Here is an 82,298-nt window from a genome sequence, read left to right as displayed (position 1 = left end):
TAGGCGGTGTCCAGGTCACGAAGGGACTGCTGGAGGATCACCGACGACACCTCACCGAGCCAAACCCGCTCCGGCGTCTTCTTCGACGCCGTGAGTCGCTTGGACAGCTCGCCGGAGGTGACGAACGCCAGCCCAGCCTCACGGGCGTCCTCACGGGCGCGAAGCGCGTCGTTGAAGACCACCCGAGCGCACCCGAACGCCCCGGCCAGCGAACGACCCTGACCAGCGCTCGGGTACAGACGGAACCCGTATCTGAGTTGCATAGCGATCAGCATACATATTTGGTTCATGCCACCACGCTGGAACCCAAATCCCGACGTACGCACAACCGTCGAGTCGTCTATAACCTGCACGCTCGCTTGGTCTTCATCAAGAAATACCGGCGCAAGGCTATGACCGACGCCGTGCTGACGCGCTGTGAAGACATCTGGCGCGAGGGAATGAAGGGTGCCTTCGCGTATGGCGGTTTCCCTACCAGCTCTCGTGTTCCTCCTGCCTTAGCTCAGCAACGAGGTCGGCCTCGGCCAAGGTGAAGTCTTTGAAGCCTTGGCCGAGGCCGACCGTGTCCCTGACCGCATGGGTAGGGTCGAGGCATACCGTCCAAGGAGGAGCAGCCGCATGGCGACCGAGATCGTGATCGCGCAGACGACCATCGACGACGAGGAGAAGGCGAAGGCCCTGGCGCTGGGGGCCGTTGAGGCTCGAGTGGCTGCCTGTGCGCACATCGACCCGGCCTTCACCGCGGTCTACCGCTGGAAGGGCAGCATCGAGACCGCTCAGGAGTGGCGTATCTCGTACAAGACGACGACGAATCGGCTCCCCGAGCTGGCCGTGTGGGTGGCCGAGAAGCACTCGTACGAGGTCCCGGAGTGGATCACCCTCCCCGTGAGCGGTGGGTCGGAGGCGTACCTGTCCTGGGTGGTCGAGGAGACCACGCCGGCCTGACGAGTGAGGTTCGAGCCCTGGGCCTGTCGGCGTGCCGGAGGCCCGAGGGCTCAGGCCGCGAGTTGTCGCAGGTGGTGGGCCAGATCCCGTTGATCGCTGGGGAGCGATCCTGCGATGGCGAGTGCGCGTTCCCTGCCCATCGTGGTGGACTTGGCTTGGGCGGCGGCCGCGAACTTCCGAGCCACGTCAACAGCTTGGTCCACGTCGCCTCCGCGTAGTAGAGCCATGGCGAGGTCGCCGAGGACGACGACACCGCCGTCTGGCAGGTCATCCCCTAGCCGGGCGAGTGCGCCGTCCGCCGTGGTGGTCAGCTCCGACCGCTGCAGCTGGCCGTACACCGAGAGGGCCAGCGAATCCATTCGGTAAGGGGTTACGAAGCGGACCCACGCCTGTTCGCTGGTGTGGTCCGCGAAATCGTAGGCGAACTTAGCCCGTTCCAAGGCATGGAGGGCCTGGGTGTCATCGCCGAGCTGTGCCGCCTCTTCGGCGTATCTCCCGTGTACCCACGCGGCGGCAGCGGCGTTGCCGCGGCCCCGTACATCTTGAGCTGCTTGCCCCAAGTACCTCAGCTTGTTCACGGGAGCGTGATCGCCGTAGCTGGCATACGCGAGTGCCAGGGCACGCAGTGGCGGGTGGCCAGCAGTTGTCGCGCACTTCTCGGTGACCTTGTAGTAGGCGTCCGCCTTCGCGTGCTCACCCAGGTCCCACGCTACCCAGCCGGCGAGAGCCGCTGTTTCTCCGGCGGCGATGGTGAGGGCGCGTTCGTGCCGACCAGCTTGGGAGAGGACCGCAGTGATCGCGTCGAGGTGCGTTTCGACCTTGTACTGGAGGTGGCGTGGGCTCAGGTTGAGCTCCTGGAGATGCAGATCGGCGGCACGGTCGATCAGAGTGGCCGCGGACGCCTCGTCGACTCTGCTTCCTCGCTCGAGAACAGCGGCCAGCCGCTGCCAGGGTTCGGCAGCCGCGCTCGCGCCGATGAGGGCGCCCTCCAGCACTGTGCGGCGCTTCATGTCATCCGGATCCTCTTCGTCATGGCGGCGTGCCTTCCTCCGCCGAGCACGGGCGGCCTTGGCCTCCCGCTGTAACTCATCGAAGGGGACACCGCAGACCACCGCTATGTGTCCGAGCGTGTGGTTCGTAGGGATGTTCTCGGACTGCTCCCAGCGGCTGATCTCGCGGCGGGTCACAGTGGGTCGGCCAGAGGCCGCGTTGATCGCATCAGCCTCCTGGTCCTGGGTCAGGCCAGCCTTCTTGCGGAGCTGACGGAGCCGTAAGGCAAACGGATCTACTCGCATGAGTGTGACCTCTGTTCGGGGGTGGAAGCCAATCATGGCCCCATCTCCCCCTTCAATTTCCCCCCTTGACAGATTTTTCCCCCGTTAGTTTCCCCTGGTGGATGCCTTCCCATCGCGATGCGATAGGGGACATGACCAGGCTCCAGGAGGCACCCCCGCCCGGCGGGGACATGGATAGCTCCAAGGCCGCGACTCGCGCGGCGACGGTGGCTTCGGCGCAGGACGATCGCCAGGGAACAAACCCTCGCGATGCTCTGCCCACGATGCCCAGTACCTTCCAGGCGACGTTCCTCCCGGCGCCGGAGCGGGTGTCGGGCATCCGCCAGTCGGCGGCAATCTTCCTGCGGACGTCGGGTGTTCCCGATCAGACGGTTGACGACGTGGTTCTTCTTGTCTCGGAGCTGGTCACCAACGCCGTGACCCACGGTCGTGGCGAGGTCTCTCTCCGCGCTCTGGCGGCGAACGGCCGGGTCGCGATCACGGTCTCTACCGAGAGCAAGGAGCGAGCGGTCGTCCGGGAGGCCGGCCTGGAGGATGAGTCCGGGCGCGGGATGTTCCTTGTGGCCGCGCTGGCGGACACGTGGGGCATCGCCTCCGGGATGACCTGGTGCGTCCTTCGGTACGAGCCGGCGGATAGCGGATCGGTGGCGGCATGAGCACGGGATTAACACCGACCGCATTCGCTGCTGGGGCGCGAGACGTCATCACCTCGCTGGAGACTCGTTTCGTCCATGACGAGGACTTGGCGAATGACCTGGACGCGGTTCTCGGTGCACCGTCTGGCCCGGTGAATCTAATCGTTAGGCGGCGGGGGCGCAGGCTACTCGGATTCATGCACCGCCGCTCCCCGGGACCGACATCTCGCGAGGTGGCCGAGGTTAGCCGTGCCATCACGTGTCTGGACCGGACGGTCGCCCGCCTGATCACCATCGCCAAGAGGCGCGAATGGCTGCCGCCGTACCCGGACATCGCGGACGTCGTCGCTCTCGCCGAGGCGGTCAGAAAGCAGCGCGGGATCCCCGTCGGCGACTTCATCACCGATCGCGCACACCTGCGGCATCTGGCGATGGCGGCCGCTGACCTGCTGGCTGCGTTGGACGTGACCGACACAGCCCCTCCTCACTCCCGCTCTCGGTCTGCTGCCGGGCCGTGCTCCCCGCGTGGACCGTACGCGTAGCCCGGGGGCGGGTCCCACTCTCCAGTACGGCACCGCCAGGCGACCCGCCTCAGGGAATGGCAGCGGCGCCGAATTGGACTCCAACCTCGTTCCCCACCACTTCTCAGACACCGAGGAAACTGCACATGTCGCTCTTCGAGAGTGTGCTCACCGCCGCGGTCGCTATCGCCATCGCGGTCCTCGTCGTGGCCGGTGAGCGCGTCGCCCGCGGCAGGGTGCGCTCGCGCACACCGTCGGACACCGAGCCCGTCGCCGTGGCCACCACGGACGAGAGGCACACGTCGTGACGGTACGCGGCGACGTCTTCGTGGCTCCGCGTGACGGTGAGCTTCCGGCCGCGATCGAAGTCGTCTTCGACGGCGACGGCCGGATCGGGTACGACGGCCACAGGCCTCCTGATCGAGCGGTGGAGTGGCCACCGTACGGGCCCCGTGATCTGGGGCGACCACCACTCTCCACGCCAGATCCACACCATGTCCGAACCGATGCGGTGCGCAGGTTGCGGCCAGGCACCCGACACCGACGACCAGGGCACCCTGTGGGTCCTCAACACGCGGCCCGACGTGCTGACCGCCCACCGAGGGGAGCCGATTCGGACGACGGTTCCTCCGATGTGCGTGACGGATGCCGGCCGCGCACTCTCCAGCTGCGTGCCCTTGCGCGGGGCCGCCACCGTCCTGCGGGTCCGCGAGGCCCCGCTCGTCGGGGTGCGCGGCACCCTCTATTCCCAGTCCGGCCACATCCTGCTCGACCAGCACTTCGCGTTGCTCAGCGACCCGTGTGTCCACCAGATGGTGGTGTAACAGCTCGTGCGTGAGCTCGTCGACTACGAGATCGACACGACCACCATCCCCCGTGCATCGCCGCCCGCGATCGTCTTACCGAACTCCAGCTAGGAGCCAGAGCTTCCCGACGCGACTCCGCGTCGGGTCAGCCAGGTCCTGAGCGGCCGCGTAGCCCTTCGTCTCCGCTCCGCCGGTCAGAACCCTGGCAGCAACTGCAAGTCCGAACAGTCGCCTGAAAAGGAGAAGTTGTCATGACGCGCAACGTCGCCCAGAGCACCACCCAGGCCCAGGAGGCCGCACCCCAGGAGGACGGGTTCACCCTGAACGTCGGCCTGCTGGAGGTGTCCGACGCCGCCGGGCTGACCAACCTGACCGACGACAACTGCGGCAGCACCTGCGGCGCCTGCACCACGGGTGTCGCCTGATCCACTGCCGCCCGGCCTGAATCTGGCCGCCCGGCCTGACTGGCTGAGGCCGTCACGTCGATGGCGTGGCGGCCCCAGCCGCCCCTTCCCCTGTCCGGCTCAAGGAGGTACCCGTGACCGCACCACCGGCATTCCGGGCGAGCGCGATCGCTGTCGTTCGCGCCGTCGCGCGGCCGGCCATGGCCGAGCTCTTCTTCCCGAGCTTCGACGACCGTTCCCTCACCGCTGCCGGGGAGCAAGAGACCACGGCTGACCGTCTCGCCTGGGTGCGCACCGTCTGGAGCGAGTCCGCTCTGGCCGAGGCCGTGCGGCACGCCAGCCCGGACCTGGGGGCCCAGGTCGAGGCACTGTGCACGTCTACGGCGCCTTCCGGGCGCGAGGTACGGCGCATCGGGCTCTCCCTGGCCCGCTATCTCCTTCGAGCAGGGCGCAGGCCCACCCCGTTCGGTCTGTTCGCCGGCGTCACCACCGCCACCTTCGGCGATCGGACGGATGCCGTCTGGGGCGAGGACCATGTGGTCGTCGCGCGAGCCGGCGCCGAGTGGCTGTCCCGGCTGGTCGAGCAGCTGGAGAAGAGCGGGGAGCTGCTGCCGCTCCTGTCCGTCGTGGTCAACAGCACGGCCTTCGTACGGGACGGCCACCTGATCGTCCCGTACCAGCACGACGGGCGGCCCGGCCGGCGCCGGGCGGTGGAGGCGGCGATCGAGCTGTCTGCCCCGGTACGCAGTGTCCTCGCCGCAGCGGAAGCGCCGATCAGGTTCGAGGCCCTGGCCGAGAAGCTTGAGGCGGAGTTCCCCGGCGTGATGCCCGAGCGGGTACACGGGCTACTGGCAGGGCTCATCCGGCGAGACGCGCTCATCACCAACCTCCAGGCGCCGGCCACCGAGACCGATGCCCTGGCGCACGTCCTTGCGCAGCTCGACGAGGCCCAGGGCGATGCCCTCGCTTTATTGACCCAGACGATCCGGGACCTGCGCGCTGTCCATGCGGGGCTGCGGCAGTGCAACTCGGCGGCCGACCGTGAAGCGGTAGCGGAACTGATGCGGGAGATGGTGCCGGGCCTTCGCCGTCACCCCCTGGCTCTCGACCTCCGCCTCGATGCGCAGCTTCAAATTCCGGGTGAGGTGGCGCGCGAAGTCGAGCGTGCCGCGACCGTGCTCACGCGTCTCAGCGCCCGCCCGTACGGAACCCAGGGGTGGGGGGAGTATCACCAGCGGTTTTACGAGCGTTACGGCATCGGCACGATGGTGTCGTTGCTCGACGTCGTCGCCGACAGCGGGATCGGATACCCCGGCGGGTACCCGGGCTCCCCGGCGGGTGCCCGCCGCCGGCGTGTCTCCCCTCGCGACGACGTGCTGATCGGGCTCGCCCAGACCGCCGCGCTGGATGGACGCGACGAGGTGGTGCTGACCGACGAGCTGGTGACCGCCCTGGACGTAGGGCCTGAGGAATCGAGGGTGCCGCCGCACCTGGAGGTCGGCGTGCGACTGCACGCGACAAGCGTCGAGGAGGTGCGAAGTGGCCGATTCACCTTGGAGGTCATGAGCGTGTCCCGTGGCGTCGGGGTGGGTGCCGGCCGCTTCGCCAGCGTCCTTGATCCCTCCGCACGCGAGGCGCTGTGCGCAGAACTGGCCGATCTGCCCACGGCCGATGCCGGTACCGATCCCGCCCAGCTCTCCTTTCCTCCACTCCTGCCCGACACCGCGCACGTCACCCGGACTCCTCGCGTCCTGCCGCTCCTCATCAGCCTGCAGGAGCACCGGGAACCCGCTCCCGGCGTGCTCACCCCGACCGATCTCGCGGTGGGCTGCGACGGCCGCCGAATGTACCTGGCCGCCCCCGTTCTCGGCCGCCGTATCGAGGCGGTGGGGATGCACGCGCTGAACCTCACCGAGCACACCCCGCCCCTGGCCCGGCTGCTCACCGAGATCTCCCGTGCCCAGTGCGCCCAGGTCACGGTCTTCGACTGGGGCGCCGCCGCGGCCATGCCGTTCCTCCCGCGCCTGCGCTACGGCCGAACCGTGATCGCCCCGGCCCGGTGGCGGCTGGACGCGGCCGACCTGCCCGGCCGGGACCGTTCCACCGCAGAATGGAGCCTCGCCCTTGCCGGGTGGCGCAACCGCTGGCGCCTGCCCAAGCACGTACAGATCGTTCAGGACGACCGGCAGCTCCCCCTCGATCTCGCCCAGCCCTCCCACCGGAGCCTGCTGCGCCGACATCTCGACCGCACGTCCTCCGCGGTGCTCATCGAGGCGCCCCGACCGGAGGCATACGGCTGGAGCCAGGGGCGGGCCCACGACATCATCGTCCCCCTCAAGGCGACCCGACCCACCGCGTGGCCGCCACTGCCCCAGCCCAGCCCGGCCCGCACGCTCACACCCGCCCAGACGCAGATGCCAGGAACGTGCTCGGTGCTGCTGGCCTCCCTGTACGGGGACCTGCGCCGTCAGGACGCCATCCTGGCCTCGCATGTCCCCGACCTTATCCGCCGACTCGGCGCGCCGCCGTGGTGGTTCGTCCGCTTCCGCGACCCCGACCAGCACCTCCGGCTGCGCATCGCGTTGACGGACCCGGACGATTTCGCCGACACCGCCCGTACGGTGAGCACCTGGGCCGCCGAACTGCAGGCGGCCGGACTGCTGGCGGACCTGCGATACCCCACCTCCTACCGGGAGATGGGCCGCTGGGGTTCCGGGCCGGCGTGGGACGCCGCCGAGAAGGTGTTCCAGGCGGACTCGCGCGCCGTGGCCGCCCAGCTCCTCCAGCCCCGGCGCCCACAGCAGCGCACGCTGGTGGCCGCGCACACGCTCGCGATCACCTCGGCGTTCCTCGGCAGCCCGCAGGCCGGCGCGCGCTGGCTGATCGACCACATCCCGCACCAGGCGCCGGCTCCGGTCCCCCGGCCCCAGTTCGCCGAAGCCGTCCGCCTCGCCGACCCGCGCGACGACTGGGCGGCGCTCCGCGCCGTCCCCGGCGGCGAGGCGATCGTAGCGGGATGGGCCGACCGCGCCACCGCTCTTGCCGCATACCGGGCCCATCTGCCGGGCCCGCACACCGAAGGCGTCGCTCTGGACGATGCCCTGACCTCGCTCCTGCACACCCACTTCGTAAGGCACGTCGCGGTGAACTTCCCCGAGGAGGAGATCTGTCTCTACCTCGCCCGCGCTGCCGCTCTGGCCTTCAAGGCGCGGTCAGGGAGGCCGTAGTGAATGACCCCACGTCTCTGGCACTATCCACGGGCATCGCGGACCTCCTCGCCCACCCCGAGACCGCACCTGCCGCAACGACCGTCGAGGGCACCCGGCAGCATCTGGCTCTCGGCCCGATCGGCATCGCCCTGCTCCACATCGAACGGGCCGCGCGCAGCCTCGGTCCCTGGCAGCGCGCCCACGACTGGCTGGCGGCCGCCGCCCATCGGCCGTTCACCAGCGGCGCTGACAGCCACCCCTTCTACGGTGCTCCCGCACTCGCTCATGTCCTGGCCTGCGCTGCCGAAGGCCTGCCCGGCGCCTACAAGCGCGATCTCGACCTGCTGGACAGGCAGGTGCTCGCCGACGTCCGTGTGCGCCTGGACGCCGCGTACCGCAGGATCGACGCCGGCCAGCTCCCGAAGCTTGCCGAGTTCGACGCCATCCGCGGCCTGGCTGGCTTCGGCCGCTACCTCCTGCGCCGCGACCCCGAAGGCCCGGTGCTGCGCTCGGTCCTCGACTACTGCGTGCGCCTGGTCGAACCGCTCACCCACGACGGGGACGTCCTCCCGGGATGGTGGACGCTCACCGGGCCCTCCGGGCGGCGGAACGATCGCTTCCCCGGTGGCCACGGCAACACCGGCATGGCCCACGGCATCGGTTCCGTCCTGGCCCTGCTCGCGCTCTCCGCCTGCCGCGGCGCCACCGTGAACGGCCACCACGAGGCCATGCGCGCCATCCTGTCGTGGCTCGACCGCTGGGAGAGGAACACCCCGCAGGGCCGGACATGGCCGTACTGGGTCACCCGCGACGAGCTACGCACCGGTCGGCTCACCCCCACGGTGCCCCGGCGCCCCTCCTGGTGCTACGGCGCCGCAGGTCTGGCGCGCGCCCAGCAGCTCACCGCCCTGGCACTCGGGGACCCCTCCCGGCGGGCGGCCGCCGAGGATGCCCTCCTGGACGCCCTCACCGACCCTGCACAACTGCGGGCCACCACGGACGCCGGTCTCTGCCACGGCTTCGCCGGGCTCGCCCACCTCGCCGCTCGTACGGCCGCCGACGCCACCCCCGAGACCGCCACACAGCTCCGCGCCGCCCTGCCCGCCCTGCTCTCCACGCTGCTGCCGCCAGACGCAGGCCCCGAGGAAGCGAGCTCAGCCCTCGTGAACGGCCCCGCCGGTCCCGGTCTCCTGGACGGCGCCGCCGGCATCGCGCTGGGAGCCCTCGCCGCTTCCAGCACCACGCCGCCCCACACCAGCTGGGATGCCTTCCTGCTCATCGCCTGACCCCGAGAGGACCCGGATGCCCGCCGACCACTGGCACCAGCACCAGATCACCTTCCCCGACCGGGAGAGGGCACGAGCCGCCATCGCCGAACGCCTCGCCCCCACGATGCGCGAGGCGGAAACCGACCAGCAACTCAGCGGCTGGTGGTTCATGAACAAGCAGCCCTGGCCGCTCCGATACCTGGCCGAACGCCCCGCACCTGCCGTAGAGACGCTGCTGGACGACCTGGTCGCCGATGGCATCGCGAGCTCCTGGACGACCGGGATCTACGAGCCGGAGACAGACGCCTTCGGGGGCCAGTCCGCCATGACGGCCGCGCACCACCTCTTCCACGAGGACAGCCACCACCTCCTCACCCACCAACTAGGCCCCGGGCGCCTGGGACGGGCCGAGGAGAGCATCCTGCTGCTGAGCAGCATGATGCGCGCCGCAAACCTCGACTGGTTCGAGCAAGCCGACGTGTGGAGCAAGGCCGCTGAACTGCGCCCCCTCCCCGGCGGGCCAGCCCCCGAACGGCCCGCTGCCCTCCTGCCGGCGATGCGAAAGCTGATGTCCACCGAGGCGCGAAGCCTGTGCCGCGCGGGCGGTCCGCTCGACGGCCACGCGGAGTGGATCGCCGCGTTCGAACGGGTGGGCACAACCCTCGCCTACCTGGCCGCCCAGGGCGAGTTGACTCGCGGCCTGCGCGCCGTCATCGCCCACCACGTGATCTTTCACGCCAACCGCGCCGGCCTGCCCTCCGCAGATCAGCACACCCTGTTCCACATCGCACGAGAGGTAGTCATGGGATCGAGTGACAACACCGCGTCCACCCGGGCGAACAGCTCCGCCGCCGATAGCGTCAGCGCGGTGAACACCGACACGCTCACCACACCCGACGCCGAGGCCACGCGCCTGCGCAACGCCCTGGTCGACCAAATCAAGGCCGAGGGCCACGCCCGAACCCCCGAGGTCGAAAACGCCCTGCGTACCGTCCCGAGGCACCGGTTCGTCCCCGACGCGCCGCTCCCCGACGCCTACGCCAACGCGCCGGTGAACATCAAGTACGACTCCGACGGCACGTCGATCTCCTGCGCCTCCCAGCCCAGCGTCGTCGCTCTCATGCTGGACCAGCTCCAGGCCCAGCCCGGCGAGCGCATCCTCGAACTCGGCGCCGGCACCGGCTACAACGCCGCCCTGATCGGCCACCTCGTCGGCCCCGGCGGGCACGTCACCACCCTCGACGTCGACGACGACCTGGTCGAAGGCGCCCGCGCCCGCCTCGCCAACGCCGGATTCATCAACGTCGAGGCCCTGACCCGCGACGGAGCCCTCGGACACGCCGAGGGAGCACCGTACGACCGGATCATCGCCACGGTCGGCGCACACGGCATCCCCCGCCCCTGGCTCGACCAGCTCGCCCCCGGCGGCCGGCTCGTCACCCCGCAGCGGCTCAAGGGCAGCGTCTCGCGCTCCATCGTCTACGAGGAGCGCGATGGCCGCTGGATCTCGTCCGGCTCACAGATGAACACCTTCATGCCGCTGCGACGCGGCATCGCCGACGACGACCGCCGCGTCATTCCCCTCTCCCCGCAGAGCAACGTGCGCCTCCAAGCCCCCGCCGGACAGCAGATCGACGCCGACGCCCTCGCCGGCGTCTTGGAGCAGCCCCGTGTCGAGGAGTGGACTGGGATGAAGGTCCGCGCCATGGAGAGCCCGGAGTGGATGGAGCTGTTCGTCTCCTGCTCCGTGCCCTCCGGCCTGATCCGGATGCTGTTCCCGCAGGCCGCCAAGGGCACCGTCCTCACCGAAGACCCCTACCCGTCGGCCACGGCCGCCGTGGACAAGGGCGCGCTCACCTACCTGGCCCGGCGCCTGCTGGACGAGAAGACACCCGACGGCGGCAAGCTCTGGGAGTTCGGCGTCATCGGCCACGGCCCCGGCAGCGACGAGCTGACCTCCAAGGTGGCCGACGCCATCCGTACCTGGGACCGCGAGTACTGCGGCCGGGAAGCCACGTTCGAGCTCCTTCCGCTCAACGCACCCCCGGTCGAGCAGCGGCCCGGCGTGTTCGTCCTCAACACGCCGCTAAACCGCGTCCTCGTCACCTGGCAGTAGACCGCGGTGCGGGGCCCGCCACTGGGCGGCGGGCCCCGTCGCGCCTACTCGTACCGTTCCCTCTCAGGGAGACCCCATGGACCCGTATGACCCCAAAGCCCGGCGCTTCCCCCTTATCTCCCGCTTCCGCCCCGCCTGCCTGCCACTGCCCCAGCGCATCCGTGCCCTGGTCGAACTCTCCACCACCGCCGAAGTGAAGGCGGACCAGGGACTGGCGTCTGCGGTCTACAACCAGGCGGCGCTCCTCGCCTCCGACCTCGGCCTCCCCGAATTCGCACGGGAATGGTGCCACCAGCACGCCGCCGCCTACCTCCACGCCGCGCCCCTCCCCGGCATGACCGCCATTCGGGCCCTCGAACCGGTGGTCAACCTCGCCCGCCTCCAGATCCGCGCCGGCAACATCGACGACGGCCGCCACCGCCTCCTCGCCCTCTTCGACGCCGTCAGCAACGCCACCGCCGCCCAGTTCGAGGGCGTCCACATCCCCGCAGACCTGACCACCAGCGATGCCGACCGCGACGAGGTACGCGCCTGGCTGTGGCGGGTGATCCTGGCCGACGGCACCCGCACCCTCACCGCCGCCGGCCGCTGGAACGAAGCCCTGGCCCACATCGAAAAGCACAACGGCATCGGACTGCGGATGCTGGACGGTCGACAGGTCGCCGTACTCGCCGCCCTTGGCAGCGACCCCGACCACGCCCTCAGCCTCGTCGCCCAGACGGCTCCCGGGGAGTCCTGGGAGAATGCCATCACCTCCTGCCTGACAGTGATGTGTCACCGAGCCGTACACCGCCCCGTCGACGGACTGCTCGTCGAACTGGCGGACACCTACATACAGCGCGAGCCCGAGATCGGCATGACCGTCTTCGACACTCGGCTCGGGCTGACCGTTCTGGACCTCTGCGACCAACCCGACAGCCACGCGACGCACTGTGTCGTCGCGGAGCTGTACAGCCGAACCATCAACTCCGCCGACGGGTACGCCGCCCGCGAGTGTCTGGCGAACGCCCGCTTCGTTACTCTGGTGTCCCCCGAGAAGGAAAGGCATGCGCGCGGTCTTCTTCACGCGTGTGCATTGGAGAGCGGTGAACTGCCAACGTCCTCGGCTGCCCCTCTGCGGCGGGCTCTCCGGGTCAGCAACAGAGTGATTCAGAAGAGCATGGTGCAACCGCACTAACGAGTTCGTGCACGGCAGGCATCGGATGGCGGCGGGGCACGGCTTCCCATGTGCTGTGCCGAGGACAGGTCCGCGTGGCCAAGGCGGACAACGCGCCCCCTTTCGGTTCCAGCGGTCATCGCAACACCCCAGTTCAGGGAGAGCGATGACCTTCAAGCCCCGCAAGAACCGGCAGCACACCGGGGGCTACAAGCTGCGTGCCGAGCGGGATGAATACTTGCGCCTCATGCAACTCGGATATGGCAACCGCGAGGCCAGCCGCCTCGTCGGCATCAACCCCCGGACCGGTCGTGAGTGCCGAAACGGCCGGCCCTCCGGAGGCAAAAAGCGCCCTGTTGCAGCTTGTGCGGGAGCAACAGGGCGCCTCTTTGTGTTTACGCGAGGAGGAACGGATCCACATCGCCGACCGGCTGCGGGAGAAGGCGAGCATCCGGACGATCGCCGCCGAGCTGGGCCGCAGCCCGTCGACCATCAGCCGGGAGATCCACCGCAACCGGACGGTACTGCCCGACTACAACCGCTGGTACTACCGGCCCCACGCAGCTCAGCGGCGGACCGACGCCCGAAGGCCAGGAAGATTGGGAGCAACCTGCCGTTGCGCGGGTATATACAGGACCGGCTGGAAAGGCGCTGGAGCCCGGAGCAGATAGCGAATCAGCTGCGGCGCGACTTCCCCGGTGACCCTCAGATGCACGTAGTGCACGAGACGATCTACCAAGCCCTTTACGACCAGGGCCAGGGCAAGCTCCGCCGCGAGGTGGCCCCGTGCTTGCGGACCGGCCGGGCCCGACGGAAACCTCACCGCCAGGCCAACAGCCGCCGAAAGCGCTTCGCGATGCCCATGGTCATGATCGGCGAGCGGCCGACCGAGGTGAACGACCGAGCGGTGCCGGGCCACTGGGAAGGAGACTTGATAGTCGGCACCGCCCACAAGCCGGCGATCGGCACACTCGTGGAGCGGTCTACCCGGTTCACGATGCTCATCCATATGCCCGACGGGCACCGGGCTGAGCAATTCCAGCGGGCGCTGACCGACACCACACGCAGGCTTCCGCCCCAGCTGCGACGGTCCCTGTCATGGGACCAGGCAACGAGATCGCCGGCCATGCCGCCTTCACGCTCGCCGCCGGCATGCCGGTCTACTTCTGCGAGCCCCCAGCCCCTGGCAGCGCGGCTCGAACGAGAACACGAACGGCCTGCTGCGGCAGTACTTCTCCAAGCACACTGTCCTCTCCCGCTACAGCCGAGATCACCTAGTGCCGCATCAGAGAACCTTCGCCCTGTTTCCCGGTTCTTCCCGCACCCGCCGGGCCCGCACAGGACGTGGACCGTTCCGTCGGACGGACCGGAGAGCAGCCGGGTCAGACGGTCGAGTTCCTCGTGCCGGCCGCGCAGGGGCCGCGCGGGGTCCCGCAGCCCGAACGGCGGCGCGGTGCTCACCACGGGCTCGGGTGGCAGGACCGGGCCGTCCGGGTTCTCGAAATGGACGGTGACGTCACCGCCGGCCTGGACCACCGGCATGTGGAACGAGCCACCGTGGATGCCGTTCTGGCGCTCCGCCGGTCCGTCGGACCTCATGCCTCACCCCCCTCCCGCGCCCTTCCCGGAAGTAGACACCCTGGGGGCCTCCCCGTCGAGGAGTTGCGCCCCCGCGGCGGGGTCGTCGTGGTTGCCGTGATCACTTCGCGGCGGGGGCCCTTGTGGGGGCGGCCGTGGCCCGCGGGTCCTGCTGGTAGAAGATGTCGATGTCCACCTCTTCGCCCCCGACGATCAGGGTGTCCCACGCCCCGCTCTCCAGCAGGGTGCGCAGGGTGGCGGAGTCGAGTGATTCGATGTGGTTCCGGAGAGTCGAGTCGTCGGGCATTCCGGGAACGCGTGATGCCAGCCGGTCACGGATTGCCCTGAGCCGTTCCATGAGCGCGTCGATGTCCGCGTCCCGTTCCAGGTCGTCCCTCCCCTGAGACTCCTCGATGCTCTGTGCGATCTTCTCCTTGATGGCGCGGCTGACGCCGTTCTCGTCGGTGGTGATCATCGTGTTCCAGGCCCGGCTCTTGTGCCGGTACTGGAGCATGGACATGGCCGCCTCATGGCGAGCGAAATCGGCGTCCCGGAATGCCCTGCCGGTCCACGCCCCGTTGAGGGACCGGGCCAGTGAGATGGCGGAGCCCAGCCCGCTGTTGAGCCCGCGTCCGGGCCAGAAGTGGATGGCGTTGGCGGCGTCGCCGAGCAGGAACCCGTAGGTGCCCGGCGTGGTCGAGGTGGCCGGGCGCAGCCGGGTGGTGAACCGGGGCCGCTGGACCATGTCGAGCCGGAAGGCCGTGACGGCGCTCAGGTCCCTCTCTTCGACACCGAACAGCGCCAGCCCCTGTAGCACGCGCTTCCACAGGGCCGAGCCCCTGACCATGGCGGGCAGGAAGAGCGTGCTGTGCGTCGAGCAGTGGAAGTCGCCGTGGTCGTCGCGTCCCATGACGCACGGGCGTGAGGCGATGCATTCCTCGAAGACATGCCGGACCGGATCGATGCCGATCACTTCCGCGGCCTCGGCATCGGTGAGTCGCATGTTGAGAAATCCCTCGCCGCGAAGGGCGTTCAGGAGGAATCGGTTCTGAGCCACGGTCAGCAGGACGGTCATGGGGTCCGTCAGATTCGATTTGACCCGCAGGCCCAGGACTACATCCTGAATGTGCTCACCGTGCAGGGAGTAGATGGACTTGTCGGCGTTGCCGAACTTGTCGGTGAAATACTCCCGCGTGCGGGAGCGCCCTCCCTCGCAGACGGCGAGTACATGGTCCTTGCCCTCGGCCTGGTGATACTCGGCCGGGTCGAAGACTTCGGGAACAAGTCGGATCCGGTCCGGCTTTTCGTTGGCCAATTCGAGGAGAGTGTCCTCGATGTAGGCGATCCGGAGGTTCCTCGGTTTGTAGCCGCGCAGCGAATCGGGGCCCACCGGCCACATCTCGGAGTACGCGTCGCCACGAAACAGGCGTCCCTGCACTTCTTCGGGGAGGTTCAGGTATTGGCGACTCTGCACGGTGACGACCTGCTGCCGCCTGACGTTGCCCTGCCCCTCGCTCTTCCAGACGACCTTCTCCCCCTCCTGGACCCACCGTCCGTCGTACACGGTGACGGCCACCCGCGGCCCCATGAGATGTTCGAGAAGCAGGGCGAAACCCAGGCCGACCGGACCACCGCCGGACACCGTGACCTGCAGCACGGGCCCTGCCGCCAGGGTCGCCCTGGAGGGAGCGAGCGGCCCCAGAACGGAGAGGTCGAGGATGGTCTCCATCGCGTCCGCCGCTTCGAAGCGGAAGGTCTCGGTTCCTATCTCGACGAGGTCTCCGGGCTGCAGTTCATGCGAGGTCACACGCACCCCGTTGACTCGCGTTCCGTTACTGCTGCCACTGTCGTACAACACGAATCCGTGGCGTTCCCGACGCACCTCGGCATGGAAGCGCGAAACGTTCCCCACCGTGATCACCACACTGTTGTCACTGCTGCGGCCCAGGGTTACCGGTGTGGCGCCGATCGGGAACTGCTGTCCTGCCAGAGAGCCTTTGTGGCCGACGAGCCGAGGAGGCATGGGTCACCCAATTCCATGAGTCACGGATCCGATGACGAAATGCGCGACCGGCCACCGGACAACAACACCCCCTGTGTCACACACCGCGAGTCGACCGGCACGCAGAGCAATACTATTCCGGACACGAGGCGGATGAGAAGCACGCGAACCGACTGATCATCACACCGTGGCCATCACGTAAAGATGTAACAGCGGAGGTCCGATCGGGAATGCCGGGTCGCACGTGAACAATGCGACGGGAGTAACTCCATGTGCTGTCCCATACGGGGCTGGGGCGGACTGTCCGGACTGTCGAGGGCGCCTTCGTCCCGGGAGTGTCACCGCCGACCGTCACAGAACGACGAGCTACGCACCTCACCCAGGTCTCGCTTCAGGCATCCTTCTCGCGCAGGCCCCTCTTGCCCACGAACTGGCGCAGCCTCGTCAGCGGCCAGGTGTTGATGACGTCGTCCTTCGTCAGCCAGCCGCGCTGGGCCGTGGCCACGCCGTAGCGCATGTACGAGAGATGGGTGGTGGCGTGCGCATCCGAGTTCACGGCGAACCTCACGCCGTACCGCTTCGCGCGCGGGATGTCCTCGTCGCACAGGTCGAGTCGCTCGGGATGCGCGTTGACCTCCAGAGCGGTGCCCGTCCGCGCGCAGGCCTCGAAGACCGCGTCGAAGTCGGCGTCGATGCCGGGGCGTTTGCCGATCCGGCGGGTGGTGGGATGACCGATGACGGCGACATAGGGGTTCTCGCAGGCGCGGACGAGGCGGCGGGTGAGCTCCCACCTGCTCTGGTTGAAGTGGGAGTGGACCGAGGCCACACAGATGTCGAAGCCCGCGAGGAACTCGTCGGGCCAGTCCAGGGAGCCGTCCGGGCCGATGTTGAGTTCCGTGCCGTGCAGGAGCCGCATCCTGTGGTGCGTGCCGTCGAGCGCGCGTACGCGCTCGCGCTGGGCGAGGACCTTCTCCTCGGTCATGCGCTGCATGTACAGGTTCGGGGCGTGGTCGGTGACGGCGTAGTAGGCGTATCCGCGTGCGGCGGCGGCACCGATCATGTCCTCCAGCGAGGCCAGGCCGTCGGTGAGGTCGGTGTGGGTGTGCAGATCGCCGCGGATGTCCTTCTCCGTGAGAAGCGCGGGGAGTTCGCCGCGCAGGCCGGCCGCGATCTCGCCGCGGTCCTCGCGCAGCGTCGGCGGGATCCAGGGCAGTCCGAGCCTGGCGTAGATCGCTTCTTCCGTCTCGGACGTAATGGTCTCGCCGCTCTCGGCGTCGAAGAGTCCGTACTCGGACAGCTTGAGGCCGTGGCGCACCGCCAGTTCGCGCGTGCGGATGTTGTGCGCCTTGGAGCCGGTGAAGTACTGCAGTCCCGCGCCCCAGGAAGCCGGGGGGAGGACGCGTAGGTCCACCTGGAGGCCCGTGACGGTCCGTACGGAGGTCTTCTTCTCCCCGTGCGCGATCACCTCTGCCGTGACCGGAAGGGCGACGAGGGCATCCATGAACGGGGCGGACCGGCGCGCCGCCACGAGGATGTCGAGGTCGCCGATGGTCTCCTTCATACGGCGCAGGGATCCCGCGTACGCGCACCGGAGGCAGCCCCGGATGTCCGACAGCTCCCCGACGAGCTGCTCGGCCATGTCCATGGCGGCGCTGACGAGGATCCGGCCCTCGCCCGCCTTCTGCAGGACGGCGATGCCGTGCAGGATGTTCTCCTCGGTCCGTTCCCCGAAGCCCGGCAGGTCGCGCAGCCGTTCCTGACGGACGGCGTCGATCAGCTGCTCGACGGTGGTGACGCCCAGCTCCTCGTAGAGGACCATGGCCTTGCGGGGGCCCAGCCCCGGAATCGCGATCAGCTCGCGCACACCGGCCGGCACGAACGTCCGGGCCTCGTCGACGACGGACATCCGGCCGGTCCGCAGGTACTCCAGGATCTTGTCGGCAACGGACCTGCCGACGTTCGGGATCTCGAGGAGCCCTTTCGCGTCCAGTCCGGAGATGTCCTGCGGGTAGCCCCCGACGGCACGTGCGGCCTTCTCGTAGGCGCGCGCCTTGAAGGCCTCCCCGCCCCGGATCGCGATGAGGTCGGCGTACTCCTGCAGCAGCGCCTCGACCTCGTCGTTGGCTCGTGCCATACCTCCAGGGTCCCTCGCGTGTGCCGGGCAGGCACGCCGACGCTGCCGAGGTGGGTACGGCAGGCCGATGGCGAGACAGAGGGTGACCAGCGGATACCCGAGGGCCGCCCCGAAGGGCGGCTCCCGGCCGCGGCCCCTCTCGCCCCCTGGTCAGGCCTGATCGGTCTCGAAGCGGCTGATGCGGCCGTCGGAGACCGTGAACCGCCAAGCGGTGCGCATCTCGCCCCAGGTGTCGTTCCGGTAGTCGACGATGAGGGATCGGCCGTCTTCGGTCTGCTTCTCGACCGACATGTGACCGCGGGAGGAGAAGATCTCGCGGTCCGCCCAGTCGGTCAGATCGCGGTCGGAGCCGTCGTCGGACATGGTCGCGTCGGGGGTCAGAACGGCGCGGAAGGCCTCCTGGTCACCGGAATTGACGGCGTTGACGAAGGAGCGGACGGCGGGGTCGACGAGCTGGTCCGGCTTGATCATGGGGTCTCCCGGTCGTGGTCGTGGTGCGCGTGCGACCAGAGAACACCCTCGGGAGGGTCCGCAGGCCGACCCTCACCCGTTCGCGCCGGGTGGCGTGTCAGGAGGAAACCGCACTTTCCGTTCACCTCCGGTTACGCGATCGAAGGGGCCGGGGTCATCCGGCAGCAGCTCGCCGCATGGGGTTGTCGCCTGGGGTGCTCTCATCGCCCGGTGTGTGCGCCGGCCGGGTGCGCTCGGCGCCATTCCAGCCGCGCACCGACGGCGCACAGGACGGCGACGAGGGCCGTGAGCGCCACGACGAGCCACTCCAGGGCTCCGCTTCCGGCGTCCGGTTCGACGTCGAAGAGGAGCTCGATCCAGTCGCGCCGGACGAGGGTGAGGACAAAGAGCAGGGCGGCGACGGATCCCAGGACCACTTCGGCCCAGAAGCGGGGGCGGAGCGTGGTGCGCTCGGGGTGGTGGGCTGGCTGATGGGACATCACGGGGCCTGTTCTGTCTGTGCGTCCTGCGAGCCCGCGGGGTCGGGGTGGGTGGGCCGGACGACGTAGGTGCTGCCGCCCAGCAGTTGGTCCTGGAACTCCTGCAGGACGTGGAACTCCACCGGGCGGTCGGCCACGCCCTCGGGCAGCCGGACGTTGACGGCGAGACCGCGCGAGCCGCGGTCAGGGTCGATGTGCACGCCTTTCAGCACGTTCTTGCGGTTCTCGTCCGGCTTCATCACGAACGAGCGCGCGAAGTCGAACTTGCGTACCAGCCCGTTGCGGTCGGTGAAGGTGGCGGGGAGGAACTGCTCCGCGTTCTGGAGCTGCTCCACCCCATGGCCGGGCTGCGGCCCCTGAGCGTTCCCGAGCTTCTCGAAGGTGATGTAGAGCTGCGTCCCGGCGGGCAGGTTCGCCCAGTCGAACCGTACGGTGAACGGCTGGGCGGTCTGCTTGAAGTTGTTGAGCATGACGACGAAGGCCCTGGACGGTGCGACACCACCGGGCAGCGCGTTCTCCACCTGGAGGTTCTTCAGCGCGGCATGCTTCCGGGAGGTCACCAGCGTCCCCACGTCGCGGGTCTGGACGGCCTGGACGGGATCCTCGTCGCACGTGGCGACGGCGAGGATGCAGGAGTGCGCGGCGGCTGTGGACGGGATGAGGAAGTCCCACTCGGCCACGCCCGGCTCCGCCGCCTCCAGCCGCGCGAACGTCCTCGCCGGGCCGAGGGGCGTGTAGTCGGTGGCGTCGGGGTCGGCGTCGAAGGGCCTGCCGCCGGACCAGAAGTCCGTGGGCAGCAGCGGCAGGCCGGCGGAGGCGCTGGCCAGGAACGCCCGTACGCGCACGTTCGTCGCCGCGCTCACGCCCCGGTTGTGGACCTGGACGTAGAAGCGGTTCAGGCGGTCCCGGCGCGCGGTGCGGTGGGCGATCGTGGTCAGCGCGACGTAGTCGCCGACCGGGGTGGCCGTCTGGTAGGTCGGTTCCGGGGCGTCCACGACGATGTCGGGACTCTGCCACCACCACATCACGCCGGGCGTGGCGCTCGGGTCGAAGGGGTCCGCGACGCCGGAGGGGCCGGGCTGGACCCGTCCGGAGTCGAGAACCGTGTCGCGCAGATACAGGTCGACCGTCTTCGCCTGCGCCGCGTCGACGGGCCGCTCCCAGACGCTGCGGCCGTGGGTGGCCGCGCGCAGCAGCCGGCTCTTGGCGTGCAGGACGAGGTCGAACACCGGGGAGTTGGGCAGCCCCTCGTCCCACGCGGTCCAGGTCAGGCCGGCGTTCTCGGTCCGGAAGACGCCGATGTCACCGCCGCAGAAGAGCCGGTTGCTGTCGGTGGGGTCGATGACGATCGAATTGATGGGATTGGCCTGCAGCAGGCCGCCGGAGCGCGAGGTCCACACGCCGTCGGTCGCGGCGCACCGGTAGACGTGGTCGCTGCTGAACTCTCCGGACTCCTCGGTCTTCTGCAGGGCTGCGATCGTCACCCAGACGGTGCCCGCGGTGTCGACGGCGATGTCCGAAATACACAGCGCAGGCAGGGGTGGGGCGGTCAGCTCGGTGCGGGACACGTCGGCGGGGTTCCATGTCGCTCCGGTGCGCCGGAACCGGTAGACGTGGCCGTCCTTCGTCGCGGCGTACACGGTGGTGCTGTCGGTCGGGTGGACGGCGATCGCCGTGATCGCCTTGACCGGCGCCGCCGAGATGGCCGACCAGGTGTCCCCGCTGTTCGCGCTGCGCCAGAGCATACCGCCGCCGTAGTAGCAGGTCGTGGGGGTGGCCGGGTCCAGGGCGAAGGGGCCGTAGAACTCGACGTCGTTGTCGGCGATCCCGCTGTTCTTCATGTTCCAGACGGCGCCGGCGTCGTCGGACCGCAGGATGGTCGCGTGGGTGTACTGCATGAACATACGGGTGGGCTTGGAGGGGTCGATGGCGGTGAATCCGCCGTCCCCGCCCCTCGACAGGGTCCAGGCCGGAGTCCCCGCGTAGCGCTGGACGCCGTTGTCCTGGGTGCCGCCCAGCATGACGTTCTCCCATTCGGGATGCAGGGAGAGCGATTCGAACTGCAGCGTCGCCAGGTCGCGGTTGCGGTGGCTCCACGTCACGCCCGTGTCGGTGGAGATCTGCACACCGCCGTCGTTGGCCTCCCAGCAGGTGGAGGGGTTGACGGGATCGAAGACGAGAGCGTGGTGGTCGTCGTGGACGTTCGCGACGTAGTCGAAGACGCCGCCACCCGTGGTCGAGCGCCACAGGCTGCGCTCGGCCACGAACACGATGTCGGGATCGGTCGGGTGCACGGCCACGTCGAGGGCCCACCAGCTCTGGTTGGTGAAGCCGAAGGTGGCCGTGTGGGTGTGACCGGAGAAGTCGCTGGTGGTCAAGGTCACCTGTCCGCCGCCGGCCAGACGGGCGAACTGCTGCGCCGTGAACGACACGGTGTGTGCGTGGGTGGGGACTCCGGTCGACGAGCTCGTGTACGTGTGGGGAGCCGTCGGTGCCGTCATGTCCGAGGCGGGCACGGTGAACTTGTGGTCGTGGCCCGCACTCGGGGATGTCGTCGGCCCGGCAGGAGAGTTGAGGCGCATCGGAACCGCCGACCACGTGGCGCCCGCGTCCGTCGTCCTGGCGAGCGCGACGAAGCCCGGGTACCAGGCGAACAGGGCCAGAATCAGGCTGGGGTTCTCCGCCTGCTGCGCCAGCGCCACCCGGTCGAACGTGCCGGCCGCGGGCAGCTCCGTGCTGTTGATCACCGTCCAGGCGGACCACGCCCCGTTGGTCCGCGTGCTCGTCCACAGCGCCTGGCCGAAGGCGGCAGTGATGACCTTGATGGTCCCCTGCGGGCCCGGCATGCGCAGGACCACCATGTCGGTGAACAGGCCGGGGCCCGTGCGGAGCATCCAGTTCACGCCGCCGTCGGTGCTCTCGAAGACACCGATGCTGGAGGACAGCAGCAGGCCCTTGCCGGTCGAGTCCGTCGGATCGAACACAAGGCGGGTGATCTCCGCCCGTTCGAAGCGCGCCGTCGCCAGCTCCGTCCAGGTGTTGCCGCCGTCGGAGGAACTCAGCAGCCCGTTGCCGTAGTACGTGTCGGCCGAGGACTGGAGCTCCCCCGTTCCCGCGACGATGTGGAGGTGGTCGTTCGGGTCGATGGCGAGGGCGCCGATCGCCAGGCTGCGCTGGAAGTCCGACTTCGGCGTCCACGTCTGCCCGCGGTCCGTGCTCTTCCACACGCCGCCGTTCGCCGTGCCCAGGTACACCGTCTTGGGGTCGGTGGGGTCGATGGCGATCGCGAGGGCGCGGCCGCTGTAGCCGGTGCCGAAGGACACGACCGGGCCGGGACCCACCGGCGTCCAGTTGGTGCCGCCCGTGACCGGCGGCGCCGGGAAGGTGCCCGGGCCTTGGTCCGCCGTGGCCCGAAGGGCCGCTTCCCTTCCGGCCCGACGCTCCCGAAGCGCCCTGATCTGCGAAATCTGCTTCTCCCGCACGCCGGGCGGGATGCGGCCGAGGTGGCCGAAGCGGCGCTCCCAGTGGAATCGCTCGCGCTCGAAGGCGCTGTCGCTCGCCTCCCGCTCCTGAGCGGGCCCGTTCCCCTGTCCGTCGTCGGGACCCGTCGGCGGGACGTCGCCGCCGCGCGCCTGCTCGCCACGCGCCCTGACCACCACCCGGGTGTGGGCGCTGCCCTCGTACCCGTCCTGCGCGTACCCCTCCCCCGTCTCGGCGTAGGTGGCCCCGATGTGGTGCTCGCCCGGCTCCATCCGGAGCGTCGAGAGCCGGCACAGGAAGACCCCGGTACCGTCCGGCCGGATCGCCTCGCCCTTGTCCCGGGCGGGATCGGCCAGGGTCAGCCCCTGCAGTACACGCTCCGGCAGGACCGCCTGACCGTCGACCGACAGCCGGACCGGCCAGCTCTGCCAGCCCGTCCCGCGGATCTCGAGCGGCATGCCCCGCCTGCATTCGGGGAGGCTCACTTCGAGCTGAGGGGTGGCGGCCGCTCCCCCGTCGGACCGGCCGGTGCTGCTTCCGTAGCCGTCCATGAATCTCACGATAGGCGCAGGTCAGGGGCAGTGCCCTGTGCAAGCTTCAATGTTTGAACGGGGGTCGATGCCGGGGCTTCGCGGTGGGGGGGGGAGCCGGGGAGAGAGGTTGGGGAGGGGGGTTGGGGAGGGGGTTGGGGTAGGGCTCGATGCCCGGGTTCTACGGATGGGGGAATGCCGGGGCGCGGGTGGCGATGGTGTGGGTGTTCCCGGCTCCGTCGGTGACCTGGGCGGTGGTGTCGCGCGGCGGATGGTCCGATGCGAGGCCGATGGTGAAGCTGCTGTGGGCGGCCGCGACGCCGGGGGCGGCGAAGGCGATGGTGAGGCGGTTGTCCCGCTGTGTGACGGATGCGGGCCGGACCGTTCCGGGTCCGCCTTGGGTGATGACGAAGAGGTCCGCGCCGCCGGTTCCGTCGTAGTTGATGCGGCTGACGGGGCCGAAGTCGAAGCTGAGCGTACGGACGGCGGATGCCGGAAGTGGCCCGGTGACCGGTGTCATGTCGACGCGGTACTCGTACGGGTAGCAGCCCGCGCCGACCGAGCCGGCGACGCCGCGCGGGTACAGGCGCGACTGGAGCGAACCCGATCCCGTGGCGCCGGCGATCTGGATGGCGGGGGCGATGTCGTTCGGCGCGGGCTCGCCGGAGGGGGCGAACGCACACTCGACGATGGTGGACGTCACGTCCACGGCGCGCAGGGCCCACTCGAAGGGGTTCAGCGTACGGCGGATCGCCTGCCGGCAGACGGCGCAGAAGGGGGTGAGGTTGCGCATCATGCAGTTGAACGCCGGCCGGAACAGACCGCAGTGGTAGTAGCCCGCGCCTTCGAAGGCGCCGATCGTGCCCGCGGCCGCGGGGTTGGTTTGCGGGTCGCACACCGCGCAGTTGGCGTTCCGGGACGTGGGCATCACCGTGGCCGCCTGGACCAGCGCCGCCCATTTGATGGTGGTGCGGCCGGAGTCGAGGGTGACGTTCGGTGCGGTCGGTTCGATGCCGCTGTACGAGTCGTGTCCGCTCTCGCCGCTGGTACAGCCGGCCCAGGACTCGTACTCGTCGGCGAGCTTGAACGCGGAGTGTCCCAGTTCGTGCACGGCGACCGTGACCCAGTTGGTGGCCGTCGAGGTCACGGCGATGGTGCCGCCCGAGCCTCCGTACTTGGCACTGTTGACCACCACGATCCCCTGGTGCCAGGACGGGACCTGGGCCTTGAGCACGCCCTCCACGATCGACGTGTTCGCCGTCAGCAGGCGCTCGAGCCCGCCGGTGCAGTACGTGGCGTCGAAGTAGGTCTTCGCCGTCACTCCCGTTCCGCCGCAGGGCGCGGGGTCGTCGGCGCCGCTGTCGGTGGAGGTGACGTCCACGCGGTAGATGTTGATCCTGCCCTGCATCGCCGCCTCGTCGAACGGCGGCATGGCGAAGAGCTGGCCGACGAAGAACTGCGCGTCCGCGTGCCACTGGGTCATCTCGCTGCTCTTGTAGCCCTCCGAGAGCAGGACGAGGTTCCACCGCGAGGCGGCCGGGCCGCTGTTGTGGAGCAGCGTCGTGCCGAGGACGGTGCCGTCGCCCGTACCCATCAGGATCCGCTCCCCTCGGCGCCGTGCCCCAGTGCGTACCGGGCGACCGTGTGCGTCTTCACGGTGATGCGCAGCAGCGCCACCTCCTTCGCCTCCGCCAACGCGGGCACCAGGACGTAGAAGCGTCCCTTGGCCTGGGAGACCGGCTGGTGCGTGAAGGGCCGGTCCGGATCGGCGGAAGGAACCTCGGCCTCTTCGATGACGGGGTTGTCCAGCGGATGGCTGTGGAGCCGCTGTCCCCGTGCGTTCAGCAGGTCCACCCGGTAGCTGACCGAGACGCCCGGCTCTTCGTTGGGGCCCGCCGGGGCCAGGCCGACCGCCAAGCCCTGCTGAACCCCCTGACCGCCCGGAAGCACCAGGTCGACGTGCTCGCTGGCGATCAGTTCGATGTGGTGGCCTTGGTACTCGAAGGTGAGCCGTATCGCACCGCTACCACTCATCAGGTACGCCTCCTCGGATCCGGTCACCCGGACGCGGTCGTCACGTCCACCGGACCACCATCGAACGCGGCGCGCCACCACGCGCGCCCCTCTCCGCAGTGCTTGGCGGGGGCGGACAGCGACGCGCCGACCGGTGGGCAGGAGACGGTCGGGCTACGCCGAACGAGTGACGATGCGGGCGGTCGCGCCCCGGCGGTAGCCCCATCCCGTGCTCCGCGGCAGGTCCGGCGGCGCGGCCGTCGGTACTGAAAGATCGGACAGTGCCCGCTGCCCGTGCTTGCTCCTCGCCGGGCTGGCCGGCTGGCCGGCTGGCCCGGCGGCCAGCCCGGCCCAGTGACGGTTTCGCCGACCCGCTCCCGGCCGTGCGGGGGCTGCGGGGTCGCCTCGACCAGGTCGAGGGCCACGCGCTCGGCCTCCGTGCCGCCGATCGAGAGTGTGACCGGAAACGGGAGATGCGTTCAGCGGCGGAGCCTGGGCCTTGTTGCGGCCTCGGCGGCACCCCTGTGGGTGGCAGGCCGACGTGGGCCGTGCCCTTCGTCGTAGCAGCGCGTTGGTGGCAGTGATGCATGCGCGGGTTGTTTCGACCCCACGGGACTCGCACAGCCCGTGGCCTCCGTAGGCCCGGCGCGGGGGCCGCAACCGCACCGTCGTCAGCACGCGATTCGCCCGGTGCACCATCCACGCGGTGGACACCGCTCCGGTACCGGCTGCGGCACCCGGGCCGGCGACACCGCTCCCGGCTCGACCCTCCTTGCCCGACTCACCCGTTGAGCCACCCGGCCGACCTGTCCACACCCAGAACCGAAAGGCGAGCCGACATGTCGCTCCCCCAGACCGAGCCCCAGCCGGCCCCTGCTGACTCCTCAGCCCCGAAGGCCCGCATCTACGCGATGCTGGACACGGACGGAGACGGAGTCGCCTCCAAGCACGACTACTTCGTCCGCATCGAACGAGCTCGTCGGGCAACCGGACGCAGCCAGGACGACCCGCTCGTGGTCGTCGCCCTCGCCGCCGGCGAGCGGGCCTGGGCCGCGATGGATGCCAACGGCGACGGCGTGATGACCTACCAGGAGTACGTCGCCTGGGTGGACGCTGACAAGTTCGACAACATCTGCCAGTACGCCCTGGGCGCACTGTTCGACCTCGCCGACGCCGATCAGGACGGCGCCCTGGACCGCTCGGAGTTCACCCTGCTGCGCCAGGCACTGGGCAACCCTGCGGACAACGCCGACGCGGCTTTCGACGCCCTGGACAGCGACGGTGACGAGCGCGTCGGACGTGCGGAGTACCTGGCATCGATCCGCGCCTACGTCACGGGCGAGGACTCGCCCATGGGAGACGCCCTGTACTGACAGTTCCTGCCCGAGAGGCCGATCGGCCTCTCGGGCAGGAACCTGGGTACAGCGAAATCTGTGCCTCGCTGCGGCCCAGGGTTCGCCGCATCTGGCGACCCTCTGCGAGCGGCTGCCAGGCGGGGGTTGCGCGTCCCACAGCGGCTCGTGTGTCGGGCCAGGGACCGGCGACAGGCGTGTTACCTGCCGTAGAGGAACGCCCGTGCGGGGACGAAGACTTCGTGCCCCTTCGGGAAGCGGACCCGTACGCCTTCACGCGTCCACTCCGTCGACTCCACCCCCTGCCGGCCGAGGGCGGCGTCGACGTCGAGCCAGTGCCCGTAGGCGGGCGTGGGCTGGCTGCCGATGAACAACCGGAAGGTGTCGCTCCCCGACAGGGTGCTGCTGCGGACCAGGGCCAGGTGGTGTGGCGCCTCGTCCGGGTAGATCAGCGAAGGCGGGGGATCGCTGCGGTAGGTCACTTCGTCGTGCGGCCAGCGCAGAACGGTGACCAAGCAGCCGGTCAGCACGATGCCGCACACGACGCCCAACAGGGCGGGCCTCAGCCAGGGCCTGCGGCGGGGCCGTGTCTGCGGTGGGTTGGGGCCGGTCACGGGCATACGGACGGGAACCTCCGGGGTCGTGCGGCTCGGGACCGGCCGCGAGAGTCGGCTCACAAAAGGACGCGGGGACGCGGAGGGGGTTGCGGCCTCATGCCCGCGGTCCCGCGGTCTGCCTCTCGCACGTTCGCATGCCCGCGGTCCCGCGGTCTGCCTGTCGTACGTTCGGAGGAGCTGACCGCCGGCCGGGACTGGTGAACGGGGAGGGGGAGACTCCACGGGTGCGAGAGCACTGATCCCGACAGCTCAGCGGAGCGTGATCCACTCGGCAGGGCAGCCGACCAGGGCAGTCGCCCACGGCTCGCTGAGAAAGCGGGGCGGAGCTGGGCTAACGTGAAGAGAGACGCACCGCCGCGTCCGCCCTCGGACGATTCCGCCAGGCGGTGTGCTCGATCCGGCAGGTGAGGTCCATGACCAGCTCGGCCGGCGCGTCCGGTGCCGAAACCCAGCGCTACGACGTGATCGTCGTAGGAGCACGGTGCGCAGGAGCCCCGACCGCCATGCTCCTGTCCCGGCTCGGTCACCGGGTCCTCCTCGTGGACCGGGCGACGTTCCCGAGCGACACGATCTCCACCCACCTGATCCATCCGCCCGGCCTGGCCGCGCTCGACCGCTGGGGACTGCTGGACCGCGTGGTCGCAACCGGCTGCCCCGCCATCCATACGTATGCGTTCGATCTGGGCCCCTTCGTCATCACGGGCTCTCCTGCCGGTGAGGGCTTCGACGTCTCCTACGCCCCGCGCCGCACGGTCCTGGACAAGATCCTGGTCGACGCCGCCGCGGAGTCCGGCGCCGAGGTACGAGAGGGATTCACCGTCGAGGAGATTCTGTTCGACGGTGGGACGGTCACCGGCATCAAGGGTCACGGCAAGGACGGCAGGACGGCCACCGACCACGCCCGGATCGTCGTCGGCGCAGACGGACTCCACTCCTCCGTCGCGAGGGCGACCGACGCCACGGCCTACGCGGAGAAGCCGAAGATCAACGCCTACTACTACACCTACTGGGCCGGTCTGCCGCTGAACGGGACGTTCGAGGCGTACGACCGTGAGGACCGCGCCTTCGCCGCATGGCCCACCAATGACGACCAGACGTTGGTCATCTGCGCCTGGCCCATGCGCGACTTCGAGGCCAACCGCGACGACGTCGAAGGCAATTACCACGCCGTACTGGCCCGCGCGCCGGGCTTCGCCGAACGGGTCTCGAAAGCCACTCGGGCCGAGCGGTTCGTCGGCATGGCCATCCCCAACTACTTCCGCAAGCCCTACGGTCCCGGCTGGATCCTCGTCGGAGACGCCGGATACCTCAAGGACCCCATCACCGCGCAGGGCATCCAGGACGCCTTCCGGGACGCGGAGCGGTGCACCCGGGCACTCGACGACGTGCTCGTCGGCCGGCGGCCCTTCGACGAAGCCATGCGTGCCTGCCAGGAGACGAGGGACTCCGAGGTCATGAGCATGTACGAGTTCACGGCCGACTTCGCCACGCTGGGACCACCGCCTCCCGAAATGCAGGAACTCCTCCTCGCCGTCTCCCGCAGCCGCTCGGCACAGGACGAGTTCGCCCGGGTGACGGCCGGCGTGACGCGACCGGAGGAGTTCTTCGGACACATGCAGGAACGCATGGAACATCAGGCGCCTGACGCCGCCTGATCGTTCAGAGAAGTGACCAGACCGCCGTTGCCCAGCCGAACCCCTCGCAGCCACACGCTGTTCCAACGCCAACACCTTGATCGACCGGACAGGTCCTAGCCGATACCGGCCTGGTCGGCCAGCAGTTCGGACCTGACGAGTTCCAGGAGGCGCCCCGTCCAGTTCCGGCCCCGGCCTCCGTTGTCGCCCCAGAAGCCCGAGTCCGCGTCGTCGTAGAGCAAGGTCGCGTCGCCCGTGGCCAGGAGGACCGCGGCAAGGTCGGAGTGCTGCTGGTACTTGGCGCGCAGCAACCGAGCCATGACTGCGGTGCGGGTCAGCTCCCAGCCCTCACGTCGCGTCGCCTTGGCCGCGAGGGTGCGGGCCTTCGGCCCCCTCTCCGCGGTGACGACCGAGGCGCGCGCCTCCGGTTCGGCGACGGACCGGGCCCAGTAGGCGTGCGTCACCGACGGATAGGTGACGCCGTCCAGGGTGATGGGTGCGGGGTAGTCGTTGCGCAGGCCCCGCTTGTCCGGGTGCTCGAGCGCGCGCTGCGGATACGACTCGTACAGCTTCACCGCGGGGGCGAAGGAGTTCACCGCCCCGTCCGCCGGCACTCGCGAAGGGGCCTCGGCCAGCCATCGGCCCCGCTCCTCGAAGTAGGCGACGGCCTCGTCGTACTCTTCCTGCGAAACCCGTACGTCAGGCCAGCGGGGAAAGCGGCCGCCCGGCCCCATCACCAGGGCCTGCAAAGGACGGTCCTTGCGGTCCATGTCGCCGAGAGCGTAGTGACGCACGGTCTTGGGGATGGCCAGGTAGGCGGCCCTGGCGGCGGACCGGTTCTCCTCCGTCCGGTCGGCGAGGAACACATCCACCGCCGCCAGGCAGCGACCGGTCGAATCGGGGCGACCGTTCAGCTCGTCGATGGTGTCGCGGACTTCTGCGAGCAGCAGCTCCGGGGTCAGCCAGGTGTCCGGCTCACCAAAGGTCCACGAGGCCAGGTGGTGTGCGGACGCCAGACCGCCGTCGGGAAGGCTGGTGGCCACCCAACCGCTGCGGAGCTTCTTCTCGAACTCGTCGAGCGTGACCAGTTCCCAGCAGTCGACGAGCCCGTCAGCGTAGATGAAGAGGTCTGTGAGTAAGTAGGTTCCGCCGTTGCATATGAACGCGTGGCGCCACGTTCCCGGGACACGGGCGCCGTCCGCCATGCGAGAGGTGATCCGATTGCCGATCATCCCGTGATGATGCCCGACCGGACTGTCTCGCAGCACGCCGATTAGTTCGTTGCCGCAGATCAGAGCCTCCACGGCATGTCCTTGGGTTCCCCACGCGGGCGGTCGCTCCCGGCAGCGGCCCGAGGCGGCCGTTTTCGTCGTCTCCCCGTCCCTGCGGGTCCGGTTGTGGAACTCATCCGGCCGGACGTCGAGCCACGCGGGAGGGCGAACCGGCGGTCGCGCAGGCAGTGCGCACGTGCACTCGTGCTGGTGTCGAGCAGTGATGAAGGCCCCCGGGCGACGTGACTATCACAGCGGGGGCCTTCGTGCGGCTGCCCCGAAGGGGCGCCTGGAAGCAGCCTGTCACAGCGGCGTCCGAGGAAACGGCAGGAGGCCGGAGTCCGGTGTGAGGAATCACCCGATCGGCAGCGCCGCTCCCCTTCCTGGCAGTGCGGTCCGCGTCCATGGTGACGCGTACGCGAGCGGGAAGCCGCCACCCTTGTGTGATGCAGCGCACATCGGTGGGAGCGATGACTCTGCTCCTTGCCGTCGGTCATATCGGCGAACACCATCGAAGCGAGGAAGGCCCCGCCATGACCGACATGCTCACCGTGCCCACCGCGCCCCGCCACGTCCATTCCGCCGCGCCCGCGTCGCGATCTGCCGCGCGGTGGGCTGCGGTCGGTGGTGTGGTGGCGGGACCGCTGTTCCTGGCGGTGGGACTCGCCCAGGGATTCACGCGTGACGGCTTCGACTTCACGCGGAACGCCATCAGCCAGCTCGCCCTCGGCGAGGCGGGCTGGATCCAGGCGGCGAGTTTCGTGCTCGCCGGGGCGCTTCTGATCGCGGGCGCGACGGGATTGCGGCGGGCGCTGCGCGGGGGCCCCGGTGGAACGTGGGGGCCGGTCCTCGTCGGCGTCTTCGGTGTCTCCTTCTGGGTCGCGGCGGCGTTCCCGGCCGATGCCGGTGCGGGTTTTCCGGTCGGGGCGCCCGATGCGACGGTGATGAGCGGGCACGGCGCCGTCCACATGTTCGGCGGAATGATCGGCTACCTCGCCCTGTGCGCCGCGTTCGTGGTGCTGGCCCGTCCACTCGCCGCCCGAGGCCTGCGGGGCTGGGCCGTCGCGTCCCGGGTGGTGCCCGCGGCCGTCCTCGCCGGGTTCATGGCTTCGGCCGCCTCGGTCCTGGCGTTCACCCTCGGCGCCGGCCTCGGCCTGCTGTGGCTGAGCACGGTGACCGCCCGCCTGGCCGGCACCCCGGCCAACCGCTAGCAGGCCGCCGTTCCCTCCGGCATCATCGACACCAACCAAGATCATCACGAAACGAAAGGGGCCACCATGACCGCCTCGGTGAAGGGTCCTGCCAGCTACTTCCCGTCCATCGAGAAGAAGTACGGCCGCCCGATCAGCGAGTGGAAGGAGCTCATCCACTCCTCCCCGCTGACCAAGCACATGGAACTGGTCAACTGGCTCAAGACCGAGCACGGCCTCGGTCACGGCCACGCCAACGCCCTCGTCGCCCACACCCTCGCCGAAGACAGCGGCATGTGATCGTGCAGGGACACCGACGTCTATGCGCTGAGGTTCCTGCACGTGTCGGCGTACCTACGCCTCCGCTCCCCGGTCGCGTACGGATGAGCGTCGCCGGCTCCATCGCGGCCAGGAGCTGGGCTGCGGAAGCTGGTCGAGATCGACGGGCCGGCCGGAGACACTCGCACGGTGAGTCACATCGCCTCGGTTGATGACGTACGTCACATCGCCCGGTGTCACGTCCTCGTCGGTCGCCGGTGTCTTGAGGGCATGAGCGAACACAACAGCCCCAGCAAGGTCGTCGTCATCGGCGGCGGGTACGCCGGAACGCTCGCGGCCAATCGTCTGCGGGCGCGCCCCGACCTCGACATCACGCTGATCAATCCCCGGCCCGACTTCGTCGAGCGCATCCGACTGCACCAGTACGTGGCCCGTTCCGGCGAGGCCACGATCGACTACGACACCCTCCTCGGCAGCGGCATCAAGCTGGTGGTGGACCGTGCCACGCGCATCGACACCACCGCCCGCGAAGTACGACTCGCGTCGGGACGGGCGCTGGACTACGACTACGTGATCTATGCGGTCGGCAGCACCGGCGCGGCGCCCGCAGCGGTGCCCGGCGCGGCCGGACACGCCTGCGACGTCGCGGAGTGGGAGTCCGCGCGGCGGCTGCGCGCCAGGCTGGACGAACTGCCCCTCGATGCTCCGGTCACGGTGGTGGGCGGCGGTCTGACCGGCATCGAGACGGCCGCGGAGCTGGCCGAGCAGGGACGCGGGATCACTCTGGTGTGCGGCAGCGCCCTGGCGCCGACGTTCAGCGCAGCCGGCCGCCGCTACATCGCCGCATGGCTCACCCGGCACGGCGTCGCCGTACTCGAAGGCGTGTCGGTCACGGAGGTGCGGCAGGACGCGGTGGTCCTTGCCGACGGCGGGGTGCGGCCCAGTGCGCTGACCGTCTGGACGGCAGGATTCGGCGTACCGGATCTCGCGGCGGCGAGCGGACTGCGCACCGACGGGATCGGCCGGCTCCTGACCGATGAGACGCTGACCAGCATCGACGACGACCGCGTCATCGCGGCCGGCGACGCGGCCGCGCCCTCGGGCCGGCCGCTGCGGATGAGCGGCTACGCGGCCGGCCCGCTCGGGGCACAGGCGGCCGACACCGTGCTGAGCCGACTGGCAGGGACCGAACCGGCGGTGATCGAACTGGCCTTCAGCGGAGCGTGTGTCAGCCTCGGCCGGCGTGCCGGCATCCGGCAGCTCGCCCGGAAGGACGACACCGCGCTCAACCTCTACATCGGCGGCCGTGCGGGCGCGGCGATCAAGGAGTTGACCTGCAAGTTCGTGGTCGCGAAGCGGATCCGTCGCGAGGCGGCCCGACCGGGTTCCATGGGCTGGCCCAAGGGCGGCCCGCGTCCGGTCGGAGCGGCCCCTGGCGTGCGGGGGGTCACGTCCGCGTGAGCACCGACGAGCATGCCGAGCGGTTCACTGTGCTGCGACCGCTGCTTTTCACGATCGTCTACGAGATCCTCGGCTCGGCGACCGAATCCGACGACGTCCTGCAGAACAGCTATCTGCGGTGGGCCGACGTGGACCTCGCGACCGTGCGCGACACCAAGTCGTACCTGGCACAGCTGGTGACCCGTCAGGCGCTCAACGCCCTGCGGACGAGCGCGCGGCGCCGCGAGGACTACGTCGGCCCGTGGCTGCCCGAGCCACTCCTGCTCGACGAGAACGACGCCTCGGCCGACGTGCTGCTCGCCGAGTCGGTGTCGATGGCCATGCTCGTGCTGCTCGAATCGCTCACCCCCGATGAACGGGCGGTGTTCGTGCTGCGCGAGGTGTTCGGCTTCGAGTTCCGCGACATCGCCACGGCGGTCGGCAAGCCCGTGGCGACGGCACGCCAGGTGGCGCACCGCGCGCGCGAACACGTACGGGCGCGACGCAAGCGCTTCGAACCCACCGACGCCGCCACGACAGCGCGCATCACCGAGCAGTTCATGACCGCGGCGACCACAGGAGACCTGCACGGACTGCTTTCCCTGCTCGCCCCGGACGTCACCTGGACCGCCGACAGCGGCGGAAAGACCACCGCGGCACGCCGGCCGGTGGTGGGCGCCGAGAAGGTGGCCGCAATCCTCACCCGCCTGTTCCGCCCGGACCGGTTGGCAGACCTGCGGGTGGAACGGGCCAACTGCAACAACGCTCCCGCCCTCCTGCTGAGCAGCGAGCGCCTGGAAGGCGTCTTCCTGATCGAAGTCGCCGACGGGCGGATCACCCACGTCTACGCCATACGCAACCCCGACAAGCTCCGCGCCATGGCAGTCCCGCGCCAGATCGGCCGATAGGGCGTCGTCTCGTGACTGACTGTCAGAGCGGGGTGAGAGTCTGCGGGCATGAGCTACGACCTTGCTGTCTGGGAAGGCGAGCGGCCGGCCGATGACAAGACCGCCGCCCGGGTCTGCGAGCGCCCTGGGCGGCTACCTGCCCTGTCTGTTGCCGGGGGTGTCGCACAACGCGCGGTCGACGAGGTCGCTGGCGGTCTTCTGCTGGCGGAGTGTTTTCCGGAGGTCGTTGAAGCTGGTGGACATGGAGACGGTGACGGTGCGGCTGCCGTCGTCGGTGGCGCCGTTCAGGGTGATGTAGCCGGCCTCGCCCCCTTCGTGGCTCCAGTAGCTGCCGCCGCAGCTCAGGGGGCGGCTGACCAGGCCGAGGCCGTAGCGTCCGCCGGGCCAGAACACGTCGAACGGCTTGGGGACCGGAACGGTGTCCCGCATCTCGGCCATGCGCGCCGCGGACAGCAGCTCGCCGCCCAGCAGTGCTTGGAAGAAGCGGTTGACGTCCGCCGTGGTGGAGACGTAGCCGCCGAGGTCGGGGACGATCTGTTCGGTGACGTCCGTGCGTTCGCCGGCGGCGAAGACCTGGTAGCCGGCCGCGTGCGGGCGGCGGAGGGTGGACGTGGTGCCGGGCAGGTAGGTGTGGTTCATTCCGAGCGGTTTCAGGATCCGGCTTTCGACCTCCTCCTGCCAGGGGCGCCCGGCGGCCTTCTCGACGATCATGCCGAGGACGACGTAGCCGGTGTTGGAGTAGCTCCAGCCGGTGCCGGGCGGGAAGTCCGGGTGGTGCTTCATCGCCCGGGCGACGATCTGTTCGGCGGTGTAGGTGTCGTAGCGGTGCTCGTAGTACTGCTGCGGCGTGTCGAAGCCGGGAAGGTCGTCATGGAGCCCACTGGTGTTCTGCAGCAGCTGGTGCACGGTGATCTGCCGTCCGTCATTGCCGTTGGCGTCGATCAGACCGGGCAGCCAGCGGTCCACCGTGTCGTCCAGGGACAACGTGCCGTCCTCGACCAGCTGGAGGATCACCGTGGCCATGAGTGCCTTGCCGGTGCTGGCTATCCGGAAGTAGCCGTCGCGGGGCACCGGGCGGTTCGTGCCCGCCACGGCTACGCCTGCGGTTGCCACCAGATCCCTGCCGGAGGCGGTGGTCACCCGCGCCTGGACACCGGTGATCCCCAGCGCCCGGAGGGCATCGGCGTCCCGGCGCAGGTCGTCCTGCTGGTAGCCGGACTGCGCGAACGTCGGGGTCGCGCCGTTCGAGGACGGGATGGCCATGGCCGCACTCGCCGTGCCGAGGACGGCCGCGGCGACGGCCGGCCACCGTCGGCCGGCTCGGCGGTGACGTTGCGGGGACGGGCGGTTCTGCGGCGCGGAGGCCGGGGATGTCAGTCTCATGGGCCTCACGCTAGGTAGGTGTCGAGTTGTGCGTCGGTACCCAGGGCGGCCGTTGGAAACCTACAGCCGGCTGTAGTGCCGCCGGCGCTCCCGGCACGTACTGTGGCGCGACCGAGGGCCGCTCCCGGTCCCCCTACGACAGACGAGGGCGAACCAGTGCACGGCGTGATCGGCGAGGCTCGCGCACGGTTGGCCCGGACCGGGCGCAGCGGACGCTACCTGCTCGGCACCCTCATGACCGCGACGGTGACGCTCGCGGCGGCGCCACTGCTGTGCATACCGTCGCTGGCGGCACCCTGGGCTGAGCGCCACCGCCGAAGCGCCGGGACGCTGTTGGGCCGACCGGTGGAGCCGCGCCCGCGCGCCCTGCGCCGCGAGCTCGCGTGGCTCGTGACGCAGGTGGCCACCGGCCTTCCCGCGGGCACGATCGCCCTGCTGTGCCTGGGCAACCTGCTCCTCACCCTCGTCGTCGCCGTCGGGTGGTGGGCCTTCCCCACGTCGGATCCGCCACGGCTGCTGCTGTTCGGTGTCCGTATCGACAGCTGGGCCTCCGCGCTGACCGTCAACCTGGCGCAACTCCTGCTCCTTGCGGTCTTGGCGGCCATCGCCCTGCCGCCGCTCGCCCGGGCGCACGCGCGGTGCTGCCTGGCCGTCCTGGCGCCGTCTCCCGCCCAACGACTGGCCGCGCGCGTCACCGAACTCACCCGGACGCGCACGGACGTCCTCCAGGCGCACGGCGCCGAACTCCGCCGGATCGAACGCGACCTGCACGACGGCACCCAGGCCCGGCTGGTGGCCATCGCCATACGGCTTGCCGTGGCCGGGGACATCCTGCCCCAGGATCCGGACACGGCCGCCACGCTCGTACGGCAGGCCCGGGCCGAGACCGAGGAGGCCATGACCGAGCTGCGCTCCGTCATCCGCACCATCTACCCGCCGGTCCTGGCCGACCAGGGCCTGGTCGGCGCGCTCGCCTCCCTCGCCGACAGGGCCGGCGTGCCGACCCGCATCGACATCGGCGACCTCGGTGACGTCCCCGCCGCGGTCGAGGCGGTCGCCTACTTCGCCGTCACCGAGGCGCTGGCGAACATCGCCCGGCACAGCCGGGCCACCAAGGCCGCCGTCCACGTCCTGCGCGACGGCGCGATGCTGTCCGCCGAGATCACCGACGACGGGAGCGGCGGGGCGGACGCGTCCCGGGGCAGCGGCCTGGACGGAATCCGCCGCCGCGCCGCGGCCCTGGACGGCACCATGGAGATCAGCAGCCCGCCCGGCGGGCCGACCACCGTCACCGTGGAGCTGCCGTGCGTGTAGTCATCGCCGAGGACAACGTCCTGTTGTCCTCCGGACTCGAACTCCTGCTCAACTCCCAGGGCTTCGAGGTCGCCGCGATCACAGAGGACGCCCCCGGCTTCCTCGCCGCCGTCGAGACCCACCGCCCGGACCTCACCATCGTCGACGTGCGGCTGCCCCCGACCTTCCGCGACGAGGGCATCCGCGCCGCTCTCCAAGCCCGCCGCGACCACCCCGGGCTTCCCGTCCTGGTCCTGTCCCAGTACGTCGAGCAGGAGTACGCCGGCCGTCTCCTCTCCGACACCCGCGGCGCCATCGGCTATCTGCTCAAGGACCGGGTGAGCCGCATCACCGAGTTCACCGAGGCACTGCGCCGCGTGGCCGCGGGCGGAACCGCCATGGATCCCGAAGTCATCGCGCAGCTCCTCGCCGTCCGCAGCGATCCCGTCGACGCCCTCACCCCGCGCGAACGCGAGGTCCTGGCTCTGATGGCCGAAGGGCATGACAACGCCACGATCGCCCAACGGTTGTTCGTCACCGACAACGCCGTCCACAAACACATCGGGAGCGTCTTCCTCAAACTCGGCCTGTCGGCCGGTGACAGCGGCCACCGCCGGGTCCGCGCCGTCCTGGCCTACCTCCGCCGCCACGGCCGCACCGAGGCCGGCACGGTCGAGTAGTCGGCCCGTCTTGGGGGGACGGAGGACCAGGTGGGACGTCGTGCCCGCGACCCGCTCGGCCACGTCCACCCGCCCGCCGGGACCACGAGGGCAGGCGCGAGTGGTTCGGATCGCTGGTCGCGCCAGTGGTGGACGATCGGGGCGTCGTGAGGCGACCGGGTTGGGTTGGTGGGGTTGGGTTGGTGGGGTTGGGTCGGGTCGGGCCGGGTCGCGTTGAGTCTGGTCCCGGCCCCGGCGTGGGCCTCGACGACAGGTCATGCGCGCGGCAGCCGAACAGGTCGCGCCACCGTGGTGGAGGTCGGCTGGAGCCGGGCGGGGAGAAGGGGCGCGGTGAGGTCAGTCGGCGTCGCGAGGGTCGAAGGAGTCGGTGTCGACGGTCAGCGGCTCGGGAAAGGCTCCGGCGACGGCGTCCCAGCGGACGAACTTGAAGTCGGTGTCCACCCGGTCGCCGTCGGCGGGGATCGCCTCGCCGTCGTGGGTGATCGGCAGGCCCTTGGGGAAGTTGCGGCGAGCGGAACGTTGACCACGGTGGAGCCGTCGGAGTGCTGCACGCCGTCGACCGTGCCGTCGCCGACGCGGAAGGAGCCGACGTAGTCGTTGTCGCCGTAGCGCTCGTAGACCGCGAAGATGTTGTCGCCCTGGCTGGAGGCGAGGACGTATCCGCAGCGGGCACGCAAGGCAGTCGCCGCCGTCCACGACTCGGGGGGTTCCGTGGACGGCGGCGCTCCCGCTCGCCTGCCCGCGGAATGGTGCCCGAAACCAGGTCGTTCGGGGGCTGGATGTCGTGCATGGCGGCCAGGTTCGCGGGCAGATGGGGGTGGAGCGGATGGGGCCGCTCGATATCGGGCCTGCGGCCTACCCCGTTCGCAGGGCCCGAGAGGGTGGAGACCGGCCCGCACCAGTGGTGTGTGCGGGCCGGTCACCCTCCCGAGCATCACGGACGTGTCCGTCGGGCGGCAGGCGGCCGGCCTCGGCGGCGGTGACGGGCCCGCGCCTCTCTGCCGGGTGTCGAATCGTCACCCGGCAGTCCCTGGTCGCGTCGATTACGTCGTACGCACCACCACCTCCGCCTCGGGGCGCGGGGCGGCTACGCGTCGTCAGCAGGGGGCAGTGCGTCGGCGTAAAGGGTGAACAGGCGCAAAGGGGTGGTCTCGCCGGTGGGCGGGCGTTGGCGCAGGTGGTGCCAGCAGGTGGCCGTCAGGTGGCGGGCGCGGGCTCCTGGCCAGGGTTGCGGGAGGAGCTGGGGCGGCAGGAGGGGGTCGGGTTGCATCGCCGCGGTGAAGTGGGCGGCTAGTTCGACAGCCATGCAGAGCCGCTCGGCCTGCGACAGCGTGGAGTCCTGGGTCAGACGGGCGAGGCAGGTCTCGGCGAAGGCGGCGAGGTGTTCGTGCCGTTCGGCGATCTCGTCGAGCGGCCACAGGGTTGCGGCCAGCGTGCACGGGTCGGCGACCGCGCCGATGCGCAGGTCCGTGGTGGACAGGCGGGTGAGTGCATCGGCGACGCCGAGGTGCCGGGCTTGGGCGTCGACGAGTTCGGCGACGGGGTTGGCCGTGACGTACAGGCCGCTCTGGACGGGTGCGGCGCCGAGGTGGAGCAGGTGCTCGCGCAGGGTGTCACGGGCGGTGCGGCGGGATTCGGGGATGGCGAAGGCGAACAGGTGCCAGGTGCCGTCCCACGGGGCGAGTCCGGCGTCCTGCCGGTAGGCGTGGCGGACGTAGGCGGCGTCGGGAGCCAGGGAGCCGGTGGCGTCGGCCACGGCGCGGAGCGTGGCCTTGCGGCCGCGGCCTTCCTGGGTGAAGCGGCCCTCTCCGACCAGGCGTTTGACGCAGAGCCTGATCTGCGTCTCGCTCATGCCGAGCAGATCGGCGACGGCGTAGAGCTCGCCGGCGTCTACGGTGCCGTCCTCGCGGACCAGGGCGGTCACGACCAGCCGGGTGGGGATCTCGGGGCGTCCGGCCTGGCCGGCGTCCGAAGCGGCGGTGGTGTTCATCGCGCCTCCCGCCGGCTCGTCGCGTCCGCGTCGGTGACGGGGCGGTGCATGGCGGTGACGGCGCCGAAGCCCATCAGGCGCCGCAGGTAGGGGGTCTGCTCGGTGCGGTGGGCAGCGAAGCCGTGCCGCTCGTACAGCGCCCGGGCCCGGGGGTTGGTGTCGATGACGTCCAGGCGGACGCGGTGGCAGCCGTGCTCGGCGGCGACGGCCGCGATCTCCGTGAGGAGAAGGCCGCCGATGCCGCGGCCGCGGTGCGCGGCGTCGACGGCGATCCCGTCCATGACGAGTTCCCCGGGCGCAGGGGTGCGTTCGAAGAGGGCCAGCAGGGCGAGCCTCGGCAGGCCGCGCACGGGGCCGTAGGCGGACAGGACGTCGCCGGCGCCGCCGCCGGTCAACGCCCTGCCGTCAAGCCGGTAGCCGGCGACGGCGACCACCCGGTCGTCGACCAGCGCCGTGACGCCCCGGTCGTGGTGGAGGTGGGTCGCGATGAACGCGCGCCCTTTCTCGGGCGGGTTCAGCGCCGGCGCCAGCTTGCGGCCGAACGCCTCCCAGTACAGCGCCGCCACCCGGTGCTCGCTGCCCTCGGGGACCCCTCTGCGCACCACGAGCCCGCCGCCCTCGTCCATGTGTATGCCCTTCCTCGTCCGTTCACGGAAGCAGGTTGCGCTATCGATTCTAGTACGTTCATTATCGATACGACCGTTTCTCATTCGATCGATTCTGGAGTTGATGATGTCACGAACGGGGGGCGCGCCCGCTCGGCGCTGGTGGCGGTGGATGGCGTGGGCCCTGGTAGGGCTGCTGCTGACGGCCGCTGGGCTCGGTGGGGTGACGGTGTGGCAGAACACGTACGCGCTACGGGAGGAGAAGGTGTCGCTGCGACATGACGGCGCGCTGCTCGAGGGCGTACTGGCGCTGCCGGAGCGCGGCGAGGGGCCGTTCGGGCTCGTCGTCTTCGTGCACGGCGACGGCCCCGTCGACGCCACCCACGAGACGTACTACCGGCCGCTGTGGGAGTCCTTCGCCCGGGCCGGGTACGCCTCGTTGTCGTTCAGCAAGCCCGGCGTCGGCGGTTCGGAAGGGGATTGGCTGGAGCAGAGCATGGACGACCGGGCCGAGGAGACGCTCGCCGCCGTGGCCTGGGCCCGAGGCCGCCCGGATATCGACGGCCGGCGCGTCGGGCTGTGGGGAGCGAGCCAGGCCGGCTGGGTGCTCCCCAAGGTCGCCGCCCGCGACGGGCGCCTGCAGTTCGTCATCGCCGTCTCTCCGGCGGTCAACTGGCTGCGGCAGGGCCGCTACAACCTGCTCGCGGAACTCGACCGGGACGGCGCGAGCGCCCAGGACAAGGAGGCGGCGCTGCGCAGGCGGGAGACGGTACTCGACCTGTTGAAGCATGGCGGGACGTTCGCACGGTACCGCGCCGTGGTCGGCGACGGGGACGGTATGACCGCGGGGCGGTGGGCGTTCATCGCACGCAACTACCGCGCGGACGCGACGGGCGACCTGGCCGCCATGCGGGGCACCCCACTGCTGCTGGTGCTGGCAGGCCACGACGTCAACGTGGACGTCGCCGAGACCGAAGCGGTCTACCGCGCCACCCTTCCCGCGGCCTCCCTGACCGTCGTCCACTACCCCGCCGCCACCCACTCCCTGGTCGACCACGACCTGGAGAGCTCCTCCTGGCGCCTGGCGGCGACCGCCGTCCTCACGCCCCGCCGGCTCTACGCCGACGGCTTCCTCGCGGACCAGGCCCGATTCGTCCAGCAGATCGCCTCCGGCTGAGGGGCCCGTGTCTCCGCCGGAGGCACCCGCGCCTCTCCCGTGGAGGGGCCCGTGACCGGGCCGCTGGTGTGCAGCTCCGTCCCTTCGAGTCCGTCCTTTCGCGCGAGCTGCTTTCAGCCCGCGTCGAGGGGTAAACGGCCGCCATGACTTTCCTTTTGTTGGTCTTCGTCCCTCTTGGCGTGGCGCTCGCGTTGGTACTCGGAGGGGGCTCCGGCAAACGGCACGGTCGCCACCGGGCGACGCCGTGGTAGTGAGGGCCTCCCAGTCGCTGGGATCCTTCCGCTGACGCGTCGCGTGGCACTGGGGAGGGCCATGACCGGGCACCGGAGGTAGGCGCGTGATGCCCGCTCGCCGGCGCGTCGGGTCCTCGACCGTGCCTCGTTCACATCGTTAGCGTCGCGTCTGTCCTTGGGCGGGACGCCCTGTGAGGTCTGTTGATCTGCTCGCGCCCCGTCCCTTGGTGTGAGCGGTTCCAACGGGTCCCGTGGGAGGGAGCGCACCACGATGCGTGAGCGAACAGCCAAGCCGGCACGGGGCAGCGGGACACGCCTGCGGGAACACACTCCTTGTCGTCCGGAAATCGGCGTCGCCGGCCTGGCGGCCGCACCAATCCCCAGACATGACTGAAAGAAGGAACGTCACATGATGCGCCTACGCGCGCTCATCGTTGCTCTGCTCGCGTCGGCGATGCTGGGCGGCGGCCTCGTCTCCCCGGCGGCCGCGGATACCGTCTCGCCGAAGTCGGCCCCAGCGCTGCGCTTCCTCACCTACAACATCTGCGGGGGCAACGACGACCTCAACACCCCCTGCGGCACCGCCGCCGAAAGGGACGCGGTCCAGGTGCGCGTCGACCTGGTCAAAAGGCATGTGACCGAGTGGGATCCAGACATCCTCTTCCTCCAGGAGGTCTGCAAGTCCCAGTACGACGAGCTGCTCAAGGCGCTCAAGCCGCTGGGCTACGGCGGCGGCTCGTTCGCCACGCTGATCTCCGTCGATCAGGACGGAACGAACGACCTGTGCAAGTCGAACGGCGAGACGGCCTTCAACAGGGAGTACCCCCTCGGCAACGCGGTCATCGCCAAGGGACCGGTGACGGTCCTGGACAATCTCAACCTGATGACCGGAGACGAGGCACCGGGAAAGACCTGGCAGTCTTCGTGCATCGAGGCCCCGCTCCAGGGCCGGAAGACGCGGGCATGCTCCGTGCACCTGTACGCGTACAACGACGCCATCCGGATCAATCAGGCCAACAAGCTCGCCGGCCTCGTCCAGCCGTGGATCGAGGCGGACACCCCGGTCGTTCTCGGCGGTGACTTCAACGCCCAGCACTGGGGGCAGAAGGAGAACGGGGACTGGTACACCGATCCGCGCCTCAGCCCCATGACCTCCCTGTTGGACCCCTTCTACAGCCACTCGGGCGGCAAGGGCCAGTTCCTGGAGACGGACGAGACCGACGCCCAGAACTTCACGCCCGAGTGCCAGGCCTTGAACCCGCCGGCCGGCCACTGCCGCTCGGGGGCCAACACGGTTCTCAGGTCCAGCGCGCCCCTCACCGAGTCGAAGTACGACTACATCTTCGTGAGCAAGGCGCACTTCAAGAACGTCGCCGCCGACGCTCGACCGCGCGAGACCCTCTCCGACCACTACCCCTACCGCGGCGCCGCCACCTGGACGCATTGCAACAACCCCGCCGACGGCTATGGCGACATGCTGCGCCGCGGCGCGGACGGCAGCCTGTACCGCCACTTCGGGGGCCACTCGACCTCTGTGCTGCACTCTCTCCACTGCAAGGTCGGCGCAGGCTGGAACGCCGACTGGAGCAGCATGCGTCACCTCGCCCGAGCGGGTGACGCGGACGCGGACGGCGGCGAAGACCTCTACGCCGTCGACAGCACGGGAAACCTCCGCTTCTTCCCCGGCGACGCTCCGACCGAGACGTTCTTCCGGTGGCCCCGCACCGTCGGCACGGGCTACGGCACGGTCGACCAGATGGCCGTGAGCCCGGACATGGACGGCGACGGCCGCCGCGACATGGTGGTCCGGCGGACCGACGGGACACTGACGCGTCAGTCCGTCCAGCCCGACGGCACCCTCGGCACCGCCGTCTCCCTCACGGGGGACGTCCCGTGGTCGGACTACAACACCGTTCTCGCCCCCGGTGACCTGACGGGCGACGGCCGGCCTGACCTCCTGGCCCGCACTCCCGCCGGAGATCTCTTCCTCTACCCGCTCGGTCCCAACGGCACGGTCACGCCCCGCGTCAAGATCGGCTGGAGCTGGAACCAGTACGACGCGGTGGCCGCCCCCGGCGACCTCAACGGTGACGGCAAGGCCGACCTCGTGGCCCGCGACACCAACGGCGACGTCTGGTTCTACGCCGGGCTCGGCACGTTGAACGGCACCATCGCCTTCGCCGAGCGGTTCCGCAGCGGCTGGGGCTTCCCCACCGGCGAGACCCTGCTCTAGCCGTCGCCCCCAGGGGCCTTCGGGCGGCACGCCCGAAGGCCCTCGTCGCGGGAGGGAGGAGAGGAGGAGGAGAACGAGGGAGTGGTGCGGGGCGGGCGGGGTAGGCGGAGGAGCCCGGCGCCTTCGGAGGTGCCCCGGCGAGGGAAGCTCCGCCACACCGATGTCCGGGCGTGGTGTTCCGAGCGCTCGATGAAGGAAGTAGGCATGGACATCTCGGGTCTTGTCAGTGCTTTGCTGATCGGTGTGGTGGTCGGCTCGCTAGGGCGTCTCGTGCTTCCCGGGCATCATCACATCGGAGTCCTGTGGACGCTGGTCGTCGGGGTCGCGGCGGCGTTGTCGGGATCGCTGGTGGCCGACCTCGTCGGGGTCAGCGAGGCAGCGGCCGGTGACTGGCTCGAAGCCGGCATCCAGATCGTTCTCGCCTCGCTGGGCGTGGCAGGCCTCTGCAGGTGGTTCGCGAAGAGCATGGACGCTCGCTAGCCCGTGCCTCAAGCTCCTTCGCCCAGGGCGTCTCTCGCGGTCGAAGGCCGACCTGACCTGCTCCCCCGCCGCTTCCCGAGCCGGCCGCAGGTGGTTGTCGGCCGGGCGTGCACAACGCGAGGTCCGGGCGAGGTGTACGGGAACAGGGAGTTCCCGTACACCTCGCCCGGACCGACTGCGACCCACTGCGACTCACTGCTGTCGCGGCTCACTGCTGTCGCAGCACGTGCGGGTCCTGGGCCGTACCGGCCGGGGCTCAGATCCGTCCGTTCGCCAGACGTGTCAGGGGGCCCGTCGGCGGCTTGGCCGTGGTCCGGCCGATCGCGAAGGCAGCGCTCGCCACGCCGACGACTCCGGCCGCGGCGCCGACGGCGATCATCTTGCGGTTCTTGACCACCGTCCAGGCGGTGCCGGCCGCCGAAGCGAGCTTGGCGGCGTTGGCCGTGACCGCCTCCTGTCCGCTCTGCAGGGCGCCGGCGGCTATGCGCGTGCCGCGCTGCCCGGCCTCACCCGCTGCCTGCGCGCCGGAGGCGGCCGACTTCTTCGCCTGCCGCACGCCGTTCTTGGCGTTGTCGGCCGAGGCACGCGCCGTGGAGGTCCGCGACGTCACCGTCTTCTTCGCGGTGCCGGCCGCGGCCTTGGTACTTCTCGATCCGCCGCCGCTGCTGCTCTTGGTGCGGGGACCGGCCGCGGCGGTGTCCTTCTCGTTCTTCTCTTCGGTACTCATATGGCCCCTTCTGTCCGGTGTTGCGAAAACCAAACGGTCCGTCATGTCGGTCATTGCGGAGGGGGAAGGAGGGATCCCAGGGGACCGAGATCGAGGTTGAGGTCGTCCATGGTCAACCCGTAGCGCTCACACAGCTCTTCCATGCGTTCCTCGAGAAGCATCAGCGTCATCCCGATGCGTTCCTCTTGGTCGCCGTCGAGGTCACCCTCGTCCACGCGGTGGAGGGCGGTGCGCTCCATCAGCTGCCGCAGCAGCTCCACGATGGTCAGGACCAGTTTGATGAGATCACGTTCCACGGTGTCGGGGTCGGTCCGGATGCGCTGATCCAGGCGCCGGCATGCCGCCGGTGTCGTGCCGTGGCTGCTCTCAACGGCCATCGTGCGTCACCCCCGCTGCCGACCGGCCGGCCACGCCGCTGTCCTGGCCGGGGGCGCGGGCCGGCAGAGACAGCGGCGCCGGCTCGTCGTGCGTGAGGGAGCGGATGACGGCGCGCAGTTCGATGTGCACCAGGTCCACGTCCGCGATGCTCAACACCAGGTCGCCGGTGAGGACCGCGCCGCCGTGGAGAAGCCGGTCGAGGAGGTCGATGAGGGCGACCTGGCGGCCGTATCCGGGTTCCTGGTCGTCGGTGTGGCGGGTCACGTCTCCACCTCTGCGGCTACGGCGTCCTGGCCGGCGAACGAGTACGGAGCCCACGGGCCGGTGACCTCGATCCTGACGCCCGACTCGGGATCGTCCAGCGCGACGATGTCGGCACGGAAGGCTTCCACGAGCGCCGCGGGGACGAGGTAGGCGTCATTGGCCACGTTCTCGCCGCGCCCCGCCGACCACTCGTTTTGCTGGGGGCGGTGGACCGCGTGGGCGGAAGAATGCCGTTCCGCCTGCCGGACGACGGCTTCCGCCGCCGCGGACGCTGCCTGGTAGACCTCGTCAGCGGCCCGGCGCTGCGCCCGTCGGCGCTGCAGGTAGGCACGACCGGGGCTGTCGGAGCCCTCCACGGCGGCTACGGCCCTGCGATCGGTCGCCGCCCGGGCGAGGGCGTACACCTTCACACCCATCTCCACGTGAGCGTGGAGCTTGCGCAGCAGGGCGTCGAAGGAGACCTGGCCCTCGGTGAGCATCCCGACGACGCGTTCCTCGTCGTGGTACACCGTGGCCAGGCGCAGGGGCAGCACGGTCGCGCGGGAGAACGCCGCGTCGACGACGGCGTGATGCGCACGGGCGATCGCTTCGAGCCGTTCGAGGTCCTCCAGTTGGGCCGGGAGGGCTTCCTCGGCGAAGCGGTCGCCGTCGACGGGGGAAACGAGCGCGGTGAGGCCACTCCGACCCGCGACGCAACGCACGGGCGCCCCGTCGATGCCGGCGACCTGGGAGGCCACGTCGTCGAGCGCGGCCCTGTCGGCACCGATCGCATACACGTAAAGCAGCACTCGGTCGGGCATCAGCGCTCACCTCGGTCACGGCCGTTCGCCGCCTGGGGCGCCTTGGCGTCGGTCTCGGCGCCGTCCGGGCCTGCCGGCAGGCCGGCCGCAGCACGCAACTGCGCTATCTCGGCCCGTAGGCGCTCGTTCTCCTCGCTGAGCGACACACGTTTGTCAGGGGCCGGCACCGCCGCCCTCGACGACAGCGAGGGATCGTGCTCCCACCAGTCGATCCCCATCTCCTTCGCCTTGTCGACGGAGGCGACCAGGAGACGGAGCTTGATGGTGAGCAGCTCGATGTCCAGCAGGTTGATCTGGATGTCACCTGCGATCACGATGCCCTTGTCGAGCACCCGCTCCAGAATGTCGGCCAGGTTGGCGCTGGAGCCGTGCCCCGTGTACGCCGCTGTGTTTCGTGCGGTCGGCTGTCGGCCGGCGAAGGAATCGGACACGTCTCAACCCTGTCTTTCAGCTGGCCGCTCGCTCACGCGCGTGCGGTGCGGCGGCGGGAAGCACGGCGAGCGGGCTTGTGTTGGTCCTCGTTCTCGGCTTCGTCGTCGTTCTCGGCCTCGTCGTCGTTCTCGGCCTCGTCGCCGTACTCGTTCTCCTCTTCGTCCTCGACTGCGTCCTCGGGCTCGGGCTCGTCTTCGTCCTCGGGCTCCTGCTCGCCGAGCTCGTCTTCCGGGCTCTCGTCGTAGGCGTCCCGTTGCGTGTCCGAGTCGTCCTCGTAGGCCTCCTCATCGGCCCCGACCTCGGCCTCGTCCCCGTCCTCGGCCTCGGCCTCGGCCCCGTCCCCGTCCTCGTACGCCTCTTCGGCGTCGTACGGCTGCTCGCCGTCCTCGGCGGGTTCTTCGTACTCGGACTCGGCGCCGTACTGCTCGTCGTCCTCGGTCTGCTCTCGCTCGAGGGCCTCCTCATGACCTACGACGACGTCACCGTCGCGGATCTCGCCCCGCCAGCCGTCAGTGGCCTCGCCGCGCATCATGATGAACTTGCGGTAGAGCTTCAGGTCGAGCCGGGCCCGGCGGCCCTGGGCGCGCCAGATGTTGCCGGTCTTCTCGAAGAGGCCTTTGGGGAAGTACTCCAGGACCAGCAGCACCCGGGTCAGGTCGTCGGTCACGGCGTGGAACGTCACGACGCCCTTGACCGTGCCCTTGGCGCCTTCCGTGGTCCAGGAGATCCGCTCGTCGGGGACCTGTTCGGTGACGTTCGCTCTCCAACTCCGGGTGGACTTGGCGACCTTGACCTTCCAGTTGCTGGTGGTGTCGTCCGCCTGCTCCACGCTCACCACGCCCTTGGCGAAGGTGCTGAATTCCTGGAACTGGGTCCACTGGTCGTACGCCTCGCGAACCGGCACGCCGACATCGATGTCCTCGACGATCGTCACGCTCTTCGACTTGCCGGCGCCCGGCGTGCGGCCGTTGCCGAACAGACCCTTGACCCTGTCCTTCACCGACTCCTTCAGATGCGTGACAGCGCCGGTGACGGCGGCCTGCGCGGGCGACTTGCCTTCGGCGAGCGCCTGCCCGCTCCTGGACAGGCCCTTCATACCCCCGCCCAGCGTCGCTCCGGGCTCGCCGAGCTTCGCGATGCCTTCGCCCAGCCGGGATCCGAGCTGGGTAAGGGTGTGCTCCGCGCGGGCGCGCAGGTACTGCTGAAGTTCTTCCTTCAGCCGCTCGGTCGCCGGGCTGGCGAGCACATCGCTCTTGACCTTGCCGAAGGCGGACTCAGGCATGGTCGTCCCTCCTCTTGCGCGTGGTCGGCGTGGTCCGCTTCTTCGTCGCGGCGGTCCGTGTGCCGGCTGACTTGGCCGCGCCGGAGGTACTCGAACTCGTTCGGCTCCGGGCGGGCGCGCCCTGGCGGCCGCTCTTGCCGGCGGCGGAGGTGGCCTTCTTCGCCGTGGCGGCGCGCGGGCTGTTTGCCCCCGACGTGCGCCGCTTGGTGCCGCCTTCGCGCGCCGGGGTGCGGCTTGCGGACTTACGCGGCTTGGCGTCACCGGCGTCCTGCGGCTCCTCACCGTCCTGCGGCTCGTCGCCGTCCTGCGCTTCCTCGGTGTCGTCGACGTCGGTCTCGTCGACATCTCCGGCGTCCCCGGCGCCCCCGGCGTCGTCACTCCGGTCCGAGCGTGGTTCCTCCAGGGCGCGGGTGCGCTCGGCGAGAGATTCGGCCAGGCCGGTAGCGCGCTGTGTCAGAGCCTTGGTGGCGGCCGACTTCGTCGCTTCCACCAGCTCTCGGCGGACCTGGTCGCTCAGTCCACCCAGGGCGGGCGTGTTCGCGATCAGCTTGCCGATCTGCCGCGGGTCGAAGTCGAGCTTCTTGCCGGCCAGGAACATGCCCAGCCCCGCGGCCACCTTGGCCTTCTTCGTGCGGCCGAGCAGATACCCGCCTATCAGGGCGACGGCTATCTTCGCGTTCTTCGTCATGGCGTGTACACCTCTGTCTCTCCCCTCGTGGTCGCGTGGGTGGTCGTGGTCATGCGTCATGCGTCATGCCTCGTGCCTCGTACGGGATGCGAGATGCGAGATCCGTCATGCGCCGGTGCCTTCGCCGAGCCGGCGGAATCTCTCGATCTCCTCCAGCCGGTCGAGGAGCTCGTCCTCCCGGCGGTCGTACTCGTCCTCGCCGATCTCCCCGCTGGTCAGCCGGCGCTCGAGGTCCTTCAGCTCCCGCATCACCGGCTCCGGGTCGTAGTACTCGCGCTCCGCCGCTGTCACGACCTGGTCGACGACCCAGAGAGTGCCGCGCAAAGGAGCCAGCGGAAAGGTCACGAGGCTGGTGATGAGTCCCATGGATCGCCTCCCTCAAGGGCCCGCTCGCCGTGCGACGCGTCAGACGAAGCTGTAGGGCGGCAGCGGGCCGTTGAGCACGAAGGTGTACGCGTCGCCCCGGCGGTCGGCCTGCTCCTGCACGGCCTGCACGAAGGACTCGATGTCCTGGGAGGGCACGAGGAAGGAGACGCTGAGCAGCGACGACGCGGTCGGCTCACCGATCGACACGCGCTTCGCCCTGGTCGCGAGCTCTTCGGCCAGGCGCTGGGCCTCGGCGTCACGGCGGTTGGCGACCTCGTTGGAGACGATCTCGCCCAGCTCCAGGCGCTCCTCGTGCGTGCCGGCGCCGTCGCGGGTCCGCTCGCGCAGTTCACGGACGCGCTCGGACTCCCTGACGACTTCCCGCAGCAGGTCGTCCTCCTCGCGCGACACCTTCAGGTTGTACTCGACGTGCCCTTCCAGGTCCTCGAGCCGCGCCAGGTAGCTCTCACCTTCCGCGTCCAGCGCGGAGGCGACCTCCGAGTCGTCGGAGGCGAGAAGACCGAAACGCATCGGCAGGGTCGCACCGCCCATCATGAGCGCCTCGATCACGCCCTGGTGGGCCTGGACGTCACGGCGCTTGGCCCTGAGACCGGGCGGAGCATCGCTGACGACCGCGGTGAGGTTGCCGCTGCGCACCGCACGCAGTGGGGCCCCGGGTTCGCCGACACCGGACACTCCGTCGAGACGCAGCGGGTGATCGGCGGCGGTGATTCCGTAGACGTAGGTGGACATGCACTACTCCTCTCGCCGCTGGGCGGACTGACGGCTGGACGTGGACTTGCGGACGGCGCGCTTGCGCGGCTGCTCTTCTTCCGGCTCGTCGCGCTTGGCTTGCAGTGAGTCGGTGAAAGCCTCGACGGCGCCGCTCAGCGCTCCTTTCGACTTGCCCTTCGCGCCGCTCTCGGTCATGTCGCCGACGATGTCGGTGAGCTGGCTGGGAGCCTTGCGGCCGGCTTCCAGGTCGAGGCGGTTGCACGCCTCGGCGAATCGCAGGTAGGTGTCCACGCTCGCGACGACGACCCGGACGTCGATCTTCAGAATCTCGATGCCGACGAGCGACACGCGGACGAACGCATCGATGACGAGGCCGCGGTCGAGGATGAGTTCGAGAACGTCGTACAGATTTCCGGAACCGCTGCCGCCCCGTGCGGCTGTGCTGCCTTGCTGCTGAACGATGGTCACGTCGATCTCCTTCCGTGGATCCGGCCCGGACGCCGGCGTACCGCACCTGCGTCCGTCTGATTCAGCGGCGGTCGATCTGGCCTCGGGCATACCGGCGGCCTCGCTCGTAGGCGACGATCTCGCCGTCCGAGTCGAGTTCCACGTGGTAGAGGGCCATCACGCTCATGGTGTCGGGAACCTTCTCCAGTTCGACGACCTCCACGTCCGCTGTCCACCCGTTGTCGGTGGCCCTGATGGCGGAGACCGCCCCCGCCTGCTTTTGCAGCAGGTCACCGAGCTGTTCCCGTGCCTCGCGCATCACAGCGGTCAAAGGCAGGCGCTTCTCCGGTGCGTCGCCGCCGCGCTTTCCTTCGTCGTTTTCGTCTGTTGAGCTCATGCTCTCCACCTGCCACACCGGGGATAGGGGGAAGACCTGCCGATCCGTCATCGGCCACTTGCGTTCGCCTGCCCGGGTGTCTGATACGTATGCGTGTGCGACCGAACTCCGTCACCACAACGCCCCCCTCGCCCCGGCGCAGCGGTACATCGGTGCTTGCGCGCCGCCGCCGCGGTACGACGGCTGCGAGCGCGGTTGGCTGTCGGCTGCTCGCTCTCGTCGCCTCAGGTCGCGTCAGGGACGTTCGTAGTGCTGGAGGACGCCGCCCGCGGAGAAGCAGAGGGCGCCGGCGAGAGTGCCCCAGTTGGCGATGTCGGCGTTGATCAGGCTGCCCGTGGCGGGGCGGGTGTAGGCGGCGAGTGCCGAGACCATGAAGAGGACGGAGCCCAACTGGTTCACGGCGACGATCCACCAGCCGAGGTCGCGTCGTCGGATGCAAGGCCGGCCGTGGCAGATCTCGACGAGGGCGAGGTGGCCGGAGATCAGGAAGAGCACGCAGCCGACCACGTCGGGGGCCCAGATGAGCCGGTTGATCTGCTGGACGGTCAGACCCTGCAGGAAGGAGTCGAGCAGGTTGACGGCGAACACCAGGGTGCCGGCGAACAGGAGGAAGGCGCTCAGCCAGTCGACCCGCGTCGGCTCGTAGCTCCACCACCGCCACGGGGGGATGACCAGAGCGCCGTCGCCACCGGGCACGTGGCGCGGGGCGTTGATGACCTGGAGCAGGGACACGTAGCCGCCGGTGTTGAAGAACAGGCCGCCGACGAAGTAGACCGAGGCGCAGGTGACCGCGTCACCGGAGCCGAACTGCGCGACGGCGGCGCCGACCGCGAAGAGCGCTCCGCCGATGACGAAGCAGGTGGCGGCGATGGCGTTCAGCCTGCGCAGCCGGGCGAGGGCGGTGTCGCCGGCGCTGTCGTGACGGGTGGCGGGGGCACCGGGCGGACGGACGGCGATGAGTCCTCGGCGCCGGGCGGGCCGGGATTCCCAGATGACGGTGCCGCCGCCGGGCGGGTGCCAGGTGAGGCGGGTGGTGAACGGTCCAGCGCCCTCGGCGCGCTGGTCGGGCTGTCCCACGGGCCGAGCCTAGACGGCCCGCCGGGTCTCCGGGCGAGCGCAACGCCGCCGACGGGGCCACGCCGTTCCGGAAGGACCGACTGCGCGTGCGGATGCGGTGCCTGATCGACCGGGGCAGCTCCGGCCGGACCGAACCTGGTCAGCCGGTCCTAGGAATCCGACGCCGCGCCGACCGGGTCCGCCGACAGCCGACTCGGACAGGACCGGAACTCCTCTTGACAGCCGGCGATCCGAAGCGCGGCTGTGAGCGAGGAAAACGCCATGGCCGATCGCGGAGGGGGCCCGGTAGGGTTGTGATCTTCGGTCGGCGGAAGCCGACTGGAGTCCCTTCGAGGCTGTGCCGAGACGATGAACCACGATGACACACCCTCGCGGCTGCGCCTCGAGCGGGCTCTGGACCGCTTGGGCTTCGCCTTCCGCGGGATGACCGCCCGCAGCGACGAGATCCAATGCGCATGCCACTGGGGCAGCGAAGAAGAGCTTGCGCGATTGAAGGTCCCGGACGTGGTCCTTGCCCCAGGCCTCCTGGGCCGCGCCTGGGCTACCCCCGACTGGAACGACCACGGCGCCGTGCTGCGCCGAATCCTGCCGCAATTCGCCAGAGCGCTGGTCGGCGGTCTGGTGGAGCCCGTGTCCGGCATGGCCGAGGTCGGGCGTTCGTTCGCTCGCGGCCACTGGCGGCAGTGGCCGGCACGCCAGGGCGCGGCGGTGTGGGAGTTCCTGCGCGCCTGGTGGGCGCACACGCTCGCCGAGCCGGATCCCGCTGTGCCCGCGTACGAGGTCCTCGCGCTGTGTGCCGAGGCGTCCGGCGCGCTCGGCCCATGGCTCGCAGCCTGGGAGGCAGCCGATCACCCCGCTGCCGACCAGTGGGACGCGTGGGACGACGAAGACGCCTTGCGCGCCGAGCTCACGGCCTGGTTGCTCCGTCACGCCGCCGTACGGCTTGCAGCCTACGGCGCTCCGGAGGAGCTCCTTCACCGCATACGGCTCATCGGACTGACCGGCCCCGCCCGCTGGGAGGACCCCCACTGGCCCGACCATCGCTACTGAGGGCCGACTTCACGCCGCCGGCTCCACAGCCTCCTCCCCCGTCGCAAGGATCCGGCTCACGTATGGCGGCGGATGGCCGGGCGGTTCGCCGATGAGTTCGGCGTCCTCGACCGGTCTACCCGGCGACACGACCGTTCTCGACAGGGGTGCCATGTCCACCATCCAGCCGGTGATCATCACTGCCGATCCGGACCTCCTGATCGGGTTCTACACGGAGTTGTTCGGCGCCGAGGAGATCTTCCGGGTGCCGGAGGCAGGACCGCTCCAGCTCTTCTACCTCGGCCTACGCATCGGCGACAGCGACTTAGGCCTGGTGGCCAAGGCGGACCCGGGGACCGGGGCGGCGCCGGGGACCGGGGAGGCGCCGGGGACCGGGGAGGCGACGCCAGGGACCGGGGCGGCGCCGCGGATCCTGCTCAGTATCGGTGTCGACGACGTCGACGAGACGCTCGGCCGGGTGACGGCACTGGGCGGTTCGGTCCGCAGCGGCCCCAACGACATGCCGTGGGGACAGCGCGTCGCCCACATCCAGGACCCCGACGGGAACCCGGTGAACCTCACCCAGCCGATCCCGGCCTCGTGACGCCGGTCCGGGGTGTTTGTGCTGGTCGCCCGGCCTGGCCTCTTGGGCATGGCGCGGCCTCGCGGCCGGACCGGAGCCTCGTTACCTGCATCGGCGCAGGTCGCCGCACGCTGCAGCACAAAAAGGTGCTGCAAGCGGTATCGCGCGCGGTTGTCTCCCTCCGCGGAATCGGCCGGCGGCCTGTGTCGCCTGCATCGAATCGCACTGCGCCGCACACAACCGTGCCGTTCATGGCATGTGGGCGCGAGAGGGGGCGGTCGGCGTTGCATCGGCCCCGGAAGGGGATGGGAGGGCGGGCGGCTCGATCGCCGGGGAGCTATGTCCGCATTGCGTGGATATTCTGGTCGATGTGATCGAGTCAGGACGGCCGCGGCTCCCTCGGCGCTACGGCCGGGGAAGGCTCGTGCGGCTGTCGCCGGTCATTCTGACCGTGGTGATCGCCAGCTTGGCCTACGCCACTCCGCCGGAACTGGCGTTCAGCCGCCTCCTGCCTGCGGCACCAGCTCTGGCCGCCTCCATGTGGCCAGTCCTCCCCACCGTCCTGCTCGGAACGATCTGCCTGATTCTCATGATCGGCCTCGGTCTCGTCTTCCCCGATCTGGGAACGTGGTGGACCGCCGCGGGGATCATCGCCGTCACCGTCGCCGCCGCCTACGGAAGCCACGTCCGGCTCCAGCGGGAGCGCACCCTCTTCCAGGTACGACTCGTCGCCGACGCGGCGCAGCAGGTGGTGCTGAGCCCGATGCCGCGCCGCTTCCGGAACGTGGAGATCGAATCGCTGTACCTCGCCGCCGCGGCGGAGGCCCGCATCGGTGGAGACTTCTACGAGGTGGTCGATACGCCGTACGGTGTCAGGCTGCTCATCGGTGACGTGCGCGGCAAGGGCCTGCCGGCAGTCGGAGCGGCCGCCGCGATCGTCAACGCCTTCCGGGAGGCGGCCTACAGCGAGCGCGACCTGGTCGAGGTCGCACGCAGGCTCGACGCCAGCAGCACCCGCTACAACGCCGCCTTTCCCCCGGACGGGCCGATGGAGCGCTTCGCCACCGCTCTCGTGGCCGAGATCCCGCACGAGGGCAGCCGCATCGACATCCTCAACTGCGGACACCCCCCGCCGCTACTCCTCAGCGGCCAGAAGCTGCGCGCCCTCGAGCCCTCCACCCCCTCGCCCCTACTCAGCCTCGCGGAGCTGATCGGCCAGCACTACAGCATCGACAGCTTCGCCTTCACCCCCGGCGACCTTCTGCTCCTCTACACCGACGGGATCGCGGAGACCCGCGCCCGCGACGGCGAGTTCTTCCCGCTGGCCACCTGGATGCGCGGACAACCCGCCACACCACCCCGCGATCTGCTCACCGCTCTGCACCGCGACCTCCTGCATTACAGCAGAGGGCGCCTGGACGACGACATCGCCGCCCTCGCCATACGCCTGCGCGAGCCCTCAGTCCCGGAGTCCCCGTGAGCGACCCACGCGTACTCAGCGGTCGAGCAGGAGGACAGGGAGACAGGAAGAGCAGTCATACACTCGTCTTACACATAAGTCTTGTACATGCGTATAGATGTCGTCTACGGTGAACGCATGAACAACGACGACGCCAAGCGTTCCGCGCTCACCATTGACGGCCGCACCCTGTCCTACGTGGACTTCGGCGGGCCGGGTCGCCCGCTGCTCGCCCTGCACGGGCACATGTCCGAGGGCATGTCGTACGCCGATCTCGCCGCCCGCCTCGCCCCGGACTGGCGGGTCATAGCGCCGGACCAGCGCGGTCACGGCGACTCCGACCGGGCGGCCGACTACAGCCGGGAGGGCTACCTCGCCGACGTGGAGGCCCTCATGGACCACCTGGGACTGGACCGCGTGGCCCTCCTCGGCCACTCGCTCGGCGCGATCAACGCCTACCAGTTCGCCGCCCGCCACCCCGAACGCGTGACCGCGCTGGTCAACGGCGAGGGCTGTGCCGAGCTCGGCCTGGACGGCGGCAACCCGCTGGCGTTCGTGCTGAACCTTCCGGAAGGCACCTGCGCCGACCGCGAGGCGTTCGTGGCGCAGCTGGGCCCGTTCGCCCCCTTCCTCGAATCGGCGGTTCGCGAGCGACCGGACGGAAGCTGGGGCCTGCACTTCCATCCCAAGGACATCTACGCCTCCGAGGATCAGGTCCACGGCGACCACTGGGCCGACTGGACCGGCTCCACCTGCCCGGCACTGCTGATACGCGGCGCCGAAGGCGGTGTGCTGTCGGCGGAGCAGGCAGCACAGATGACCGCCCGGCGGCCCGGCACCCGTCTCGTCGAACTGAGGACGGACCACTTCTTGTACGCCAACGACCCGGCCGGCTTCGCGGACGCGGTCCGTGACTTCCTCGCCTCGGCATAGCCATGCGCCCATCCACGCGACGATCGTTCACGAGATCCGCCCGTGAGCCGGCCCTCGGGTCCGCCCCGGAAGCCGTCGCCGGAGGCGATCGCTGAACTCACAGCCTTCCGCGTCCGGCCGCCCCCGGCCGTCTGTTGGCCGGTGATGCAGATGATGGGCGGCCGGCAAGCGCCGCCTTCCTGCCTGGTCGGGCCAACCGAGACGGATGCGTGCTCGCCGACGGCCGCGGCTGCGCGGTGGGGGTGAGCGGGGTGGAGTCGGTCTGGTGTACGTGGGGGCGGCGCCGTCTCTCCTGCAGGTCGGCCAGCCGTCGCACGGGAGGAGCGGGCGCGGTCGGGCCGGAGTGTGGACGGGTGGACACCGCCGCTCGGGCCGCACACCATACTGGTCGGGCCCTGATCACCCACTGGACGGTTACATGGCCAAGAACAACTCATCATCGACCGCTGTCCCCGACACCGCGTGGCTCGGGCGTGGGCGTCATCTCGGACCCGAGGCCGAGCGGGACGTCCGGCGCAACCTGATCGCCCTCAAGGCGGCCGGGGTGATCGACGACTTCCTGGACCTCGACCCCGTCGAGGCCGCGCGCTCCACCGACATGTTCCCCCGGGACGAGTCCGCCGACCCCGGGCCGTTGGCCCGCCGCCTCTTCGAGGCCCGCTGGCGCGTCGCGGACGGCGTCACGGTGCGCGCGCAACTCACCACGTACGACCCCGAGTCCCGCCGCACCGAGAGCGAGGGCGTCCACTGGGTCCTCGCCGCCGAGGCGGAGCGTGCGTGGGAGATCAGCTGGCCCTCGCCCGCCACCGTGTTCTGGCCCGACAGCGACCAGGTCGACTGGGATCACGAGAAGGTGCCGGGCGTCCGTCTGCGGTCGACGAACCACCTGCCGAAGGACGACGACGAATTGCGGCGCCTGCTGCGGGACTGCACGCGGCAGAGCTGGTTCGTCCATGTCGTGGTGCATGAGGCGATGACGCCGGACGCGCTGGGCCGGCGGCCGATCACGGCGTTCCTGCCGCCGAGCCTGCGGCACCGGGTGGTCGAGCACCGGGCCACGCCGGACCAGGCGCTGATCGCCGACTTCGCGATGAAGCGTGAGGTGGGCGTGGGGCTACCGCGCGGTGGCGCCGTCGTCCTGCCCCCGACGCCGCAGATCCCGGGTTACGACGCGGAGCGCTTCACCGTACGCAATGTCTTTCTGGACGGCTCGGAACCGACCGAACTCCTCGCGAAAATCGTGGAGTTCGCGGCACTCCCCCAGCCGCTGCCCTCCGACGCCGAGCAGGCCCTGACCCGGCTGCGCCAAGGCTGGCACCTGCTCACCCCGGACGAGGAGCTGGTCCACGCGCGGGTCATGGTCACGAGGTACGCGAAGGCACTCGAATCGATGACGGCGTCCTGCGACCTCTACCGGGAGGCGGCCGAGTCCGCGCTCGCCGCGCTCGCCGAGGCGAGCGGCGGCGACGCACCGGCCCGGACGCCGACGGCCGCGGCGGCCGCGGCCGACTCCTCGCCGTTGAAGAGCCTCACGAAGGGACTCGGCCTCTTCCGGCGACCGAACCGATAGAGGCCGCGCGGAGCTGCGGGGCCCGGCACACAGCGATCCTGTGGTGCCGGGCCTCGACCACGTCCGGACCCTGCGTTACGGGTGGCCGTACCTCACGCACTTCAGGTACACGACCTGCGGGCCGTCCGCCCCGTTGTCCAGACACACCCGCACCACCGCGGCTCCACCCGGAGCGTCGGCCGGCACGAGAATGGAGAACGTGTCGCTCGCCCCGCACACGCTGCCGGACAGGCCCACGCCCATCTGAACGTTCTGCGAGTTGAGCGTGAACGCCGTGGTGCCGCGACAGCTGTTCAGGTCCACCGACTTGTGCTCACCGGCCACCACCACCGACCGCGCGTACCAGGTGATGGTGCCCCGCGTGTACGTCTGGCCGTAGGTGACATCGAAGCTGCTGACCGGGTAGTCGGCCGCACCCGCTGGTGGAGCGGCCAGCAGGGCGCCGGACGTCAGCGTGGCGGAACCGAGGGCGACAGCAAGGCGGGTGCGCACGTCGTCTCCAAGGGGTCGGGACACACGGTCAACGGCCAGTATTCAGCGCCCTGTTGGCCAGGTCCATGCCGCCCCATCGCATTCCGGGCCTCTGGATAGGGCCCGGTCGGTCCTGGTCCGCCCCGGTCGGCCAGGGGCTCCAAGGGCTCCAGGGGCTCCAGGGGCCGAAAACGTACGGACTCGGTGCCAGGCACGCGCGTACGCCTCTGCGCACTGGTCACTCACGCCCCGCCGCACCCCGGACCGTCGAGCCGACACGGTTCAGTCCTTGCGCCCCGTCGCCGCGACGGTGACACCGAGTCCGATCATGGCCAGTCCGCCGATTCCACCGACCAGCGAGAGCCGCCGCGGTGAGCGCGCGAACCAGTCCCGGGCAGTGGCCGCGGCCAGCCCCCACACCATGTCGGACGCGACGGCGATGACGTTGAAGACCAGGCCCAACAGCAGCATCTGCGCGGCCACGTGTCCCTGGTCACGGTCGACGAACTGCGGCAACACGGCGGCGAAGAACACGATGGTCTTGGGATTGGTCACTCCGACGGCGAATCCCTCTCCGAACGTCCGCAGGCCGCCTTGGGCGGCGCCGACCCCGGTGACCGCTGCCTGAAACGTCCCGCGCTCACGCCAGGCCTTGATGCCGAGGAACACCAGATAGGCCGCACCCGCCAGCTTGAGCAACGTGAAGACGAGAACCGAGCGCTCCACCACCGCGCCGATCCCTAGTGCCACGGCCACGATCAGCACGTAGGAGCCGAACGTGTTGCCGATCACCGTGGTCAACGCGGCGCGGCGCCCTTGCGCCAGCGCCCGGCCGATCACGAACAGCACGCTGGGACCCGGTATCACAATGAGCAGGGACGACATGGCCGCGAAGGCGAGCAAACGGTCGAGAGACACCATGCGGCTCATGCAAGCACGGGGAGGGACCGGGCTGCCAGCCGTTTGCCCGTCGGGGCGGGTGGCGGCCGGCGATCGAGTCGAGCGCCGGCCGCCGCCCGTGGGCCGCGGGACAACGGCCTGTTCACACCTGCAGTAGGACCCCGCGAAGTCCTCCCCGCGTGGGGAGACCCTCGGGTGGGGGCGGTGTGCGCCTAGCTGAGCGTCTTCAGCGCAGCCGCGTCGTACGGCTTCAGCTCGTCGACCCGACCCGCCAGGACCTTCGCGGCCCACTCCGGGTCCTGGAGCAGGGCGCGGCCGACGGCGACCAGGTCGAACTCGTCGCGCTCCAGGCGATCGAGGAGGTTGTCGAGGCTGCCGAGCTCGGCGCCCTTGCCCATGAAGGCGTGGATGAAGTCGCCGTCCAGGCCGACCGAGCCGACGGTGATCGTGGGCCTGCCGGTGAGCTTCTTGGTCCAGCCGGCGAGGTTCAGGTCCGAGTCCTCGAACTCCGGGAGCCAGTAGCGGCGGGTGGAGGCGTGGAAGGCGTCGACGCCGGCCGCGGCGAGCGGGGCCAGGATCGCCTCCAGTTCCTGCGGGGTCTCGGCGAGCCGCGCGTCGTAGGCCTCCTGCTTCCACTGCGAGAAGCGGAAGATCACCGGGAAGTCGAGCGAGACGGCCGCGCGGACGGCGGTCACGATCTCCGCCGCGAACTTCGTCCGGGCCACGGCGTCGCCACCGTAGGCGTCGGTACGGCGGTTCGTCCGCTCCCACAGGAACTGGTCGAGGAGGTAGCCATGGGCGCCGTGCAGTTCGACGCCGTCGAAGCCGATGCGCTCGGCGTCCGCGGCCGCCTGGGCGAAGGCGCCGATGACGTCGTCCAGGTCAGCGCGGGTCATCGCCTTGCCTTCGCCCTCGGTGCCGTCGACCCGGATGCCGGAGGGGCCCACAGCGGGGGCGTCGGCGTACGGTGCCTGGCCCTGCTTGCGCACCATGCCGATGTGCCACAGCTGCGGCACGATCGTGCCGCCCTCCGCGTGCACGGCCTCGGCGACCTTCGCCCACTCCGCGAGCTGCTCCTCACCGTGGAAGCGCGGCACACGATCGCTCTGGCCGGCCGACTCGTGGCCGACGTACGTCCCCTCGGTGACGATCAGACCCACGCCGGCGGCAGCGCGGCGGGCGTAGTACGACCGCACGTCCTCACCCGGAACGCCGCCCGGGGAGAACATGCGCGTCATCGGCGCCATCACGATGCGGTTCGGGACGGTCAGGCCGTTCAGCGCGACGGGCCGGGACAGGATCTCGGCCGCACGGGAGGCGGAAGACGCGGTGACGGTCACAGGGACGCTCCTCTAGCTGTTACTTCATGACCTTGATGCTTGAGAACTTCATGCAACGGGACGACGGTAGAGGCAGATATTTGAGATAGTCAAGCTTCTCCCGATAGGGTGGTCCGCATGACAAAGGCCCCTCGCGCAGAAGCGCCCGGCGTCGACACGGCCCAGCTCATGGAGCTGTTCTCGGTGTCGCTCGGCGTCTACTACGGCGACTTCACCGTCGCGGCCGCCAGTGAGAACCTCACCGCGAGCCAGGGCAAGGCACTGACCGTGCTGCGCCGGGGCCCCGCCGCGATGCGCACCCTGGCCGACGTCATGACCTGCGACGCCTCCAACATGACCGGAATCATCGACCGGCTGGAGAAGCGCGGGCTCGTCCGCCGCGAAGCCAGCCCGTCCGACCGGCGCGTCAAGAACGTCATCCTCACGCCCGAGGGCGAGCGGGTCACCGACGCGATCCGCTCGAAGATGCACACGACGCAGGAGGGCCTGGACAGGCTCAGCGCCGAGGACCGGAGCTCTCTGTACGCCCTGCTGGAACGCGTCTTCGTCGCCCGGCCCGACGCCTGACCAGGGCGACTGACGGCGGACGGCTTCAGAGCCACTCGTCACGCCCGAACACAGCGCCCAGCCAGCGTTTCGTCGCTCTGTGAACTCCCTCGGTTACTTACGGCTAGGATCACGGGCGTTGCCGCGGCCGACGCGGCGGACCGAGACAGGGGCATCCCACATGGCCATCATCGTCACCTTCGACTTCCCGAACGCGGGACAGGAGCTCTACGACGCGGTCATCGACCGCGTGACCGATGGGCGAGGCTTCACGCGGTTCGCGGACCTCCCGAACGCCGGTCTCATCTCGCACGCGGCCGGGCCTGTCGACGGCGGGTTCCGTGTGACCGAGATCTGGGAGAGCCAGGAGGCCCTCGAGACCCACGCGGAAACCTTCGGCCCGGTCCTGGCCGACCTCGGACACTCCGACGTGCAGCCCACGATCATCCCGGCGCACAACGTCGTCGTCCGGTAGCGACGGTTCCGGCTGCGTCCGACTCCGCCGGTGCCCCGGAGCCGCCAGGTCCGGGGCACTCTTCTGCGAGCCGAGGGCACGCCACGCCCCGGCCTTGGACGTCATCTCATTTGGCAGGGTCGGTAGGCTGCGGGCTGTGGTGGGGATCGTTGAACGGCTGGTGCCGGACGAGCTGTGGGAACTGTTCCAGCGAGTGGTGCCGGAGGCTCCAATCGCGACCCCCGGGGCGGTGGCCGGCGTCGACATGGCGACCGAGAGGTGCTGGCCGCGATCGTGTTCGTGGCCACGTCCGGCTGCACCTGGCAGCAGTTGCCGTCCGCGTCGTTCGGGCCATCGGGAGCGACAGCCCACCGGCGCTTCTCGGAATGGACGAAGGCCCGCGTGTGGGCCAGACTCTCCCGCCTGGTCCTCGACGAACTCGGCTCACGAGGCGAGCTGGACTCCCGCTGCGCGATCGACTCGGTGAACTTGCGGGCCATGAAAAGGGGGACCTGACAGGCCCGAATCCTGTCGACCGAGGCAAGGACGGCTCGAAGATCCACCTGCTCACCGAGCGCACCGGCCTGCCCATCTCTGTCGGAATCTCGGCAGCCAACCTGCACGACAGCCAGGCGCTCGTCCCACTGGTGAAGGGCATACCGCCGATCCGCTCCCGCCGCGGGCCCCGGCGGCGCAAGCCCGGAAAGCTTCACGGCGATAAGGGTTACGACTGCTCCCACCTGCGGCGATGGTTACGCCAGCGCGGTACCACCCACCGCACCGCCCGCAGGGGCGTCGAGTCCTCGCAGCGGCTGGGCCGCCATCGCTGGACCATTGAACGCACCATGGCCTGGCTCGCCGGCTGCCGCCGTCTCCACCCCCGCTACGAACGCAAGGCCGACCACTTCCTCGCCTTCACCAGCATCGCCTGCACCCTCATCTGCTACCGCAGACTCGGTGGCTTTCCGGGCAGCGGGACCGGATGACGTGGATCTTCTCTGTACCAACGGCTCGTTGATGGTCAGGTCAATTGGTTGCGTGGGTCGATGACCCAGTGATTGGTGTTCAGAACGCGGCCGGCGAATGTCAAGCTCTGCTCTCCGAGGAACGTGAAGCCGACAGCGCGGCAGATGCCGTTGGAAGGCAGGTTGCTGGTTGCGGGGAAGGCGTGGATGAGTCCCCAGCGGCCGTCCTCCCTGGCCGTCTCAAGCAGTGCCCGCACAGCTCGCTTGCCGTAGCCCTGACCTTGGAAGGCGGGCAGAACCATCCAACCGATCTCGGAGATCTGCCGGTCGTCGGCTTCGTGAGACCACAGCGAGACGGTTCCGGCGACGACCGAGGGGGCAGCCGCTTCCGGGATGATCATTTTGGTCCAAGCGGTGTCCTCGGCAGCCCGGCGGACATCGCGCCGCACCTTCTCATCCATGCCTTCTCGCGGCAGTGGACCCCCGAGATCCTTCATCATGTCGGGATCGCATCGCATCCGGATGTAAGCGTCGACATCCTCAAGCACCACATTGCGCAACAGCATTCTGGACCTCCAGGTCGGCAGCGATTGTCCAATGTGATCACGCAGCCCGTACTGCTGGCGTCCGTACTCCTCTCACCCCCCTGTGATCTGGGACTTCTGATGTAGGACGACAGGAAGCCCGAGCGAAACCTGGTCACGCCGCTGGAATCGGCGGGTCTGCTCGCGCTTGCTACGCAGGGAGGTGAGGGTGAGATCAAGTCCCTCGATCTCACCCCGCCAGCCCTCAGTTTCGAGCTGCCGGCTGATGTTGTCGACGACGGCCCGCTCGGGGCGGCCGAGGGTGACGAGGGCCTTGTCGGCGGCGTAACGCCACCCGCATTCCACCGCGCGGCCGGACCAATTGAGATGACCTCTTAGCGCCCCAACCTTCGCGCCCCGGCCTTCGCGTCACGGTGTTCGGGACACGCCGATTAGGACGACGCCGCCGAGGAAGAGGCCGACGCTCACCGCCACGAGCCAAGGAAGAGCATTACCTGACAGGGTGAGGGCGCTCACGCCGAAGAAGCAGCCGAGGCCCGCTCCCGTCAGCACCTGCCCGATGCCATGGGGTACGGGACGGAGGACCCGGGCTCGCTCCAATGGGTGAATCCACCCGGTGAGAAGCTCGACCACGCCACTCGTCGCGACAGCCAGCGCAACCGCGAAGAGTGCCCCCAGCCCCACGTACCGCATCACGCCACGCCCCCTCGGCCGCCCTGAACGCCCCGCCCCTCAGATGATCGCCCGGACGGCGCCCGGCTGACCAGCGGTCGGCGGAGCGGGAGCGGCGGCGTCCCCTCCGGACCCCGCCGGCGCTCGAGCGGCCCGGGCCGGCCGTCGGGCCTCCTCGCCGTCGAGGGCCGCCGCGTCCCCGAGGGCCCGCGCGGCGGCGAGGATCCGGGCGCAGCGTCGGGTCATGGCGTCGGGCGACTGCTCCGGGCGACCGATCCACCAGCGGACCAGGGACGTACAGAGGCCGCGCCACGCGTACTTGAGGGCGTCGGCGTCGAGCGGGTCGCCGGATCCTGCCGTGCGCAGGAGATCCGCGGTGCCCGTCGCGGCCAGGTCGTCGATGGCGCCGCGGTAGTGAGCCGCGCGGCGGGCGGCGTCGCTGTCCGGCGGCAGCGTGGGGTCGTAGAGGACGAACCAGGCCTCGCGCTGCCCGTCGAGGGCGTGGAACAGTGCGTCCAGTACGCGCAGGGGCGTGGGCCGCGCCGCGGCGGAGGGTTCGGCCATCGCGGTACGGACGGCTCCCAGCAGCCGTTCGCCGACGGGATTCAGGCAGGCCAGGTAGAGGTCCTGTTTCCCGCCGAAGTACTGGTGCAGCAGGGGTTTGGTGACGCCGACGCGGGCGGCGACGGCGGCCACGGTGGTGGCCTCGTAGCCGTTCCGGCCGAACTCCTCGGTGGCGGCGGCCAGGACCTGCCGTTCGCGTTCGGCCCTCGGCACGCCCTTGGTGCCCGCCTTGGAGGGAGGTGTTGTCATGCTCACTATCTTACCCTAGGGTAATTTACCGTTGGGTAAATTCAACGGACCCCGCCGGGAGCTCCCTCATGCCTGCGACCGCGATCGACCGCCCCCGCCCCTCCCGCCCGCGCTCCTGGTGGGGCTGGGGGCATGCCGACGCCCACCCCGACGACGCCGAATGCGTCGCGCTGGGCGCCCTGCTGCCGGGCACCCTGGCGCGCCCGCTGCCGCTGCCGCGCGTCGCGGACCTCCCCGTCGGCCGGCCGGGCGTGACACCCCCGCCCTCCCTCGCCCACCTGGTGACCGCCGACCCCGAAGCGCGGGCCGCCCACGCCATGGGCAAGGCCTATCGAGACGTCATCCGCGCCCTGCGCGGCCGACCCGGCCGCATCCCCGACCTGGTCGCCCGCCCGACCGGTGACCAGGAGGTGGCCGACCTGCTCGAATGGGCCGGCGAGAACGCCGTCGCGGTCATCCCCTTCGGCGGTGGTTCGTCCGTGGTCGGCGGAGTGGAGTACCGCGGCGACGCCCACCGCGCCGTGCTGTCCCTCGACCTGACCGCGATGGACCGGGTGGTGGAGATCGACACCACCGGCCGGTCCGCCCTGATCCAGGCCGGCGCCCTCGGACCCGTACTGGAAGGCCGGCTACGTCCGCACGGCCTGACCCTGCGTCACTTCCCGCAGAGCTTCGAGTTCTCCACCCTCGGCGGCTGGCTCGCCACGCGGGCCGGCGGCCACTACGCCACCGTCCACACACACATCGACGACTTCGTGCAGTCCCTGCGCGTGGTCACCCCCGCCGGCACCGGCACGTCATGGCGGCTCCCAGCCTCCGGCGCGGGGCCGTCGCCCGACCGGCTGTTCCTCGGCTCCGAAGGCTCGCTCGGTGTCATCACGGAGGCATGGATGCGTCTGCAGGAACGCCCCCGGCACAAGGCCTCGGCATCGGTGGCCTTCGCCGACTTCCGCCGCGCACTGGACGCTGTCCGGGCCATCGCCCAGTCCGACCTCGCCCCGGCCAACTGCCGTCTGCTCGACCCCGGCGAGGCACTTCTGTCAGGTGCCTCGCACGACGGCTCGACCGTGCTCGTCCTGGGCTTCGAATCCGCCACCGCCCCGGTGGACGACCGCCTCGCGACCGCTCTGGACCTGGCCCGGGCCCACGGCGGGCGCGGCGAGGCACCGTCGGCCGGCGCGGGAGCCGACGCGGCCGTCACGGCATGGCGCTCGGCGTTCCTTCGCATGCCCTACCTGCGTGACGGTCTGGCCCGCATGGGAGCGGTCGTCGACACCTTCGAGACCGCCGCCACCTGGGACCGGATCCCGGCGCTGATCGACGCCGTGCGCACCGAGGTCGGCGCCGCCGCCCTGAAGGCCACCGGCCACCAGGCGACCGTCAACTGCCGCCTGACCCACGTCTATCCCGACGGCGCCGCCCCGTACTTCACCGTGGCCGTGGCCGGCCGCCCCGGCGACGAGGTCCAGGTCTGGGACGACATCAAGGCCGCCGCGACCGACGTCCTGCACCGCCACCGCGCGACCATCACCCACCATCACGCCGTGGGCCGCGATCACCGTCCCGGCTACGACCGCCAGCGCCCGGAACCCTTCGCGCTGGCGCTCCGAGCCGCCAAGAACAGCCTGGACCCGCACCACATCCTCAACCCGGGCGTCCTGCTCGACTGACGGGCCGGAGAGCGCCGAGCGAGGCTCGCCAGGCGCGTGGCGGAGAGGGCGGGATCGTCGTGCCATCGGCACGCCGACGGCCGAGGTCAGGGGCGCGGATCGACACCCGCCCCCGCCCGCCCGCCCGCTCGCCCGCTCGCTCGCTCGCCGATGACAGGATCTGCGGCCCCCACGCCCGTGGCTACTTGCGGCCGACTCCCGCGAACATCGCCACGTCCGGCGCGGGCGTCTCCGGCCGCCAGGCGGAGCAGGAGACCACCCCGGGGCTCGAGCAGCGCAGCCGGCTGCGAGAGGTCGAGCGTCTTCGCCGCGCGGCCACGCTCGTGTCGGCATCCCGCAGGTCGGCCTCCAGGTAGTCGGTGCGGCCCTCGGGCGTCCCGATCAGGGCACGGGCGTATGCCAGCACGAGCGGATCGTTGTCCACGTACACGACGCGCGCGTCCGGGGCCACGCGCTGGGCGACCTCGTGCGTGTCGTCGGCGCTCGGCAGCCCCGTGCCGAGGTCCAAGAACTGCCTTGCATGGATACCCCCTTAGCCGGAAGGCGCACCGACGCGCCGGCTTCGGGCTCCTGCGCGAGGGGCTGGTGGCCGCCCCGTCCCCCGGGGTGACCGTGAATGATCACTGTGGCAGCAGCTTCGAAAGCCTCGCTCGGGCGGACGTGACCAGCCGCTACCTGTGCTCCACCCTGTTGCCCCGATCCTGCCTGTTCAAGGAGTCCTGAGAATGAAGCGAGTACACCATGTCGCGGCTCTGGTTGTAGCTGGGCGTGATGGCCACCCTTTCGCCCACCGCCGAGATAGCCACTGATACCGCGACACAGGCCGCTGTTGGCCGTATGCCGCTGGGGCCTGACGACTTGGTGACCGTCGCCAAGCCCGCTCAGGTGGTTTCGCCGGGGATCACCTACGAGAAGTACATCCAGGGCCAGGCCACGGACACGTGGTCGGTCGAGCTCCTCATCACGGGCTCTTCCTGGTCGGTCGGCACCAGGGACTACGCCGACCGCCTTGGTCGCCAAGCTGGTGGCCAAGGGGTACACGGAGCGGGTGGACATTCGGGAGCTTCCGGCGGGACCGGGTGTGGGGCAGGTCTGCTGCGGCAGCACATGGTGCAGGTCGATCCCTTCGGCCCTGATCAGCCCGCGCAGGCCGACGAATTGCTGCGGCCGCTGCAGGCGGCGGTATTCACCGAACGCACCGTCTACACGGCACAGGTCGGCAACCGGAGCACGGGCCCGTGGGAGGTGAGGGTGGTGCGGATCGACCTCGGCCGCCCTCACGTTCAAGGCTGTCCACGGAAGCGACATCCCTCGGCGCAGACGGTACGGGAGCTGGGCGCGGCGGCCGGCGCGCTCGTCGCGGTGAACGGCTCCGACTTCGACATCGACTCGCCGAACAACCCGTCGTTCGCCGGCTTCGACGGTGATCCGCAGGGCCTGTACGTCCAGGGCAACAGCCTGATCAGCAAGGCCAACAACGGCCGGACAGCGCTGCTGCTCGAGGGGGCGGGGTCACGGGTCCGGGTCGACGAGGTTAGTTCGCGCACGCAGGTGACCGCACACGACGGCGCGGTCCGGGCGATCGACGGATCAACCGCGTAGCGGGGCGCAATCTCGGCTGCGGTGGTATCGGCGACGACGCGCGCAAGGACATTGGGGGCCGGCTAGTCCCCGAACTGCGGCCACAGCGCGACGTCTTGTGCGTCGACGACAACGAGGTCGTCGTCTTGCGTCCGGAGTGGGGCGGCGAGACGCCCTCGCCCCGAACAGGGGTGAACAAGAGGGTGGACGTCTCTCATGGACGGAAACAGGGTCGTGAAGAGCGTCCGCGACCCTACCGGCGGCCCCATCCCCGCATGCAGCCGCGTCTTGCAGGGCATCGGCACCGGCGCGGACCAAGCCGTTCAAGCCGGGTACGAGCATCAGGGACTCCCATGGTGTGCCGGTGACCAACCCCACCCTTTCCGCTGCGGCGGGCAAGGGTCCGCCCTGGTCCGCGACGGCGAAGTAATGATCAACGCCGACGCCAACGGCTTGCTCAACCCTGACAGCGACGCCGTCACCAACGCCGTCGTGCATCGCCACCCGCGCACTCTCGCCGGCGTCACCGCTGCGGGGAAACTGCTGCTGGTGACCGTGGACGGCAGGCTGCCGCAGACCAGCGCCGGCGTCACCCTGCACGAAGCCGCGGCCCTCATGCAATGGATCAGTCCCGGCAGCCGTATGCGGCGGCCACCTCCGCCAGTCCCTCCAGGCCCCGGTCCGCGTCACCGCCTTCGCCCAGGCGTGCGATCAGGAGCACCCGGGCCGGCACGGCGGTCTTCGCGTAGGCGGTGAGCCGGTGATGGCCGTCCAGTACAACGCCGACGAGCCACCGTTCCTCGTGCCGGGCCTCGACGTAGCGGTCGTCGATCCAGCCGAGGACGACTGCGGCGGGCCGCTCCCCAGCCGCTATGGCCGCCGCATGCTGGGCAACGGTCGCCGGGGCGAGCGCCTCTGGCGGTTGCGAGGGCAGGACGGCGCCGTAAGTGAACGGTAACCGGCCAGCCGGGACGGGTGAGGTGAGCTGGAAATGCGCGACGCCGGGCCAGTAGTCCTCGGGCCGGTCGTCGCCGCACTCGCAGTCGTCGCCCTCCTGCTGTGCTCGGGCCTCCGCACGGCGGTACCACCACGAATGGGCCGGCTCGCTCACCCGCTCCAGAGGGAGGTCGAGCAGGAGGACGCGGTAGTGACCGGTCTCCAGCTCGCCGAGCACGGGACTCCATTCGGCGAGCAGCGTTGCGTCGAGCCGGTCCAGGTGGGCGAGCCGCCCGCGCATGCGGGCCGCGATCCGGGTCGCCTCGTCGTCGGGCCAGTTCAGCAACGTCAGGACCAGCTCGCACGTGCCGCACGACGAGCCGACGCCGTACAGCGGCTTTCGGTCGAACATCAGCGACCGGCCCCAGCGCGGCCAGGTGGAGCCGGGTGACGGCGGGTCGAAGGCGACCCGGATCCGGCCAGCGCCACCGTCGACGGAAAACCGGGCCCGGGAGCGGGACTCCACAACGATGTTCCGCACGTTAACGGGAGCGCGCTCGGTGCGGCCGTCGGCCCAGGCGGCACGCACGGCCGCCGCGTAAGCCGCCCCATCCGCCCCTTCCGGCAGGAGCGGGTCGCGTCCGGTGAGCCGTATGAGTGCGTGGTGGACGTCGTACACCCGATCCTGCCCGCTCTCGGCGAGCCATCGAACCAGGTACGGTACGGCGGCGGGGTCGCCCATCAGCTCCAGGGCGACGGCGAACGCGGTATGGTCGAGGCCGGTCACCTCCGGCAATCGCTCGGCGATCGGTGCCGTCCATTCGCGGGCGCCGAGGCGGGCCAGGGCGAGCGCGGCGCGACCGCGCGGGGCGGCAGTGTCCCCGAGGAGGGCGCCGAGGCGCGGCGCGAAAGACGTGTCGCCGGAGAGCCCCATAGCGTCAATAAGTTCGGGGACCGGCGGGTCACCGGCGCGTGCCTCGTCCGCGAACGCCCGCAGCAGCTCGGCAGGCAGCCGCAGCCCACGCGCCACGGCGGCCCTCAGCAGGTCTTGGCGCTCGTCGGCGGTGAACGCTGGCTCGGCGAACAAGCGCAGCAACACCTCGTCGCCGGGATCGCCAAGGCTCCGCAAGAACCAGCTGAGATACGGGCGGAACGCCGCCCGGTCCGCGTCGGACCGGTACAACTTTGTGACCGCCTCGGCGAGGCGGCCGGGCCCGTCGTCTTTCAGCGCGTCCAGCGCGGTCCACGGGTCGTCGGCGCAAAGGGCGGCGAGCAGTTCCTGCATGGTGTCGAGATCCTCCATGCAGGCAGTATCGGCCACAGTGACGGCGGGCAGGACGCTTCCCGACAGGCAGCGAACCCAATTCGTGTAACGGTACGTCCGGGTTCACCACCGGCCCGGCCGCGCGTGGGTCGACGTCTCCATCCCTGCCGGGAGGCGGGGCCCGGCCGTGAAAGGCGGCGCCGGACCTGGCAGTGTGTCCGCGTGGATGACGCACTCGTGGGTACCCAGGTGCCGCAAAGACGACTGACCGACCCCGACGCGGCAGTGCAGCCGTGGCGGCATCAGCAGGCGCCGGCGGTTCAGGCGCGGCGCCTCGCGGCGGCCAGGGCGTCCTTGACCTCCTGCGCCACGCGGGCCGCGTCGTCGGGGTTCTTCACCACGTCGGTGCGATTCATGTCGATGACGAGGACGTCGCTGGCCGAGTAGTGCTTGTGCACCCAGTCGTCGTAGCCGGACCACAGCGTCCGGTAGTACTCGACGAGTGCCTCGTCCTGCTCGAAGTCCCGGCCGCGCAACCCGATGCGCTTGAGCACCGTCTCGAAGTCCGCCTTGAGGTAGACCATGAGGTCGGGTGCCTTCCGGTACGGGAGGCTGTCGATCTCCCGCATCATCTCGTTCAGCAGCCCCTCGTACACCTGCATCTCGAGGGAGCTGATGCGGCCCAGGTCGTGGTTGACCTTGGCGAAGTACCAGTCCTCGTAGATGGAACGGTCGAGGACGTTGTCGCCCTGCTTGTACGCCTCCTTGATCGAGGCGAACCGCGTCTGGAGGAAGTAGAGCTGGAGCAGGAAGGGGTAGCGCTTGGCCTGGACCTCCTCGGGGCTCGCCGTGTAGAAGAGCGGCAGGATCGGGTTGTCGTCCACGCTCTCGTAGAAGACGTCGCTGCCCAGCTCCTTGGCGAGCAGCTCGGCGACACTCGTCTTGCCGATCCCGATCATGCCTCCGACGCAGATCACTGACATACCTCACTTCTCCCTGGGGGCTTCCGTTCGCGGGCGGGGCCGGGCCGACCCACATCCACTGGGACGCGTGGCGGCAGTCCCTCGATTCCCAGGATCTTCATGATCAGTGTCACGTGGTTCCCGCCCCCGGCCGAGCCGTGGGCGGGTCATGGCCGTCGCCGCGGGCCTGGTGCACGGATACGCGCACCACATGGCCACGCATCACACCGGCAGCGCCGCCGTCCGCTGGAAACGCCTGATCACCGCGCTGGGGGACGAGTGGCCCTTGGTCGTCGCCGTTCTGCCCACCGTGGCGCTGCTGTTGCTGGCCGGCGCGGCGGACTGGGACGAGGGGCCGGTCACGACGGTCGGCCTGACCCTCAACACCCTGCTGCTGGGCGCCTGGGGCACCTTCGCAGCGCTGAGGTCCGGCTACCGGCGCCGCTCGGCCGTGCTGGTGGGGCTCGCGGACGCGACGATCGGGCTGGTGATCGCGGTCGCCAACGCGTTGATCAAGTAGGGGCTCGGACGCGGGTCTGCCGTGCGAGTCCGACCGATCCCGGCGCATCGACCGGTCCGGGCGCATCGACCGGTCCCGGCGCATCGACCGGTCCCGGCGTACCGGCTCCCCTTCTCCCTCGCGGAGGGCGCCGTGATCAGATGCCGGAGAGCCGAGCCGTCTCAGGGGTGGTGATGCGGGGTTCGCGGTCGGGGGCGGGAGGCGCCGCCGGCCGGCCGACCGCGGTCAGCAGCGTTGCGGCGAGCGCCCCGGCGCTGACGAGTGCGGCGGCGGTGAGGCGCCCGGACCTCTGCGGGGACGCGGGAGCCGGGAGGCGGCGGTGTCTAGACATCGTGGAAGTCCTCACTGTGGATACGGCCGGCCGGCACCCCGGCCCGGATCAGGGACGCGGTCGCCGCCCGCGCCATCCCCGGCGGCCCGCACAGGTAGACGTCGTGCGCGGCGAGATCCGGCACCAGACCCCGCAACGCACGCGGCGCGAGCGGGTCGAAGACGTCGTCGGAGGGCCCCAGGAGGTAGTGCAGCGCGGCCTGCCGCTCGCGGGCGATGGCCTCCAACTCCTCGCGCAGGACCAGACCGGTCGTGTCGGACGCCCGATAGAGCAGGGTGAGGTCGCCCGGACCGCCGGGCAGCGTCTCGAACAGCGCCCGCAGCGGGGTGATGCCGACACCGCCGGCGAGCAGCAGCACCTTGCGACGGGTACGCCGGTGGGCGGTGAGCGCGCCGAACGGGCCGGTGGCCACCACCCGGGTCCCGGGCCGCAGCCTGCGGATCCGCCGGGTGTGGTCGCCGAGCGCCTTCACCGTGATGCGCAGGGTGTCGTCGTGAACGGGCGCGGAGAGCGAGAAGGGCAGGGCGGTGAAGCGCAGGCCGGGGCGCAGGAACCGCCAACGGAAGAACTGCCCGGGCTCGGCCCGCAGCTCCGCCAGTCCCGTGCCCCGCACGAGCACGGAGACCGTGTCGGGCGCCTCGTCGACGACCCCGACGACCCGCAGGTCGTGCCGGAACGCCTGCCGGAGGGGGACGACGATCCGGTACCAGAGGAGGACGACGGCCACGGAGGCGTGGGCCATCGACCACAGCCAGACGGTGAGCAGGTTGCCGGCGACGTCGGGCCCGGCGAGTTGGTGGACGAACCCGAAGGCGGCGGCGAGGTGGCTGAGCAGGTGCAGCCGGCGCCAGGTCTCGTGCCGGACCCGGCGGCGTACGGCCGGGGCGGAGCTGACGCCGACGGCGACGAACAGCACCGTGCCGGCACACGCCGCGGCGATCCACGGGTAGCCGAGCAGCCGGCCTGTGGCGGTCACCAGGTCGGTGCCGGTATGAGCGGCGTAACCGCACAGGGCCAGCGCCCCGTGGGCGCCGACGAGACCGAGGACGTGGCGCCCGCCCCGGGCGTGCCAACGGGCGAGCCGGTCTGCGCCGACGCCGTGCTCGACGGCCGGTATCCGGGCCATCAGGAGCAGCATGACCAGGACGCCGTACCCCGCGAGCAACCCGGTCAGGTGGGCGCCGCTCGCGAAGAGCGCGTCGAGCCGGGCGGACGGCCGCGCCTGGAGGCCCCAGGCGAGCGCGACCACGCCGGCGCCCGCGACGACGGCGGTACGCAGCCGGACGGGATCGAGGCGCGGTGAGGCGGCACCGCCCCGTTTCGGCGGCGCGGACGGGACGGCGGCAGGGCGTACCGGTGCCGCCACCCGCACGGTGAGCGGGGTGTAGAGGGGGTGCGGAGGCTGGGTGGTCACGTTCGGCACCCTAGGGCGGCCGGATGCGGAGACCACCTGTTCAGAGCCCTGCGCCGCCACCCTTAAGGCGGCCTTGAGCAGGCCCTCACGAGTGGTTAAGGGAACGGACGGGGAGGGGCGGAAGGAGGCGGGGAGGACAGGGGACGAGCCGGCAGGCGGTCAGCGCCGCCCGCCGCGCCTGCGCCGTATCCACACCCCGGCGCCGGCTCCCGCGAGCGAGGCGACCACCAGCCCGACCGTGGTCGGACCGATGGCCCAGCTCTCCTTGTCCCTGTCCTCGGGCGCGGAGCGCGACGCGGACGAAGACCGCGAACCGCCGGAAGTCGACGCCGACTTCTGCGCCGCCGCAGATGCGGGGGCACGGGTGGGCGTGGGGGTGGGCGCGGCCGCGGTCCCGCCCGGAACCGAGGAGACGCCGGGCGACGACGGCACGGCGGCGACCGTCAACTGCCGCTCGGCGTGCCCGAGTCCGGGCTCGCCGGCCGCGACCGTGACCGTCCAGGTGCCGGCCGGCAGGGCTTCGGCGGTGGTCCAGTCGGCCGGGCGGGCGCCGCGGACGAGTTTCCAGGGGCCGACCGTACGCCGGCCGTCCACGCTGACGGCGCTGACCACCGCGGCGACCTGCTCGTCGACGGGGTCTCCGTCGTTCTGCCAGGTCACCTGGGTGAGGACGTGGCCGTCCCGGTGGCCGGTGACGACCACCTCCAGGGTGTCGCCGTGGGCCACGGCGACCTGCGGCAGGGCGAGGCCGAGGGCGAGCGCTGTGCCGAGGACGAGTACGGGGCGGGTGACGGTGTGCATGGCGGTGCTCCGGTCCGGCGGTGGAGGGAAGTCGTGGGGCTGGGGGCGGGCCGCCGATCGGCGGCCCGCCCGATGTGCGATGCGGTCGGATCCTCCGGCCCGGCTCAGCCGGCCCGGCGGACCGTCCAGATCTGCGCCGGCCGTCCGTCGACGCGCTGGAGGTCGAGCAGCCAGGCCCCGTAGTAGGGACGGCTGCTGACGGTCAGGGCGTAGGACCCGCTCCGGTCGGCGAGCGTGACCACGCCGTTCGCGACCGTCATCCGCCACTGCTGGGCCGCGGAGCCGGAGGCGCAGGGCTGCTGGGCCACCCACATGCCGGGGGCAGGCGTGCCGCCGGGCTGCAGGCACTTGCCCGAGGCCGCGGACCGGACCCGCACGAGACCGCTCCCCGCGTCGTCGAAGTACCACTGCTGCTGCTCGTACCCGTTGCTCTGGGCACCGACCAGCACCGTGCCGTCGGCGCTGCGGCCGCCCCACAGCTGGGCGCTCAGCCCGGTGCTGCCGTTGGAGAGCAGGTAACGGGTGGCGGGGGCGGTGGTGCCGCCCGCCTCGGCGGTGCGGAAGCTCGTCGCGCGGCCCGGCCCGCTGTCGCGGCCCTGGCTGTCGCGGACGGAGACGGCGACGGTGTGCGAGGTGCCCGGCCGCAGGTTGTAGATCCGCAGCGCGGTGCTCTGGACCCACGTCAGGTGCCGGCCGTCGAGGAGCACCTGGTACCAGGACGCGTCGGTGACCCGCGGCCAGCTCACCACGACGGAGTCAGCCTGGATCTGGCCGGCCGTCACGTCCGGTCCGGCGCCGGGCCGCGGCCCGGTCGGGGTGGGCGTCGGGGTGGGCGTGGGCGTGGGGCTCGGAGTCGGGTCCGGTCCGGTGCCGCCGCCCTGGGCGCGCATCAGGAACTGGTTGTCGGCGATGTTCCAGTGCGTGGCGAGATAGCTGCCGGGCCGGGGGCTGGTGTGGAAGTAGTCGTCGTGGTTGCAGTCGAGGACGTTCTCGGAGGCCCGGTTGGTGCAGACGTTGCGCATCTGCGGGTAGTACGGGCTGTCCGAGTAGCACATCACGTCCCACTCGTCCGTACAGTGCGCGCCACGGCTGGTGTTGGGCGCGCTGTTGTTGACCGCGCCGAGGTTGTGGCCGAGTTCGTGGGCCGCGGTGTGCCCGCCCCAGCAGCCGCTGTCGGTACGGCCGTACGAGGGACCGAAGTTGCTCAGGTTGGACTGGCCGGGCCGCTCGTCCCCGGCGAAGGTGCCGATGCCGCAGTACACCTGCGCGTCGGCGAAGATCATGTACTTGCGGTCGCGCCGGTCGAGGCCCTTGGCGGCGAGCGCCCGGTTGGTGGCGCTGAACTCGGACAGGGCGGAGTCGGGGAGTTCGATGTCGAGCACGGTGGGCGTGCAGTCCGCGGCCGTCACGTACCGGATGTGGCGGACGCCGCCGGTCTCCTGCGCGCTGACCGAGTAGATGACGTCGGCGTCGGCGGCCCACTTGCGGAAGGAGGCGAGGTACTCGGAGTACCGGTCGCGGCCGGGGCCGTGGACGTACACGACCTGGACCCGGTTGCCGGTGCTGCCGTCGCCGTCGCACTGGACGGTCTGTCCGGCGGGCCCGGCGGCGGTGGTGGTGGTGCCCGTGACGGCCGGGGCGGTGGGGCTCGGCGCGGCGGCGGCCGCGGTACGCGGGGCCCGCGCGTCGACGGCGGGCGCGTCCTGCGAGGGCCCCTGGCTCTTACGGGGCGCGGGCTGCTGAGCGGCCGGTTCGGCCGGATCGGCGGCGAGGGCCGCGGACTTGACCGCGGGCGGAGTGTCCTTCTTGATGTCGACGCCCGTCGGCGGGGCGTCGGGGCCGTGGGTGCAGTGGCCGGTGGCGGTGGCGTAGACGCCTGCGCAGCGGTCTCCCTCGGGGGCCACCTTGAGACCGTCGTAGACCATGCCCCGGGCCGGCTGGTTGGCCGGCTTCTTCTGGATCGGCTCCGGCTCTTCGTCCCTGGCCGGCGCGGCGGCGGGGACGGCGATGTCGGTGGCGGGGGTCTCGAGGCGGGCGAGTGGCGTCGTGCCCCCGTCCGCCCGCCCCGCCTGGTAGGCGATCCCCCCGGCCACGACCGCCGCGAGCGCCATGGCGGTGGTGACGCCTATGAAGCGTCTGCGAGGCCGGACCTCGCGTGCCTGAGTCTGCTTCGGCTTCCGATGTCTAGACATGCACACCTCAACTCTTTGGTCAGAAGACTGGGTGCGCGGAAGCCTGTCAGAACCTCCCGGTGAAGAATTCGGACAAAGGGGAGAGTGTTCAAAGAATCCATTCCGTTACCTACGGTGCCGTATCTGATGAACACTCAACTCGCTTTAAAATTAGGGGAATTACGCGCGTCGCAGAGTATTGGTCCAGGCCTTTCCGGCGATCCTGTTATGTAATCGAAATAAACGCCGACGACTATTGACGGGAATTCAGTAAAGGATTCACCTAATTTCTCACCTCGTGAATCCCCCCGATCACCACCCGTGAGCGCGTGCCCCAACTCGCCCGCCCCACAACGCCCTTCCGCCCCACCGAACGACGGCCGCCCCCGCCGAAAGCCGGCCTCAGGGCCTGGTGGTCAGGAGATCGAGGAGCATCAGGACCTCGTCGCGGGTGTCGTCGGGCGCGAAGCGCAGGGCTCCGGGCCAGCGGCCCGTCTCCCGCCACCCGAGACGCCCGTAGAAGTCCTCGAGACCCATCCCGCCCCGAGCCGCCAGCCGGAGCTGTTCGAGCCCCAGCTCGTCACGGGCGACCTTCCGCAGTTCTCGCATGAGGGCGGATCCGACACCGCGCCCGCGGAAGCTCGGGTGCGTCTGGAGGTGGTGAACCGTGCCCCAGTGCGCGACCAGCCGAAAGGGATCACGCCTGAGGACCACCCATCCGGCAAGCGCCCCGTCGTATTCGGCGACGACGAGTCGGCTGCACGACGGGTCGAGACTGCCCAGGAGCTCGTCCGCGACCGGGACGACGTCGTCTTCCCGGACCGGAGGAAAAGGGAATCCGGCCGCACCACCCGCGTTCGTGACCGCGACCCAGCAGTCGACGAGCTGACGCCTCAGGTCGGGACCGACCTCGTGCGCCCGGGTGATCTGGGTGAGGGTGGGCATGATCTTCTGCTTCATGCGCAGGAGCCTCCCAGGCGGCACTGACATTGATGCTGATACTCAGCGGCATGACATCAGCGGTCGCAGCGGACACCGCAGACCAGTACGTGTTCGGCGGGGTCGACTCCCAACCCCGGCCTGCGGGCCGCCTACGGGGTCGGCCCCGACACCGCCGATCGCTCGCCAGACCGACGCCGGTCGGACAAAGAAGGAGATCATCCGGCTCCTGAAACGAGCCATCGTCCGGAAGATGTTCCGCTGCCTCACCACCACGGCCACCGTCCCGGACATCGCGGACTGCGGCCGCTGCGGCAGTCCAAGAACATCACGCTCACCGCCGCCGCCCGCCAAGTCGGAGTCTGGCCGACCGCCATCTCCAACCTCGAACGCCGGCTCCGCCGCGACGACGAACTCGCCAGCGCCTACCGAGACCGGCTCAGCGCCGCTTGATCACACGCGAGGTCAGGCACCATCCGGCACTGTCGGCCACTTCCGACCATCGGCGGAGACACCCGCTGGCCGACCAGCGCGAACGAAGTCGCCGTACTCGTCCTGGACGACGCCCTCGTTGACCCACCGGCCCCGCTCGGCTCCAACGCGCTGCTCGGCAACCTTTAGCGCAGCCAGCGGGTCTTCAGCCATGCCCAGGAGCAGGCCGAACTCGCTGACCTCGTCATCCGGATCGAACGGCGGGAACTCCCCCAGGTCCAAGAAGCTCTCGCTGCCGACGTCCTCGACTGCGTGGAGGTAGACCTCAAACGGCCCCTTCGTCGCACGGACCTCGACATAGCGCACACCAGGGTGCTCGGCCGAGCCGCACGGTCCAAGGAACTGCTCGACCGAACGGCCCCGCCGCAAGGCCCCAAGAACGAATGACTCCGCCAAGTACCGCACCCGGCCACAATACGGCTCGCTCAAGTCACAGGGCTTGACGACCAACAGGAGCATCATCGCGGTGGGGCAGGCGTCGCTCAGTCCCACCACAGCGACCAGACCGTCGAACGAACCATGCCGTCGCCGGCGGTCCGCGGGTCCTGCACGGTGTCGGAGCAGTAGCCCAGCAACTCCGTCGCTGCCTGCGCCGCCGCCCGGGGAGCCAACGGCGGTCTGTCCACCACCAGCTCCAGATACGCGCCCTGGGCGAGGAAGAGCTCGGCGCCCCACTGCTCCTGCCAGCGCCTGAGCAGCGCCGCGTCGTCGGCGGGAGTGAGGATCCGGTCGCCGTACCCGAACCAGTTGCCCGTCCCGATCAGGTGGGGCAGGACCACGGGCACCTCGTAACCTCCACGCACCGGCACGAAGGTGAGCCACCGGGGTCCCCGACCCCAGGTGTCCCGATCCCCGGACCCCCAGCGCGACACCCCCGGCAGCGGCTGGACGAGCTCAGGTCCCAGGCGCGGTGCGAGCCGATCGGGCTCGTAGTCGTCTCTCCAGCCCTCGCGATCCTCCTCGTCCCCACCGACGCACTCCATCGACCACCGGAAGCTGGACACCCCCACGGAGGCCGCACGCGCGTCGTGGTCCTGGCACACCACCTCGGCCCTCAGGTTCTCCAGGGCAGCGGCATCGACGCCGTCGTGAAGACTGGCTCGGGCCACGTCGTCCGGCGACATCCGGCCGACGTAGGGCCACCAACCGGTCTCACCGTGCTGTCCGCGCCATTCGTCCCAGACGTCACGGATCCTCTCCCGCGGCACGGACACTCCGATGACCTCAATGCCTGCGGCTGTAGTGAGTCGCTCCGGAGGCGACTGGGGAGAGCGGGCACGCAGGACGTGAAGGAGCTCGTCAGCGCAGAGGCGTGGCTGATACCTGGTCATAGTGCCCGGACCCTACGGTCCACCCACTCACCGCGCACTCCGATATACCCGCAGCGGGAAACGCCACGGGGCTGCGTGCTCGTCGAAGAGACAGGGCCGGCCCTGCGTACGGCGACCAGCGCGTTGCCGGCGCGGCCCAGGCCCTCGGTTCGGAGGATGAGATCCGCGACGGGGAAGACTCCGGCGGTGACCGTCCGACGTGGGGGCGCAGTACCGCTGTGAGCTACCGAGCGTCGACGTTCCCCAGTTGGACGGCCGACGCAGCCATGTCCCGCAGGTGTGCGTAGTACTCGCTCGCGCCGTCCTCGTCACGGATCGACGGCAGGACCTTCTCCACGGCCGCGAGGCAGACGAGCAGGACCTCGCGACGCTTCTCGTCCAGCGGACCTCGCAGCGACGAGAGGACACAGCCCGCGATGTCCGCGTCGAGCAACACCATGTCCTCGCCTTCGATCACTCGACCGCGCATGCGCGGGGGGAACGGCGCGCTCATGTGCTTGTCCCACATCCGGGAGAGCAGCTCCCGGTTCGATCCGCTCATGTTTGCGATCATGCCTTACGGCCTCGCCCTGCGGGAAAGCGTCCCTCAGTGCTGATGGACGACTGCTCGACCGGATCGCGCCGCGCCGGTGTCCTCGCCGGCCGACCCGTGACGCGCGACTCCGTCCCGCGACCCGGCCCGGACGTCTCGGGAGTCACGTCCCCCGTAGGCTCTTCCTGTGCCAGCCCCCCGCCTTCACCGTGTCGCCGTCCTCGTGCTCGACGGTGCGAAGCCGCTCGATGTCGGCATTCCCGCGCAGGTGTTCACGACCCGCGCGAGCATGCCCTACGAGGTACGGGTGTGCGGGGCGACACCCGGGCTCGTGACGGGGGGCGACGGCCTCGCGTACTACGTCGCCCACGGCCTCGAAGCGCTCGCGTGGGCCGACATCGTGTTCGTCCCCGGTTACCGTTTCCCCGACCGCGACGACCCGCCGCGGGCCGTCGTCGACGCGCTGGTCGCCGCCCACGACCGGGGCGCGCGGCTCGCCGCCATCTCGACGGGAGCCTTCGCGCTCGCCGCCACGGGCCTGCTCGACGGCAGGCGCGCCACGACGCACTGGCACTACACACGGGCCCTGATGGCCCGCTATCCGCTCGTCCAGGTCGACGAGAACGTGCTGTTCGTCGACGAGGGCAGCGTGCTGACCTCGGCCGGCGCCGCCTCCGGCATCGACCTGTGCCTGCACATCCTGCGCGGCGACCTCGGAGTGGCCGCGTCCAACCACGCGGCCCGGCGTCTGGTCGCCGCCCCCTATCGCAGCGGCGGCCAGGCCCAGTACGTGCCGCGCAGTGTCCCCGAGCCGCTCGGCGAGCGGTTCGCCACCACCCGCGAGTGGGCGCTGCACCGGCTCGGCGAGCCCCTCTCCCTCGACACCCTCGCCCGGCAGGCCGGGGTCTCGCCGCGCACGTTCTCGCGGCGTTTCGTCGAAGAGACCGGCTACACGCCGATGCAGTGGGTGATGCGCGCCCGCGTCGACCTCGCGCGCGAACTGCTCGAGCGCTCGGAGCGCAGCGTCGAACAGATCGCCGCGGACGTCGGTCTCGGCACCGGCGCGAACCTGCGTCTGCACTTTCAGCGGATCCTCGGCACCACACCGAGCGAGTACCGGCGCACCTTCACCCGCGGCGAGTAACCTGCCCCTACCTCGCGGTGGCGAGATCCTTTTGAACCGTGGCGATCCCGCCACTGTCAGCGGCGTCGGCCGCGGGCGAGCCTGGTGGCCAAGGGAAAGGGACATCACTCATGACTCGCATCGCCATCAACGGATTCGGCCGCATCGGACGCAACGTGCTGCGTGCCCTGCTGGAACGCGACAGCGCCCTCGAGGTCGTCGCCGTCAACGACCTGACGGAGCCCGCCACCCTCGCCCGGCTCCTCGCGTACGACAGCACGGCCGGCCGGCTCGGGCGCCCGGTGACCGTCGACGGAGACGCCCTCGTCGTCGACGGCCGTCGGATCAAGGTGCTCGCCGAGCGTGAGCCCGCGCAGCTGCCGTGGGCCGAGCTCGGCGTCGACATCGTCCTGGAGGCCACCGGTCGCTTCACCTCGGCCAAGGCCGCCCGCGCCCACCTCGACGCCGGCGCGAAGAAGGTGCTCGTCAGCGCCCCGTCGGACGGCGCCGACGTCACGCTCGCGTTCGGTGTCAACAACGACGCCTACGACCCGGACGTGCACACGATCGTCTCGAACGCCTCCTGCACCACCAACGCGCTCGCGCCGCTGGCCGCGGTCCTCGACGAACTGGCCGGTATCGAGCACGGGTTCATGACCACCGTGCACGCGTACACGCAGGAGCAGAACCTGCAGGACGGTCCGCACCGCGATGCCCGTCGTGCCCGGGCCGCCGGCGTCAACATCGTGCCGACCACGACCGGCGCCGCCAAGGCGATCGGCCTCGTGCTGCCGAACCTCGACGGCAAGCTGTCGGGCGACTCGATCCGCGTACCGGTGCCGGTGGGCTCGATCGTCGAGCTCAACACGACCGTCGCCCGCGACGTGACGCGCGACGACGTGCTGGCGGCCTACCGCGCCGCGGCGGACGGGCCGCTCGCCGGCGTCCTCGAGTACTCCGACGACCCGCTCGTCTCGTCCGACATCACGGGCAACCCCGCCTCTTCCATCTTCGACTCGGCCCTCACCCGCGTCGACGGCCGCCACGTCAAGGTGGTCGCCTGGTACGACAACGAGTGGGGCTTCTCCAACCGTGTGATCGACACGCTCGAGTTCCTCACCACCGGCTGACCGGCCACCGGGTCGCACCCGCCTCCGGCGGCGACCACGCCGGCAGGCACTTCCCTTGGGCGCTCCGCTCGACCGGTCCGGTCGACCGGAGCGCCTCGGCATGTCAACGGGTCCCCGGCCTCCTGGGGGAGCCCGAGCGCCCACGACCGGTCCGGTGGCTGTTCCCGGCATCGGAGAGTGACGTACCGTGGGTGCCGCCGCCGCGCCGACCTGGATGAGTCCTCATCCATGCCTCGAAGCGGCCGCGAGGCGATGGCTCGTCCCTGTGGGCGGCAACCGTGCAGCGACCGGCCAGGCCGGCCGAACGGCTGCGAGCGTCGGTCGGGTCGGGATCCACAGCGCGTCTTGACATCCTCGCCCGCCTAATGGAGGGCGATTCCCGTCTGTCGCGCCGTTGTCGGGCGCGGCTGCGGGTGGGTTCCTGCTTCATCGCGCTGTGCGGGGATGAGTCCCCGTCTTACCTGCGCTCCACGGGCTGACACGGCCAGTCCGGCCGCCTTCGCGACGTTGACCGCCGCGTTGATGTCTCGGTCAAGGACGGCCCCGCACTCCTTGCACTGCCACACGCGGACGTGCAGGGGCTTCGGGCCGTCCTTGACACCGCAGGCCGAGCAGACCTGAGAGGTCGGCTCGAACCGGCCGACGCGCACGAAAGTGCGCCCGTACCGGCTCGCCTTGTACGCGAGCATGGTCGTGAACTGTGACCATCCAGCATCGTGCACGGACTTGGCAAGGCGTGTGCGGGCGAGTCCCTTGACCGCCAGGTCTTCCACCGCGATGGCTTGGTTCTCGCGGATCAGCTTGGTGGAGAGCTGGTGGTGGAACTCACGCCGCGCGTCGGCGACCCGTGCGTGAGCGCGGGCCACCTTGACGCGGGCCTTGGTCCGGTTGGCGCTGCCCTTCTCCTTGCGGGACAAGGAGCGCTGACTCTTCTTCAGGTGCTTCTCAGCCCTGCGCAGGAAGCGCGGGCTGTCGATCTTCCGACCGTCGGACAGGACGGCGAAGTGCCCCAGCCCGAGGTCTACACCGACCTCCGACATGACCGGGGTCAAGACTTCTTCGGGGCCGGTCTCCACGACGAACGACGCGAAGTACCTACCGGCGGAGTCCTTGATCACGGTCACGGTGGTGGGGGTGGACGGCAGGGTGCGTGACCACTTCACCGCCACGTCGCCGACCTTGGGCAGACGGAGCTTTCCGCCGGGAGTGATCTTCCATCCGGCGTTCCCGGTGAAACGGATCGCCTGCCGGGTATCCCGCTTCGACTTGAACCGGGGCGGCCCCATCTTGGGCCGCTTTCCCTTGAGGGAGTCGAAGAAGTTCCGGTAGGCGGTGTCCAGGTCACGAAGGGACTGCTGGAGGATCACCGACGACACCTCACCGAGCCAAACCCGCTCCGGCGTCTTCTTCGACGCCGTGAG

Annotated in this window: 74 protein-coding genes and 5 pseudogenes; 35 read left to right on the top strand and 44 right to left on the bottom strand. The window is 70.3% G+C overall.

Features of this window, described 5'->3' with window-relative positions:
- On the bottom strand, window positions 1–263 hold a 263-nt coding region (locus ACIGXE_RS34000; RefSeq protein WP_399753681.1), incomplete at its 3' end, for a helix-turn-helix domain-containing protein.
- A gap of 355 nt (window positions 264–618) precedes the next feature.
- Here ACIGXE_RS34000 and cutA point away from each other — a divergent pair.
- Complete coding sequence (cutA, locus tag ACIGXE_RS33995; protein ID WP_399753677.1) at window positions 619–945, top strand: divalent-cation tolerance protein CutA; 327 nt, start codon at window positions 619–621, stop codon at window positions 943–945.
- A 50-nt stretch (window positions 946–995) separates the two neighbouring features.
- Here cutA and ACIGXE_RS33990 read toward each other — a convergent pair whose 3' ends face one another.
- Window positions 996–2,276 (bottom strand): helix-turn-helix transcriptional regulator, encoded by a 1,281-nt coding sequence (locus ACIGXE_RS33990; RefSeq protein ID WP_399753675.1) that lies wholly within the window; start codon window positions 2,274–2,276, stop codon window positions 996–998.
- Between the two features lie 95 nt (window positions 2,277–2,371).
- On the opposite strand from ACIGXE_RS33990, the gene ACIGXE_RS33985 reads away from it, so the two are divergent.
- The 9 genes and pseudogenes from ACIGXE_RS33985 to ACIGXE_RS33945 all read left to right on the top strand — a co-directional run.
- Window positions 2,372–2,896 (top strand): ATP-binding protein, encoded by a 525-nt coding sequence (locus ACIGXE_RS33985; protein WP_399753673.1) that lies wholly within the window; start codon window positions 2,372–2,374, stop codon window positions 2,894–2,896.
- A gap of 646 nt (window positions 2,897–3,542) precedes the next feature.
- Window positions 3,543–3,704 carry a hypothetical protein gene (locus ACIGXE_RS33980; RefSeq protein ID WP_399753672.1) on the top strand — a complete coding sequence of 54 codons (162 nt, stop codon included), beginning with the start codon at window positions 3,543–3,545 and terminating at the stop codon, window positions 3,702–3,704.
- Window positions 3,705–3,890: 186 nt separating this feature from the next.
- On the top strand, window positions 3,891–4,220 hold the full coding sequence (locus ACIGXE_RS33975; protein ID WP_399753670.1) for a hypothetical protein: 330 nt from the start codon (window positions 3,891–3,893) through the stop codon (window positions 4,218–4,220).
- Window positions 4,221–4,453: 233 nt separating this feature from the next.
- Window positions 4,454–4,627 (top strand): FxLD family lanthipeptide, encoded by a 174-nt coding sequence (locus ACIGXE_RS33970; protein WP_399753668.1) that lies wholly within the window; start codon window positions 4,454–4,456, stop codon window positions 4,625–4,627.
- Window positions 4,628–4,806: 179 nt separating this feature from the next.
- A complete protein-coding gene (locus ACIGXE_RS33965) occupies window positions 4,807–7,833 on the top strand; it encodes a lantibiotic dehydratase (protein WP_399753679.1) in 3,027 nt (1,008 codons plus the stop codon).
- The gene (locus tag ACIGXE_RS33960) at window positions 7,833–9,101 is read left to right on the top strand and encodes a lanthionine synthetase C family protein (protein ID WP_399753666.1); all 1,269 of its coding nucleotides are present in this window, start codon (window positions 7,833–7,835) and stop codon (window positions 9,099–9,101) included. The genes ACIGXE_RS33965 and ACIGXE_RS33960 overlap by 1 nt, the downstream gene beginning before the upstream one ends.
- Window positions 9,102–9,117: 16 nt before the next feature.
- Window positions 9,118–11,199, top strand: coding sequence for a methyltransferase, FxLD system (gene fxlM / locus ACIGXE_RS33955; protein WP_399753664.1), 2,082 nt, complete (start codon window positions 9,118–9,120; stop codon window positions 11,197–11,199).
- Window positions 11,200–11,275: 76 nt separating this feature from the next.
- Window positions 11,276–12,376, top strand: coding sequence for a hypothetical protein (locus tag ACIGXE_RS33950; protein WP_399753662.1), 1,101 nt, complete (start codon window positions 11,276–11,278; stop codon window positions 12,374–12,376).
- A 145-nt stretch (window positions 12,377–12,521) separates the two neighbouring features.
- Window positions 12,522–13,632 (top strand): annotated as a pseudogene (locus ACIGXE_RS33945) (IS30 family transposase); the annotation flags it as partial.
- A gap of 422 nt (window positions 13,633–14,054) precedes the next feature.
- Here the strand turns inward: ACIGXE_RS33945 and ACIGXE_RS33940 are convergent.
- The 7 genes from ACIGXE_RS33940 to ACIGXE_RS33910 all read right to left on the bottom strand — a co-directional run bounded on the left by ACIGXE_RS33940 (window position 14,055) and on the right by ACIGXE_RS33910 (window position 25,063).
- Window positions 14,055–15,956 carry an FHA domain-containing protein gene (locus ACIGXE_RS33940; RefSeq protein ID WP_399753661.1) on the bottom strand — a complete coding sequence of 634 codons (1,902 nt, stop codon included), beginning with the start codon at window positions 15,954–15,956 and terminating at the stop codon, window positions 14,055–14,057.
- Between the two features lie 370 nt (window positions 15,957–16,326).
- The gene (gene polX / locus ACIGXE_RS33935) at window positions 16,327–18,069 is read right to left on the bottom strand and encodes a DNA polymerase/3'-5' exonuclease PolX (protein WP_399753659.1); all 1,743 of its coding nucleotides are present in this window, start codon (window positions 18,067–18,069) and stop codon (window positions 16,327–16,329) included.
- A gap of 150 nt (window positions 18,070–18,219) precedes the next feature.
- Window positions 18,220–18,540: a nuclear transport factor 2 family protein gene (locus ACIGXE_RS33930; protein ID WP_399753656.1), complete on the bottom strand. Its 321-nt coding sequence runs from the start codon at window positions 18,538–18,540 to the stop codon at window positions 18,220–18,222.
- 200 nt (window positions 18,541–18,740) lie between these two features.
- Window positions 18,741–19,019 carry an ABC transporter permease gene (locus tag ACIGXE_RS33925; RefSeq protein ID WP_399753654.1) on the bottom strand — a complete coding sequence of 93 codons (279 nt, stop codon included), beginning with the start codon at window positions 19,017–19,019 and terminating at the stop codon, window positions 18,741–18,743.
- Window positions 19,019–23,050: a glycosyl hydrolase gene (locus ACIGXE_RS33920; RefSeq protein WP_399753651.1), complete on the bottom strand. Its 4,032-nt coding sequence runs from the start codon at window positions 23,048–23,050 to the stop codon at window positions 19,019–19,021. Before ACIGXE_RS33920 ends, ACIGXE_RS33925 begins: the two co-directional genes overlap by 1 nt.
- 160 nt (window positions 23,051–23,210) lie before the next feature.
- Window positions 23,211–24,623: a M64 family metallopeptidase gene (locus tag ACIGXE_RS33915; RefSeq protein WP_399753650.1), complete on the bottom strand. Its 1,413-nt coding sequence runs from the start codon at window positions 24,621–24,623 to the stop codon at window positions 23,211–23,213.
- Entirely contained in the window at window positions 24,623–25,063 is a 441-nt protein-coding gene (locus ACIGXE_RS33910; RefSeq protein WP_399753648.1) for a hypothetical protein, read from the bottom strand. Before ACIGXE_RS33910 ends, ACIGXE_RS33915 begins: the two co-directional genes overlap by 1 nt.
- 818 nt (window positions 25,064–25,881) lie before the next feature.
- Between ACIGXE_RS33910 and ACIGXE_RS33905 the strand changes: the two genes are divergently transcribed.
- Window positions 25,882–26,415 (top strand): EF-hand domain-containing protein, encoded by a 534-nt coding sequence (locus ACIGXE_RS33905; protein ID WP_399753647.1) that lies wholly within the window; start codon window positions 25,882–25,884, stop codon window positions 26,413–26,415.
- A 179-nt stretch (window positions 26,416–26,594) separates the two neighbouring features.
- Here ACIGXE_RS33905 and ACIGXE_RS33900 read toward each other — a convergent pair whose 3' ends face one another.
- Complete coding sequence (locus ACIGXE_RS33900; RefSeq protein ID WP_399753645.1) at window positions 26,595–27,014, bottom strand: hypothetical protein; 420 nt, start codon at window positions 27,012–27,014, stop codon at window positions 26,595–26,597.
- 410 nt (window positions 27,015–27,424) lie between these two features.
- Here ACIGXE_RS33900 and ACIGXE_RS33895 point away from each other — a divergent pair, with 410 nt between their 5' ends.
- Complete coding sequence (locus ACIGXE_RS33895; RefSeq protein WP_399753643.1) at window positions 27,425–28,666, top strand: NAD(P)/FAD-dependent oxidoreductase; 1,242 nt, start codon at window positions 27,425–27,427, stop codon at window positions 28,664–28,666.
- 95 nt (window positions 28,667–28,761) lie between these two features.
- On the opposite strand, the gene ACIGXE_RS33890 is transcribed toward ACIGXE_RS33895, so the two are convergent.
- Window positions 28,762–29,877, bottom strand: a complete 1,116-nt coding sequence (locus ACIGXE_RS33890; RefSeq protein ID WP_399753640.1) for an NADAR family protein — start codon at window positions 29,875–29,877, stop codon at window positions 28,762–28,764.
- Between the two features lie 572 nt (window positions 29,878–30,449).
- On the opposite strand from ACIGXE_RS33890, the gene ACIGXE_RS33885 reads away from it, so the two are divergent.
- The 4 genes from ACIGXE_RS33885 (at window position 30,450) to sigJ (ending at window position 33,733) form a co-directional block, all read left to right on the top strand.
- A complete protein-coding gene (locus ACIGXE_RS33885) occupies window positions 30,450–31,127 on the top strand; it encodes a DUF998 domain-containing protein (RefSeq protein WP_399753638.1) in 678 nt (225 codons plus the stop codon).
- Window positions 31,128–31,193: 66 nt separating this feature from the next.
- Complete coding sequence (locus tag ACIGXE_RS33880; protein ID WP_399753637.1) at window positions 31,194–31,406, top strand: DUF4287 domain-containing protein; 213 nt, start codon at window positions 31,194–31,196, stop codon at window positions 31,404–31,406.
- 249 nt (window positions 31,407–31,655) lie between these two features.
- Window positions 31,656–32,846: an NAD(P)/FAD-dependent oxidoreductase gene (locus ACIGXE_RS33875; protein ID WP_399753635.1), complete on the top strand. Its 1,191-nt coding sequence runs from the start codon at window positions 31,656–31,658 to the stop codon at window positions 32,844–32,846.
- A complete protein-coding gene (gene sigJ, locus ACIGXE_RS33870; protein ID WP_399753633.1) occupies window positions 32,843–33,733 on the top strand; it encodes an RNA polymerase sigma factor SigJ in 891 nt (296 codons plus the stop codon). The genes ACIGXE_RS33875 and sigJ overlap by 4 nt, the downstream gene beginning before the upstream one ends.
- A 132-nt stretch (window positions 33,734–33,865) precedes the next feature.
- Here sigJ and ACIGXE_RS33865 read toward each other — a convergent pair whose 3' ends face one another.
- Window positions 33,866–35,116 carry a serine hydrolase domain-containing protein gene (locus tag ACIGXE_RS33865; protein WP_399753631.1) on the bottom strand — a complete coding sequence of 417 codons (1,251 nt, stop codon included), beginning with the start codon at window positions 35,114–35,116 and terminating at the stop codon, window positions 33,866–33,868.
- Between the two features lie 189 nt (window positions 35,117–35,305).
- Between ACIGXE_RS33865 and ACIGXE_RS33860 the strand changes: the two genes are divergently transcribed.
- Window positions 35,306–36,430 (top strand): sensor histidine kinase, encoded by a 1,125-nt coding sequence (locus tag ACIGXE_RS33860; protein WP_399753630.1) that lies wholly within the window; start codon window positions 35,306–35,308, stop codon window positions 36,428–36,430.
- Complete coding sequence (locus ACIGXE_RS33855; protein ID WP_399753627.1) at window positions 36,421–37,089, top strand: response regulator; 669 nt, start codon at window positions 36,421–36,423, stop codon at window positions 37,087–37,089. Before ACIGXE_RS33860 ends, ACIGXE_RS33855 begins: the two co-directional genes overlap by 10 nt.
- A gap of 336 nt (window positions 37,090–37,425) precedes the next feature.
- On the opposite strand, the pseudogene ACIGXE_RS33850 reads toward ACIGXE_RS33855, so the two are convergent.
- The 3 genes and pseudogenes from ACIGXE_RS33850 to ACIGXE_RS33840 all read right to left on the bottom strand — a co-directional run bounded on the left by ACIGXE_RS33850 (window position 37,426) and on the right by ACIGXE_RS33840 (window position 39,705).
- Window positions 37,426–38,024 (bottom strand): annotated as a pseudogene (locus ACIGXE_RS33850) (phytase).
- A gap of 152 nt (window positions 38,025–38,176) precedes the next feature.
- Entirely contained in the window at window positions 38,177–39,079 is a 903-nt protein-coding gene (locus ACIGXE_RS33845; protein WP_399753624.1) for a PaaX family transcriptional regulator C-terminal domain-containing protein, read from the bottom strand.
- Complete coding sequence (locus tag ACIGXE_RS33840) at window positions 39,076–39,705, bottom strand: GNAT family N-acetyltransferase (RefSeq protein WP_399753623.1); 630 nt, start codon at window positions 39,703–39,705, stop codon at window positions 39,076–39,078. Before ACIGXE_RS33840 ends, ACIGXE_RS33845 begins: the two co-directional genes overlap by 4 nt.
- 151 nt (window positions 39,706–39,856) lie before the next feature.
- On the opposite strand from ACIGXE_RS33840, the gene ACIGXE_RS33835 reads away from it, so the two are divergent.
- From ACIGXE_RS33835 to ACIGXE_RS33825, 3 genes are all read left to right on the top strand, one after another.
- Window positions 39,857–40,861 carry an alpha/beta hydrolase family protein gene (locus ACIGXE_RS33835; RefSeq protein WP_399753620.1) on the top strand — a complete coding sequence of 335 codons (1,005 nt, stop codon included), beginning with the start codon at window positions 39,857–39,859 and terminating at the stop codon, window positions 40,859–40,861.
- Between the two features lie 642 nt (window positions 40,862–41,503).
- Window positions 41,504–43,327, top strand: a complete 1,824-nt coding sequence (locus ACIGXE_RS33830) for an FG-GAP-like repeat-containing protein (RefSeq protein ID WP_399753618.1) — start codon at window positions 41,504–41,506, stop codon at window positions 43,325–43,327.
- Between the two features lie 204 nt (window positions 43,328–43,531).
- Complete coding sequence (locus ACIGXE_RS33825) at window positions 43,532–43,807, top strand: GlsB/YeaQ/YmgE family stress response membrane protein (protein ID WP_399753616.1); 276 nt, start codon at window positions 43,532–43,534, stop codon at window positions 43,805–43,807.
- A 256-nt stretch (window positions 43,808–44,063) separates the two neighbouring features.
- On the opposite strand, the gene ACIGXE_RS33820 is transcribed toward ACIGXE_RS33825, so the two are convergent.
- From ACIGXE_RS33820 to ACIGXE_RS33765, 12 genes are all read right to left on the bottom strand, one after another.
- Window positions 44,064–44,534, bottom strand: a complete 471-nt coding sequence (locus ACIGXE_RS33820) for a hypothetical protein (protein WP_399753614.1) — start codon at window positions 44,532–44,534, stop codon at window positions 44,064–44,066.
- 50 nt (window positions 44,535–44,584) lie between these two features.
- Window positions 44,585–44,911: a gas vesicle protein K gene (locus ACIGXE_RS33815; protein WP_399753611.1), complete on the bottom strand. Its 327-nt coding sequence runs from the start codon at window positions 44,909–44,911 to the stop codon at window positions 44,585–44,587.
- Window positions 44,901–45,176 carry a gas vesicle protein gene (locus ACIGXE_RS33810; RefSeq protein ID WP_399753609.1) on the bottom strand — a complete coding sequence of 92 codons (276 nt, stop codon included), beginning with the start codon at window positions 45,174–45,176 and terminating at the stop codon, window positions 44,901–44,903. The genes ACIGXE_RS33815 and ACIGXE_RS33810 overlap by 11 nt, the downstream gene beginning before the upstream one ends.
- Window positions 45,173–45,976, bottom strand: coding sequence for a GvpL/GvpF family gas vesicle protein (locus ACIGXE_RS33805; RefSeq protein WP_399753606.1), 804 nt, complete (start codon window positions 45,974–45,976; stop codon window positions 45,173–45,175). The genes ACIGXE_RS33810 and ACIGXE_RS33805 overlap by 4 nt, the downstream gene beginning before the upstream one ends.
- Window positions 45,976–46,407 (bottom strand): gas vesicle protein, encoded by a 432-nt coding sequence (locus ACIGXE_RS33800; protein ID WP_399753605.1) that lies wholly within the window; start codon window positions 46,405–46,407, stop codon window positions 45,976–45,978. Before ACIGXE_RS33800 ends, ACIGXE_RS33805 begins: the two co-directional genes overlap by 1 nt.
- 32 nt (window positions 46,408–46,439) lie before the next feature.
- Window positions 46,440–47,690 carry an SRPBCC family protein gene (locus ACIGXE_RS33795; RefSeq protein ID WP_399753603.1) on the bottom strand — a complete coding sequence of 417 codons (1,251 nt, stop codon included), beginning with the start codon at window positions 47,688–47,690 and terminating at the stop codon, window positions 46,440–46,442.
- A complete protein-coding gene (locus tag ACIGXE_RS33790; protein ID WP_399753600.1) occupies window positions 47,683–48,378 on the bottom strand; it encodes a hypothetical protein in 696 nt (231 codons plus the stop codon). The genes ACIGXE_RS33795 and ACIGXE_RS33790 overlap by 8 nt, the downstream gene beginning before the upstream one ends.
- Window positions 48,379–48,483: 105 nt before the next feature.
- Window positions 48,484–48,744 carry a gas vesicle protein GvpG gene (locus ACIGXE_RS33785; protein ID WP_399753597.1) on the bottom strand — a complete coding sequence of 87 codons (261 nt, stop codon included), beginning with the start codon at window positions 48,742–48,744 and terminating at the stop codon, window positions 48,484–48,486.
- A 39-nt stretch (window positions 48,745–48,783) separates the two neighbouring features.
- Window positions 48,784–49,497: a GvpL/GvpF family gas vesicle protein gene (locus ACIGXE_RS33780; RefSeq protein ID WP_399753596.1), complete on the bottom strand. Its 714-nt coding sequence runs from the start codon at window positions 49,495–49,497 to the stop codon at window positions 48,784–48,786.
- 3 nt (window positions 49,498–49,500) lie between these two features.
- Entirely contained in the window at window positions 49,501–49,947 is a 447-nt protein-coding gene (locus ACIGXE_RS33775) for a gas vesicle structural protein GvpA (protein ID WP_399753594.1), read from the bottom strand.
- 61 nt (window positions 49,948–50,008) lie between these two features.
- Window positions 50,009–50,323: a gas vesicle protein gene (locus ACIGXE_RS33770; protein ID WP_399753591.1), complete on the bottom strand. Its 315-nt coding sequence runs from the start codon at window positions 50,321–50,323 to the stop codon at window positions 50,009–50,011.
- A 234-nt stretch (window positions 50,324–50,557) separates the two neighbouring features.
- The gene (locus tag ACIGXE_RS33765; protein WP_399753589.1) at window positions 50,558–51,400 is read right to left on the bottom strand and encodes a hypothetical protein; all 843 of its coding nucleotides are present in this window, start codon (window positions 51,398–51,400) and stop codon (window positions 50,558–50,560) included.
- 348 nt (window positions 51,401–51,748) lie between these two features.
- Between ACIGXE_RS33765 and ACIGXE_RS33760 the strand changes: the two genes are divergently transcribed.
- The 5 genes from ACIGXE_RS33760 to ACIGXE_RS33740 all read left to right on the top strand — a co-directional run bounded on the left by ACIGXE_RS33760 (window position 51,749) and on the right by ACIGXE_RS33740 (window position 56,974).
- On the top strand, window positions 51,749–52,450 hold the full coding sequence (locus ACIGXE_RS33760) for a hypothetical protein (protein ID WP_399753587.1): 702 nt from the start codon (window positions 51,749–51,751) through the stop codon (window positions 52,448–52,450).
- Window positions 52,451–52,601: 151 nt separating this feature from the next.
- On the top strand, window positions 52,602–53,033 hold the full coding sequence (locus ACIGXE_RS33755) for a VOC family protein (RefSeq protein ID WP_399753585.1): 432 nt from the start codon (window positions 52,602–52,604) through the stop codon (window positions 53,031–53,033).
- A 349-nt stretch (window positions 53,034–53,382) separates the two neighbouring features.
- The gene (locus ACIGXE_RS33750; protein WP_399753582.1) at window positions 53,383–54,492 is read left to right on the top strand and encodes a PP2C family protein-serine/threonine phosphatase; all 1,110 of its coding nucleotides are present in this window, start codon (window positions 53,383–53,385) and stop codon (window positions 54,490–54,492) included.
- A 117-nt stretch (window positions 54,493–54,609) separates the two neighbouring features.
- Entirely contained in the window at window positions 54,610–55,404 is a 795-nt protein-coding gene (locus tag ACIGXE_RS33745; RefSeq protein WP_399753580.1) for an alpha/beta fold hydrolase, read from the top strand.
- A 418-nt stretch (window positions 55,405–55,822) separates the two neighbouring features.
- Window positions 55,823–56,974: a hypothetical protein gene (locus tag ACIGXE_RS33740; RefSeq protein ID WP_399753577.1), complete on the top strand. Its 1,152-nt coding sequence runs from the start codon at window positions 55,823–55,825 to the stop codon at window positions 56,972–56,974.
- A gap of 75 nt (window positions 56,975–57,049) precedes the next feature.
- Here ACIGXE_RS33740 and ACIGXE_RS33735 read toward each other — a convergent pair whose 3' ends face one another.
- The 3 genes from ACIGXE_RS33735 to ACIGXE_RS33725 form a co-directional block, all read right to left on the bottom strand.
- Window positions 57,050–57,466, bottom strand: coding sequence for a hypothetical protein (locus ACIGXE_RS33735; RefSeq protein WP_399753575.1), 417 nt, complete (start codon window positions 57,464–57,466; stop codon window positions 57,050–57,052).
- A 261-nt stretch (window positions 57,467–57,727) separates the two neighbouring features.
- A complete protein-coding gene (locus ACIGXE_RS33730; protein WP_399753572.1) occupies window positions 57,728–58,366 on the bottom strand; it encodes a LysE family translocator in 639 nt (212 codons plus the stop codon).
- Window positions 58,367–58,557: 191 nt separating this feature from the next.
- Entirely contained in the window at window positions 58,558–59,685 is a 1,128-nt protein-coding gene (locus ACIGXE_RS33725) for an NADH:flavin oxidoreductase (protein WP_399753570.1), read from the bottom strand.
- 117 nt (window positions 59,686–59,802) lie between these two features.
- Here ACIGXE_RS33725 and ACIGXE_RS33720 point away from each other — a divergent pair, with 117 nt between their 5' ends.
- From ACIGXE_RS33720 to ACIGXE_RS33710, 3 genes and pseudogenes are all read left to right on the top strand, one after another.
- Window positions 59,803–60,252: a MarR family winged helix-turn-helix transcriptional regulator gene (locus ACIGXE_RS33720; RefSeq protein ID WP_399753567.1), complete on the top strand. Its 450-nt coding sequence runs from the start codon at window positions 59,803–59,805 to the stop codon at window positions 60,250–60,252.
- Between the two features lie 160 nt (window positions 60,253–60,412).
- Window positions 60,413–60,706, top strand: coding sequence for a hypothetical protein (locus tag ACIGXE_RS33715; protein ID WP_399753565.1), 294 nt, complete (start codon window positions 60,413–60,415; stop codon window positions 60,704–60,706).
- A 145-nt stretch (window positions 60,707–60,851) separates the two neighbouring features.
- Window positions 60,852–61,671, top strand: a pseudogene (locus ACIGXE_RS33710) (IS5 family transposase).
- 35 nt (window positions 61,672–61,706) lie between these two features.
- On the opposite strand, the gene ACIGXE_RS33705 reads toward ACIGXE_RS33710, so the two are convergent.
- Both ACIGXE_RS33705 and ACIGXE_RS33700 read right to left on the bottom strand, forming a co-directional pair.
- On the bottom strand, window positions 61,707–62,216 hold the full coding sequence (locus ACIGXE_RS33705) for a GNAT family N-acetyltransferase (protein WP_399753562.1): 510 nt from the start codon (window positions 62,214–62,216) through the stop codon (window positions 61,707–61,709).
- 711 nt (window positions 62,217–62,927) lie between these two features.
- Complete coding sequence (locus ACIGXE_RS33700) at window positions 62,928–63,680, bottom strand: TetR/AcrR family transcriptional regulator (RefSeq protein WP_399753559.1); 753 nt, start codon at window positions 63,678–63,680, stop codon at window positions 62,928–62,930.
- 68 nt (window positions 63,681–63,748) lie between these two features.
- Between ACIGXE_RS33700 and ACIGXE_RS33695 the strand changes: the two genes are divergently transcribed.
- Window positions 63,749–65,350, top strand: coding sequence for an FAD-binding oxidoreductase (locus ACIGXE_RS33695; protein ID WP_399753557.1), 1,602 nt, complete (start codon window positions 63,749–63,751; stop codon window positions 65,348–65,350).
- Window positions 65,351–65,619: 269 nt separating this feature from the next.
- Here the strand turns inward: ACIGXE_RS33695 and ACIGXE_RS33690 are convergent.
- Window positions 65,620–65,867, bottom strand: a pseudogene (locus ACIGXE_RS33690) (SAM-dependent methyltransferase); the annotation flags it as partial.
- A gap of 254 nt (window positions 65,868–66,121) precedes the next feature.
- Here ACIGXE_RS33690 and ACIGXE_RS33685 point away from each other — a divergent pair.
- Window positions 66,122–66,952, top strand: a complete 831-nt coding sequence (locus ACIGXE_RS33685) for a hypothetical protein (RefSeq protein WP_399753555.1) — start codon at window positions 66,122–66,124, stop codon at window positions 66,950–66,952.
- A 195-nt stretch (window positions 66,953–67,147) separates the two neighbouring features.
- Window positions 67,148–67,540: pseudogene (locus ACIGXE_RS33680) on the top strand (phosphodiester glycosidase family protein); the annotation flags it as partial.
- Between the two features lie 16 nt (window positions 67,541–67,556).
- Here the strand turns inward: ACIGXE_RS33680 and ACIGXE_RS33675 are convergent.
- Window positions 67,557–69,170 (bottom strand): hypothetical protein, encoded by a 1,614-nt coding sequence (locus ACIGXE_RS33675; RefSeq protein WP_399753552.1) that lies wholly within the window; start codon window positions 69,168–69,170, stop codon window positions 67,557–67,559.
- A 281-nt stretch (window positions 69,171–69,451) separates the two neighbouring features.
- Window positions 69,452–70,114, bottom strand: coding sequence for a deoxynucleoside kinase (locus ACIGXE_RS33670; RefSeq protein WP_399753550.1), 663 nt, complete (start codon window positions 70,112–70,114; stop codon window positions 69,452–69,454).
- A 190-nt stretch (window positions 70,115–70,304) separates the two neighbouring features.
- On the opposite strand from ACIGXE_RS33670, the gene ACIGXE_RS33665 reads away from it, so the two are divergent.
- On the top strand, window positions 70,305–70,613 hold the full coding sequence (locus ACIGXE_RS33665; protein ID WP_399753548.1) for a hypothetical protein: 309 nt from the start codon (window positions 70,305–70,307) through the stop codon (window positions 70,611–70,613).
- Between the two features lie 136 nt (window positions 70,614–70,749).
- Here ACIGXE_RS33665 and ACIGXE_RS33660 read toward each other — a convergent pair whose 3' ends face one another.
- From ACIGXE_RS33660 to ACIGXE_RS33625, 8 genes are all read right to left on the bottom strand, one after another.
- Entirely contained in the window at window positions 70,750–70,944 is a 195-nt protein-coding gene (locus ACIGXE_RS33660; RefSeq protein WP_399753545.1) for a hypothetical protein, read from the bottom strand.
- Complete coding sequence (locus tag ACIGXE_RS33655; RefSeq protein WP_399753543.1) at window positions 70,937–72,367, bottom strand: ferric reductase-like transmembrane domain-containing protein; 1,431 nt, start codon at window positions 72,365–72,367, stop codon at window positions 70,937–70,939. The genes ACIGXE_RS33660 and ACIGXE_RS33655 overlap by 8 nt, the downstream gene beginning before the upstream one ends.
- A 150-nt stretch (window positions 72,368–72,517) precedes the next feature.
- Window positions 72,518–73,159 (bottom strand): hypothetical protein, encoded by a 642-nt coding sequence (locus tag ACIGXE_RS33650; RefSeq protein ID WP_399753541.1) that lies wholly within the window; start codon window positions 73,157–73,159, stop codon window positions 72,518–72,520.
- Between the two features lie 104 nt (window positions 73,160–73,263).
- The gene (locus ACIGXE_RS33645) at window positions 73,264–75,351 is read right to left on the bottom strand and encodes an RICIN domain-containing protein (RefSeq protein ID WP_399753539.1); all 2,088 of its coding nucleotides are present in this window, start codon (window positions 75,349–75,351) and stop codon (window positions 73,264–73,266) included.
- Between the two features lie 381 nt (window positions 75,352–75,732).
- The gene (locus ACIGXE_RS33640) at window positions 75,733–76,290 is read right to left on the bottom strand and encodes a GNAT family N-acetyltransferase (RefSeq protein WP_399753536.1); all 558 of its coding nucleotides are present in this window, start codon (window positions 76,288–76,290) and stop codon (window positions 75,733–75,735) included.
- 444 nt (window positions 76,291–76,734) lie between these two features.
- Entirely contained in the window at window positions 76,735–77,253 is a 519-nt protein-coding gene (locus ACIGXE_RS33635; RefSeq protein WP_399753534.1) for a hypothetical protein, read from the bottom strand.
- On the bottom strand, window positions 77,244–77,969 hold the full coding sequence (locus tag ACIGXE_RS33630) for a DUF4253 domain-containing protein (RefSeq protein WP_399753532.1): 726 nt from the start codon (window positions 77,967–77,969) through the stop codon (window positions 77,244–77,246). Before ACIGXE_RS33630 ends, ACIGXE_RS33635 begins: the two co-directional genes overlap by 10 nt.
- A 346-nt stretch (window positions 77,970–78,315) precedes the next feature.
- Window positions 78,316–78,633 (bottom strand): hypothetical protein, encoded by a 318-nt coding sequence (locus ACIGXE_RS33625; RefSeq protein ID WP_399753529.1) that lies wholly within the window; start codon window positions 78,631–78,633, stop codon window positions 78,316–78,318.
- Window positions 78,634–78,811: 178 nt separating this feature from the next.
- On the opposite strand from ACIGXE_RS33625, the gene ACIGXE_RS33620 reads away from it, so the two are divergent.
- A complete protein-coding gene (locus tag ACIGXE_RS33620; RefSeq protein WP_399753528.1) occupies window positions 78,812–79,768 on the top strand; it encodes a GlxA family transcriptional regulator in 957 nt (318 codons plus the stop codon).
- A gap of 110 nt (window positions 79,769–79,878) precedes the next feature.
- Window positions 79,879–80,877 (top strand): type I glyceraldehyde-3-phosphate dehydrogenase, encoded by a 999-nt coding sequence (gene gap / locus ACIGXE_RS33615; RefSeq protein ID WP_399753525.1) that lies wholly within the window; start codon window positions 79,879–79,881, stop codon window positions 80,875–80,877.
- A 362-nt stretch (window positions 80,878–81,239) separates the two neighbouring features.
- On the opposite strand, the gene ACIGXE_RS33610 is transcribed toward gap, so the two are convergent.
- Window positions 81,240–82,298, bottom strand: a 1,059-nt coding sequence (locus ACIGXE_RS33610) for an RNA-guided endonuclease InsQ/TnpB family protein (protein ID WP_399753523.1), incomplete at its 5' end; no start/stop codon positions are given.

This window comes from Streptomyces sp. NPDC053431 (assembly GCF_044544925.1).
GTDB lineage: Bacteria > Actinomycetota > Actinomycetes > Streptomycetales > Streptomycetaceae > Streptomyces.
The sequence above is the reverse complement of the archived record's forward strand: the minus strand, read 5'-3'. Positions and strand labels throughout refer to the sequence as shown.

Bases quoted from the DNA above. Each gene is read 5' to 3' on its own strand.
- ACIGXE_RS33675 (WP_399753552.1), bottom strand. From the start codon at position 69,170: ATGGAGGATCTCGACACCATGCAGGAACTGCTCGCCGCCCTTTGCGCC.
- fxlM (WP_399753664.1), top strand. From the start codon at position 9,118: ATGCCCGCCGACCACTGGCACCAGCACCAGATCACCTTCCCCGACCGG.
- ACIGXE_RS33785 (WP_399753597.1), bottom strand. From the start codon at position 48,744: ATGGGACTCATCACCAGCCTCGTGACCTTTCCGCTGGCTCCTTTGCGC.
- ACIGXE_RS33670 (WP_399753550.1), bottom strand. From the start codon at position 70,114: ATGTCAGTGATCTGCGTCGGAGGCATGATCGGGATCGGCAAGACGAGT.
- ACIGXE_RS33820 (WP_399753614.1), bottom strand. From the start codon at position 44,534: ATGAGTACCGAAGAGAAGAACGAGAAGGACACCGCCGCGGCCGGTCCC.
- ACIGXE_RS33835 (WP_399753620.1), top strand. From the start codon at position 39,857: ATGGCGTGGGCCCTGGTAGGGCTGCTGCTGACGGCCGCTGGGCTCGGT.
- ACIGXE_RS33980 (WP_399753672.1), top strand. From the start codon at position 3,543: ATGTCGCTCTTCGAGAGTGTGCTCACCGCCGCGGTCGCTATCGCCATC.
- ACIGXE_RS33740 (WP_399753577.1), top strand. From the start codon at position 55,823: ATGGCCAAGAACAACTCATCATCGACCGCTGTCCCCGACACCGCGTGG.
- ACIGXE_RS33665 (WP_399753548.1), top strand. From the start codon at position 70,305: ATGGCCACGCATCACACCGGCAGCGCCGCCGTCCGCTGGAAACGCCTG.
- ACIGXE_RS33830 (WP_399753618.1), top strand. From the start codon at position 41,504: ATGATGCGCCTACGCGCGCTCATCGTTGCTCTGCTCGCGTCGGCGATG.
- ACIGXE_RS33705 (WP_399753562.1), bottom strand. From the start codon at position 62,216: ATGCTGTTGCGCAATGTGGTGCTTGAGGATGTCGACGCTTACATCCGG.
- ACIGXE_RS33625 (WP_399753529.1), bottom strand. From the start codon at position 78,633: ATGAGCGGATCGAACCGGGAGCTGCTCTCCCGGATGTGGGACAAGCAC.
- ACIGXE_RS33965 (WP_399753679.1), top strand. From the start codon at position 4,807: ATGGCCGAGCTCTTCTTCCCGAGCTTCGACGACCGTTCCCTCACCGCT.
- ACIGXE_RS33930 (WP_399753656.1), bottom strand. From the start codon at position 18,540: ATGATCAAGCCGGACCAGCTCGTCGACCCCGCCGTCCGCTCCTTCGTC.
- ACIGXE_RS33730 (WP_399753572.1), bottom strand. From the start codon at position 58,366: ATGGTGTCTCTCGACCGTTTGCTCGCCTTCGCGGCCATGTCGTCCCTG.
- ACIGXE_RS33940 (WP_399753661.1), bottom strand. From the start codon at position 15,956: ATGCCTCCTCGGCTCGTCGGCCACAAAGGCTCTCTGGCAGGACAGCAG.
- polX (WP_399753659.1), bottom strand. From the start codon at position 18,069: ATGGCACGAGCCAACGACGAGGTCGAGGCGCTGCTGCAGGAGTACGCC.
- ACIGXE_RS33895 (WP_399753643.1), top strand. From the start codon at position 27,425: ATGACCAGCTCGGCCGGCGCGTCCGGTGCCGAAACCCAGCGCTACGAC.
- ACIGXE_RS33975 (WP_399753670.1), top strand. From the start codon at position 3,891: ATGTCCGAACCGATGCGGTGCGCAGGTTGCGGCCAGGCACCCGACACC.
- ACIGXE_RS33970 (WP_399753668.1), top strand. From the start codon at position 4,454: ATGACGCGCAACGTCGCCCAGAGCACCACCCAGGCCCAGGAGGCCGCA.
- ACIGXE_RS33790 (WP_399753600.1), bottom strand. From the start codon at position 48,378: ATGACGAAGAACGCGAAGATAGCCGTCGCCCTGATAGGCGGGTATCTG.
- ACIGXE_RS33900 (WP_399753645.1), bottom strand. From the start codon at position 27,014: ATGCCCGTGACCGGCCCCAACCCACCGCAGACACGGCCCCGCCGCAGG.
- cutA (WP_399753677.1), top strand. From the start codon at position 619: ATGGCGACCGAGATCGTGATCGCGCAGACGACCATCGACGACGAGGAG.
- ACIGXE_RS33780 (WP_399753596.1), bottom strand. From the start codon at position 49,497: ATGTCCACCTACGTCTACGGAATCACCGCCGCCGATCACCCGCTGCGT.
- ACIGXE_RS33990 (WP_399753675.1), bottom strand. From the start codon at position 2,276: ATGATTGGCTTCCACCCCCGAACAGAGGTCACACTCATGCGAGTAGAT.
- ACIGXE_RS33715 (WP_399753565.1), top strand. From the start codon at position 60,413: ATGGCCATCATCGTCACCTTCGACTTCCCGAACGCGGGACAGGAGCTC.
- ACIGXE_RS33755 (WP_399753585.1), top strand. From the start codon at position 52,602: ATGTCCACCATCCAGCCGGTGATCATCACTGCCGATCCGGACCTCCTG.
- ACIGXE_RS33920 (WP_399753651.1), bottom strand. From the start codon at position 23,050: ATGGACGGCTACGGAAGCAGCACCGGCCGGTCCGACGGGGGAGCGGCC.
- ACIGXE_RS33770 (WP_399753591.1), bottom strand. From the start codon at position 50,323: ATGAGCTCAACAGACGAAAACGACGAAGGAAAGCGCGGCGGCGACGCA.
- ACIGXE_RS33815 (WP_399753611.1), bottom strand. From the start codon at position 44,911: ATGGCCGTTGAGAGCAGCCACGGCACGACACCGGCGGCATGCCGGCGC.
- ACIGXE_RS33905 (WP_399753647.1), top strand. From the start codon at position 25,882: ATGTCGCTCCCCCAGACCGAGCCCCAGCCGGCCCCTGCTGACTCCTCA.
- ACIGXE_RS33645 (WP_399753539.1), bottom strand. From the start codon at position 75,351: ATGTCTAGACATCGGAAGCCGAAGCAGACTCAGGCACGCGAGGTCCGG.
- ACIGXE_RS33845 (WP_399753624.1), bottom strand. From the start codon at position 39,079: ATGAACACCACCGCCGCTTCGGACGCCGGCCAGGCCGGACGCCCCGAG.
- ACIGXE_RS33885 (WP_399753638.1), top strand. From the start codon at position 30,450: ATGACCGACATGCTCACCGTGCCCACCGCGCCCCGCCACGTCCATTCC.
- ACIGXE_RS33875 (WP_399753635.1), top strand. From the start codon at position 31,656: ATGAGCGAACACAACAGCCCCAGCAAGGTCGTCGTCATCGGCGGCGGG.
- ACIGXE_RS33865 (WP_399753631.1), bottom strand. From the start codon at position 35,116: ATGAGACTGACATCCCCGGCCTCCGCGCCGCAGAACCGCCCGTCCCCG.
- ACIGXE_RS33695 (WP_399753557.1), top strand. From the start codon at position 63,749: ATGCCTGCGACCGCGATCGACCGCCCCCGCCCCTCCCGCCCGCGCTCC.
- gap (WP_399753525.1), top strand. From the start codon at position 79,879: ATGACTCGCATCGCCATCAACGGATTCGGCCGCATCGGACGCAACGTG.
- ACIGXE_RS33700 (WP_399753559.1), bottom strand. From the start codon at position 63,680: ATGACAACACCTCCCTCCAAGGCGGGCACCAAGGGCGTGCCGAGGGCC.
- ACIGXE_RS33925 (WP_399753654.1), bottom strand. From the start codon at position 19,019: ATGTCCCATCAGCCAGCCCACCACCCCGAGCGCACCACGCTCCGCCCC.
- ACIGXE_RS33880 (WP_399753637.1), top strand. From the start codon at position 31,194: ATGACCGCCTCGGTGAAGGGTCCTGCCAGCTACTTCCCGTCCATCGAG.
- ACIGXE_RS33950 (WP_399753662.1), top strand. From the start codon at position 11,276: ATGGACCCGTATGACCCCAAAGCCCGGCGCTTCCCCCTTATCTCCCGC.
- ACIGXE_RS33640 (WP_399753536.1), bottom strand. From the start codon at position 76,290: ATGAAGCAGAAGATCATGCCCACCCTCACCCAGATCACCCGGGCGCAC.
- ACIGXE_RS33685 (WP_399753555.1), top strand. From the start codon at position 66,122: ATGGCCACCCTTTCGCCCACCGCCGAGATAGCCACTGATACCGCGACA.
- ACIGXE_RS33795 (WP_399753603.1), bottom strand. From the start codon at position 47,690: ATGCCTGAGTCCGCCTTCGGCAAGGTCAAGAGCGATGTGCTCGCCAGC.
- ACIGXE_RS33985 (WP_399753673.1), top strand. From the start codon at position 2,372: ATGACCAGGCTCCAGGAGGCACCCCCGCCCGGCGGGGACATGGATAGC.
- ACIGXE_RS33840 (WP_399753623.1), bottom strand. From the start codon at position 39,705: ATGGACGAGGGCGGCGGGCTCGTGGTGCGCAGAGGGGTCCCCGAGGGC.
- ACIGXE_RS33745 (WP_399753580.1), top strand. From the start codon at position 54,610: ATGAACAACGACGACGCCAAGCGTTCCGCGCTCACCATTGACGGCCGC.
- ACIGXE_RS33650 (WP_399753541.1), bottom strand. From the start codon at position 73,159: ATGCACACCGTCACCCGCCCCGTACTCGTCCTCGGCACAGCGCTCGCC.
- ACIGXE_RS33915 (WP_399753650.1), bottom strand. From the start codon at position 24,623: ATGGGTACGGGCGACGGCACCGTCCTCGGCACGACGCTGCTCCACAAC.
- ACIGXE_RS33910 (WP_399753648.1), bottom strand. From the start codon at position 25,063: ATGAGTGGTAGCGGTGCGATACGGCTCACCTTCGAGTACCAAGGCCAC.
- ACIGXE_RS33720 (WP_399753567.1), top strand. From the start codon at position 59,803: ATGACAAAGGCCCCTCGCGCAGAAGCGCCCGGCGTCGACACGGCCCAG.
- ACIGXE_RS33805 (WP_399753606.1), bottom strand. From the start codon at position 45,976: ATGCCCGACCGAGTGCTGCTTTACGTGTATGCGATCGGTGCCGACAGG.
- ACIGXE_RS33825 (WP_399753616.1), top strand. From the start codon at position 43,532: ATGGACATCTCGGGTCTTGTCAGTGCTTTGCTGATCGGTGTGGTGGTC.
- ACIGXE_RS33660 (WP_399753545.1), bottom strand. From the start codon at position 70,944: ATGTCTAGACACCGCCGCCTCCCGGCTCCCGCGTCCCCGCAGAGGTCC.
- ACIGXE_RS33890 (WP_399753640.1), bottom strand. From the start codon at position 29,877: ATGATCGGCAATCGGATCACCTCTCGCATGGCGGACGGCGCCCGTGTC.
- ACIGXE_RS33760 (WP_399753587.1), top strand. From the start codon at position 51,749: ATGAACCACGATGACACACCCTCGCGGCTGCGCCTCGAGCGGGCTCTG.